Origin of the sequence: Flavobacterium sp. Arc2 (genome assembly GCF_041431385.1) — a bacterium.
Taxonomy (GTDB): Bacteria; Bacteroidota; Bacteroidia; order Flavobacteriales; family Flavobacteriaceae; genus Flavobacterium.
In genome coordinates this window covers 1-115,343 of record NZ_JASMRH010000007.1, presented here as the reverse complement: position 1 = coordinate 115,343, position 115,343 = coordinate 1, and the positions used below count along the sequence as shown (strand labels likewise).

The 115,343-nt window shown below is 33.2% G+C and carries 106 protein-coding genes (1 of these 106 running past the window's edge); 66 read left to right on the top strand and 40 right to left on the bottom strand.

The window, feature by feature from the left end:
• Both corA and QO182_RS06505 read right to left on the bottom strand, forming a co-directional pair.
• Positions 1–902 carry the 5' portion of a magnesium/cobalt transporter CorA gene (gene corA / locus QO182_RS06510; protein ID WP_371560601.1) on the bottom strand. 169 nt of this gene lie to the left of the window's left edge, so 902 of the gene's 1,071 nt are visible here — the first part of the coding sequence; its start codon is at positions 900–902; its stop codon lies beyond the left edge, outside the window.
• 223 nt (positions 903–1,125) lie between these two features.
• On the bottom strand, positions 1,126–1,851 hold the full coding sequence (locus QO182_RS06505) for a bacteriorhodopsin-like (RefSeq protein ID WP_371537106.1): 726 nt from the start codon (positions 1,849–1,851) through the stop codon (positions 1,126–1,128).
• Between the two features lie 116 nt (positions 1,852–1,967).
• Here QO182_RS06505 and QO182_RS06500 point away from each other — a divergent pair, with 116 nt between their 5' ends.
• Positions 1,968–2,867, top strand: coding sequence for a Brp/Blh family beta-carotene 15,15'-dioxygenase (locus QO182_RS06500; RefSeq protein ID WP_371537109.1), 900 nt, complete (start codon positions 1,968–1,970; stop codon positions 2,865–2,867).
• A gap of 78 nt (positions 2,868–2,945) precedes the next feature.
• On the opposite strand, the gene dnaK is transcribed toward QO182_RS06500, so the two are convergent.
• The 3 genes from dnaK to QO182_RS06485 all read right to left on the bottom strand — a co-directional run bounded on the left by dnaK (position 2,946) and on the right by QO182_RS06485 (position 6,270).
• On the bottom strand, positions 2,946–4,829 hold the full coding sequence (gene dnaK / locus QO182_RS06495; RefSeq protein WP_371537112.1) for a molecular chaperone DnaK: 1,884 nt from the start codon (positions 4,827–4,829) through the stop codon (positions 2,946–2,948).
• 337 nt (positions 4,830–5,166) lie between these two features.
• Positions 5,167–5,805 carry a nucleotidyl transferase AbiEii/AbiGii toxin family protein gene (locus tag QO182_RS06490; RefSeq protein WP_371560599.1) on the bottom strand — a complete coding sequence of 213 codons (639 nt, stop codon included), beginning with the start codon at positions 5,803–5,805 and terminating at the stop codon, positions 5,167–5,169.
• A 3-nt stretch (positions 5,806–5,808) separates the two neighbouring features.
• A complete protein-coding gene (locus tag QO182_RS06485; protein WP_371560597.1) occupies positions 5,809–6,270 on the bottom strand; it encodes a transcriptional regulator in 462 nt (153 codons plus the stop codon).
• Between the two features lie 207 nt (positions 6,271–6,477).
• Here QO182_RS06485 and QO182_RS06480 point away from each other — a divergent pair, with 207 nt between their 5' ends.
• Positions 6,478–7,167 carry a DUF2461 domain-containing protein gene (locus tag QO182_RS06480; protein WP_371560595.1) on the top strand — a complete coding sequence of 230 codons (690 nt, stop codon included), beginning with the start codon at positions 6,478–6,480 and terminating at the stop codon, positions 7,165–7,167.
• A gap of 164 nt (positions 7,168–7,331) precedes the next feature.
• Positions 7,332–7,721, top strand: coding sequence for a DUF1398 domain-containing protein (locus QO182_RS06475; protein ID WP_371560593.1), 390 nt, complete (start codon positions 7,332–7,334; stop codon positions 7,719–7,721).
• Positions 7,722–7,867: 146 nt separating this feature from the next.
• Here QO182_RS06475 and QO182_RS06470 read toward each other — a convergent pair whose 3' ends face one another.
• Positions 7,868–10,486, bottom strand: a complete 2,619-nt coding sequence (locus QO182_RS06470) for a TonB-dependent receptor domain-containing protein (protein WP_371560591.1) — start codon at positions 10,484–10,486, stop codon at positions 7,868–7,870.
• 296 nt (positions 10,487–10,782) lie between these two features.
• On the opposite strand from QO182_RS06470, the gene QO182_RS06465 reads away from it, so the two are divergent.
• Positions 10,783–11,157, top strand: a complete 375-nt coding sequence (locus QO182_RS06465; protein ID WP_371560687.1) for a zinc-binding dehydrogenase — start codon at positions 10,783–10,785, stop codon at positions 11,155–11,157.
• Between the two features lie 179 nt (positions 11,158–11,336).
• Here QO182_RS06465 and QO182_RS06460 read toward each other — a convergent pair whose 3' ends face one another.
• The 4 genes from QO182_RS06460 to QO182_RS06445 all read right to left on the bottom strand — a co-directional run bounded on the left by QO182_RS06460 (position 11,337) and on the right by QO182_RS06445 (position 16,911).
• Positions 11,337–12,209 (bottom strand): glycine betaine ABC transporter substrate-binding protein, encoded by an 873-nt coding sequence (locus QO182_RS06460; RefSeq protein WP_371560589.1) that lies wholly within the window; start codon positions 12,207–12,209, stop codon positions 11,337–11,339.
• 33 nt (positions 12,210–12,242) lie between these two features.
• A complete protein-coding gene (locus tag QO182_RS06455) occupies positions 12,243–13,106 on the bottom strand; it encodes an ABC transporter permease (protein ID WP_371560587.1) in 864 nt (287 codons plus the stop codon).
• A gap of 1 nt (position 13,107) precedes the next feature.
• Entirely contained in the window at positions 13,108–14,352 is a 1,245-nt protein-coding gene (locus tag QO182_RS06450) for a glycine betaine/L-proline ABC transporter ATP-binding protein (protein WP_371537133.1), read from the bottom strand.
• A 1,008-nt stretch (positions 14,353–15,360) separates the two neighbouring features.
• Positions 15,361–16,911 (bottom strand): SDR family NAD(P)-dependent oxidoreductase, encoded by a 1,551-nt coding sequence (locus QO182_RS06445; RefSeq protein ID WP_371560685.1) that lies wholly within the window; start codon positions 16,909–16,911, stop codon positions 15,361–15,363.
• A gap of 421 nt (positions 16,912–17,332) precedes the next feature.
• Between QO182_RS06445 and QO182_RS06440 the strand changes: the two genes are divergently transcribed.
• The 13 genes from QO182_RS06440 to QO182_RS06380 all read left to right on the top strand — a co-directional run bounded on the left by QO182_RS06440 (position 17,333) and on the right by QO182_RS06380 (position 35,767).
• Positions 17,333–17,770 (top strand): acyl-CoA thioesterase, encoded by a 438-nt coding sequence (locus QO182_RS06440; RefSeq protein ID WP_371537135.1) that lies wholly within the window; start codon positions 17,333–17,335, stop codon positions 17,768–17,770.
• Between the two features lie 221 nt (positions 17,771–17,991).
• Complete coding sequence (locus QO182_RS06435; protein WP_371537138.1) at positions 17,992–18,762, top strand: patatin-like phospholipase family protein; 771 nt, start codon at positions 17,992–17,994, stop codon at positions 18,760–18,762.
• Positions 18,763–19,015: 253 nt separating this feature from the next.
• Positions 19,016–19,315 carry an HPF/RaiA family ribosome-associated protein gene (locus QO182_RS06430; RefSeq protein ID WP_371560585.1) on the top strand — a complete coding sequence of 100 codons (300 nt, stop codon included), beginning with the start codon at positions 19,016–19,018 and terminating at the stop codon, positions 19,313–19,315.
• A gap of 744 nt (positions 19,316–20,059) precedes the next feature.
• Positions 20,060–21,742 (top strand): Na/Pi cotransporter family protein, encoded by a 1,683-nt coding sequence (locus QO182_RS06425; RefSeq protein WP_371560583.1) that lies wholly within the window; start codon positions 20,060–20,062, stop codon positions 21,740–21,742.
• A 217-nt stretch (positions 21,743–21,959) separates the two neighbouring features.
• On the top strand, positions 21,960–26,906 hold the full coding sequence (locus QO182_RS06420; protein WP_371560581.1) for a translocation/assembly module TamB domain-containing protein: 4,947 nt from the start codon (positions 21,960–21,962) through the stop codon (positions 26,904–26,906).
• Between the two features lie 27 nt (positions 26,907–26,933).
• Entirely contained in the window at positions 26,934–29,225 is a 2,292-nt protein-coding gene (locus QO182_RS06415) for a BamA/TamA family outer membrane protein (protein ID WP_371560576.1), read from the top strand.
• 227 nt (positions 29,226–29,452) lie between these two features.
• The gene (locus QO182_RS06410) at positions 29,453–30,880 is read left to right on the top strand and encodes an L-serine ammonia-lyase (RefSeq protein ID WP_371560574.1); all 1,428 of its coding nucleotides are present in this window, start codon (positions 29,453–29,455) and stop codon (positions 30,878–30,880) included.
• A gap of 603 nt (positions 30,881–31,483) precedes the next feature.
• Positions 31,484–33,220, top strand: coding sequence for a response regulator (locus QO182_RS06405; protein WP_371560572.1), 1,737 nt, complete (start codon positions 31,484–31,486; stop codon positions 33,218–33,220).
• A 317-nt stretch (positions 33,221–33,537) separates the two neighbouring features.
• Positions 33,538–33,993, top strand: a complete 456-nt coding sequence (locus QO182_RS06400; RefSeq protein ID WP_371560570.1) for a TlpA family protein disulfide reductase — start codon at positions 33,538–33,540, stop codon at positions 33,991–33,993.
• A 194-nt stretch (positions 33,994–34,187) separates the two neighbouring features.
• A complete protein-coding gene (locus QO182_RS06395) occupies positions 34,188–34,346 on the top strand; it encodes a universal stress protein (protein WP_371560568.1) in 159 nt (52 codons plus the stop codon).
• 175 nt (positions 34,347–34,521) lie between these two features.
• The gene (locus QO182_RS06390) at positions 34,522–34,590 is read left to right on the top strand and encodes a hypothetical protein (protein WP_371537391.1); all 69 of its coding nucleotides are present in this window, start codon (positions 34,522–34,524) and stop codon (positions 34,588–34,590) included.
• 9 nt (positions 34,591–34,599) lie between these two features.
• Positions 34,600–35,025: a YidH family protein gene (locus QO182_RS06385; protein ID WP_371560567.1), complete on the top strand. Its 426-nt coding sequence runs from the start codon at positions 34,600–34,602 to the stop codon at positions 35,023–35,025.
• 211 nt (positions 35,026–35,236) lie between these two features.
• The gene (locus QO182_RS06380) at positions 35,237–35,767 is read left to right on the top strand and encodes a CIA30 family protein (protein ID WP_371537163.1); all 531 of its coding nucleotides are present in this window, start codon (positions 35,237–35,239) and stop codon (positions 35,765–35,767) included.
• Positions 35,768–35,869: 102 nt separating this feature from the next.
• On the opposite strand, the gene QO182_RS06375 is transcribed toward QO182_RS06380, so the two are convergent.
• Positions 35,870–36,196 carry a winged helix-turn-helix transcriptional regulator gene (locus QO182_RS06375; RefSeq protein WP_371537165.1) on the bottom strand — a complete coding sequence of 109 codons (327 nt, stop codon included), beginning with the start codon at positions 36,194–36,196 and terminating at the stop codon, positions 35,870–35,872.
• A gap of 139 nt (positions 36,197–36,335) precedes the next feature.
• On the opposite strand from QO182_RS06375, the gene QO182_RS06370 reads away from it, so the two are divergent.
• The 6 genes from QO182_RS06370 to QO182_RS06345 all read left to right on the top strand — a co-directional run bounded on the left by QO182_RS06370 (position 36,336) and on the right by QO182_RS06345 (position 44,047).
• On the top strand, positions 36,336–37,334 hold the full coding sequence (locus tag QO182_RS06370) for a YhdH/YhfP family quinone oxidoreductase (RefSeq protein WP_371560565.1): 999 nt from the start codon (positions 36,336–36,338) through the stop codon (positions 37,332–37,334).
• Between the two features lie 156 nt (positions 37,335–37,490).
• Complete coding sequence (locus QO182_RS06365) at positions 37,491–38,525, top strand: serine hydrolase domain-containing protein (RefSeq protein ID WP_371560563.1); 1,035 nt, start codon at positions 37,491–37,493, stop codon at positions 38,523–38,525.
• A gap of 106 nt (positions 38,526–38,631) precedes the next feature.
• A complete protein-coding gene (locus tag QO182_RS06360) occupies positions 38,632–39,624 on the top strand; it encodes a phosphotransferase enzyme family protein (RefSeq protein ID WP_371560561.1) in 993 nt (330 codons plus the stop codon).
• A gap of 411 nt (positions 39,625–40,035) precedes the next feature.
• On the top strand, positions 40,036–41,664 hold the full coding sequence (locus tag QO182_RS06355) for a long-chain fatty acid--CoA ligase (RefSeq protein WP_371560559.1): 1,629 nt from the start codon (positions 40,036–40,038) through the stop codon (positions 41,662–41,664).
• A gap of 934 nt (positions 41,665–42,598) precedes the next feature.
• Positions 42,599–43,051, top strand: a complete 453-nt coding sequence (locus tag QO182_RS06350) for a hypothetical protein (protein ID WP_371560557.1) — start codon at positions 42,599–42,601, stop codon at positions 43,049–43,051.
• Between the two features lie 411 nt (positions 43,052–43,462).
• Positions 43,463–44,047 (top strand): fasciclin domain-containing protein, encoded by a 585-nt coding sequence (locus QO182_RS06345; RefSeq protein WP_371537180.1) that lies wholly within the window; start codon positions 43,463–43,465, stop codon positions 44,045–44,047.
• A gap of 483 nt (positions 44,048–44,530) precedes the next feature.
• Here the strand turns inward: QO182_RS06345 and QO182_RS06340 are convergent, their stop codons facing one another.
• From QO182_RS06340 to QO182_RS06295, 10 genes are all read right to left on the bottom strand, one after another.
• A complete protein-coding gene (locus QO182_RS06340; protein WP_371560555.1) occupies positions 44,531–45,193 on the bottom strand; it encodes a hypothetical protein in 663 nt (220 codons plus the stop codon).
• A gap of 188 nt (positions 45,194–45,381) precedes the next feature.
• Positions 45,382–46,116, bottom strand: coding sequence for a LytR/AlgR family response regulator transcription factor (locus QO182_RS06335; RefSeq protein WP_371560553.1), 735 nt, complete (start codon positions 46,114–46,116; stop codon positions 45,382–45,384).
• Between the two features lie 21 nt (positions 46,117–46,137).
• The gene (locus tag QO182_RS06330) at positions 46,138–47,145 is read right to left on the bottom strand and encodes a hypothetical protein (protein ID WP_371560551.1); all 1,008 of its coding nucleotides are present in this window, start codon (positions 47,143–47,145) and stop codon (positions 46,138–46,140) included.
• Positions 47,146–47,153: 8 nt separating this feature from the next.
• The gene (locus QO182_RS06325; RefSeq protein ID WP_371560549.1) at positions 47,154–47,753 is read right to left on the bottom strand and encodes a YbhB/YbcL family Raf kinase inhibitor-like protein; all 600 of its coding nucleotides are present in this window, start codon (positions 47,751–47,753) and stop codon (positions 47,154–47,156) included.
• Entirely contained in the window at positions 47,753–49,069 is a 1,317-nt protein-coding gene (locus QO182_RS06320; protein WP_371560547.1) for a YHYH protein, read from the bottom strand. Before QO182_RS06320 ends, QO182_RS06325 begins: the two co-directional genes overlap by 1 nt.
• Positions 49,070–49,129: 60 nt before the next feature.
• Positions 49,130–50,167 carry a sensor histidine kinase gene (locus QO182_RS06315; protein WP_371560545.1) on the bottom strand — a complete coding sequence of 346 codons (1,038 nt, stop codon included), beginning with the start codon at positions 50,165–50,167 and terminating at the stop codon, positions 49,130–49,132.
• A 6-nt stretch (positions 50,168–50,173) separates the two neighbouring features.
• Entirely contained in the window at positions 50,174–51,394 is a 1,221-nt protein-coding gene (locus QO182_RS06310; RefSeq protein WP_371560543.1) for an ABC transporter permease, read from the bottom strand.
• 2 nt (positions 51,395–51,396) lie between these two features.
• A complete protein-coding gene (locus QO182_RS06305; protein WP_371537202.1) occupies positions 51,397–52,140 on the bottom strand; it encodes an ABC transporter ATP-binding protein in 744 nt (247 codons plus the stop codon).
• Between the two features lie 10 nt (positions 52,141–52,150).
• Entirely contained in the window at positions 52,151–53,347 is a 1,197-nt protein-coding gene (locus tag QO182_RS06300; RefSeq protein WP_371560542.1) for an efflux RND transporter periplasmic adaptor subunit, read from the bottom strand.
• 10 nt (positions 53,348–53,357) lie between these two features.
• On the bottom strand, positions 53,358–54,674 hold the full coding sequence (locus QO182_RS06295) for a TolC family protein (protein ID WP_371560540.1): 1,317 nt from the start codon (positions 54,672–54,674) through the stop codon (positions 53,358–53,360).
• Positions 54,675–55,181: 507 nt separating this feature from the next.
• Between QO182_RS06295 and QO182_RS06290 the strand changes: the two genes are divergently transcribed.
• Together QO182_RS06290 and QO182_RS06285 are read left to right on the top strand one after the other, a co-directional pair.
• Positions 55,182–55,841 (top strand): toxin-antitoxin system YwqK family antitoxin, encoded by a 660-nt coding sequence (locus QO182_RS06290; protein WP_371560538.1) that lies wholly within the window; start codon positions 55,182–55,184, stop codon positions 55,839–55,841.
• A 523-nt stretch (positions 55,842–56,364) separates the two neighbouring features.
• Entirely contained in the window at positions 56,365–57,060 is a 696-nt protein-coding gene (locus QO182_RS06285) for a DinB family protein (protein ID WP_371560536.1), read from the top strand.
• A gap of 223 nt (positions 57,061–57,283) precedes the next feature.
• Here QO182_RS06285 and QO182_RS06280 read toward each other — a convergent pair whose 3' ends face one another.
• Positions 57,284–57,760 carry a hypothetical protein gene (locus QO182_RS06280; protein ID WP_371537214.1) on the bottom strand — a complete coding sequence of 159 codons (477 nt, stop codon included), beginning with the start codon at positions 57,758–57,760 and terminating at the stop codon, positions 57,284–57,286.
• A 413-nt stretch (positions 57,761–58,173) separates the two neighbouring features.
• On the opposite strand from QO182_RS06280, the gene QO182_RS06275 reads away from it, so the two are divergent.
• The 28 genes from QO182_RS06275 (at position 58,174) to QO182_RS06140 (ending at position 83,460) form a co-directional block, all read left to right on the top strand.
• A complete protein-coding gene (locus QO182_RS06275; RefSeq protein WP_371560534.1) occupies positions 58,174–59,247 on the top strand; it encodes a bile acid:sodium symporter in 1,074 nt (357 codons plus the stop codon).
• 113 nt (positions 59,248–59,360) lie between these two features.
• Positions 59,361–59,948, top strand: a complete 588-nt coding sequence (locus QO182_RS06270; protein WP_371537219.1) for a DUF6642 family protein — start codon at positions 59,361–59,363, stop codon at positions 59,946–59,948.
• A gap of 189 nt (positions 59,949–60,137) precedes the next feature.
• On the top strand, positions 60,138–60,704 hold the full coding sequence (locus QO182_RS06265) for a 2'-5' RNA ligase family protein (protein ID WP_371537222.1): 567 nt from the start codon (positions 60,138–60,140) through the stop codon (positions 60,702–60,704).
• A gap of 175 nt (positions 60,705–60,879) precedes the next feature.
• Complete coding sequence (locus QO182_RS06260) at positions 60,880–61,290, top strand: rhodanese-like domain-containing protein (RefSeq protein WP_371537225.1); 411 nt, start codon at positions 60,880–60,882, stop codon at positions 61,288–61,290.
• Positions 61,280–61,891 (top strand): TIGR04282 family arsenosugar biosynthesis glycosyltransferase, encoded by a 612-nt coding sequence (locus tag QO182_RS06255; protein ID WP_371537228.1) that lies wholly within the window; start codon positions 61,280–61,282, stop codon positions 61,889–61,891. Before QO182_RS06260 ends, QO182_RS06255 begins: the two co-directional genes overlap by 11 nt.
• A 132-nt stretch (positions 61,892–62,023) precedes the next feature.
• Positions 62,024–62,896 carry a sterol desaturase family protein gene (locus tag QO182_RS06250; RefSeq protein ID WP_371560533.1) on the top strand — a complete coding sequence of 291 codons (873 nt, stop codon included), beginning with the start codon at positions 62,024–62,026 and terminating at the stop codon, positions 62,894–62,896.
• Positions 62,897–62,960: 64 nt separating this feature from the next.
• Complete coding sequence (locus tag QO182_RS06245; protein WP_371537234.1) at positions 62,961–63,722, top strand: DUF547 domain-containing protein; 762 nt, start codon at positions 62,961–62,963, stop codon at positions 63,720–63,722.
• On the top strand, positions 63,715–64,407 hold the full coding sequence (locus QO182_RS06240) for a TIGR04283 family arsenosugar biosynthesis glycosyltransferase (protein WP_371560532.1): 693 nt from the start codon (positions 63,715–63,717) through the stop codon (positions 64,405–64,407). The genes QO182_RS06245 and QO182_RS06240 overlap by 8 nt, the downstream gene beginning before the upstream one ends.
• A gap of 69 nt (positions 64,408–64,476) precedes the next feature.
• Entirely contained in the window at positions 64,477–65,232 is a 756-nt protein-coding gene (locus tag QO182_RS06235; RefSeq protein WP_371560530.1) for a DUF6503 family protein, read from the top strand.
• A 189-nt stretch (positions 65,233–65,421) separates the two neighbouring features.
• Positions 65,422–66,717: an NAD(P)/FAD-dependent oxidoreductase gene (locus QO182_RS06230; RefSeq protein ID WP_371560528.1), complete on the top strand. Its 1,296-nt coding sequence runs from the start codon at positions 65,422–65,424 to the stop codon at positions 66,715–66,717.
• Between the two features lies 1 nt (position 66,718).
• The gene (locus QO182_RS06225; protein WP_371560526.1) at positions 66,719–68,311 is read left to right on the top strand and encodes a 4Fe-4S binding protein; all 1,593 of its coding nucleotides are present in this window, start codon (positions 66,719–66,721) and stop codon (positions 68,309–68,311) included.
• Position 68,312: 1 nt separating this feature from the next.
• On the top strand, positions 68,313–68,711 hold the full coding sequence (locus QO182_RS06220) for a toxin-antitoxin system YwqK family antitoxin (RefSeq protein WP_371537246.1): 399 nt from the start codon (positions 68,313–68,315) through the stop codon (positions 68,709–68,711).
• On the top strand, positions 68,711–69,400 hold the full coding sequence (locus QO182_RS06215) for a glycosyltransferase family 2 protein (RefSeq protein WP_371560525.1): 690 nt from the start codon (positions 68,711–68,713) through the stop codon (positions 69,398–69,400). The genes QO182_RS06220 and QO182_RS06215 overlap by 1 nt, the downstream gene beginning before the upstream one ends.
• A gap of 4 nt (positions 69,401–69,404) precedes the next feature.
• Entirely contained in the window at positions 69,405–70,886 is a 1,482-nt protein-coding gene (locus QO182_RS06210; RefSeq protein ID WP_371560522.1) for a cellulose synthase family protein, read from the top strand.
• The gene (locus QO182_RS06205) at positions 70,883–72,205 is read left to right on the top strand and encodes a glycosyltransferase 87 family protein (RefSeq protein ID WP_371560521.1); all 1,323 of its coding nucleotides are present in this window, start codon (positions 70,883–70,885) and stop codon (positions 72,203–72,205) included. Before QO182_RS06210 ends, QO182_RS06205 begins: the two co-directional genes overlap by 4 nt.
• 41 nt (positions 72,206–72,246) lie before the next feature.
• Entirely contained in the window at positions 72,247–72,828 is a 582-nt protein-coding gene (locus QO182_RS06200; RefSeq protein ID WP_371560519.1) for a sigma-70 family RNA polymerase sigma factor, read from the top strand.
• 23 nt (positions 72,829–72,851) lie between these two features.
• Complete coding sequence (locus QO182_RS06195) at positions 72,852–73,121, top strand: hypothetical protein (protein WP_371537258.1); 270 nt, start codon at positions 72,852–72,854, stop codon at positions 73,119–73,121.
• Positions 73,122–73,401: 280 nt separating this feature from the next.
• The gene (locus QO182_RS06190) at positions 73,402–74,253 is read left to right on the top strand and encodes a hypothetical protein (RefSeq protein ID WP_371560517.1); all 852 of its coding nucleotides are present in this window, start codon (positions 73,402–73,404) and stop codon (positions 74,251–74,253) included.
• 376 nt (positions 74,254–74,629) lie between these two features.
• A complete protein-coding gene (locus tag QO182_RS06185) occupies positions 74,630–74,779 on the top strand; it encodes a hypothetical protein (protein ID WP_371537262.1) in 150 nt (49 codons plus the stop codon).
• Positions 74,780–74,788: 9 nt separating this feature from the next.
• Positions 74,789–75,292: a DinB family protein gene (locus QO182_RS06180; protein ID WP_371537264.1), complete on the top strand. Its 504-nt coding sequence runs from the start codon at positions 74,789–74,791 to the stop codon at positions 75,290–75,292.
• On the top strand, positions 75,280–75,981 hold the full coding sequence (locus QO182_RS06175) for an NRDE family protein (protein WP_371560515.1): 702 nt from the start codon (positions 75,280–75,282) through the stop codon (positions 75,979–75,981). The genes QO182_RS06180 and QO182_RS06175 overlap by 13 nt, the downstream gene beginning before the upstream one ends.
• A 70-nt stretch (positions 75,982–76,051) precedes the next feature.
• Complete coding sequence (locus tag QO182_RS06170) at positions 76,052–76,738, top strand: hypothetical protein (protein ID WP_371560513.1); 687 nt, start codon at positions 76,052–76,054, stop codon at positions 76,736–76,738.
• 70 nt (positions 76,739–76,808) lie between these two features.
• Positions 76,809–78,221, top strand: coding sequence for an FAD-dependent oxidoreductase (locus tag QO182_RS06165; RefSeq protein ID WP_371560511.1), 1,413 nt, complete (start codon positions 76,809–76,811; stop codon positions 78,219–78,221).
• A gap of 26 nt (positions 78,222–78,247) precedes the next feature.
• Positions 78,248–79,000 carry an alpha/beta hydrolase family protein gene (locus QO182_RS06160; protein WP_371560509.1) on the top strand — a complete coding sequence of 251 codons (753 nt, stop codon included), beginning with the start codon at positions 78,248–78,250 and terminating at the stop codon, positions 78,998–79,000.
• 44 nt (positions 79,001–79,044) lie between these two features.
• Positions 79,045–80,475: an NAD(P)/FAD-dependent oxidoreductase gene (locus tag QO182_RS06155; RefSeq protein ID WP_371560507.1), complete on the top strand. Its 1,431-nt coding sequence runs from the start codon at positions 79,045–79,047 to the stop codon at positions 80,473–80,475.
• 68 nt (positions 80,476–80,543) lie between these two features.
• On the top strand, positions 80,544–81,593 hold the full coding sequence (locus QO182_RS06150) for a DUF2652 domain-containing protein (RefSeq protein WP_371560505.1): 1,050 nt from the start codon (positions 80,544–80,546) through the stop codon (positions 81,591–81,593).
• A gap of 136 nt (positions 81,594–81,729) precedes the next feature.
• A complete protein-coding gene (locus QO182_RS06145; protein WP_371537285.1) occupies positions 81,730–82,758 on the top strand; it encodes a hypothetical protein in 1,029 nt (342 codons plus the stop codon).
• Between the two features lie 15 nt (positions 82,759–82,773).
• Positions 82,774–83,460: a haloacid dehalogenase type II gene (locus QO182_RS06140; protein ID WP_371537287.1), complete on the top strand. Its 687-nt coding sequence runs from the start codon at positions 82,774–82,776 to the stop codon at positions 83,458–83,460.
• A gap of 85 nt (positions 83,461–83,545) precedes the next feature.
• On the opposite strand, the gene msrB is transcribed toward QO182_RS06140, so the two are convergent.
• The 6 genes from msrB to QO182_RS06110 form a co-directional block, all read right to left on the bottom strand.
• Positions 83,546–84,088 carry a peptide-methionine (R)-S-oxide reductase MsrB gene (gene msrB / locus QO182_RS06135; protein WP_371537289.1) on the bottom strand — a complete coding sequence of 181 codons (543 nt, stop codon included), beginning with the start codon at positions 84,086–84,088 and terminating at the stop codon, positions 83,546–83,548.
• Between the two features lie 4 nt (positions 84,089–84,092).
• Positions 84,093–84,725 (bottom strand): peptide-methionine (S)-S-oxide reductase MsrA, encoded by a 633-nt coding sequence (gene msrA, locus QO182_RS06130; protein ID WP_371537291.1) that lies wholly within the window; start codon positions 84,723–84,725, stop codon positions 84,093–84,095.
• A 152-nt stretch (positions 84,726–84,877) separates the two neighbouring features.
• Positions 84,878–85,840: a nucleoside hydrolase gene (locus tag QO182_RS06125; protein ID WP_371560504.1), complete on the bottom strand. Its 963-nt coding sequence runs from the start codon at positions 85,838–85,840 to the stop codon at positions 84,878–84,880.
• 7 nt (positions 85,841–85,847) lie between these two features.
• Positions 85,848–86,837, bottom strand: a complete 990-nt coding sequence (locus tag QO182_RS06120; RefSeq protein ID WP_371560502.1) for an aminoglycoside phosphotransferase — start codon at positions 86,835–86,837, stop codon at positions 85,848–85,850.
• A 175-nt stretch (positions 86,838–87,012) separates the two neighbouring features.
• Positions 87,013–89,988 carry a TonB-dependent receptor plug domain-containing protein gene (locus QO182_RS06115; protein WP_371560500.1) on the bottom strand — a complete coding sequence of 992 codons (2,976 nt, stop codon included), beginning with the start codon at positions 89,986–89,988 and terminating at the stop codon, positions 87,013–87,015.
• 45 nt (positions 89,989–90,033) lie between these two features.
• Positions 90,034–90,606: a DUF2064 domain-containing protein gene (locus QO182_RS06110; protein WP_371560498.1), complete on the bottom strand. Its 573-nt coding sequence runs from the start codon at positions 90,604–90,606 to the stop codon at positions 90,034–90,036.
• A gap of 676 nt (positions 90,607–91,282) precedes the next feature.
• Between QO182_RS06110 and QO182_RS06105 the strand changes: the two genes are divergently transcribed.
• A complete protein-coding gene (locus QO182_RS06105; protein ID WP_371537302.1) occupies positions 91,283–92,446 on the top strand; it encodes a hypothetical protein in 1,164 nt (387 codons plus the stop codon).
• Between the two features lie 224 nt (positions 92,447–92,670).
• Here QO182_RS06105 and QO182_RS06100 read toward each other — a convergent pair whose 3' ends face one another.
• A complete protein-coding gene (locus QO182_RS06100) occupies positions 92,671–93,123 on the bottom strand; it encodes a hypothetical protein (protein ID WP_371537305.1) in 453 nt (150 codons plus the stop codon).
• Positions 93,124–93,404: 281 nt separating this feature from the next.
• Between QO182_RS06100 and QO182_RS06095 the strand changes: the two genes are divergently transcribed.
• The 11 genes from QO182_RS06095 (at position 93,405) to QO182_RS06045 (ending at position 101,823) form a co-directional block, all read left to right on the top strand.
• Positions 93,405–94,361, top strand: a complete 957-nt coding sequence (locus QO182_RS06095; protein WP_371537307.1) for a CorA family divalent cation transporter — start codon at positions 93,405–93,407, stop codon at positions 94,359–94,361.
• Between the two features lie 87 nt (positions 94,362–94,448).
• Complete coding sequence (locus QO182_RS06090) at positions 94,449–95,375, top strand: alpha/beta hydrolase (RefSeq protein ID WP_371560495.1); 927 nt, start codon at positions 94,449–94,451, stop codon at positions 95,373–95,375.
• Between the two features lie 647 nt (positions 95,376–96,022).
• Entirely contained in the window at positions 96,023–96,610 is a 588-nt protein-coding gene (locus QO182_RS06085; protein ID WP_371560494.1) for a DUF4202 domain-containing protein, read from the top strand.
• A 77-nt stretch (positions 96,611–96,687) separates the two neighbouring features.
• Positions 96,688–96,912, top strand: a complete 225-nt coding sequence (locus QO182_RS06080) for a hypothetical protein (protein WP_371560492.1) — start codon at positions 96,688–96,690, stop codon at positions 96,910–96,912.
• A 1-nt stretch (position 96,913) separates the two neighbouring features.
• Positions 96,914–97,549 carry an HAD family hydrolase gene (locus tag QO182_RS06075; protein WP_371560491.1) on the top strand — a complete coding sequence of 212 codons (636 nt, stop codon included), beginning with the start codon at positions 96,914–96,916 and terminating at the stop codon, positions 97,547–97,549.
• 550 nt (positions 97,550–98,099) lie between these two features.
• Positions 98,100–98,627 (top strand): DUF4833 domain-containing protein, encoded by a 528-nt coding sequence (locus QO182_RS06070; RefSeq protein ID WP_371537321.1) that lies wholly within the window; start codon positions 98,100–98,102, stop codon positions 98,625–98,627.
• Between the two features lie 255 nt (positions 98,628–98,882).
• On the top strand, positions 98,883–99,578 hold the full coding sequence (locus tag QO182_RS06065) for an SMUG2 DNA glycosylase family protein (RefSeq protein WP_371560489.1): 696 nt from the start codon (positions 98,883–98,885) through the stop codon (positions 99,576–99,578).
• Between the two features lie 82 nt (positions 99,579–99,660).
• Positions 99,661–99,825 (top strand): hypothetical protein, encoded by a 165-nt coding sequence (locus tag QO182_RS06060; RefSeq protein ID WP_371537326.1) that lies wholly within the window; start codon positions 99,661–99,663, stop codon positions 99,823–99,825.
• A 139-nt stretch (positions 99,826–99,964) separates the two neighbouring features.
• A complete protein-coding gene (locus tag QO182_RS06055) occupies positions 99,965–100,174 on the top strand; it encodes a DUF2945 domain-containing protein (RefSeq protein WP_371560487.1) in 210 nt (69 codons plus the stop codon).
• A 314-nt stretch (positions 100,175–100,488) separates the two neighbouring features.
• Positions 100,489–100,839, top strand: coding sequence for a hypothetical protein (locus QO182_RS06050; RefSeq protein WP_371537329.1), 351 nt, complete (start codon positions 100,489–100,491; stop codon positions 100,837–100,839).
• A 435-nt stretch (positions 100,840–101,274) separates the two neighbouring features.
• Positions 101,275–101,823, top strand: coding sequence for an acyl-CoA thioesterase (locus QO182_RS06045; RefSeq protein ID WP_371537332.1), 549 nt, complete (start codon positions 101,275–101,277; stop codon positions 101,821–101,823).
• 114 nt (positions 101,824–101,937) lie between these two features.
• Here the strand turns inward: QO182_RS06045 and QO182_RS06040 are convergent, their stop codons facing one another.
• The 4 genes from QO182_RS06040 to QO182_RS06025 form a co-directional block, all read right to left on the bottom strand.
• A complete protein-coding gene (locus QO182_RS06040) occupies positions 101,938–103,242 on the bottom strand; it encodes a M28 family peptidase (RefSeq protein WP_371560485.1) in 1,305 nt (434 codons plus the stop codon).
• A 132-nt stretch (positions 103,243–103,374) separates the two neighbouring features.
• Entirely contained in the window at positions 103,375–104,628 is a 1,254-nt protein-coding gene (locus tag QO182_RS06035; RefSeq protein WP_371560483.1) for an alkaline phosphatase family protein, read from the bottom strand.
• Positions 104,629–105,123: 495 nt separating this feature from the next.
• Entirely contained in the window at positions 105,124–105,717 is a 594-nt protein-coding gene (locus QO182_RS06030) for a hypothetical protein (protein WP_371560481.1), read from the bottom strand.
• A 368-nt stretch (positions 105,718–106,085) separates the two neighbouring features.
• The gene (locus QO182_RS06025; protein ID WP_371560479.1) at positions 106,086–107,390 is read right to left on the bottom strand and encodes an APC family permease; all 1,305 of its coding nucleotides are present in this window, start codon (positions 107,388–107,390) and stop codon (positions 106,086–106,088) included.
• Positions 107,391–108,077: 687 nt separating this feature from the next.
• Here QO182_RS06025 and QO182_RS06020 point away from each other — a divergent pair.
• The gene (locus tag QO182_RS06020) at positions 108,078–108,860 is read left to right on the top strand and encodes an SDR family NAD(P)-dependent oxidoreductase (RefSeq protein ID WP_371560477.1); all 783 of its coding nucleotides are present in this window, start codon (positions 108,078–108,080) and stop codon (positions 108,858–108,860) included.
• Positions 108,861–109,113: 253 nt separating this feature from the next.
• Here the strand turns inward: QO182_RS06020 and QO182_RS06015 are convergent, their stop codons facing one another.
• The 7 genes from QO182_RS06015 to QO182_RS05985 all read right to left on the bottom strand — a co-directional run bounded on the left by QO182_RS06015 (position 109,114) and on the right by QO182_RS05985 (position 114,703).
• A complete protein-coding gene (locus QO182_RS06015; protein WP_371560475.1) occupies positions 109,114–110,283 on the bottom strand; it encodes an ATP-grasp domain-containing protein in 1,170 nt (389 codons plus the stop codon).
• A gap of 322 nt (positions 110,284–110,605) precedes the next feature.
• Entirely contained in the window at positions 110,606–111,658 is a 1,053-nt protein-coding gene (locus QO182_RS06010) for a hypothetical protein (RefSeq protein ID WP_371560474.1), read from the bottom strand.
• Positions 111,659–111,871: 213 nt separating this feature from the next.
• Positions 111,872–112,594: an SDR family oxidoreductase gene (locus QO182_RS06005; protein WP_371560472.1), complete on the bottom strand. Its 723-nt coding sequence runs from the start codon at positions 112,592–112,594 to the stop codon at positions 111,872–111,874.
• Between the two features lie 147 nt (positions 112,595–112,741).
• Positions 112,742–113,137: a hypothetical protein gene (locus tag QO182_RS06000; protein ID WP_371560470.1), complete on the bottom strand. Its 396-nt coding sequence runs from the start codon at positions 113,135–113,137 to the stop codon at positions 112,742–112,744.
• A gap of 422 nt (positions 113,138–113,559) precedes the next feature.
• Positions 113,560–114,048, bottom strand: a complete 489-nt coding sequence (locus QO182_RS05995; RefSeq protein ID WP_371560468.1) for a hypothetical protein — start codon at positions 114,046–114,048, stop codon at positions 113,560–113,562.
• A 90-nt stretch (positions 114,049–114,138) separates the two neighbouring features.
• Positions 114,139–114,393 carry a hypothetical protein gene (locus tag QO182_RS05990; protein ID WP_371560466.1) on the bottom strand — a complete coding sequence of 85 codons (255 nt, stop codon included), beginning with the start codon at positions 114,391–114,393 and terminating at the stop codon, positions 114,139–114,141.
• Between the two features lie 16 nt (positions 114,394–114,409).
• Positions 114,410–114,703 carry a transposase gene (locus QO182_RS05985; RefSeq protein ID WP_371560464.1) on the bottom strand — a complete coding sequence of 98 codons (294 nt, stop codon included), beginning with the start codon at positions 114,701–114,703 and terminating at the stop codon, positions 114,410–114,412.
• Positions 114,704–115,343: the final 640 nt, after the last annotated feature.

The window sequence follows — 115,343 nt, the reverse complement described above, 5'->3', positions numbered from 1 at the left end:
ATCGTCAAGGTTTTCATGATCTCATTCATCTTATGAGACTGCGAAGAAAAAAAGAAATTAGAAGCACTTTCTAACATCCCCATATCAGAGTCAATCTGTTCCAAAAGCTCTAAACTCTTTTGATGTAATCGAGAGAAATAACCAAAAGTTTCTGATTCTATAACACTGAAATCTTCATCTTCCTTTAAACTTTTAATCGCATACAAAGAGTCTCGAAGCGGAATTATCGCCCGTTTCAAAAAATTGAAATTATCACGGTGTTTTTCAATTCGTATCAGAATCTCAGGATCCGCACTATTCTTGGAAAGGTTTATTAATTCTTCCACTTTATCTTCTTCATTTTCGATAGTGACATAGAAATTCTCCATAACAGCATCTAACAACAAATAGAGTAAAAAATCTGCCTTTTTATTGCGAACACTTCCAGATTGATTTCTAATTCGTTCCCTTATATGTGAAAAAAAATCACTTCGCTTTTCTTGAAAAGAAATTAGAACATTGTTTTTTATCAAAAAACTAATCTGCTCCACATTGATGTTATCAGAATTCTCAGTAGGCAACATCGACTTTATATTAAAAAACAAAGTATCCGGAGATTCTTCGAGTTTTGTTCGCCTCGTAGTATTTAAAATATCAGAAAGTAGAAAATTATCAATTTTAAAAAAAGCACCTATCGCTTCAATGATTTCAATTTCATTTAAACCATGGAGATTCAGCCAATTTGTTTTTTGATCAATAATACAACTCTTTAAGTCGATAATGTCAACATCTTCATACTCAACAAAATCCACAGTATCATACACAAACAATTGCATCTCCGATTCCATCATCTTATGCCTTCCGGTGTATTCAAGCTGATTCGGCTGTGCTTTGCGGCCTTTCTTAAATTTAATCTTCCTCATACAAATAATATATACGGTAATATTACAAAAAACTTTTTTCAATCAATACTACCTTAACGTTTTTGAAAAAAGTACTAACGAAAATTACTAATACTTCATAATGGTAATAAACAAAGGTATTAACACTACTACTTTTGTTTTATGAGATAAATCATGTTTTAGAGTAAAACAAAAAGCCGAGCTATTTCTAGCTCGGCTTTAATAAACAAAAAAATTATTTTTTTTAGTTCGTTTGTGATTTCACAGCTAATGTATAAATTACTAATCCAAAACCAATTTTATTGATTGCATCTGCGATATTGTAGACAACATCAATATTACCAGCAGGAATTATTCCGTTGTACCATCCAGTTGTTCCCATCATATACCCTAATGGATAGATTGACCAACCTACAAGTACAAACCAACATAATATTTTGTGTGCAGCAAGTACATTTCCCCCTGCAGCTTTCGCTAGTTTTGAAGCTTCTCCTAACCATATTTCGTAGACAATTGCGAAATAAGCTAATCCTGAAACTGCTCCCCACATTGAAGCATTCGCTGTATCTACAACTTCTCCAAAGTAACCTGTAACTAACATTATTAAAGAATAGATAATCATTTTCCATAACAAGGATTGCTTAGCTCCTGCTATTTTCAGTATTAAATAAAACTCAACACACATTAATGGCACCGTCAATACCCAGTCGACATAACGGAAAAAAGTAGGTGATTCACCAAATGCAGCCCAATAATCTCTCATGTAGAAATAATGAACAGCTGCAATAAAAGTAATTAAACCCGAAACCAACACTGAAGTACGCCACTTTTTGTCAAATTGGCTCAGTGATAAAAAGAAAAATGCAGACGCAGCCATCATTGCCATGCACCCTACGAAAAAAGTAAACCCTACATAGTCCGTAGGAGATAATTTTGAAACCATTCCTGAAATAAACATAAAATTTGTCATAGTTAAAATTTAAGGTTAAATTTTTTTTTGTTCATGTAAATATAAGAATAGTTAGATAAACAAAATATTTTTTGTTCAACTATTTTTTCTTAATTTTAAACAAAATTAACTTAACCATGCTTAGATATACAAATATTGCAATCGTAGCAAGCTTTTTTTGCCTATGGCTCAACTCCTTTTTCCCTAAAGAAATACAAATATTCATTGGTTTTTCACTCATTTTTACATTCGGAATTCTACATGGCGCTAATGACTTGCTTTTAATTAAGAATACAAACGATTCAAAAAATAAAATTACATCTAAAAAAATAGTACTATATTATGTTATTGCAGTCCTATTTGGATTATTATTATTCTATTTGATACCGATAGTAGCCTTGCTTCTGTTTATTTTAGTTAGTGCCTTTCACTTTGGCGATCAGCAAGGGTTCTATTTAGATTTTAAAGTATCAAAATACATCCTGATCTTTTACCCTTTCATTTACGGAATCGTTATATTATTTTTATTGTTTTTCTTTCATTCCAATGAAGTCAAAGTCATCGTAACTGAGATTATACGATTTAAAGTCCCTACGTTATATATAAATGAAATCCTCATGACTAGCGGATTGATCTTTCTAAGTATAAGTGCTTATTTTTATTGGAAATTTGAATCCTTTCGAAAAAAATTACAAATAGAATTATTTTTGCTTGTGGTTTTTGCCATCTTATTTAAAACTTCGAGTTTAATATGGGGGTTTGCAATCTACTTTATTATTTGGCATAGTATTCCTTCTATTTTAGATCAAATAAAATTTATTTATGGTTCATTTACTTTTAGCAACTTTATAGCCTATTGTAGGAACGCTTTTGCGTATTGGCTGGCTTCATTATTAGGAATAGGACTTCTCTATTTCCTATTTAGAGATAAGGAAATATTTAATGCTCTTTTTTTCTCTTTTCTTGCAGCTATCACATTTCCACATGTATTAGTAATTCTGAAAATGATGCATAAAAAAAATACAAAAAGCGCATAAAAAAACCGAGCTATTTCTAGCTCGGTTTTTTTTATTATATAGTAGAGATACACCGCAGTGTATCTCTACAGGAAATAATTATTTTACTTCTTCGTAATCTACATCTTGAACATCATCTCCTTGAGCTTCACCTTCTGGTTTAGCTTCACCTTGACCTTGTTCTCCTTGAGCGTACATTGCTTCAGTAGCAGTTTTCCAAGCAGCATTGATATTATCTAATGCAGTTTGAATTGCAGGAATGTCTTGAGATTGGTGAGCCATTCTCAATTCAGTTAATGCATATTCTACAGCTACTTTGTTTTCGTCAGATAACTTAGTTCCAAGTTCTTTCAATTGAGTTTCAGTTTGGAAGATCATTCCATCTGCTTCGTTCAATTTTTCAGCTCTTTCTCTTGCGATTTTGTCAGACTCAGCGTTAGCTTCAGCATCTTGTTTCATTTTTTCGATTTCTTCAGATGTTAATCCAGAAGAAGCTTCGATACGAATATCGTGAGATTTTCCAGTTCCTTTATCAGTTGCAGAAACTTTGATGATACCATTAGCATCAATATCAAAAGTTACTTCAATTTGTGGAACTCCTCTTGGAGCTGGTGGTAAACCATCTAAATGGAAACGACCAATTGTTTTATTATCAGCAGCCATTGCTCTAGCTCCTTGCAATACGTGAATTTCAACTGTTGGTTGAGAATCTGCAGCAGTAGAGAATACTTGTGATTTTTTAGTTGGAATAGTAGTATTAGACTCAATAAGAGTTGTCATAACACCACCCATAGTTTCAATACCTAAAGATAAAGGTGTAACGTCAAGTAACAATACATCTTTTACATCTCCAGAAAGAACTCCACCTTGAATAGCTGCTCCAATTGCAACAACTTCATCAGGATTAACTCCTTTAGATGCTTTTTTACCAAAGAATTTTTCAACTTCTTCTTGAATTTTTGGCATACGAGTAGATCCACCTACTAAGATAACTTCGTCAATATCAGAAACAGATAAACCTGCATCTTTCAACGCTTTAGCAACTGGTGCCATAGAACGTTTTACTAATGAATCAGTTAATTGCTCAAATTTAGCTCTAGATAATTTTTTTACTAAGTGTTTTGGTCCTGAAGCTGTAGCAGTTACGTAAGGTAAGTTGATTTCAGTTTCAGTAGAAGAAGACAATTCGATTTTTGCTTTTTCAGCAGCTTCTTTCAAACGTTGTAAAGACATTGGATCTAAACGTAAATCAATATCTTCTGCAGTTTTAAATTCGTCAGCTAACCAGTCAATAATTTCGTGGTCAAAGTCATCTCCACCAAGGTGAGTATCACCATTTGTAGACAATACTTCAAAAACTCCGTCTCCTAATTCAAGAACAGAAATATCAAATGTACCTCCACCTAAATCGTAAACAGCAATTTTTTGATCAGTTCCTTTTTTATCAAGACCGTAAGCTAAAGCTGCAGCTGTAGGTTCGTTGATAATACGCATTACTTTAAGACCTGCAATTTCACCAGCTTCTTTTGTAGCTTGACGTTGTGCATCATTAAAGTAAGCAGGAACAGTAATAACTGCTTCAGTAACTGTTTGACCTAAATAGTCTTCAGCAGTTTTTTTCATTTTTTGAAGAGTCATTGCTGACAATTCTTGTGCAGTATATAAGCGACCATCAATATCCACACGTGGTGTATTGTTGTCTCCTTTTACTACTTTGTAAGAAACTCTTTTTATCTCAGCCGAAACTTCGCTAAAAGAATGTCCCATAAAACGTTTAATAGAAGCAATTGTTTTGGTAGGATTTGTTACCGCTTGTCTTTTTGCAGGATCTCCCACTTTAATCTCTCCACCTTCAACAAAAGCGATGATAGATGGTGTTGTTCTTTTTCCTTCTGCATTAGGGATAACAACTGCTTCGTTACCTTCCATTACAGAGACACAAGAGTTTGTCGTACCTAAATCAATTCCGATTATTTTACCCATTTTTATTTATATTTAATTATAATGTATACTCGTTTTTATTACTTGAAGACTGTAAAGCAATCTTTGTGCCAACACAAAACCCTCTAATCAATTGTCAGTTTTTGTTAAAATGGCGGAAAATACTCTGCCAAGATGACATTTTAGGCTGACTGTCATTGATAAAGTCACAAAATGCAGTTGGCAGTTTCTATATTACTATTCAGAAGCTATTCCTGCTCTCCGCTGTATTCCCGATAAACAAAAACTACGGCTAAAAAAAAGCCTTGTTTTTCTAAGTCGGGAGATGCCGCTGCTATCAGGGCTAGGGCATTTGTGTATTCAATTTACTTTAACAGAGTTAGGAATCTTCATTAGCTCTTTCAAAAAAATCCAATTTGATAAGTTCCCAAGATTTATCTAATAAACATATTGGATCAAAATCAGCATCTGCCGATTCAAAATTTACAAACTGAGATTTAATAGTAGATCCATCATTATAAGGATAGCGTTGTCCATAAAACAAAATCATTTCATCAATAGATACTTTATCAAGGTAGTAATGTAAATCCCAAAAATCTTTTTTTCTTCCTCCTCTCAAAACAACATCTAGTTTCATAGCTATAATTTCATTTTCAGCAGCCATTCGAATACCCTCTTTATCAACGCTCTCAAAAATAAATTCACCTGTATAATAAAAATCTATTTTTACAAAATCTTCCTTCGAATTCCCTACCTCAAAAAAAGTTCCAAATCCAACATCATCAAGATTCCTAGAGCTGCAATACGGATATTTATTCTCAAGAAAACTCCTAATTTCTTTAAAATCAATTGAACCATAGTCTGCAGCAGTAAACAAATCAATATCAACCGACATTCTGTGACCGATTTGTAAACTCAAAGAAGTTCCTCCAACTAATCTAAAAGAAGCAAATAAATCTTCTTCCATTAAATCAATTAAAATTTGTTTAAGCAATGGTGAAACTGTGTTCCAATACATAAGCTATCTTGTTAGTCGTTCAGGATTTAGTAAATTAATTTTAGAAACTTCCTCTTTCCCGTAAAAACGTATAATTTCTTCTTGTTCTATTTTATTGCCATAAGCAAAAACACGTTTCACAATCGAAACCTTCATCAATTTCCAATCGATTCTATCAAAAGTAGTATCCCAAAATACTCCTTTTCTTAATTTAAATAGATTCGGTTTATAACTACTGTCCTTCTTGGCTTCCTTTATGTCGTAAAAAACTTGAAGTGTCATTAAGAAACCTTCTTCAAATTCTAGCATCTCCTCTATTTTAAGCGACAAATCAACATTCATCCTCCTACTGCCTTTTATAATCGCACCAAGAGTTTGAGGATGTTCATCAATAGAAAGCGCAAACTGTCTTTTATTGATGTTCCTTCTCTTCAACTCCCGCTCAACCATTTTACCAGGATGAATTCCTTTTATAATGTCAATCATTTTCATATTGCAAATGTAAACAAAATTGTTTACATAGTTTTTAATTTAACGCTCAAACACTTATAAAAAAATAAGAACTAAACCATTCATTCCAAAAACTACAAGAAAACTTTAACCTCTTTCATTTCTACTACATAAAAAAGTTACCTAAATTTGGAGCTTACCCATTCAAGTTTAAGCAAACTACAAAACCCCAATAAATTAAAAATGGAAGATTCATTTATAGCATCAAGTAGCATTACTTTTTTAAAAAATCTAGAAAAGAATAATAATAGAGATTGGTTTGCAGAACATAAAACACAATATACAAAAGCACAAAGCAATATTATTGCCTTTGCTGACCATCTCATTGCACTAATGAATGCTCATGATGCTATAGAAAATGTGTCAGGAAAGAAAAGTCTGTACCGGATTTATAACGATGTCCGATTCAGTAAAGACAAATCACCTTACAAGCCACGATTTGCATTAGGTTTACAAAGAGCTACTAAGTTAAAAAGAGGTGGCTATTATTTGAATTTACAACCTAGTAATAATTTTCTAGCAGCTGGTTTTTTCTCCCCTAATCCAGATGACCTGAAAAGAATAAGAAAAGACATCGAACTAAATCCTGCAGCATGGCGCAAAATTTTAAATTCAAAATCAATAAAGGATAATTTTGTGGAATTAGCAGGAAATAAAGTCCCAACGTACCCAAGAGGATTTTCTAAAGACCATGAAGCCATCGATTTAATTCGGCATAAACAATTTGTCTTGAGGCATAATTTTACAGATAAAGAAGTAATTGACCCACAATTTGTTTACAAAGTAAACGAAATATTTAAATCAGTGAGAACCTTTTTTGACTATATGAGCACTGTTCTTACCACTGATTTAAATGGAGAAATTAAAGTTTAGCACAATGCGCGCTATTCAAATACCTTAGCATTCCAATAAAAGTAAAACAAACAGATACATATAGTAAATCGCACTTTTTAAAAACATCTTACAATACAGCGATCTCCAACAAATTCTCAATTACAGTATTTTAACTATATTTGACCTTTCAAAAACAAAAAGTTATGTTTACCCTAGAACAAATTAAACAAGCACATGATAAAGTGCAAACAGCTGATGATTTTACAAATTACATTCAAGAATTAATCAATCTAGGTGTAAAAGGATACGATACTCATGTGAATGATGGACGTGTAGCTTATTATGGTGAAAACGACTATGCAGTAAGTACTGATAAAAAATACGACGAAATTAAGATCGCTCCAATGGCAAATAAAGAACGCTTTATCGAATTTCTTGTAATGCATCAAGACGGACAAACCGATTATTTTACTTTTTGCCAGCAGGCAGCTCAATCTGGAATTGCTAAATGGCGTGTAGACATTATCGAGATGACCTGCACTTATTTTGACACAGCTGGTGCTGCCATTATCATTGAAAAAATTCCGAGTTAATTTTCAGCGCTTTAAAAACTGAATTATCAAACAACTAGCCTTTGGTTCTTCATCATTTTATTATACTTAAATAGACGAAAAAATATAGACATAAAAAAAACGGGAATAAATCCCGTTTTTTTTTTATAATTGTATTTTAGTTAAATTTAGAACTTAAAGTTAAGTCCTGCGGAAAAAGTTGTTCCACTAAAACCAAATTGGTTTACTTCCCAAGCATATTTGAAACGACCTCCTAAATCAGTAACAACATCTCCTTTTGGATCCAATTTGTCTGGATACACATTAAATAGATTGTTTACCATTACATTAGCAGATATAGTACTTGTAAATTTATAAGCAACACCTAAGTCTGTAATTACCTTTCCTGCAAAAGTTTGATCTTTGGAAACATCAGTAGCATGTTGCCAAGTAACCTCACCAAAATAAGTATTGTTAAATATAAAAGTTGTTTTTTTCAAATCGTAGTTCGCTCCTAATAATACTTTTGTATTAGGTCTTGCGCTTAGAATTCTACCTTGCTCTTTACGGTTAAAAATATCATATCCGTTAGCTTTCAAAATAGCTGGTGTAGCAATTTGTCCGTCAATTTTAGTCTTAGCGATATTAGATGCTAAACTAAGTCCTAATTTACCAGTTCCTATTTCTAGGTTTTTATAATTCAAAACAACATCAACTCCTTTAGTTATTGTATTAACAGCATTGATAAAAAACTTCATACTTGTAATATCGTTAGCTAATAAAACCTGTTCAACCGGGTTTATAGTCGTATCATCTCCGTCAAAACCAACCTCTCCTGAAAACAATACGCGATCTTTAACCTTGATATGATAGAAATCAAGCGAAGCAGAAAAATTAGGCCCTGATCTAAAAGTAACTCCTGTTGAAATATTTTGCGATTTCTCAGCATGTAATTGAGGCACTCCAAGTCCAATAACCGCTGGATCTACATTATTAAAAGTTCCTTGATTAGAAATTGTACCTCCAGAAACAAGCGTTTGAATATTACTCAAGTAAATCTGGTGTAATGCTGGAGCTCTAAATCCTGTACTGTAAGAGGCACGTATAGCAATATCATCATTAAGTTTGTAACGAGAGTTTACTTTCCAAGAGACATTATCTCCAAAATCTGAATAGTTCTCATATCTAATAGATCCTCCTATTAAAAAAGCTTCTGTCATATCGTAATCTAAAGTAGTGTAAACACCAAAATTGTTACGATCTTTTTTTAATGCATTGGCAGGTTGTAACCCAGGGAACGACTGCGCGCCACCGTCTACATAAGACTCTACCTGACCAGCTCTAGCTTCAAATTGCTCTTTTCTTAATTCTGTACCAAAACCAAAAGTTACTTTATCAAAAGTTCTGCTAAAATCAGCATTACCTACCAACTGACTAAAAGAATACCCACCAACATTAAATGAGGTTGGACTACTAGCACCCAAAGAAGGATTTAATGTATTGTCAACAGTATAATCTACTTTATTAGAACCAGCTGTTAAACTGAAATCTGAATTAAAACCAAACAAAGTAGTTTTTATCCCAATAGATCCCAGGTTATCAAAAATATCTGTTTTAAAGGTAGGTTGGAATCCATTATAGGTTGTTCCGGCATCGTGTAATAAATTGTTATCGTCTGAAACCCAGTAAGGCGCTCTGTACAAAGCAAAACTCGTTCCTTTTCTAATATTAACATCTCCAAAAGCATAAAGCGTAGTTTTATCAGAAAGAGGATATTCAGCATTCACAACTAAAGCACCCATTTTAGAATCTGGTTGCCCGATAGTCATCCCTAAATCAGGATTTTTACTTAACCAATCTCCCCATGTCGCATCGTCTGCAGCTACTCCAAACAAATCGTCTTTACCCGGTTTTGCCGCTCTGTTTGTTTTCTTTTGATCTAAATAAGAAAGATTGAAATTTACAAAACCTTTGTCAGCAATTTTAAATCCTGAATTTAAATCAGCTCCAAAATTGAAACCATCTCCTTGTGAAGTCACTCCAGATGTAACATTTACTTCAGTAAAGTTAGTTTGTTTTTTAAGGATAATATTCACTACTCCGGCAATAGCGTCTGAACCGTATTGAGATGAAGCTCCGTCACGTAGTACTTCTACTCTCTCGATAGCTGAAAACGGAATACTTTTCATATCTGTTCCTACCTCTCCTTTACCCGGAGTATCATTAATATACACTAATGCACTTTGATTTTTTCTTTTTCCGTTTACCAAAACCAAGGTACGGCTTGGTCCTAATCCACGTAAATCTGCTGGGTCAAAATGAGCCGTTGCATCAGATATAGCTTGAGTACTTGAATTAAATGAAGGGATTTTATAGGCTAACATTTTATCAAAAGTAACCTGCCCACTTGATTTAAGATCTTCAGCGTACAACTTATCAATAGGTACAGCAGAGTTTAATACACTTCTCACTTTTGATCTGTTTCCTGTAACAACAACCTCATCTAAACTGTTATTAGGATTTAATTTAAAAACGATAGCAGCAGCTGCATTAGTCACCTCTATGCTTTTATTTTGAAATCCCACATATTTCGCTATTAATGTAACAGGAAATCCTTTTACCTTAATTTCAAAATTACCGTTCCCATCTGTAGTGACTCCAGAAGAAGTTACTTTATCTACAACATTAGCATAAGGTAAGGCTTGTCCATTCTCATCCATAACAACCCCTTTGATTGTTTGGGCATTCATAACTGTGGGTCCTATTATCATAAATAATACGACTAAAAAAAATTGGTTAAATTTCATAAATGGTTTTTTTTGTTTTTTTTTGTAATCTAGAGAACAAATCTATCATTTTTTGTTAAAGAAACCTTAATGTAACTACATTTTTATTTAAAAAAATAAAAATATCACATATTGACTGTTATTACGCAAAAGCCTTACAAACACTACTGTTTTCAAATATAAATAGTCAAAAACCGTCACCATATGCCAATTACTAAATCAAACTACATCTAAGTTTCTTTACTCGTTACTCTATTTTTTTTCTCGTACTGCAAGACTTTGATTACAATTGACCACGATGGTTTCAACGTTCGCGACTGCCAGCAAAAGTTATTGGTTTTACGAGTCCACTAAAATCGGATAGCGTGCTAAGCATTGGTGCCGATAGTGTAGTAATGAGAAACGATAATTTGGTAGAGAAATTAGGAGAAAATAGTATTGATGTAGTAATTGATTTGGTTGGAGGTAAGCAATGGCCGGATCTATTGAATGTACTAAAACCTTTTGGGCGATATGCAGGTGCAGGTGCAATTGGAGACGCACATGTTGAATTGGATATAAGAACACTTTACTTAAAAGATTTACGACTTTTTGTATGTACGGTTCTTGATGAAGGTGTTTTCTCAAATCTAGTAAAACGCATTGAGAGTGGAGGCATTTCTCCATTGGTTGCAGCTACCTATCCGTTATAAGATACTGTTGCTGCATAGTAAGTTTTTTTAGAGAAAACATACTGGTAAAATTGTACTGAAAGTTGGACAAAAAAAGAATTCGTAAACAAAAACAGTAGTAACTAAGACATAAAAAAGGGAACCGCATTTTAGTAATGCGGCTCCCTTTTTATATTCATTTAAAGTTTTAAACTTCCAGATTATTTCATCCAAGAGTCAACCAAAACTTTATTGGCTTCATACCATTCTGTAGCTCCTGCTTCTTCACCTTTGTCTTTAATGGCTGTCATTAATTCGGCCAATTGCCCTTCTTTAAGGTTAAAGTTTTTGAAAAAAGTTGCTGCCTCAGGTTTGTCTTCTTCAAATCCTCTTCTTGAAATAATTGTACAAGCATCTTTTGGGTAAACTCCTTTAGGATCTTTTAAATATTTTAAGTCGTTTTGAGACCATTTGAAATGTGGTTTCCAACCTGTTACTACAATCCACTCTTTATCCCTGATTGCTTTCTCAAGACTCGCCACCATTGCAGGTCCGCTTGATGTAATTTGCTCATAGTCTAATCCGTATAAATCTATTGCTTTAACCGTGTTAGCATGAATACCGGCACCACCACCAATACCAATAATTTCACCCTTAAATTTATCTTTATTAGCGTTCAACTCTTCTATAGAGTTAATTGTTACATAAGTAGGAACAACTAAACCAGTTGTACCCTCGCTAAATGCTTCGCCTAACACTACTAGTTTATCACCATAATCGGCCCAGTAATCTTTATGCGTATTAGGAAGCCATGCATCAAGAAACACATCCCCTTTTGAGTCGTCTTTCGACAATTCTCCATAAATTAAGCCTGGTGCAAGATTGGTTAATGTCACCTCATAATCGTGTGATTCAAGTGCTGCTTTTGCTAAATAAGTGAACGCAACTCCTTCAGACCAATTGGGATAAAAGATGCTAACTTCTTTTTTATTTTCGCCTTCTTCTTTTTTCTTCTCACCGTTCTTGCATGAACTAACTGAAACAGTTAATAGTGCAACTCCAAGTAAGATTCCTAACTTTCTCAATTTCAACATAATTATATTTATTTATTATTATTCTTATTACTCTTATTTTTTCTTTGCGATAGCTTGTGTCGTTCTGTCTAAAATTATCGCCAATATCACAATACCTAATCCAGATTCAAAACCTTTTGCAATGTCGTTCTGTTGAATTCCCTGGTAAACAATACTTCCCAGCCCTTTAGCTCCTACCATCGAAGCAATCACCACCATTGATAAAGCCAATAGTATTACCTGATTGATGCCTGCCAAAATAGTTGGTTTTGCCAAAGGCAACTGTATTTTAAATAAAATTTGTCTTTCGGTTGCACCAAAAGCGCGTCCGGCCTCGATTACATCCTCTGCAACATTTCTAATTCCCAGACTCGTTAACCGAACAGCTGGCGGCAGCGAGAAAATTACAGTAGCCACAACTCCAGGAGTATTTCCTACACTAAAAAAGAAAATAGCCGGTATCAGATAAACAAAGGCCGGCATGGTTTGCATCAAATCAAGTATAGGCCTAATAATCACGTCAGCTGTTGTGCTACGGGCAGCCACAATTCCTAACGGAACACCAAAAAGCAGCGCAATCAGGGTGGAAACAATAACCAAGGTGGTTGTTTGTATGGATTCTTCCCAGTAGCCCATCGCAAAAATCAACAATAATCCAAAAACAGCAAATAGTGCTAATCCTGCTCCTTTTTTTAATCCTTCCATTTTAAAGGCACTTTTCCCGGCATTGGCATAATATGCCCCCAAGGCTACAAATGCAATAATGATATAAAAAGGGATATCCAGTAATACGTCATTCATACTGTCAACCGTCCAGGAGATAACGCCATCTATAGCTCCCCATAATCCAGAAAAGTTCTTTTCTAACTTATTAATTCCAATTTCTATATATTTACCAAGGTCAATTAACTTTTCCATATTACATTTCGTTTGCACGTTCTTTTAGTTCACTTATTTCTTCCTTTTCAAATCGCGTAGCTTCAATAATCAGAGAAGTTTGAGATATCAGACCAAGTAATTTCCCAGTCGCTTCCTCAATAACAGCCAGAGGGTATTTAGTCCCTGTAATCAAGGGTAACATATCTTCTACGGAATAGGATTTATATACACTAGGGACATTTGTTCTTAGCACTTTCTCAACAGACATTACTTTTTCTTTTTCCAATTCTAGCAAATCCTCTAACCAGACATAACCAAGAAATTTTTTCTTTTCATCTTCCACAGGAAGAATCTCAACTCCAACTTCACTCATTTTTCGGATGGCACCTTTGGGTCCGTCTTTGCCCATTTGAACCAGCGTAACCTTTTTAAACATTAAAGATTCAGCTGTAATAATAGTTTTTCGATCCACTTTATTAACAAAAGCTTCAATGTAAGTAGTTGCTGGATTTGTTAAAATATCTTCTGCTGTTCCAATTTGTTCCACGACACCATCTTTCATAATAGCAATACGGTCACCAATTTTCATGGCTTCGTCTAAATCATGAGTAATAAATACGATTGTTTTGTGTAACTTGTTTTGTATAGCGAGCAACTCATCCTGCATATCCGATTTAATCAATGGATCAAGTGCAGAAAACGCTTCGTCCATCAGCAAAACTTCAGGATCATTTGCTAGGGCCCGTGCTAAACCAACCCTTTGTTGCATACCTCCTGACATTGCCGATGGATATTGATATTCATACCCTTTTAATCCCACTGTTTCTAGTGCCTGCAGGGCTTTTTCTTCCCGTTCCTCCTTTGCTTCTCCCCTGATTTCTAATCCAAAAGCAGCATTCTCAATAATCGTTCTGTGTGGCAGCAGACCAAACTTTTGAAATACCATACTCATTTGTGTACGTCTGGTTTCCAATAGTTCTTTATTTGTCTCGCGGGTAATATCATGATCATCGAAAAAAACTTTACCAGACGTAGGTTCGTTTAGCCGGTTCAAACAACGGATTAAAGTAGATTTTCCACTACCGGACAAGCCCATAATTACAAAAATCTCACCTTCCATAATTTCAAAGCTAACCTTGTTGACACCAACAGTACATTTTGTTTTCTTGAGGATTTCTTCTTTTGAAATACCTTTCTCAAGTAGAGCGAGAGCCTCCTGTTTACGTTTTCCGAAAATTAGGGTTAAGTCCTCAACCTTGATTTTTATTTTTCTTTTCTCCTCCATAATATCTCTATTTTCTAATTAAAAGTAAAACGATATTAAGATTGAAGCGCATCTCCCAATCAGCATCAATGGTCCTGTTAAATAAGGTATTTCCTCAAAACAGACCCTAACCAGGGTTAGTTTTTTCCTTGCGCTGCATTAATGTAGTTATCAACATGTCCTGCACTAACTAATATTCCTTTAAGTTCATAAAAGAATATTCGACTCTATCATCTGATTTCTGAAAATCAAATGTAAAGCCGTCAACTTTTTCGTTATTTTGTTTGTGAATTTTATTCTTGATGGATTACAAATATACAACTAAAAGCCCCTTTAAACAAATGTTAACGCATAAATCGGACTTTAGCGACCGTTCCGCAGCCCTCTACTATTTAAAAAAAACAAGATTTATTTTTTGAGAATTGTTGATTTAATAATATTTTAAATCCTTTTTATTTTAGCGTATATGCTTTTTTTTTGATTTTAATCAGCACGAAAAGATCCCCGTTCTGCAAAGATTTCCTCTAAAAAATAAATCTATCGCTTGAACTGCGCAAAGACATAAAATATTGATTAGCAAACCTAAAATTCACATACCAATTCTGTGCTATTAAGTATGGACAAACGATTTATTCATAATGAAGCAAATAGTTAAGAAGGGTACAAAATAACTGCAATTATTCCCAAAGTGAAAATTGTTGATTTGTACTACTTAAGATTTATAGACTCAACCCCAAAATTTGGAGAAATCTATAATTAATTCTAAGCTCTGAGTTACTCTCTTATGTCTTCCTTAAAAGCCGCAATCTCAAAGTATCTTACGTAGATATAACAGTCACGATTAATTTTTCTCATAAGTAGGAAATGTTATAAAAAAATATCGCTTAAAAAAAGTGATTTTTTTAAGCGATATTAAAATAGAATAATTTAATCCTTGCAAAAGGCCCAACTAAATTTCCACTATTAAAAAAGTCATCTAGCTGCAGTTGTACATAGAATATTTTCTTAATAAAGAATAGCCCAAGTATATTACCACGGTATAGGATTATAATCTTTTAAAAATTTTCCGCACCAGTGTTTTCCAGTATTTATACCATCAAACAGAGGGTCCATTACGCGTGCTGCGCCGTCAACAATATCTAAAGGTGGTTGAAAATCTTCCAACTCCTGTTTCTTTTTGGCTAATTCTGCAGGATCTTCGTCGGTTACCCAACCTGTATCAACTGCATTCATAAATATTCCATCTTTTGCTAAAGTCCCAGAAGAGGTGTGCGTTAGCATATTTAGAGCAGCTTTGGCCATATTAGTATGAGGATGGCGGTCTTCTTTGAAAAAACGATGAAACTTTCCTTCCATAGCCGAAACATTTATGATGTGTTTTTTTCCCGTATTGTCTTTCTTCATTATTTCCGAAAGGCGGTTACACAACACAAATGGTGCTACAGAATTCACAAGTTGTACTTCAATCATTTCAGTAGTTTCAATTTGCCCCAATCGCAAACGCCAACTATTCGTTTTCCTTAAATCTACTTGCTGTAAATCGGCATCCAATTCTCCTTCTGGAAATACTTCATTCGCCACCAGTGTATTGTCAAAGCTATACGGAATCTGAGATAATTTGGCGGAAGCCCGTAAACCAATTCCAGGTTCCGGTCCGTGCCACGTAACTGGCATATTTTGATTAGAAGAAGCTCCCGCAGTCAGTACTTTTAATTCCTGTAAACAATCTGCGTGATCCAGCAATAAATCCTGTACCTGCTTTGGTAAGGCACTTATCGGGCGCTCTTCGTTAGCCATTAAATGGGTATAGAATCCCGCTGGTCGTCTCACTGTTTGTGCTGCATTATTGATCAGAATATCGAGACGTTCGTATTTTTGCTCTATAAAATTGCAAAAAATCTCTACGCTAGGAATATGTCGTAAATCCAATCCGTGAATTCTTAAACGATGCCCCCACTCCATGAAATCCTCCTCCTTAGAAAAACGCATGGCCGAATCTACTGGAAAACGGGTCGTCGCAATAACGGTTGCTCCACCACGCAAAAGCATTAGAGTAATATGATATCCTATTTTTAATCTAGAACCAGTTATAACTGCTATTTGTCCTTTTACATCCGCTGTCTGAAAACGTTTAGCATAATTAAAATCCCCACAATCTGTACACATAGTATCATAAAAGTGATGCATTTTAGTAAATGGGGTTTTACATACGTAACAGTTTCTAGGCGTTTCTAGTTCTAACTGTTCTTTATTAGCAAGATCATTATAAGCCAATAGTTTTGGCGCAATAAATATACTCGCTTCTCTCGCGTGGCGTATTCCAGTTTCTTTACGAGCTGTTTTGTCCTGCTTTTCCTTTTTACGTTTGGCAACTAGTCTACCATCTTTTTTACGTCGGGAAAGTTCGTCTCGATCTGGTCTCGAAAACATTCCTGCTGCTTTGATCAAGGCTGTTCTTTGGTCTTTCTCAATGTCGAATATCTCGTCAGTATTCGTGTTTAATTGCGCCAATATGGCGATGCATCTATCAATTTCATCTGAAGTTATTGCGGTCTTTGGCATTGTTTCATCTTTCGTCATCATAAAAAACAGGGATCAGTCTTGGCAAAAATACCAAGGGCGCAAATATAGTTTTAAAATCTTTCCCCTACTCACATTTTTTCTGATAGTCACCACGGTTCCAAAAGGCTACGTAAACTAGCAAATTACCTGTAATTATATTGCCATGACAATGACATAGTAGTCTCCTTTTAAATTAAAGAATAATCTCTAAATACACCGTACAATTTCAATCAAAACTCTCGTTTTTCCCTATATTTACGCTTGCTAAGCTCAAATGTATGAGTACACCATTCATAGCAAACAAGTACGTTATATGAAACTAGAGTGTTTTTCTATAACTGTTTTCTAAAAAAACTATAGTAGTCATTAGGGGTACTTTATCATGGAGCAAGCAACACAAGTAATAAAAAACAAATTCAAACTTTTAATATAAATTATAATGACATCTTTTAGTAAACAATTATCCTTTCGTTGGTCAGATTTAGACCCTAATTTCCATGTGCGTCACAGCGCGTATTATGATTTTGGTGCTCAGCATCGTATCGAGATTCTAGAAAGCCTTGGCTTGACCATGAAAGTTTTACAGGCCAATCATTTTGGTCCAATACTCTTTAGAGAAGAATGCGTATTTAGAAAAGAAATAGGGCTTGCAGACACCATATTTATCCACACCAAAATTTCTAAAATGAGACCTGACGCTTCCCGTTGGTCTATTGTGCATGAGTTAAAGAATGAAGAAGATAAATTGTGTGCTACAATAACTGTTGACGGTGCTTGGATGGACACAAAACTTAGAAAAATAGCTAATCCAACTCCTGAAATCGCAATGGAAGCCATGAACAGTATACCAAAAACAGAAGACTTTATTGCACTTTAAATTATTGCCATTGAAAAGACTGCACACTGTCAATCCTTAATTTAAAACGGAATAAAACAGTTACAGCCAATAACAAAAAGACTAATTATCAATATAAAACATTGCTAATTAGTCTTTTTTATTTATATTGGTTGAACAGAGCAAAAAGCGGCGTTATTCACCCATTCTCCTCAAATTATTCGAGCAATGAAACCAATTATTACTAATTTTAAGAGTGTCATATGAAACCTAAAATTGGTATTGCATTATCAGGAGGTGGCGCTAGAGGAATTGCACACCTAGGAATTTTAAAGGCTTTAGAAGAATTTGGTGTTGTTCCAACCCATATTTCCGGAACTAGCGCAGGAGCTATTGCAGGAGCTTTTTATGCCGCAGGTTATTCTATCCCAGAAATCGTAACTATTTTAAAAAAAGGACAGATCTTTAATTTCTCCAATATCCTAATAAAGAGACAAGGTTTTTTTGCTATGAAAGGATTCAATGATATCTATAAGGAATACTTTCCAAACAACTCTTTTGAGGATCTTGATATACCCTTGTATGTAGCTGCTACCGATATTTTAAAAGGGGAACTAGTTTACTTTTCATCTGGAAATCTATCCCAAGCATTAATGGCTTCTTCCTGCATTCCCTTAATATTCCAACCCGTAAATTACAACGAAACCTTATTTGTGGATGGCGGAGTGCTTAATAATTTCCCAACCGAACCTTTGGCTGGCCAATGTGATATTATTATAGGCAGTTATGTGAATTCGATTAAAAAAGAAATAGATCAAGTTCACATGAATAACATCGTCGACCGTTGTTTTCATTTAGCGATGAAAGGTTCTGTTCAAAATAAAATAGACAGTTGCACTTTATACATCGAACCGCCAAACATGAGTCAATTTAGTCTTTTTAACCTAAAAAGATCGGATGAAATTTTTGAATATGGTTATCAATACGCTCTTACTTTCGAAAAACAGATAAAAGAACTCGGTCTTCATTTATAAATCATAAAAAAAATATAGCCTAGATTCACTACTTAATTTTTAATCCAAAGCGCATCAGTTTCAAAATATATCAATGTAGCTTTTTTTAATTTGTTTAACATTGAATTTTAAACTCTTATGAATTTAATATGTAAATTTGAGTAGTGTGCAAATTTAGTTTTACACATTTTACCTATTAAAAATAGCTTATATAGCATAGCAAGACCTTTTTTAATTATAACTTCAATACTACTAACATTATAAAATAGTAACCATGGAAATAATCACACAGTTTGTACAAGCAGAAACAAAAAACACAGCAGATGCTTTAGTATTTGAAAAATTAGAACAATTAGGAAAACATTATAAATGGATTATTCGAGCAGATGTAAAATTTAAAGAAGAAAAAGGAACGTATGGCAAAGGCAAGATATGCGAAATTATATTGAGCTGTCCTGGTCCGCAAATATTTGCTTCGTCTAATGAGGATAGTTTTGAAGCTGCGGTTGCTGAAACCATAAGAGATATAGAAGTACAGTTAAAAAAACGTAAAAGTGAGATGCAAACGCACTAGAGTTAAAATATAAAGTGGACAAATACTCGTTCTGTTGCTTTGTAAAACTACAAATTTAAAAAAGGAGCTACAGCCAAAAAAGGTTGTAGTTTTTTTATACTTTTATAATCGATAGAAGTAAATATCGAAATATTTTTTTAATGTAAGTAAGATTTATAGTGCTGCATTCCAATTTTTACCTTTAAAAATTACTTCATAATGCACTAAAATAACACTAATTACTTCTCTAAAAGAATAAGCTTTGGCAAACAGAACTTCCCAACATATACTAAATACATCGGCTAACCTACTCGGTTTTTGTTTGTTTGTAATCACGTCACTACATATGACCGATACCGCAAAAAACAGCTTAATAGATGAGTTCACTTCTATTATGGCCTTATTGTTAACCATTTCTTCGCTATTGTCGTTTTTTTCGATACGAACGCAAAATTTGGAGAAATAAATCCAACTAGAAAAATTGGCTGATAATTTTTTTATTAGTTCCCTTGTTGGAATTTTTGCTATAATATTATTTATTATTATCGCTTATTGGAATCAATAAAATTTAGAGTTGCCATAGAAAAGTTATTGCCTTATTGAATTTTAAAGTGCTTCTTGTACCCAATATACTTATTTTATTAAACTCACAATAAGTAGCTATAGCATCTTCTTTCAAACAATTGTATTCCACTCCAATTTTAAAAATAGTCTTATTTTATAGGTAAACTACTTTTATTCTTACCTTTAAGTATATTTTATACTATGGATACATTCTATCATATTCTTAAACTCCTTGCTGGCATTGGTCTATTTCTATTTGCCATGTATTTACTGGAGGAGTCTTTAAAAAATCTTTCTGGAAGGAGTTTTAAACTCTTTTTACAGCGCATTACTAAAAATGCGATTGGGGCGGTTACCGGTGGCGCGATAGTAACGGGTATTCTTCAGAGTAGTTCTATGGTTTCATTCATGGTACTGGCTTTTGTAGGTGCTGGTGTATTTACCATGAGGAATGCGATGGCTATTATTCTGGGCGCTAATCTAGGAACTACACTTGATAGTTGGATTGTTGCAACTCTTGGATTTAATATGGATATAGAAGTTGTTTCCTATCCTGCAGTTTGTATGGGAGGTCTACTTCTTATCCTTTTCGGAAGTCGGAAAACCTATAAATATATTTCTTATTTTCTTTTTGGATTTGGCTTATTATTTATTGGCCTATCTTTTATGAAAACTGCCATGGAAGCTCAGGTGAAAGTTTTTGATTTTTCGCAATATACTGCAATGTCACTGGCGGTTTTTTTACTAATTGGATTTATAATCACTGTACTTGTTCAATCGAGTTCTGTAACCATGGCCCTTGCACTCAGTGCAATTCATGTTGGGGCTATATCTTTGCCTATCGCCGCCGCCATTGTATTGGGCTCACAAACTGGAACTACCATTAAAATAATGCTTGGCGCTATAGGAGGAAATGCTTCAAAAAAACGAATCGTGTTAGGGAATTTCCTTTTTAATATTTTTGTCACCTTCTTTGCTTACCTACTGTTGTCCCCCATATTATTCCTGATAACTGAGCAGTTTAATGTCAAGGATCCTCTCATTGGTTTGGTTCTTTTCTCCACCATAATTAATTTGTTTTCCATTATCATCTTCTTACCGCTATTAGATCAATTTACTCATTTTTTGGAGCGCTTTTTCAAAGAGTCAGATGGATCAGTGACTGCTTTTATTAAACATGCTTCCATAGCAGAACCTATTACTGCCTTAGACTTATTTAAAAGGGAAAGTAACTATTTCATACACAATTCAATGCTTTTTAATTTAGAACTTTTTAAGATTGACACGAACTACATCACTAAAAATTCCGACTATATAAGCATTAACGAGAAGAAGAAGTTTTTCATAAAAACAAAAGAAGAAAAATATGATTTCCTCAAACAGTTGCAGGGTGAACTTCATTTATTTTATTTAGAGCTAAGGCCAAAATTACAATCGGAGCAGTATTCTGATATCAATCAATTAATTTCTGCTGTACGCAGTTCCATGCACTCCGTAAAGAGTGTCAAAGATATAGGTACCAATATTACTAACCTCCGACATTCGTCAAAAGACATCAAGTACAATTTTTTCATCCACAATAGACAGGAAACACAAGTATTGTACCATCAATTTAATGCACTTATCAACCAAGAAATGCCAAGTACGTTTGATAACCTCCAGTACGTTTTCAATTCTATAGAAAACAACTATACTTCGGCGCTCAACAACTTCTATTCAGAGGCACAAAATACCACTTTAGAAAAAATTGATATTACGACGATTATTAATTTTAACAGGGAGCTTTTTACGTCTAATAAAGCAATGTTAATGGCCGTAAAAGACTTTTTATTGAAAGAAAAACAAGCTCAGGAATTTAATGAAGTTCCAGTGTATAAAACCTAATAAAGGCAAAGCTAGCATTACTCGTGCCAAAGCTTTTTCTAAATATTAAAAAACCTCCAAAATCGAAATTTAATTTGGCCTGATTATAAAGCAATAATTTTATAATAGAAACTTTATATTTTATAAAAGAGTCCGGATATAAATTTTCATCTTTGTAGTTAATTCAATTTTGACTTTTAGTCCAGATTGACTTTTTTTTATCAAAAAACAAAAGGATTTGAAAGAATATTTAAAAAAAGGCCTTAAAATTATCCAGTGGACAATAGGAACCATACTTTTACTATTCTTATTAGTCCTTGTGCTTATCCAAATCCCCTATGTGCAAAATTTCGCAAAGGATAAGGCGGTAGTCTATATTCAAGATAAAATCAAAACTAAGGTTACAATAAAGAAAATTGACATTGGGTTTCCTAAAAGAATTATTCTAGAAGGCGTATACTTTGAAGGCCTTGGAAAAGACACGCTGTTGAGTGCTAACAAACTTGCCGTTGACATCAGCATGTTTCAATTGGTCAATAACAAAATTGAAATCAATTCTGTCGATTTTCAGGGAGTTACGGCAAATATCAACAGAGACTCTACTTCTATGTTTAATTTTGATTATATCATCAAAGCATTCTCATCCCCTGACAGTCCAAAATCTGATTCTAGTCCGATGACCTTTTCGCTAGAAAACATTAATCTGGACACGATAAACATCAAATATACTGATGCCTTTTCAAAAAATGACTTGTACGTTAAATTAAATCACCTTGAAACTCGCATTAAAACTTTTGATTTAGGTTCCTTGGATTTCGAAGTCCCGAAGATCAAGATAAAAGGCTTGAACCTTAAATATAGACAGGGCATTGCTCAAACTACCAGTCAGGAGGATGATACGCCTCAAAGTAATTATAAATTACTGTTAGGGGAAATTGATTTAGCTAAAATTGCTGTAGATTATCAAGATGAAGCTAGTAAATTGAGCGCTACTATTTCCCTAAAAAAAGGTCTCGCAAAATTTGATAAAACCGACTTCTACAACCATTTTTTTATAATTGATGTCCTCAATTTATCAGATGCAAACGGAAAAATAGCCTTTGAAAAATCAGTAAAAAAACTGACAAAAAAAGAACCAACTGCAACTGCAAGTAGGGACTGGGATTTTAAAGTAAGAAAATCTAATATCAAAAGAGTTGATTTCAACTATGACAATAACAACATTGCTGCGACACCAAAAGGGTTTGATTACAATCATTTAAAACTACAATCGTTAAGCTTTGATGCCCAAGATATCCATTACAGTTCTGTTAGCACCTCCGGAAAAATTAACGCTTTTAAACTAAAAGAACAGAGCGGTCTTGACTTACAGTCTTTTAAAGCTGATTTTTTCTACGGGAAAACGAATTCTTTTCTTAAAAATTTATACCTAAAAACACCACAAACTTTAGTAAAAGACGAAATCCGTATTGGTTATCCTTCTATTGCAGGCATTAGTGATCATCTAGAGGAATTAAGTATTAATGCTACTTTGAAAAAAAGCAGCGTGGGCTTTAAAGACATTTTACTTTTTGTTCCTGGTTTAGCCAATACGGTACCTTTTAAGGACAATCCAAATGCTATACTTCAAGTAAACAGCAAAATTTTCGGTAAACTAGGAGCGATTGAAATTCCAGGTTTAGAAATTAGCGGTATAGGAAATACAAAAATTGTGGGTAGCGGAACCATAACGGGTTTGCCAGATACAAAAAAAGCGTACTTTGATTTAGATTTAAAAGAATTTTCATCTACTGCCAAGGATTTTAATACTTTCCTTCCGAAAGAAACTATTCCTAATTCAATTAGTTTACCTGCATCATTTAATGTCAATGGAACTTTCAAAGGAACGATCAGTAACTTCGCTACTGATTTGGTTTTGGAAAGTAGTTTTGGTCCAGCCAAAATCAATGCTTTATTGGATCAAAGAATAAAAAACAAAGAAAAATACGATCTAAAAGCAAAGCTCGAAAATTTTGATTTAGGAAAACTAATCAAGAATAATACGATTGGGAAAATAAGTGGGAATGCAACTATAAAAGGATCTGGGTTAGATCCCAAAACAGCTAATGCTGCCGTAAAAGGGACCATAGGAAAAATCAATTATAATAAATACAACTATACCAATCTTGATCTTAAAGGAGCCATTAATAACGGTTTATTTCAAGCTATTGCAGATAGTAACGATCCAAATTTAACTTTTGACTTGGTGACCAGCGGTAGTTTTAAAGACAAATACCCAGCTGGAAAAATAAAGTTAAATATTGATGTTGCTGACTTAGAGAAGCTAAACTTACATGCCGGACCAATGAAGATACGAGGAGCATTAGATGCAGATATTCAATCTGTTGATCTCGATTATCTTAATGGAAAATTTAATATTCTCAATCTTACTATTGCCGATGAAAAAGAACAATTTGTGATGGACTCCATTACTATGATTGTTACTTCGGCATCAGACAAAAACATATTGTTGTTTAAGTCTCAGTTTCTAAATGCAGAAATAGAAGGAAAATACAAATTGACAACAATTGCAGACGCACTAGCTAATTCGGCAGCTAATTATTACAACCTAAGTCAATCTCGAAAAGCAACAACGACCGAAAAGCAACAACTTGCATTTAAAATTGGAATTTCAGACAGCCCTATTATTTTGAAACTCATTCCTGAACTAAAGAGCCTTGAGCCTATTACTATAACTGGAAGATACAACACTGTCAATGATTCCATAATCTTGAATGGTGCTATTCCTAAATTAGTCTATGGTGGTAATACAATTACAAATGGAATTCTAAAAGTAGATACAAAAGACAATGCTTTACTATACAGTCTTGTGGTGGATGACATTCAAAACAGCCAATTCCAATTGCCTTATACTTCCATTAGTGGGCAAGTGCAAAACAATATAGCAGACTATACCCTGCAATTAAAAGATGCAAAAGATATAAAAAGATACTTGATTTCTGGAACACTTAAAGCTTCAGCAGCTAATAATGAACTTAGGCTTGACCCACTGAAATTAGTCCTAAATTATGAGCCTTGGATGATGGATGCAAATAACCTACTTCGTTTTGGAGAAAAAGGAATCTATGCCAACAACTTTAAATTAAGCAAAGAAGAAAGCAGCATTAATATACAGTCACGGTCAGAAAAGACAAACGCTCCTTTAGCAATTGACTTCAAAGATTTCAAAATTGAGACTATCACTAATATCGCTGTCAAAGGAGACATAGAAATAAGCGGAAACATCAACGGGAATGCGGTCGTAAAAAACTTGAATCAATCCCCTGTTTTTACTTCTGATTTAATTGTGGATAATTTCTCATTCAAGAAAGACACCATTGGTACAATCAACATAAAAGTTGACAATATAGTGGCTAATACTTACAATGCAAAAGTTTCTCTAACTGGACAAGATAACCTTGTCGATTTAAACGGAACCTACAAGACAGGCGAAGGCAACCTAGATATAAATTTAGACATTTCAAGATTAAACCTAAAAAGTATTCAAGGTTTTACATTGGATAACCTAAAGGAGAGTACCGGTTTCTTAAGCGGTAATTTTAAAATAGCTGGAAATACAAGCCAGCCAAATATGGTAGGTGATTTGCTTTTTAATGAAATAGGATTTAAAGTAACACCTCTCAATGCAACGTTTAAATCGCTAAATGATAAAATTGCATTTACAGGTAATACTATTGCTTTCAATCATTTTAAGATAAAAGATGAAAAAGATAATGATTTAGATATCAACGGAAAAATCAATACTCAAAATTTTAGCAACATCGGTTATGATTTAACGCTCGATGCAATAAATTTCAAAGCGGTCAATTCCCAGGAGAAAGACAATGATTTGTATTACGGGGAAATGTATCTAGACAATCATTTAAGAATTGGTGGTACTTTCAATAGCCCTATAGTCGATGGAAATATTAAAGTAAACAAAGACACTAAATTCACGATTGTAATGCCACAATCTGATCCATCAATAGCAGATCGAGAAGGTATTGTTGAATTTATAGATCAGGACAACCCGCCAATGATTCAGACGAAGCTACGAGCAGATGAAGCCTTGAGTAACCTCGAAATTACAGGTATCAATGCATCTGTAAATATCGAAGTGGATAAAGACGCTGAATTATCAATTGTCATTGACAAAGCCAATGGTGATTTTTTAAAATTAAAAGGAGAAGCCCAACTAAGTGGCGGTATTGATCCGTCTGGAAAAACGACTTTAACGGGTCGGTATGAGTTAAACGAAGGATCTTATGAAATGAATTTCAATTTGATCAAACGCAAATTTGATATCAAAAGCGGTAGTTATATCCTGTGGACAGGTGAGCCAACGGCAGCTGATATCAATATCACAGCAGTTTATAAAAACGAAGCTGCGCCAATTGATCTTGTCGACGACCAATTATCTAACGTATCAGCTTCTATAAGAAGCACCTACAAGCAAAAAATTCCTTTTGAAACCGAATTAAAAATGAAAGGCGAGCTAATGAAGCCAACCATTTCCTTTGACATTATCTTGCCAGACGGAAACAACAGCGTTTCTACAGAAATCATTAACACAACACAAGCTAAACTAACCCAATTGCGTCAGCAACCAGACGAACTGAACAAACAAGTGTTTGCTTTACTCCTATTGAACCGTTTTATAGGAGAAAATCCATTTGCCAGCGAATCAGGAGGAACAACGGTTTCGTCTCTTGCCAGAGAAAGTGCTAGTAAGATCCTGTCACAACAATTAAACAATCTAGCAGGCGATTTAATAAGCGGTGTCGAGCTGAATTTTGATTTAGCTTCCTCACAAGATTATACAACAGGTCAGTTAGAGAACAAAACTGATTTAAATGTTGGGATTTCTAAAAAATTGCTAAATGATCGCTTGAAGGTTACCGTAGGAAGCAGCTTTGGATTGGAAGGACCACAACAACAAAACCAAGAAGCCAATACCATTGCAGGTGACGTTACGATAGAATATCAGCTTTCTAAAGACGGAAGATATAAATTAAAGGCGTATCGCATCAACAAATACCAAGTGGCGCTTCAAGGCCAAGTAGTTGAAACTGGAGTCGCTTTTGTCATTACTTTAGATTACAATGAATTTAAAGAATTGTTTCAGAAAGTAAAAAAAGAAAAATAATTAAAGAACATTCCAAACAGCAGTCTGATGAATAAGAATTCCATACTATATCTTCTTTTTACGCTATTGCTTATTGCTGCTTGCAGTGGTACAAAAAATTTACCTGACGGTGAACTATTGTACACGGGAGCTAAAATAAAAGTCGAAGGTGATGCAACGCCAAAAAAGGAACGTAAGGCTTTGAAAGCCGAATTTGAAGCTATTGTCAGACCAAAACCTAATGGTTCGTTTTTGGGTCAAAGACCCAAATTATTTATTTATAAACTTGCTGGTACTCCAAAAAAGCAAAAAGGATTTCGCTATTGGCTAAAAACCAAAGTAGGCGAAGCGCCTGTTTACTACAGTAAAGTAGATTTAGAATACAACAAATTGGTTTTACAAAACCATGCCGAAAACAACGGCTACTTCAACACCAAATCCACAGCTTATTCCACACGCCACGGTAAAACAGTAAATGCCGTATATAACGTAATTCCCAACAAACAATACCGCATTAGAGAAGTTCAATTCCCCCAAGATTCTACAGTCCTATCGACTGCGATAAGTAAAACTAAAAGAAGAACTTTGCTTAAAAAAGATCAGGGTTATAGTCTCAGTACCATTAAAGAAGAACGGTTACGCATCGATGCACGCCTTAAAGAAAAGGGATTCTACTATTTCAATTCTGACTATCTTAAAGTTCAAGTAGACAGTACGGTTGCAGACCATCAAGTCGATTTAATTGTCAAGGTAAAAGACAAAACTCCAGAGCAATCGCAAACGCAATACCGAATCAATGATATCATCGTATATCCTAATTATTCCATTAATATGGATAGCACCGTTACCGCTTCGGCTTCGGCATTGAAACACAATGACATGACGATTATCGATGACGAAAATTTGTTTAAACCTCGTATTTTTGATCGTACCTTATATTTTAAAAAAGATGATTTTTACAACCGTACCAATCACAATTTATCCCTAAACCGATTGGTCAATTTAGGTACGTTTAAGTTTGTTAAAAATGAATTTAAAGTCGCTGACACGATCGGGAATTATCTAGATGCGTATTACTACCTCACTCCTTTGCCTAAAAAATCGATTGGTTTGGAAGTATTGGCCAAAACCAATTCGGCTAATTATACGGGTACAGAACTCAATGTGAACTGGAGCAATAGAAATGTGTTTAAAGGAGCTGAATTACTAACTATTTCTGCATTTGGTGGATTAGAAGTCCAAGTTTCAGGTGTAAACAACGGCTTTAATGTATACCGTTTTGGGACTGAGGCTAATTTAGTTTGGCCCAGAATTATATCGCCATTCCACTTTTTGTCCTCTAGCGGTTTTGTTCCAAAGACAAAAGCGACCTTAGGATATGAGTTCCAAAATAGAACCAAACTGTATTCGCTACAAACATTTAAAGGTTCGTTTGGGTATTTATGGAAAGAAAATGAACGTAAAGAACATCAGTTCAATATTACTGAAATTACATATGCTAGTCCGCAAAACGTGACACCACTATACCAAGAGCAAATTGATGCCAATGCTTCCCTTGGAAAAGTAATCGAAAAGCAATTGATTTTTGGCCCTACCTATTCCTATACGTATACAAATACCATCGAAAAAAGAAGAAAACATACATTCTATTATAAGGGAGGTGTGGATTTATCAGGAAATATTACTGGACTTGCTACTGGAGCTAATTTGAAAAAAAAAGACACTATAAAAGTCTTCAGTGTACCCTTTAGTCAATTCGTTAAAGTAGAGAGTGAGTTCAGACATTATTTAAAATTAGGTGGCGAAAAACAATTGGCTAGCAGGATTATCGCGGGAGCAGGATTTGCATATGGAAATTCAAATGAAATGCCTTTTATAAAACAGTTCTTTAACGGTGGAACCAATAGTATAAGAGCTTTTCGCGCGAGATCTATAGGTCCGGGAAGTTTTGATGGTACAGCAACTACTAATGCATTTCTCGCCGATCAATCTGGGGATTTAAAACTGGAATTGAGTACGGAATACCGAGCTAAAATATATGATTTTGTAAAAGGAGCCTTGTTTGTAGATGCTGGAAACATTTGGTTACTTAAAGACAACCCCGATAAACCTGGTGCAAAGTTCTCTAAAGATTTCTTAAACGAACTTGCCGTGGGTGTAGGTGCTGGATTGCGATTTGACTTTTCTTTTCTGGTACTAAGAACCGATCTTGCTTTTCCCATACGCAAACCATATTTGCCAGAAGGTGACCGTTGGGTACTGGATAAAGTAAGTCTTGGAAATAGTTCTTGGCGAAACGATAATCTAGTTTTTAATCTAGCCATTGGGTATCCGTTTTAGTAATTTATAAAACAGTTCCATTTCAATTTATACTGCCCTACTCGATTTATAGCGTCGAATCACTGTTTATAAGCGAATTATAATTTCAATAACAATTACAATCCTACTTTTCATTGCAGAATAATTAAATTATAAAGCCAAATGCCATCATATAGCTAACATTAGTTGGCTTTTGGAGTAAATCATTGCTAATTTCGATTATATTTGTGGCATAAACTACTTTATTTATGGAAGAATGTATCTCTGTCTTTGACATGCTAAAAATTGGTGTTGGCCCATCTAGTTCCCATACCCTTGGACCATGGCGTGCAGGAGAACGCTTTCTTGAAGAACTGAGAAAGAAAAATCTAATTCAGTCTGTCGTTAGAGTAAAAACAGATTTATACGGCTCCTTATCCTTAACCGGAATTGGTCACGCTACTGATTTAGCGGTTATGCTTGGCTTAAGTGGTCAGGATCCAGAATACATTGCTGTAGAAAATATTGATGGAATTATAAAGTCCATCAAAGACAAAAACCAAATCAATTTAGGGAATGAATTCTTAATTTCTTTCTCCTTTTCAGAAGATATCGTTTTCAATAAAGAGTTTCTACCTTTTCATTCTAACGGAATGAAATTTACCGCTTTTCTGGCTAACGGAAAAGAATATGTAGCGACTTTCTACTCCATCGGTGGTGGATTTGTGGTTAAAGAAGAACGAGTGAATGCTAAGAAAAAAATAGAAATAAAATGTGCTTTTCCATTCCCTACAGATAAAGCAGTCGACATTTTAGGCTACTGTAAAACTGAAAATAAGAAAATCTCTGAAATCGTTTATGAGAACGAGAAATCCATGCGTACGCCAGAAGTAATCGACCTCGAGTTAATGCGAATCTGGAACACCATGTTAGAGTGTATGTATATAGGTTGCCATACAGAGGGAATCCTTCCTGGCGGCTTAAATGTTCGTCGTAGGGCTTTTGACATGCATCAAAATTTAATTGGGTTATCAAATTACATCGATCCACAAACGTGGCTGGAACAAATAAGACTCACCGAAGTGAAATTTCGCCAAATCCTGAAATGGGTAAGCTGTTTTGCTTTGGCGGTAAATGAAGTTAATGCTGCTTTGGGCCGCATCGTAACCGCACCCACAAATGGTAGCGCCGGAGTAATTCCGTCCGTATTAATGTATTATCTGGTGATTGAAAACCATCAAGCTGGTGAAAAAGAAATCAAGCAATTCTTGTTGGTTGCTGGTGAAATAGGCAGTATTTTCAAGAAAGGATCAACGATATCAGCCGCAATGGGAGGATGTCAGGCAGAGATAGGCGTTTCGTCTTCTATGGCTGCGGCAGCATTGTGCGAGTTGATGGGCGGAACCCCAGAACAGGTTTTAATGGCTGCTGAGATTGCCATGGAACACCATCTGGGATTAACCTGTGACCCTATAGGTGGTTTAGTGCAAATCCCTTGTATCGAACGCAATACCATGGGCGCGATCAAGGCAATCCATGCTGCTGAACTAGCGCTAGAAACCGACCCAAAACATGCCAAAGTTCCCTTAGACAAAGTAGTTAACACCATGTGGGAAACGGCAAAGGACATGAACAATAAATACAAAGAGACTTCTGAAGGCGGACTCGCCGTAGCGGTGAACATGTCTGACTGCTAGCATGTGCTTAACTTGTTTCAATCTCTTGATAACGTTTAGTTTTTCCTAAACTTCTTTAAGAACAACTATATTTAAAATCGTTCCTCTACAAACAAAAATAATAATGGCTTATCCCCGCTAAAACGGCTAGACAATTGACTAGCCGTTTTAGCGGCATCGGGGTATTTGCAACAATCTTTTTTTTATTGCGCTACAGTTCGATAAAAGAAAAAAGTATTTCCACTTCTATCCATTACACTACAACAAACTTCTAATCAGTACTACTTTCTTTTAAAAAAATACGTTCAACTAACACCATCATAGATTAGTTTAGCCATAGAAATACCAACTCATTTATCGGCAAATTAAACTGATAAAGGATACAAGAAGACAATAATAGGTCAAAGCAGTAGTAGAACAAATGAAATTTAGCGGAATAAATAGTCAATAAATAAAAAGCTCCTTCGATATTTTGTAATAATTTTTTTACTACTTTTATTCATGATAAAAGTAGATTTTATAATACCTGGATTTAAAGTATAGCTAAGTTTAACTCTGTTTATGCTGAAAATACTAGGGAAATATTAAAAAAAAACTACTAAATATATTATTTAACTATTACAAATGGATAAAAAGAGACCTCCTACTAGTCTTAAAAGCATAAGTAAATTAAGTAAAATTGACAATTTTAGTTTTAATTTTTTCACAGTACAGTTTTTACTTGTGATGATATTTCTATTTTATCTAAAATTGACCTATATGGCTTGGGGAACCATTCCTATTATTTTACTTTTGTTTTATTTTTCAATTTCAAAGAGATTTAGTTTTCCACAAAAGTCATTAATTGCTATTTCTACAATAACAGCATATTATACATTTACTTTTATACTATATGGGAAGTCTTATGATTTTTTACTTATAACTTACTTAACTCCAATTGTTTTACTAATACTACTTCGCTATAATAAGTTAATGATTTTTTTTAGCGTACTCATTTTATTGATCATTACAACTACTGTCTATTTTGATTTTTTTGGATTTGACTATGGTAATGAAATGTATTATGAAAAAGATAATCATGATAGCTTGTTAAATTTTATTGTAATAATGATAACACTCTATTTGGTTGTGTTATTAAAAGCAAGAACAAAGTTAGTTGCTGATATAATTAAAGATCTAAAAGCTAAAAATATTGAATTAGAAGAATCTCGAATTGAATTGAAAAAATTACAAATCAATAAAGAATCATTTTTTGCCATAATGAGTCATGAAATTAGAACTCCTTTAAATGCCATAAAAGGAATTTCAGATATTTTAAAAAATAATATAGATTGTGAAGAAGATTGTAATCTTTTAGAACTGATGGATTATTCCACCAATCATTTATTAGCATTGGTAAACAACATATTGGATTTTACCAAACTACACGACGGGGTTTTCTCTTTGCAGTACTCAGAGTTCAACTTAACAACCTCTCTAAATTCGTTGTTTAAAATGAATGAAAGATTAGCCTTAGAGAAGGGATTAGAGTTTAAAATCCAAATCGATAAAAACATTCCTAATACTGTTTATGGTGATAAAAACAGAATCAATCAAATCGTTTTAAATCTTCTAAACAATGCGATTGAATATACCACAGCTGGAATAGTAACAATGCATGTAAATGGAAATCATAATGCGGATAATAAAGATGAATTTCAACTTCAAATTACAATCTCTGATACTGGCAAAGGAATAGATAAAGATTTAGGCGAAAAGATATTTCAAAAATATGCTACTTCAAACACATCCAAAAATAGCGTTGGTCTTGGTTTAACCATTTCAAAAGGCCTAATTGATTTAATGAAAGGAACTATTTCGTATAAATCAAAACAAAATCAGGGTACGACATTTAACATTACTATTCCATTACCTATTGTAGAAAACAACGGTGCAAATTTAGAAAATGTTGAAAATATTTTTCACAACACGAGTATAAAAATGCTGATAGTTGATGACAATAAAATCAATTTATTAGTTTTAGAAAAGCAGTTAAAAAACAAATTGAAAAACAGCCAAATTACTACTGCTTATAATGGCTTAGAAGCATTAAACTTAATAAAAGACAATGAATACGACATTGTGCTAATGGATGTAATTATGCCCGTAATGGACGGTATTACTGCAACCACGCAGGTTAGAAGTCTAACCGACGAAAACAAAAAAAATATTCCTATTATTGCTTTAACCGCTAATGTTGGTGAAAAAGAATTATCAGAATGTTTAAATGCTGGTATGAATGATTTCGTAACAAAACCATTTGAAATTAATGCCCTATTAAAAATAATTCACAAAAGAATAAAAGTCTGCGAACCAAGCTAATTCCCGTTCTCGTAAAAATTATTTTATCTGAAAATCGTAAAGCTGATTTTCTATATTTACTAATAATCATATTTTTTTCAAGTATTGTGAATTAAAAAAGAGAAAGATATTATTCTATCATAATAATACATTGAAAAGAGTAACTTCAATTTCTTCGTAACGCAAAAAAACGTTTTCAAAAATCTTTAAAGGCGAACGATATCGGAGTCAATAAAAAATCAGAAACAACTGTCGTAATTTATTTGGAAAAGATAAATTTGATTAACTTTGAAAGACAAACTACATGAAATTCATATAGTAGTAAAAAAGCAACTATAATGGTTAAGGAAAACTCAAACAAAACTGCGAATATTGAATCGATAAAGGTGCAAGAATTTGATTTGAATGAAATTGATTTGATTAAAAAATTAAAAGGTAAACCATTATTAATCATAATCTATAATAATCAATGTTTAGGCTGCACAGGAAGAGCTATTCCATTGGCTTATCAATATCAACAAGAATATGACAATCTTCAAGTGATAGGCATTCATACAAATTTTGGTACAAATCAGGTTACAGAAAATGATATAAAAAGCATTTTTACAAAAGATGAAATCCCCTTCCCTATTTATTTAGACAGTGGACATAAAGTATACGACCAATTCAATTCAGAGGGGACTCCTCAATGGATTTTGATTACGAGTGAAGGAGTTTTATATCGATCAATATTTGGTTCTCAAACAGGTTCTCAAAACAGGCTAATGTACGCACTTGAAGACCTTTGTTCATAGAATAAGGTAGATTTATTCTGAAATGAATTCTGCAATTACTAAATTGAAAAAAAGAGCGGTAACTGACTTTAACATTGCTTATAAGTGAAATCCTGAGCTTTCAGTAAAATGCGTAACAGTAGTAAAATAATTGGCTATTAATTCCAATTCTGCCATAAGTTAGACCATTAGCGGCAATCAAAGACGATAACAACATGAAAAAAATACTAATTGCACTAGATGATGGACCAACTTCTAAAAAAGTTGCTTCAATGGGTTTGCAACTTGCACAACAACTAAATGCAGAGATTGCACGAATAAGCGTTGTTGACACAACAGATCTTATGATCAATGTCGGTATAACTCCTCGATAGTTAGGAGATTCTATACAAAAGTCAGCAAATGCTTATTGACAAGGTATTTAAAGACTATGAAGCATGGAATTTTGTAGAAAAAGGCAAACCAAATAATATTAAAAGTAGCTGAAGAGTGGGAAGCAGATATAATTGTTTGGGGACACATGTTAGAACTGGACTATCACATTTATTAATGGGTAGTGTTACTGAAAAAATAATGAGACATTCTACAAAACCATTATTTGTTATCGATGCTAAATAAAAACGAGAAATGGGAGAGTTACAAAACAAGGACAAAAATTTAGTTACTGAAATAATTAAACAACAAAATGCAAGAGAGCACCTAGCAAATGAACGGACTCTTTTAGCGTGGATAAGAACCAGTATCGGGATTATGGCTTTTGGTTTTGTAGTTGTGAAATTTTCTTTATTCATTAAACAAATTTCCCTTCTACTCGGTAATACGGCTAAACTTCCACCGCAAAACGGTTATTCTTCCATGATAGGAATATTGTTAGTTGCTGTAGGAGCAGTCGTCTTATTATTAGCATACATAAAATTTAAACAAACAGAAAAACAGTTGAATAATGAGGCATTTGAGGCATCTTCAAAACTTGTTTTTTCAATAACAATAATTATTCTTTCAATAAGCATTTTACTCATCTTATATTTGATTGATAATACAAACAGGTATTAGTAAGATTACTAAATCCAACAAGAAGTTGGTTACAAAAAAGCTATAAAATAATTTACACTTGGTAGCTGAGGAAGAAACAATTAGTACCCTTTTTGCACAATAAGGATTCTATTTTTTTCTTGACAAAAATGCTTAACTTAGCTTAAACAAAACTAACTACGGCTTATGCAGTTGACATGTAACGTTTGCAAACAGTAAAAGCGGAATTATTATGAAACACTTAATTTATATGATACTTTTATTTTCTATAATGGCCCCAAAAGTAATTTTTGATTTTAACAAAAATTCAAATATTCAAGACTGGATGATTGTTGATGATGTCGTGATGGGAGGCGAGTCAGCCAGTACTTTCAAATTAAATGCAGATGGTTTTGGTGTATTTGAAGGCAATATATCATTGGATAACAATGGAGGATTCTCTTCTTTACGTTATCGATTTCCCAAAATAATAGTAAAAGACTACACGACCATTAGTATTAAACTTAAAGGCGATGGTAAAAATTATCAGTTTAGGATAAAATCTAATTCTGGAGATTATTATTCCTACATAGCGCCATTTTCTTCCTCAGGAGAATGGCAAGAATTAGAAATTCCACTAAAAGATATGTACCCTTCTTTCAGGGGGAAGATACTTGATCAGCCCAATTTTCACGAAGGTACTATTAACGAAATAGCTTTCTTGATAGGAAATAAAAAAGCAGAAAAATTTAAACTAATGATTGATAAAATAGAGTTGAAATAGAACTTCGAGGCACAGCGCGGCAAAACTCCTGTTGCTGTCGCTGCTGGGCGAATACCATACGTATTTTGTACCGTATATCGTAAAATAAAAGCCGATAACTAATTAACTTTCGACTCTATCAATAAGATTTTCAAAAAGCAGCCCTCCCTTATACATTCCTTTTAAAACAGGATGAATTTCTTTCCCTAATTCTGTTAAACTATACTCTACTCTGGGCGGAACTTCAGGGAATACTTCCCTATGAATCAAACTATCTTGTTCTAACTCCTTCAGTTGTTTAGTCATCATACGCTCGCTAATATCTGGCATTAGCCTTACTAACTCACTGTATCTTTTAGTGCCGCGAAAAAGATGCAAAATGATAGTGCCTTTTCTTTTTCCTTTAATTGAATTTATAAAAGTATCAATGGGACAATAACTTTTTTTCATTTTTTTTGCTTTGAATACCTAGTAAACACACAAAACAGCACAAAATGTTCGTAGGGAAACAAATTGTAAGCTATTGTATATCAGTATATTTTTATCGAAATTTGTAACAAAAGTAATCAAATCATATAAGATATCAACTATGGAAACTAAATCAACATACAAAGCTTTTAGAGTGGAAGAAAATGAGGGAAACTACATTTCTACAATTAAAGAAATGCCATTTACGTCACTAGCTCAAGGCGAAGTACTTATCAGAGTACACTACAGCTCTTTGAACTATAAAGATGCTTTATCTGCAAGCGGAAATAAAGGCGTAACCAGAAATTATCCTCATACTCCAGGAATTGATGCTGTAGGAACGATTGTTTCTTCAGAGTCGAATAAGTTTCATGTCAAGGATAATGTTATTGTAACCAGTTATGATTTAGGAATGAATACCGATGGAGGATTTGCAGAGTATATCAAAGTACCTGAAGACTGGGCTGTAAAGCTACCTGAAAACCTAAGCATGAAAGAAGCAATGATTATTGGAACAGCAGGGTTAACAGCGGGTATTTCAGTATTGCGACTAAGTGAAAACGTTAAACCTGAAGATGGACCAATAGTTGTTTCTGGTGCTACTGGTGGCGTGGGGTCTTTAAGTATCGCTATTTTAAAAAAGCTAGGCTATAAAACCGCTGCAATAACAGGCAAAGAAACAGAACGTGACTATTTAATAAAAATTGGAGCAGACGAAGTTATTATGCGACAAGATTTTGAAGAAACAGAAAAAAGACCACTGTTAAAACCCGCTTTTGCCGGAGCTATTGATACTGTGGGTGGAGTTATCCTCGAAAATATTATAAAATCCATTAGTCCAATGGGCGTGGTTACTTGCTGTGGTAACGTAGCCTCTCCAAAACTTGATTTAACTGTGTTTCCTTTCATTTTAAGAGGAATATCGTTAATAGGTATTGACTCTCAAAATTATCCCATGACCTATCGAGAGAAAGTGTGGAGTAAATTATCAAATGAGTGGAAAATTGATAGGTTAACCGAAACTTGTACTGAGATAACTTTAAATGAATTACAGGAAAAAATTGATTTAATGCTTAAAGGGAAATTAAAAGGAAGAACTGTGGTTAAGTTGGATATTTAAAAATACGTCAGACGATACATGGTAAAAAAAGAGTGCTGAATTAAATAAAAAAGAATATTTTTAGCACCTAAATTAAATGGTAGAAAGTTGCGCTTTAAAAAACGTAATTTTCACATTCTAAACCGTGAGCCGTCATTTAAACCCAGATACAATTTAATGAAATTTAGTATTCTAATTTTAGTAATTGCTTTTTTAACTTCTTGTCACGTATTTGGACAAACCAAAAAATATGCTGATTTACCTTCAAAGATCGATTCCATTATTGAGAATACTAGCTTTAATGGAGTTGTCCTTTTGACGAAGGATTCTACTGCGATATACTCCATGGCTACTGGTTATTGTGATTTAGAGAAAAAAACGCCGCTTACGATCAATGATCAATTTGTCATTGGCTCAATAAGCAAACAAATAACTGCTGTATTAATATTGAGAGAATATGAAAAGGGAAAAATTGGGCTTGAAGACAAAATCAATCACTATCTAATCGATATTAAAGAACCTTGGTCAAAGGAAATAACTATTCATCAATTGCTAACGCATACTCATGGAATTGTAGCTTTAGATAAGCCATTAGAATTTAAACCAGGTTCACAATTTCATTATTCACAATTAGGTTATGAACTACTTGCATGCATTCTTGAAAAAGTAACTGCTAAAACATTCAAAAAACTAACAACTGAATTCTTTAGCGAATATGGATTAAAAAACACCTTCCATCCTGATTATAAAAAATATAAACACTTGGTAAAAGGATATGAAGAAAGTGAAAGTGGTGTTTTAGAATCTACGCCCAATAGTTTGTCTAATTTTGTAGCAGCAGGGGCTTTTATTTCTAACGTTGCCGATTTAAATAAATGGAACCAACTTTTATACTCTGGAAAACTAGTCAAAAAAGAGACGTTGGAATTAATGAAAACTAAATATGCCACCCGTATCCATCCTGTTTTTGATACAATTGAATATGGATATGGACTCCTCTTTAAAGATGGTGAACAAAATTTGGAAATTGGTGCTTTTGGTTATGCTCCAGGTTTTGTTTCTGCTTGTTATTTTTATCCTCAAACTAATATGAACTTAATCATTTTGGAAAACACGGGTAATAGTTTAGATGATTTCAAAAAAACATTCAAAGTACATACTGAAATAATGCAATTAATAAAAAATCAAACGCCCAACAACGGCAATGAGTGATTTCCTATTCTCGTTTTCTATTTTTAAATTTCGAACGCACTTTTGATTTCCCCTTTTTGGCAATAGCTAAAAAAATTAAGCAAAAAAATACCAAAAAAAAGAATACATGACAAATGAATTTCCAGTTACAAACTCAACACTTTCAGCAACTAAACTGGGGGAACTATTACAGCAAAAATATAATTTAAGCAAAAATACGGAATGTAAACTTTTCAGAGCAGGAATGAACCACGTTTACATCGTTACTGATTGTGGCGAAAAATATGTTTTTCGTGTCTACACTTTTGATTGGAGGACAAAAAATGAAGTAGCTGAGGAACTAAGACTTCTCATCCATTTGAATGAAAATAAAGCACCTATTTCCTTCCCCCTAGCTGATAATTTAAAGGAATACATTCAAGAGTTAAACGCACCAGAGGGGAAAAGATTTGGTGTCTTATTTTCGTTTGCAGAAGGTACAAAAACAGCAATATTTGCAGCTGAAACCAGTTTTTTTATTGGTCAAACTTTGGCAAAAGTACATAAATCGACAGAAAAATTCACCTTAAAAAGAGTAACTTACGACAATAAAGTTTTACTAATAGATTCCGTTAAACGAACACGTCAATTTTTTAAGAAAGAAACTAACGATACGGTATTTTTAGAAAAAATGGCTGATTTTCTTCAAAAGGAATTTAACAATGTAGATAAGGAAAAAATACGATTTGGAGCCGTCCACCTAGACGTATGGTTTGATAATATGCACTTTAATGAAGACGATAAAGTAACCCTTTTTGACTTTGATTTCTGTGGTAATGGTTGGCTGTGTTTAGACATTTCCTACTTTCTATTTCAACTATTCTCAACAAATTTAAATGAGAATGATTACAAAATAAAAGCAGAAAGTTTTCTTGAAGGTTACGAAACTGTAACCGAAATTAATAAGGAGGAAAAACGACTTCTACCTCTCGCTTGTTTAGCAATTATGACTTACTATATCAGCATGCAATGTGACAGATATGATTATTGGACAAATATATTTTTAAATGAAGACCATTTAAAAAGAGTTGTAGGCAATTTAAAGCGATGGATTCTCTTTAATGAAATTGAAATCGAATAAGACCTGCTCCTAACAAAATCTATACTTAAAAATTAAAGATTGCAGTACCACTACTCTATTTGTTACCCCTATATTTTCCCTCCCAAAATAGAATCTTAATTACAATTAATTTATAGCCCTTGTTTACTATTTAAAACTTTTACTGTTTTTCAATTTAACATGTCTTTTAAATCTCAACTACGTGCCCAAATAACTATCCCTATTACTCTCCGTTATTCATAAAAAACCTAGTATGAAATCATCGTTTCGTAATGATTTTCAATAAAATAGCTATATATTAGCTAAGGCTTAAAAAAGTGGTTTTGAGGAGTGTATTCCTATAGAAGTTCAATATCTTCTAAAAAAGAAATAAATTGAATTTCCTGCACCGATTAAGCGAATAAAATCAAATGAACAATTAAAATTTTTAGTATGGAAGGCTTAATAATGAATTATCCACTCACAACTACAACTATTCTTGAATATGGAAATAGCGTCTATCATCAAAAAATAATAATAACTTATTTACCTGATGGAACACGACAGGAGTATCGCTTTGGTGATATGTATAAACGATGTAAAAAGTTAGCCAATGCATTAACTCAAAAATTAGGAATCAATAAAGGCGACATGGTAGGTACTTTTGCATGGAATCATGCTCCTCATGTAGAATTATACTATGGTATTTCAGGTATTGGAGCGATTTGTCATCCTATAAATATTAGATTAACCAGCCATCAAACAGAATTTATAATCAACAATTCTGAAGACAGAGTCATTTTTGTGGATGCTACTTTAGTTCCGCTACTAGAAAAAATTGCTCCCCTACTTGAAACTGTAGAATGTTATGTCTTAATAAACGCCTCTAAAGATTTTAAAACCTCTTTACAAAACACAATACACTATGAAGATTTACTTGCAGAACAATCAGAAGAATATGAATGGCCCACGTTAAACGAAAATGATGCTAGCGGAATGTGTTACACCAGCGGAACAACTGGTTTGCCTAAGGGAGTTTTATATTCCCACAGATCTACGTATTTACATGCTTCTAACATTATATCACCTAATGCGGGAAATTACAGTAGCCAAGACACCATTTTATTAGTGGTACCCCAATTTCATGTTATGGCTTGGGGATTTCCATATTTATGTCTCTTGTCTGGGTCAAATATGGTGTTACCGTCTTCTAATTTAAATCCAGAAGCTATTATTAAAATTCTAGAAGAAGAGAAAGTTACTAAAGCAAACGGAGTACCTACGATCTGGTTAGGGGTTTATCATGCCATGAAGGAAAAACCACCAATAGAAAAGCTGGCACTTCAAGAATATATTGTAGGAGGTTCTGCCCTACCTAAAAGTCTCATTGAAGGTTTCGAAAAAGATTTTGGGATAAAAGGAGTTCAAGCATGGGGAATGACAGAAACATCTCCCTTAGGTACCGTTTCCAGATTACAACCAAAGCATGCTCAACTTTCAGAAAACGAAAAGCTGGACATTCGTGCCAAACAAGGTACTGCATTTCCAGGTGTGGAAATAAGGATTATGACCGACGAAGGCACTTTGGCTCCCGCAGACGGTAAGACTATGGGAGAATTACAAATAAAAGGGGCATGGGTTATCAATTCCTATTTTAAAACGAATAATCTCGATGGTTTTACTGACGATGGTTGGTTTAAAACAGGTGATGTCAGTACAATCGATGCAGATGGTTATATGGAAATTAAAGACCGTACAAAAGACCTTATAAAAAGTGGTGGCGAATGGATTTCAAGTGTTGCCCTAGAATCGGCATTAATGTCACATGTTAAAATTAAAGAAGCTGCGGTTATTGCAATACCAGACGAAAAATGGGTAGAAAAACCTTTGGCCTCTATCGTCTTGATAAATCCAGAAGACAGAGTCTCAGACGAAGAATTAATTGAGTTTTTAGCAAGGGAGTTTGTAAAATATCAAATCCCTAAAGATTATGTATATTTAGCTGAAGTGCCAAAAACAAGCGTTGGTAAATTTGACAAAAAAGAGATTAGAAGACTTTTTGCTGAGGGGAAACTTATGTAAACAAACAGCGGTTAATTAGAATAAACGATTAATGGCAGCCCGCAGCAATTAAGTACTTATAGAAGCCGTTGCTGCTTGTGGAAAGTTACCACAGAATCCGATTGGTGTATGCCAGTCGGATTTTTTATTTCTTGTTCTTTTGGGCGTAACCTCACTTCCACTCCGTTGCAGCGCGGTCGGGCTATTTGTTGCAATCTTTTTTCTTTATTCCGCTCGTCGCTTCATAAATTAAAAAAGGATTTCCACTTCTATCCCTTACGCACAACCTGCATCTGTTAAACGATTTATATAATTTCAGTTCTATATTAGCTTTTTAAAGAAATCTGGTATTTATCAGACTTCTTTATAAATTATACCCCATTTTAAAATCGAAAAATAAATTGAAAATATCAAACGAGATTACAAAACAACTTGGAACTTTTATTGCAGAAGATTAAAAAGGTACCATTTCCCTCGTGTTATAAGAAATGATAGCTTTAGGTTTAGAATAGTAAAAACCAAATAAAAACTAATGCCAACAGCTTAATAGTCTTTGGACTTGAAAAACCAACACCCTCACGATAGCTAACGCACTAAACAATGAATACTTAGTTAAACTACCACTTCGGATTTATAAACATAACTATCTTACTTGCAACTCTATGTAGGTGTACTAAAATGACACATAAGGAATTAAAGTTTTGTTTTTTTTCATCAGTGTAAATGGTTTTTAATTATTTTTACAAAAGTACTGTGTTTGAGACAATACAGTAATGAAGGTTTAGTCGAACATCATTAGCGCTATACAAAAGGCTTTAGTCAAATTGCAATAGCACAAGCAAGAATAAGTGCAATAGAAAATACATAGTCAGGATTCCTTGTAGATAGCGAAGCGGCCAAACTTTATTTATTATTTCAAAACAACCTGAAAAATCAATTAATCAAATTAACTCCTATGAAAAAAATTAAATTAGTAATTGGCTTTACATTATTTCTAGCAATGGCTTCTTGTGCTTTACAACCAATAGCGTCAGAATATACTTTTATTAAAACTGATTTAGCAAAAGTTGAATTAGACAAATTAGGTGATGGAAATATTCTAATCTATAATGGTGCAACTCTTATGCATAAATTAGATAATACAGCAAGATTAAATATTTGGATTGATAATAAAGCGTTAGGACAAATAAGACCTACTGAATATGTAATTATTAACGTTAAAAAAGGACAACACCATTTTAAAGTTGTTCATGTGGATGTTGTAAATATGAAAAGTGAACACGACGTAAATATCGACACAGAGACCAAAGTCATCAAAATTAAACCAACAGTAACATCTAATAAATTAGAAGTAACTAATGAATTTCCTTCGAATTTCGAGAAATTAAAATACGCTCAAAAAAGATAAATTAAAAAATACGATCGTTATATCAAATAATAGATTGAAAAGCAATTAGATTTTAAGAGCACTATTAATACTGGTGCCGATTAGCTAATTGGCAACTTTAATCCATACCTCAATCCTATAAAATTACCCGTAACAGGATTTTATGAAATAACTAAGTTTCTATCTATACCTCCTAATAAAAAAATCGCTAAAAATAGAAATGAAGCAAGAAAAAGCAGAGATACCTCTACGTATATTAAATTGATAGATTTTGGCTTAAAGTAAGTTTATAGTAATAATACAAGAAAAAAAGCATTACTTACTCTCTTTTAATTTTACGTTTTGTTTAATTAATTGTTAAAAATAATGAACAAATAGTATAAATGCTTATCTTTGAATATCTTAATTAATTTTAAACTAAAAAAAGTAACTATGAAATTAGCAAAAACAATTAGTGCATTCGTATTAGTGGGAGTAATCACTGCTTCTTGTGGTCAAAAAAAAGAAGCTGAGTCTGTAGAGGTTGTTGATTCAACTTCAGTAGCAATGGACACGCCTGTAGTTGTTGAAACACCAAACATTGTAGGTGTAGCAGCTGCAAATGCAGATTTCTCGACGCTTGTAACAGCAGTAAAAGCAGCAGGATTAGTAGAAACATTAAGCGGAGAAGGTCCATTTACAGTTTTTGCACCAAATGACGCTGCATTTGCAAAACTACCAGCAGGGACCGTAGAAGGCTTACTGAAACCAGAAAATGTAGATAAGCTGAAAGCAGTGTTGACGTATCATGTTGTAGCAGGAAAATTTGACGCTGCAACAGTAATTGATGCAATTAACAAAAATAATGGAAAATACAGTGTTACAACTGTTCAAGGAGGGACTATTGTTCTAAGCTTGAAGGACGGAAAAGTGATGTTGACAGATGCAAATGGTGGAACTGCAACAGTGGTTCTTGCTGATGTAGCTGCTTCAAATGGAGTTATTCATGCAATTGATACCGTGGTTATGCCAAAATAAGGTTTTAACTTCTTATTTTAAAAACCGTTGCAGTATTGTAACGGTTTTTTTATGCATACTCACGAACAAAAGTTTAATATCACTCACAAAAATTCTAGACACAACTAACTTGACGGTATATAGTAAACACCACAATAGAAGACTGGATAATATCTTATATCGGGTAGATTTTAAATAATGGGCAAATACAGGTTGAAAGAACCAAGATGTAAAGCTTAAAATTTTATTTTAAAATTTGTGTCGCTCGTATACTTGCCATTCCTTTTTATAGCGCTATAATCAATGTCAATAAGAACGTTTAAAAAATCCTTACAAAAAAACCTCAACATATTACTATACTGATACTTACACCCTATTTCTATTATTACAAACCCCGTGATTTAGAGTTGAGCCATTCCTAAACCATCATGCGCTTCTTAGATGCTAAATTGATTAGAGATTATTTTTTGAAGATATTTAAATTTTTGAAGTTTTTAAAATACACTAATCCAATTCCAGCTTTAATTTAGTGATTAATGTACTGGTTTTACCACGTAAGGTTTTGACGTTATTTAATTGAATTTGGGTTTGTAATATGCGATCAATAATACTATTTTGGTATTCTTTATTGGCAAGTAAACCTATATAATCAGATTTAGTTCCCATTTTTTTTATTCTTTCATATTTTAATTTTCCATCAGGGAACTTATCTGCTAATGAGATATAATTTACTAAAACAGGCTTAATCCGATTAGTAACTATGGCTTGTATTTTCTCATTTTGTTCTTTATACAGCAAAATTTTATTTGGGTACAAAATAATCAAATCTTTTAAATCGTTTTTTTCGATAAATTCGAATTTCGTAGTACTAACAATCGAATTTATTGAATTGTCTAATAGATTCACATCTTTATCAAATAAATTGATAATGGTGTCTTTTGCTCCCTGTGTTATTTCACTTGGATTTTTACCAACATAATTTAAAGTGTTTTCTAAATAAGTTATTTTTTGAGGGTACTCATCAATTAAACCATCTAGTAAACGCAAGTTTGTATGCAATTCCTCGTTTAAATTAGCGTAGATTTTCTTTTGTACTATGTTATTTTTTCGAATATCATTTAACTCATTTATTTTCCATGCGATTGATATACCAATTACAATAAGCACTATTTCGCCTAAAGCATAAACCAGATACGACTTGAACTTTCCTAAGGCGATTAAATTCCTTCTTACTTACGGAACAATTTCATCTATAATTTTTTATTAAAAGAAGTTGAACCTTCATTAAATTTATACTCTAGTAAACTACTGTAAATCGCTTTACATGAATACCATAAACTAAAAAGTATGAAAGATTATATATTTAGGGAATTTGAATTTATAAAGTCTAAAAACTTACTCTTATATTGATCTGCAATTGTAATACGTTGATTATTTATTACGATTTGACTACGCTCAACAACCTCAATATTTTTTAGAGCCACAATAAAAGAACGATGCACTCTCATAAATTGAGTTTCAGGTAATTCTTCTTGCAAAGATTTTAAACTCATAAGTGTTAATATAGGTTTTGGATTATCTTTTAACCATATCTTTATGTAATCTTTAAGACCTTCAAAATAAAGGACATCTGCTAATTTAATCCGCAATTGTTTGTATTCAGATTTTACGAATAGAAATTCTTTTTCTACTGGAAGATCATTGTGCTGTTTTCCCTTTACGAGTTCAAACCAAGTATTGGCTTTATTCGATGCAGCTAAAAATTCAGCATAATCAAACGGTTTTAATAAATAATCTAAAGCCTCTACTTTAAATCCTTCTAATGCATATTGATCAAAAGCAGTGGTGAAAATTATGCGGGTTTCTTTAGGTAGCATTTTAGAAAATTCAATCCCTGACAAATCAGGCATTTGAATATCTAAAAACAATAAATCTACTGGAGTTGTTTTTAAAAACTCCAGCGCTTCAATAGCACTACTGCACTTTTTTTTAAGCACTAAAAAAGGGGTTTTATCAACATAACTTTCGACTAAATTAAGAGCCATGGGTTCATCATCTACAATAACACAGCTAATTTTTAAGTTGCTCATAATTTACGTTGTTTTCTATTTTTATTTCACTGTATATCTAACAATTACTTCATTATCTAATATTACATTAGTTGACCAAATAAACTTAGCATCATTTGCAGTAGTATCAAAAATATCAGTAAAATTAGTATACGAAGGTTTATTATCAACTCCTATAGTTTGATTTGAAAATTCTGTCGCATTAGGCCATTCGCTGTCATCAAATGCTGCAGTTTGCCAATCTGAAGGTGTTTTCCAATGTAAAGCATAATAAGTTGTTCCATCATCAGAATCTTCTGTATTACAATTTTCGCTTAATCTTAAAGTCCCTTTTTCAGTAGCACAAGATAAATCTTTTAGAGGAGCCGTATAGAATGTTTGTGCTTTCCAATTTGAATTAGTTGTGGCAATGATTTCATTTTTAGCATCTTTAAAAACCGCAACCATTCCACCATCACCTGGATGAAATGCTTTTCCCCTATTATTCTCAGAACCTAAACCACTATTTTCTTCCCAATCGACTAATTTCATGGCAATTGTAAAAGGTTTTTTTACCTTAAAACGGACAATGTTAGAATTAAATTCTGTAAAAGGTACATTATCTTTTCCTACTGGAGTACCATTAATGTACATTTCAAAATAGTTATCGGCAAATACAAAAGCGGTTATGATTTCTCCATCAGCATCAATTTCAACTATGTCTGATCCGTCCAAAGCTTTTAGTGCTTCATCAGCTGACTTAAATTCCACTTTAGTACAAGGATTGTATAAATCAGATGCAAATGGAAAATCAGTATTCGAAAAATTCACTTCTGCCGGAACAGTCCAAACGCTACCATCAAGTGCCGTAGCTTTTCCAATAGGTGCTTTACGACCACGATCACATTCAAATATGTTTTTTGTTAGTATTTCAGCAGGTCCTTGAGATACATTTGCCGTACCTTTATATTGTTCTATATTCGTTTGAACTGCTTTCGTTCCATTCTTGCAAGCAGCAAGAGAAAGAAGCGCCAAAATAAGTACTGGAGTTATCTTTTGTATATTTTTCATATCGTAAATTATTTAGTATCTATAAATGTCAAAGTTGTTCTGTCAATAATTTTTGTTTTACCAATAGCGTTCATAAATACATTGTAATCAACCTCTACAGAGTGATGCGTAGGTAAAGAACTAGGCGTTTCGGCTAAGGCATAAAGCGCAATAATATAGGTGTGTTTGCCTTTTCCTTGTGAACACGGAGAAGTATAGGATATAGCATTGCCGTCTTTGTTAGCGCCCATATACCAAGTACCGCTTTTTGCCATTTTGTACGGAATCTCAGTAATTTCCGGACTAATATTCCATAACAGTAAATAAGAATTTATTTCAGTTTTATCGTCTTTTTTAGGATAATGATACATGACAACAGCTAGCGATTTTGTGCCTTCGGGAACATTTTTCCAAGATAATGGTATTGAATTTTCTACACCATTTACCTTCTCTTCACATTTAAAAGCATCTAATAAAATGCCATGATCTACCGCAGTACTAGATAGAGTGAAATTAGGATGTATGGTTTTGAAATCATCATGATTTACTTTAGTCAAATCTGTCCTATTATTTTTACAAGAAAAAACAGAGAGGATTAAAAGTGGTCCTATAAATTTTAATATTCTCATTATTTTCTGGGTTTGTAGTTTTCAATTGTTGAGGTACCATTTGGATTTATAAATTCATAGGTATAATTGTTTGAGCTGTCCCATTTATATTTTATGATGTAATCCTCCGAATTTAAGCGGTAAGTTAAAGCATACGAATTAGTACCTAAGGATTTGAAATCAGTTATTTCAGCTCCTCTTAAAGGTCTTAAGGCAGGTCTAAGTTCATGTGTTCTTGGTTGTGGTAAAACTTGATTTTCAGGAGCTTTTGTATTTGGGTCTAAGTTCACTTCACCTCTCATGCCAGCAATAAAATAAGGATACTCTTTAATAGTGTGGTACTCATAAGAACCATTAGCATTCATTTTACCTAAATATTCATCTAATTTTTCAGTTGTTTCACCATATACTGGAAAGCCATCGACAGCATAAGCAATGGGATTTCCTGCTCCAACTTGTTTTTGTAAATGCACAGGAGGCAAATGATAATGATAGTCATCCGCGCGGCCACAATGTCCGCCCCATTTGTCTAATTCACCAATGGCATTTGCATCTTCACCTCTGTTATTTAAAGGGTTAAAAATCGGGATTCCATTTACAGCAACTGCAATGGCACCTTTGAGTAAATTGGTTTTTGTAGATAGCGGATTTGCAGCCATTTTTGGATGCAACGGTATTGCCCAACTATTTTCGCCAGTATAGTTTTGATTAATTGGCACTTGTTGTTGCCAATTTGTTATTCCTACCATCATCTCATGATTAGGCAAACCATTGGATGAAATATATAGATAGTTATTATCTGAATGAGTTGTAACTCCCTCAAATTTTTCAAAAAAAGATTGCATCAAGGAAACATTATTTGAAGGAACGTTTAGAGTGGTCGTTTTAATGGAACTACCATTTTTGCACGAAACGAATAAAATCAAGCAAGCACCAATAAAACCATACGATAAATGAATTATTTTTTTTAGTTTAATCAATTGAATAATGGAGAGTAACAGCAGGATAGAACCTAAAAGTATCAGTGCCCATTTTGAATATGAAATTGTATCCAAGTCTGTGTTTTGTGTATTATTCAAAGAATAAATTAATTCGGTTCTAGTCTGGATATATTTTTGGTCTTCATTAGAAAAGTCTGAAATGAGATAGGCTTTAATATTATGATTGCCGTCCAGAAGCCAAACTTTATTATTTTCATATTTTATAAAGTCTGCACTTATTTGTTCATTTGTAGAAGTTACTTTCCATGTTTTTAGTGAGACTCCATGTCCACCTTCATGTGCAAAGAGATTACTATTTATTAGAAAAAAAGCTACAATTAAAATTAAATTTTTCATATATCATATTTTAATATTTCTGTTTTCAATCTGTTTTTTCTAAATTTAAATTGTTTATTATTAAGAAGTTTCTATTTCTAAAGTTACTAAAAAATAATTATTCTTTATTGTAGTATCAAAAATATGTTTGTTAGGATAAAGTAATTCTAGTCGTTTCTTTAAATTTGGTAACCCAATACCAGAACCACTTTTATCATCTGTTCTTTTAGGAAAATTATCATTTTCAATTATAAATAATACTTTCTTATTTTCTATAGTCATATTTATAGAAATCTGACTTTCTTTGCTAGCGGAAACTCCATGTTTAAAAGCATTTTCTATTAACGATATGAATAACAATGGGGCTAATTGAATTCCTGTTTCTTTTGTGGGAAAATTATAATTTACAATTATTTTATCTGAAACGCGCAACTTCATTAAATCGATAAACCTTTTCATAAAATCGATTTCTTTAGAAAGTGGCACCAGCTCCATATTTGTTTCATACAACATATAACGCATTAGTTTGCTCAAGCTATGAATTGTTTTTTTAGCTTGCTCAGGAGAAGTGTCTACAAGAGAATAAATATTATTCAATGAATTAAAAAAGAAATGTGGCTGTAACTGATAATGCAAATGCTGCAACTCTGATTCTAATTTAATATTAGCTGCTTCTTTACTTTCAGCTTCTTTTTTTGTTAATCTATTAGTCGTTTTTACCGCTACAGAGAAAAGAACTGAAGCTAAGTACGGTAACATTTGCATATAAATAAATAATTGAAAAGGCGGCCCCCCTTCCCCGTCCTTGTTCACTGGCTTATCCCGTATAAGCTCTTGAAAAAAAGCAATTTCGTTTTGCTCTTTTAAAAATATAAAAGCCACAATTAATAAAACGTTGATACTAATAAACTCTATGTTTTTTTTAGCAAACAGAAATCGATTAATTAAAAGGAAATAGTTTGTATAAAAAATTATCGCATAAAATACTAATGGAACCCAAAAATGTGCTATAATTCTATTGACGCCTTCTTGTTGTGATGTCAATAGATATGGCATGCTAAACAGAAATATCCAAACTAGCAAATGCGAAGCGATTGTTATTTTTTTATTATTTTTCATAATTGTTTACTCGTAACGTAAAGCGGTTATTGGGTCTAAAGCTGCTGCTTTTTTTGCAGGATACCATCCAAAGAATATTCCGGTTACAGCACATACTATGAATGAAATTACTATTGAATACAAAGCAACACTTGTGGGCCAATTTAAGAATTTTTCGATAAAAACAGTAGCACCAAGTCCTAACATTACTCCTAAGACTCCTCCTGTTATGCTTATTAGTATAGCTTCAATTAAAAATTGCATTAAAATATCAGACCCTCTTGCCCCTACTGCCATTCGTAAACCAATTTCTTTAGTACGTTCTTTTACCGAAACATACGTAATATTCATTATTCCGATACCACCAATTAACAATGAAATACTAGCTATTGCGACTAAAAGCACCGTTAGCATTTCACTTGTAGAACTAAAGGTCGAAATCAATTCTTCCATAGAACGTACATTAAAATCGTCTTCTGCGGTTTCTGCTAACTTGTGTTGAGAACGCATAATTTCGCTCACTTGAATCACAGCTTGAGGAGCCTCTTCTTCACTCACAGCTGAGGCAACAATAGATTCCAAAAAATCTATTGCTAAAATTCTTTTTTGTACGGTTGTATAAGGTGCAATAACTACGTCATCTTGATCTTGTCCAAAAGTATTTTCTCCTTTTTCTTCTAATACTCCTATGACTGTAAACGGAATATTATTGAAACGAATCATCTGTCCAATTGGATCTTGACCATTTGGAAATATATTATCTACAACCGTTTGACCAATCAAAGCTACTTTAGAAGCAGACTGCACTTCGGCATCTGTGAACATACTCCCGCTTTGTAATTCTGTTATTTTAATTTCTAAATAATCTTGATTCACACCGTAAATTGTAGACGGCCAGTTATTCGATCCGTTTATAACTTGACCACCCCCGTTTACCAAAGGAGAAATATAGGTCAATAAGGTAGCTTCTTTTTTTAGGGCTAAATAGTCTTTTAGTTTTAGAGTCTCCATAGCACTACGTTCTTGTCGCACTCCTCCACGTACATCAGTTCCGGGTCTAATGGTAATCATATTGGACCCCATACTTGAAATAGTCGAACGTATACTTTCTTTTGAACCTTCACCAATAGCCAACATTGCAATTACTGAGGCGACTCCAATAATTATTCCTAACATAGTAAGCAAAGTCCTTGTTTTATTTAGAACAATAGCTTTAGTAGCGATTTTTAGTAAATTTAATAGTCTCATAATTAATCGTCTTGTTTAGGTAATTTTGCAAGTTGCTCAGCAGCAGATTGTATATTTTCATTTTTATAATCTTGCGTAATATGCCCGTCTTTTAATACAATTGTTCTACCACTAAATGTGGCAATGTCTGGTTCGTGTGTTACAAAAGCAATCGTAATTCCTTGTTTGTTTAGATCTTGAAACAAGGTCATAATTTCATAAGATGTCCTTGTATCCAAATTTCCTGTTGCTTCATCTGCAAGTATCATAACCGGATTATTAACCAACGATCTTGCAATAGCTACACGTTGTTGCTGTCCCCCCGAAAGTTGCGAAGGGGTATGATCCATTCGATCTGCTAAACCAACCATCTCTAAGGCTTTAATGGCTCTTTTTCTGCGTTCATCAGTAGAAACCTTACTGTTGTATAAAAGTGGTAATTCTACATTTTCAATAGCAGATGTTCTAGCCAATAAATTATAGGATTGAAAAATAAATCCAATCTTTTCATTTCTTATAGTTGCCAGCTGATCTCTACTGAGGTCCTTTACTTTTACTCCATCAATTTCATAAATCCCAGATGTAGGCTGATCTAAACAGCCTAAAATATTTAGCAACGTACTTTTACCAGAACCACTAGACCCCATTATTGTGACAAATTCGCCTTCATTTATGGTAAACGAAATGCCTCTCAACGCATGAACCGTTTCGGTTCCCATAATAAACTCTCGTTTTAAATCTTCTATTTTAATAATTTCTTTACTCATGATGATTTACTTATTTTTTACCAGCTCCTGGTGGTTTTTGCATAAAAGGACTTTCACTTGCACCTTGTTTTGCTACTTTTTCTGTCGTTTCTTTTAGGCTATATACTAGTTTATCTCCTTTACTGATACCGCTTAAAACTTGTACATTTACGCCATCACTGGCACCCAAGCTAACTGTTTTTGGACTTAAGGAACTATCAGAATTCAACACCCAAACTGTACGAGCGTTATCTGCTTGTTTGATTGTTCTGATAGGTAAATTATGTTGTACATTGTAACTTGATAACACCGCATCTTCGGGCTTAAAATTAAAAGCTTTAGCTTCAATACTTAACACATCCTTAAGTTCTAGTGTGTAAATAGAAATAGTTGCTGTTAGTCCTGGTTTTAATTTTAAATCTGGATTATCAGCTTTAATAACCACCGTATAGGTTACTACATTTGATGTTACTGTAGGATCTAAACGAACTTGCGTTACAACTCCATCAAAAACTTTACCTATGTAAGCATCTACAGTAAACTCAACACGTTGTCCTTCTTTTACTTGACCTATATCTGCTTCATCTACATCTGCTTCTACTTGCATTTCTTTTAAATCTTTTGCAATAATAAATAAGGTTGGTGTACTTAAACTTGCTGCTACTGTTTGTCCTTCATCAATAGCTCTAGACAATATAACGCCATCAATTGGCGAATAAATATTGGCATAGCTTAAATTTGTTTTTGCTTTTTGTAAGTCTGATAAACGTTGCGTTACCGTACCTTTTGCCGTTTGATAGTTATATTGGGCATCATCAAAATCTGATTTGCTAATCACCTGATTGTCAAACAAAGTTTTTTGTCTGTCATAAATAGTTTTGGTGTAAAACCTTTGGCTCACCGCATTATCATAAGCTGCCTGCGCTAGTGATAAAGAGGAATTAAGATTTGTTTTATCTAACTCTGCAATTAGCTGACCTGCTTTTACTACACTGTTGTAATCCACGTAGATTTTTTCTACCACTCCAGAAACCTGTGTCCCCACCTCTACTTGTATAATAGGTTCAACGGTTCCAGTTGCAGTTACCCTTGTGGTTACATTTTCAGTTTTTGCCTCAACAGTTTTTGCTTCGATAAGCAAATTATCATCGGTTTTAAAAATGGTGTACCCAATACCAATCAAAATTACTAATGCGATACCTGCTATGATTATTTTCTTTTTATTCATTTTTTTAATATTAAAGTTTGATGTCGTTTCCTTGATAGAATTGCAATAGTTGATAGTATAAAATATTTAAATATTTAGCTTGTAAATAATTCTGTTCTGCATTTGTAAATGTGTTTTGGCTAATCACTAAATCTGTAGTACTTAGCGCTCCCAATTCATATTTTTTTTGCGCCAGCTTATACGACTGGGTAGCGGCTTCTTTTGAAGCCGTTGCAGCAACAACCTGTTCTTGTGCTGAAATAGCATTTTGATAAGCTGTTTCAACTTTTTTATACACTTCTTTAACAACAGTTTGCTTTTGAATTTCTGCTTTTTCGATATTAATTGATGCAGTTTGTACAGCAGCTTTTGTTTGGTTTCTATTAAAAATGGGAACACTTAGTGACAAACCTATTTTTTGATTAAAATTCAAGTTCAATTGATCTGTGAAATTACTATCATTAATACTCGTATACCCAGAACCTATACTACTTGCAAGTGATAATGTGGGCAAGTAACCTCCTTTTGCAATGTCTAATTCCTTTTTATTTACTGCAATATTTGTATTGCTTGAACTTATTTCTGGCAAATAATTCAAAGCTTTATTGTAAATATCCATTTTATCAAATCCTGCACTCATTAAAGAATTACTTTGATCTGAAATTTCAAAATCTTCTGTCGGAGGCAGTTCTAATAACTGTTTTAATGTTATTAAATATTGTTGGTACGTGTTTTTGGACGTAATCAAATTATATTTATTTGTCGCTGATTGACTTTGTGCTTCGGTATAATCATTTAAAGCAATCGATCCCGCATCAAATCTTGATTTTGCTCGTAGCACTTCTTTTTCTGAAGCAGCCAAATTATTTTTGGCAATTACAATCCCCTCTTTATTATACAAGGCTTGCAAATATGTTTGAAGAATGCTAATCACAATATTGTTTTTAGCTTCTTCTTCTAAAAAAGTATTTTGCTCAACAACTAATTTATTTTGCTTGATACGATTGTTAATTTGGTTTCCTTGAAACAGCGTCATTGAGCTGTTAATCCCTAAATTAGTATTGTAAATTTGATCCGTTACATAACTACTCGTAATAGGATCAATGGCATTCCCATTAGAGAAATTTTGAGAGGCACTACCAAATAAATTAGGCAAACGCGATGATTTTGCTTTACTATAATCAACCTCTGCAATACTTGTATTCAAAGAAGCTTCCTTTATTGTTATATTGTTTTCTAGAGCATAAGTGATGCAATCCTGTAAAGACCATACTTTCTCGCTTGGCTTTTCTTGAGCAAAACTAAATTCTAAAAAGAAAAGGCTAATCACTAAAATATATACTTTCATTTTATAAATGTTTAATTTTTAAAAAACAAAGGTCAAACTAATTCCATCGTTAATAAATCGAAATAGAAGTTTGCCTAAAGTTCCTATAAGATTTGTATGATTTCATAGACGAAAAAGCAGTCAAGGAACAAGCATATATAACTACTTCTAATTTACAATGCTTGCTTTTGTACATTACCTATAATGAATAAGAAAGAAAACGAAGCGTTTTTATCTAGGCAACTCCTAAAAAAGAATTTGGAGAACTTGAATACTGTCTTACTCCTCATAAATATAATTGCTAAACCAGCTATATCCAAGGCACTCAACTCTCGTGCTAAAAGGGCACATTATTCAAGATAATGATAATCATCTAAATAATATTAAAACACTGAAAAACAATATATTGTACGTTTATAAAAAATAAAAAAACCTTTTGATAGTTTATGTTCTTTTATTTTTACCTTAGCTAGTGTAATAATTTATAACTCTTGGCATTTATTCTAGTATAACGTTACCGAAAAAATTATGAAAAAACTTTTCCTTATAATTATAACCTCTTTGACATTCATTTCTTGCACGATACAAAAAGACTTTTATCAAAATGGAAAGCTAAAAGCTCAAGGAAAAATTACCAATGAAATAAAAAATGGAAAATGGAAACATTTCTATGATAACGGAAATCTATTTCAAATAGGAAAATACTCGAATGGAGAGAAAACTGGCAAATGGGAAATATTTCAAGAGAATGGTAATCGGGAAGCTATTGGAACTTTCATAGAGGGCAAGAAGCATGGAATATGGAAATCATATCATACTAATGGTACAATTTATACAGAAACAGAATGGGATAATGGAAAGTTAACTAGCATCATATCTCGTTACGATGAAGAAGGTCACAAAGTTGATAAAGATACTTTTACCAATGAAAATGAAGTAATGAACTTATATAATATTGACAGAAATTTAAATTTTATTATTCACGGAATTGATAATAAAATACCACAAGAATATTTGAATTTTAAAGAGAAATATGGAATTGGGCTGATCATAGAGAATTGCGCAATCGACCCTTTTTCCTTTAGAAGAGCGTCTAAAAATAATCAGATGATTTCAGAATATTTAAATAAAAAATATGGAGAGAAATGGCAGGATGAATTACCAGTCAAACCTTACGGAATTAAATAAAAAACTTTAGACATAACTGTATAAAATAGTTAGATGAAGCACCTTATGGATTCTCTTAAATTTGTGCTGATAAATCGGCTTAAAAAACAAAATAAAACCACCAAATAATTCGCAGAAACAGAAAAATAGAAACTTATTTTCATTTTTAATTCCACTTTGAATCTCATTTTAAGCTATTTACGACATTTGCAGTACACATAAACAATAAATTTCATAACTTAGTTTGTTATCTAGCGGAGAACACTTTCTTGCAAAAGTGATAGCTGTAGTCCTAAATATAAATTATAGTTTTCTATTCATTATCACCTATAAAAATAGGTAAATGGAAGAAAATTCCGAACACAAAATAATTAGTATGGTGAAAATTGATGCCACTGCGCTTGAATATTAAGCCATAGTAAAACTAGATAATATAACGTCCTTTTAATTGTACCTTGTTATCCCTTGTCAATCCTATAGTCATCAAAGTCTTTGTTTAACTTACTTTTTAATCTAACTGTCTTGTATCCAAAATTAATTTAATATGAAAGATTTACAACAATTACTAGATGAAGTAACTCGTTTAACTTCGAATATTAATACTAATTATCCTGATTTATATAAATTCCTGAGTGAAAACCCCATAACTATCCCTTCCTATGTGGACCCTCAAATTACTAAACAGGTCATGACTGATTACCTAGATTCCTTAAAGAATCTATTGCACAACCATATAGAAAGTCACAAAAAAAAGAATGCCAGCTTTAATGTAATCTCCCTTAAACCTTTTGACATAGCAGTATTTTCAGAAGCAATCAGAGAACGTACAATCAAACGACTCGAATCTGTTCCTCAGGATTTTATTAATTGGAGATTGAACAATACTTCTCTGAGTTTTGGGCATATCGCTCAACACATTATTAATGCTGATGAATTATTTATAAAAATGGTACAGTCTTCTACAGACCTATACATTTGGGTACTTGGTACCGAAGAGTCACATCCAATTCTTGAGCGTCATGAGTATGAAGAAAAAATCATCCATCTCAAACATTTGCAAAAGCAACGAGCAAATTTAATTTTGACCTTAACGGAGAAGGAACTGACCAAAACAATCCATAGTGATGACGGAGAAGAAATGATATTGGCATGGTTTATTCTGGAAAAGATAATCGAACATGAAGTATACCATCGCGGGCAAATTTCAGCCTATTTAAAAGTCATTAAAGGGGAGCTTTGAAATATGATTAGTACGCTTAAACAGTTTATTAATTGTAATCTTCACTCAATATATTCTATCGTCACGTCAATATTAATTTGGGGCCAAAATGTTTTTAAAATATTTACCCCCGCTACCACGCAAAAAGATTCGCGCGATAGCGGGGGATATTTTATAATTAGCACCGACAAATAAATCAGGTGCATAATTAAAAAAGGGAAATTACTCTCCCCTTATTTCTTTATTATTTGTCAACGCAGTCAACAGCGTCAAATTTATATTTTACACTCTCAAAATCGATAGGCTCACCTTTAACAAAATGAGAAGCTCCCAAAGTAATTTGTATTTTTCCGTCCCCTAAAATAAGCTGATCTCCACGTTTTAAAAATGCCATTGGATTTTTATATGTTTTTTCTTTATATCCACCTTGGATAAACGTATAACTGGCAAATAAGGTATCACCACGAAATTCTCCGGAGATTTCACCAACCTTTTTGGGCATATTAGAAATTGCCATCTCCATATTACCCGTTATATCTCCATTTTTGAAAGTGTTAATTTTTAAATCAAGCGTGTCTTCTTCATAAAATGCTCTATAGCACTGTACGTTTACTATCTCTACAGCTTCCTTAGCTTTAATGAGTTTTTCACTTTGATTATTTTTACAACTTACGAGTCCAATACAAGTCAACAGCAAACAGAAAAGGCCTAGGTTTTTCATAATAGTTTCTTTTAGTTAATAATTTTGGCAGTAGCCAATGCTAATTTACGCATAATTAATGTGTAATAATAAAGATTTGATATAAAATTTCAAGTGTAATTATCCTAATAAAATAGAATTATTGGCACTTCTCTAAATTAATTGAAAGGAAATTTATTAGTCATCATTGTACTTATTTTATATTGTAAAAACTATTTCTACCCTGACACGAATAATTAGTAGCGCTCGAAAAAGTTTCTGTAGAAAAATCAAAACAATATTTTAAAGATTCATTATGTAATTGAAATGAAAAAAACCGATGCGCAAGTTGTTGTTGAAATGACCATTAGCGGTCGAGTGGCCCCTGAAACCGTAAAAAAAGCCATCTCAGATGCTATTTATACTTGAAAAGACCTATTTAAATGATTGCTTTGATGAGGTCAGAGATTCAAAAACCTTTAACAATTATGATTCCAGGAGGATTAATATTCTGTATGTTACTATCTTTGATGGTACTTCCTCAAATTTATCATTTAGCGCACAAAAAAATGAAAATAAAGATTGATAAATTCGTTCTCGCCATAACTATTACAGTGTTTTTAGCTTATTTATTTCCGCAGTACGGGAGTAAATCAAGTCCGCTTGACTTAGATACTATGGCTAGTGTGGGTATTTCGCTTTTATTTTTTTTCTACGGATTAAAACTAAGTCCAGAGAAAATAAAAAGCGGATTAGTAAATTGGAAACTGCACCTCTTAGTGCAAGCTTCTACTTTTTTACTATTTCCCATAATTGTATTACTGTTTTACCCATTTATGCAAACAGAGCATAACAAAACAATCTGGTTGGCTTTTTACTTTATAGCCTCACTCCCATCTACTGTCTCATCCAGTGTAGTCATGGTTTCCATTGCGAAAGGAAATATTCCCGCAGCCATATTTAATGCCAGTATTTCTGGTTTAATAGGAATTGTATTTACTCCGCTATGGATGGGTTTGTTCCTAAATAGCAAAAACGCAAACTTTGATTTAGGTGCCATTTATTTTAAGTTAATTACTGAAGTTTTGATTCCGGTGATTCTGGGTCTACTATTACATCGTTATTTAGGAAAGTTAGCCATTAAGTACAATAACTACTTGACGACCTTTGATAAATCAGTCATTTTATTAATTATTTATAAAAGTTTTGCAACCTCATTTGAGGAAAAAGTTTTTAGTATTTTAAACACATCTAGTCTTATTGTAATTGCACTTTGTGTATTGAGTTTATTTTATTTTGTATATTACTTAATCGGTTTTATAGTCAAAAAACTTAATTTCGATCGTGAAGATCGTATTACAGCACAGTTTTGTGGAACAAAAAAGTCGCTCGTTCACGGAACGATTTTCTCGAAAATATTGTTTCAAAATGCAGCAACATTGGGAATAATTATATTGCCCTTAATGCTTTTTCACGGCTTGCAAATTTTCATTATTAGCATAATCGCTAATAAATATGCCAAAAATTAACCCCTATTTACTCTTACACACAAGCTATTTATTTGTTAATAAAAGGTAGATTTAAAAATGACTTGATTAATTTTGTACAGAAATTAATTATTCCCTAAAATCTATTTTTATTAATGAATCATCTTGACAAAGCCAATTTCATCGAACAAGATACCTTTATCTTTTGCCTTGAAGGAGTCCGTGATATAGAAACTGAAACCGAGACTGAAGTAGTTGTTAATTTAGAACAATTAGCTGTAAACTACGGCTTGGCTAGTATCTACAAAACCTGCGATACTATTGAAGGATTTGAGGAAAGCTTGAGTACTCTATTATATGATGATCATGGTTTCAAGGATTATGAAATCATTTATTTTGTCATGAAAGGCGAAGGAAATAACATTTGCCTTAACGATTACTTTTACAGTTTAGACGAAATTGCAGAGGTTTTTGAAGGAAAGTTAACGGGCAAAATTTTGCACTTTGCCAATACAAAAATACTAGATTTGACTGAGGAAGAAGCACAATATTTCATAGATGTTACAGGAGCAAAAGCCATTTCAGGGTATGGAACGCCATTTAACAGCCTGACCAGTATTAATCTTGACCAGGCATTTTTTAGCTTTTTTAAAGAAGATGACAACGTGTTTGACATTGTAGAAACATTGTTTCAAAAAAACTATGATCAATGCAAGCTACTTGATTTCCGACTATATTATTAATTGTAGTTTTAAATTACTTGTTTGGCTGGTTTTATATGTTAAACAAGGGGGGTTTTAAAGATTTTTTTAGACAAAAGGTAATTTTAAGTTTCTAAATTGTCTTTAATTCGATTATTATAAAATAATGGCATAAAGACGCCGCATTCTTTCTAGTTGAAAATTTGTATACTAACTTTATCAAAAATTAAAATGATGCAAAGCACCTACTCTATTGTTTTTCAACCACCTCCAGAAATAGTGGAAGAAGTGAAAATTTTAAAAGAGCGTTTAGCAGATAAAATTGGATGGTACAATAGCAAAAATTCATTGGCACACATTACCATCGGAGAATTTTTAGCATCTGTAGAACAATTAGAACTAATCAAAAAACAATTGACTCGAATAGCCGATTCGGTTATGGAAGTGCCCATAACTTTAGATCATTATGGAAGCTATCCTAACGGTGCTTTTTTTATAGCTCCAAATACGGATTCGAAAATAAGGCTGGTTCCTATTATGAAGCGTTTTCAAAAAGAGACTCGTTTTACAATTACCCATAAAAGTGTGGCCCCCCATGTATCTATCGCTAGAAAATTAACAGCCGAAAAAATGATAATTGCAAATGAACTTTTTACTACGGTTGCGATGCATTTTCTTTGTGACGCAGTCATTTTAAGAAGGTTTAATACTGATGCAAAACAATTTGAAGCAGTTGCTAGTTTTCCTTTTAATGGAAAAGCAGAACCTATTCAAACATCATTGTTTTTACACTTCTAGAGCTTTTATCTTTATTTTTTTTAGGGCCATTTTGTCAGGAAATAAGTTTTTAGACGTCTAATAAATTAAATATCTTTATAAAAAAAATACCATGCGTCTTTATATCTATTTTATTAGTTTCTTTTTTTCAATTGTACTCTCTGCACAGAATAGCATTCCGCAGGTTTTAAAAAAAATGAATAAAGAAACGGTCCCTTATATCAAAGTAAATGATCTCAAAGATAAAAAAAACTTGATTTTCTTGGATGCCAGAGAACCAAAAGAATACAAAGTTAGTCACATTAAAGGTGCTCTTCCCGCAGGCTTCGATCATTTTAAGTCTGATACTGTTTTGGCAAATGTCAAAGACAAGAACGCTACAATAATTGTCTATTGTTCTATTGGTGTAAGAAGTGAGCGAGTAGGTGAAAAATTACAAAAATTAGGTTACAAGAATGTTTTTAATTTATATGGAGGTATATTTGAATATAAAAACACTGGCGAAAAAGTGGTGAACAACCAAAATAAAGTAACAGACAGTATACATACTTATAATAAAGCATGGAGTGTTTACTTAACTAAAGGAATTAAGGTTTATGAAGACTGATGCCTTAATCATTTTTACTCGAAATCCTGAATTAGGAAAAGTAAAAACCAGACTCGCAAAAACAATTGGTAATGAAAAAGCCTTAGCTGTCTACAAGGACTTACTTTTACATACCAGGAATGAAACCTATTCCATTGATTGTGATAAATTTGTATTTTATGATACTACCATTATTGAGAATGACATTTGGTCTCCAGCATTTTATCAAAAAAAAGTGCAAGCCAATGGTGATTTAGGACAAAGGATGCATCAAGCTTTTGTTACACTTTTTCAAATGGGTTACAAAAATTGTATCATTGTAGGCAGTGACTTATTTGACTTGAAAGCCGTTGTTATTAAAACAGCATTTAAAAAGCTTGTAGATCACGATGTAGTAATTGGTCCGGCTGAAGATGGTGGTTATTATTTATTAGGACTAAAAAAAGGCATGCCTGCTATTTTTCAAAATAAAGACTGGGGAACAGCTACAGTTTTTAAAATGACCATGAAGGATTTAGAGAATCAGAAAGTATCGCTTCTAGACACTTTAAATGATATCGATACCTATGAAGATTTAGAACAAAGCTCCTATGACATCGCTAGCTTAAAACTATTATCCTAGCTAAAAAAAGAATAGTAACAGATCTTCTTTATAAGCCTAGAATGGGTGGCAAAGAAACGAAGCATAACTTCGAAAAATTAAACTAAAGGAGATAAAAAATATCATTAAACCTTGAAATACGGATTGGCAAAAATGAAAAAATACATTGACATACTACTGAATTCCTATAGCGGTTATTTTAATTACCTGAAAAACGAGATTTTATATTGGAACTGGGATAACTATTTTTATGGACTAATTGCCATTTCTTTGGTAGTCTGGTTCCTTGAAATTGTTTTTCCCTGGAGAAAGCAACAAGCCATTTTTCGTAAAGATTTCTGGTTGGATTTATTTTATCTGTTTTTTAATTTTTTCTTACTCAATTTAATTCTTCTCATTGCATTATCTAATGTAATGGAACAGTTTCTTAATGACATACCCCATTTATTTGGGTTTGAGTTAACATCTATTCAGCTGTTCTCTATATCTGAGATGCCTAAGCCCTTGGCTTTGTTCCTATTCTTCATCATTAGTGATTTCCTGCAATGGAATGTGCACCGCTTGTTGCATACGATTCCCTTTTTATGGAAAATTCATAAAACCCATCATAGCGTGAAGGAAATGGCTTTTGCTGCCCATTTTAGGTACAATTGGATGGAACCTATTGTTTACAAATCAATACTGTATATTCCTATTATTCTCGTTGGTGGTGTAAACCTTGAAGATGTCTTTATTGTGCATTTCATTGCGATTGCGATAGGTCATTTAAATCATGCAAATGTGGGTTGGGACTACGGTTTCTTAAAATACATATTTAATAATCCTAAAATGCATATCTGGCACCACAGTAAAAAAATACCGAACAAATATGGTGTCAACTTTGGAATTTCACTAAGTTTATGGGATTATATATTTAAAACCAATTACATACCTACAGATGGAAGAGATATCGAACTTGGTTTTGACGATGAAAACGAGTTCCCAAAAGATTTTATTGAACAAGAAATATATCCATTAAAAAAATAGTTTCTTTTTTTTTGTCAGGAACTACTTTTATGACTGTCTAAACTTGTATAATTTAAAAATAGCAATGATGAAAAAATATTTCTTAACTCTACTTTTATTGCCTCTGCTTTCATGTGGAAAAAATAAAACAAATCCAGAAATTCCAACAAAAGCATACCAAACTACGACCACAGCTGATGATCAAAGTATGAATCATGCTAAATGGAATACATTATTGCAAAAAAATGTTTCTAAAGACGGAAATGTAAATTATAAAGGTTTTCAAAAAGACAGTAAAGAATTGCAGGCCTACCTTAATGAATTATCGTCAAATGTCCCTACAAAATCATGGTCAAAAAATGCTACACTTGCCTATTGGATTAATGCATATAACGCTTTTACAGTAAAATTAATTTTAGATAATTATCCAACTAAAAGCATCAAAGATATTAATGACCCTTGGGGTAAAAAATTCTTTACGTTAGGAAATAAAAAATACAGTTTAGAAGAAATCGAACATGAGATACTTCGCAAAATGGATGAGCCAAGAATACATTTCGCCATTAATTGTGCTTCTTTTTCTTGTCCTAATTTACTAAATGAAGCTTATACTGCAGCAAAATTAGACAAACAATTAGCAGCTGCAGCAAAAAGTTTTATTAACGATAAAACTAAGAATACTATAACAACGAATAAAATCGAAATTTCAAAAATATTCGATTGGTTCGCGGGTGACTTTAAGAAAAAAGGTTCTGTTATTGATTTTTTAAACCAATACAGTACTATCAAAATTAGCAGCAAAGCCAAGGTCAATTACAAAGAGTACAACTGGAGTTTGAATGAATAAAATTTCGATAATAATCCCAGTTTTTAATGAAGTAAACAGCATTATTAAGTTAGTATCGCATCTTGAAAATAAAGCCTTTCAAAAAAAAACAATTGAAATAATAGCTGTTGACGGAGGCAGTACAGATGGTTCTCAAGATAAAATAAAAGCTAGTTCAAACGTGAAGTTAGTTCAAGCTGGAAAAGGGAGAGCGATACAAATGAATGTAGGAGCTAAAGTGGCCACAGGAAACGTCCTTTATTTTTTGCACTGCGATAGTTATCCGCCCCATCATTTTGACCGCATTATCAATGATGCCATTCAACAAGGAAGGCAGGCGGGCTGTTTCAGAATGAAATTTGATTACGCACATCCCGTTTTAATGGTTTCACAGTGGTTCACTCGATTCAATCATATTTCCTGCCGTGGCGGAGATCAATCGCTATTTGTTACCAAAAAATTATTTGATGAAATAAAAGGTTTCAATGAGCAATTTATCATTTATGAGGATAATGAAATTATTTCAAGGCTTTACGCCAAAAAACAATTTGTCGTGATTCCTGAATATATAATTACTTCGGCTAGAAGGTATCAACAAAATGGGGTTTGGCGTTTACAATACCATTTTATTATTATTCATCTTAAACGCAGATTAGGACATTCTACTGAAAGTATGCTTCAGTATTACAAAAAAAACATCCGATAAAAGGTAGTGTCTAGTGATTATAAATTAGACATCTTAAAAATAATCAATACAATAATTAAACAATTCATAATGAAAAAAATTGCTCTAGCTTTAACAGCGATCATTCTTACCGCTGTAGGATGTAAATCGAATGAAGAAAACTTAAAATTTACAGAGAAAGTAGAAAAAGCACACCATCAAGAAGAATTTTCAGCTAAGGAAGCAGTGCAGTTTAATCTTAAATTAGAGTTTGGCGGTAAAGATAGGATGGATGCCAAATTTACAATTCTGACCAACTCTACGAAAGGAGTTATTGAGTATAAAAATGGAGCTAAAATAGTATTCAACAAGGATAAAGTCTACTACTCTACTACGATTCCTAATGAAGAATCTGTCCGATTTGATGCTTTTACATGGGAATATTTTTTCCTTTTTCCACATAAATTAAGTGATCCAGGAACAATATGGAATGAATACGATAATAAAGAAAAAGACGCTACAAATTACCTAACAGAAAAGCTAACATTTAAATCAGGAACTGGAGACGCACCAGATGACTGGTATGTAGTTTATGCCGATAAAACAACCAATTTAATAGAAAAAGCGGCATACATTGTTTCAATAAATGGTGGTAAAGAAGCTGCAGAGAAAAATCCACATGCAATTCAATATCTAGAATACAAAGAAGTTGATGGTATTCCTATCGCTACAAAATGGGTTTTCTGGGGATGGGAAGAAGGAAAAGGTCTTACCGATGAATTAGGACATGCAACACTAACCGATATCAAATTTGTTAAAGAGGATGCTGACTATTTTATACCTGGAACCGACTTTAAAACGAAATAGAACGTTTACGCTTTGATGTTAAACTAATGGAGTTTTTATAAATTATAATAATCTTATGCTATCTTTTAGATTAAGTTTTAAAACGGTCTATTTTCCTAGACTATATTAAACATAATGGTATTAAATGCTAAACTTTAAAGTCAATCGCGTCTCTTTTTATTGAATACATAACGAATAAATTCATTTTATATGGAACATATTGTCATTATAGGTAACGGAATTGCTGGGGTTACGCTTGCACGTCATATTCGAAAAAAATCAGATTCAAAAATTACTATTGTTTCTTCTGAAACTGAGTTTTTCTTTTCTCGTACCGCTTTGATGTACGTGTTTATGGGGCACATGAAGTTTGAGCACACACAGTCCTATGAAAACAATTTTTGGGAAAAAAATAAGATTAATTTGGTTCAAGGATTAGTTACCGCTGTAGTTCCTGCTTCTAAAGAAATTATTTTATCTACCAATGAAAAGATAGGCTATGATAAACTAGTACTAGCAACAGGCTCAAAACCTAATAAATATGGATGGCCTGGACAAGATTTACAAGGCGTTACCGGTCTTTATCACAAGCAGGATTTAGAGGCTTTAGAACGCTGGGCACCTAATACAAAGCGTGCTGTAATAGTGGGTGGAGGTTTAATTGGTATCGAGTTGGCTGAAATGCTGCGTTCCCGTAATATCCCTGTCACTTTCTTAGTACGTGAAAAGACATTTTGGGGTGGTGTTTTACCTTTCGGCGAAAGCCAAATGATCAACCGTCACATAGAAGAACACCATATTGATTTAAGGTTAGATACTAATTTGATTGAAATTCTTTCGGATGAAAAAGGACATGTAAGAGCAGTTGTTACCGATAAAGGAGAGACCATTGATTGTGAAATCGTTGGCCTGACAGCAGGTGTTTCTCCAAATATTGATTTCTTAAAAGACTCCGGAATAGAACTAGGAAAAGGAATTAAAGTGAACCGTTTCTTAGAAACAAATTTTAAAGATATTTATGCGATTGGGGATTGCGCTGAACAGCATGACGCCATTGATCTACGAAGACCAATAGAGGCCGTTTGGTATACTGGTCGCATGATGGGAGAAGTATTGGCACAAACATTAACAGGAACACCCACCGCTTACAAACCGGGACATTGGTTCAATTCTGCCAAGTTTTTAGACATTGAATATCAAACATACGGATGGGTTTGGGCTAAAGCTAAAGACAACGAGGAACAGTTTTACTGGGAGCATAAGTCGGGTAAAAAAGCAATCCGAATCTCATTTGACAAAAAGGACCGCACTTTTTTAGGCATCAACACCTTTGGGATACGAATGCGTCATGAGTTCTTTGACAAAGTCCTAACCAACAAAGAAACCGTGGATTATGTCATTGATCATTTAGAAGCAGCTAATTTTGACCCCGAGTTTTTTACATCATACGAAAAAGAAATCCGTAAACAATTTATTAACCAATTCGTTGGTGCAAAAACAACATAACATGAGCAAATCAATTGACAATATTTCCATCGCCTCTCATGAGAACATACAGATGGACGGCATCCAGAAATTAGGTATTACACTTGGATTACTGGGACTATTCATTATGACACTAGCCTTATTTAATGTCTCTTTCCCCAACAAAGGATTTTGGTTAGCAGGATCTATAATATCCATTTTCACGGGTATTGTAGTATACGCTAATAGAACCTATCTCAACAAGCCTCCAGGAATAAAAAACAACGGTGTATGGCACAGGGACTTCACTAATAGAGGAAATTGGGCTTGGATGATGGGAGTTATACTAACCACATTTTATATTGTTTTGTACTGGTATCCAGAATACTTAGGACTGAATCAAGACGGCGGAAAAAGTACGGGAATTGTTGGCTTTTTTGATCCATTAAGTTACGTTTTAAATGGTAAAGCCGCTAGCCAATGGTTTGTATATGGGACACTTTATACCATAGCCATTTTGGGTTTAGGATATAAGTTTATTTTAAAATACCTTCATAATAAATACCAGTTGGTACGCACCCTTTCGGTTATGTTTTTTCAATTGGGATTTGCTTTTTTAATTCCTGAAATACTAGAAAAATTGAATCCCGAGAAAGCTTATTTTGCTAAGGATCTAAAAAATATGTGGCCTCTTAATTATTATTTCTTCAATGAATGGCACTTAAAAAACATGTTTGAAGGCGGGAATTTAGGAATGTTCATGTTGTTTTTCGGAATAGCCATGATTTTCATCATCTCTCCTATTCTAACTTATTTCTATGGAAAGCGCTGGTACTGTTCTTGGGTTTGTGGTTGTGGAGGTTTGGCAGAAACTGCTGGTGATAGTTATAGACATTTATCCAGTAAGACAGATACATCTTGGAAAATTGAACGATGGATGATCCACTCCGTATTAGTATTCTCATTTGTGATGACCATCGCCGTTATATTTTCATTCTTATCTAATAATCCTGAAATGAGCTTTGTTACTAAAGACCATTTTATTTGGGGCATCGTTATTTTCCTAATCGTTTTTACAGGAGCCTTATATCTATTTAAACGCAAAGAATTAGATACAGATGCCATTTATACTATGCTTTCTTTAGTAGCGATTATTATTATTTCTCTTTTTATTAATTATTTTTCAGGGAATCAAAATATTCTTTTTATTGACAGTAATTCGTTGAGAGAATGGTATGGTTTCGCTATCGGTGCCGCTTTTAGTGGGGTTGTAGGCGTAGGCTTCTATCCCATTATGGGAAATCGTGTTTGGTGTCGTTTTGGCTGCCCTATGGCTGCAATATTGGGCTTGCAACAACGCCTGTTATCAAAATTCAGAATTACCACTAATGGTGGTCAATGTATTTCTTGTGGAAATTGCTCTACCTATTGCGAAATGGGAATTGACGTTCGTAGTTATGCTGAAAAAGGAGAAAATATTGTTCGTTCTTCTTGTGTGGGTTGTGGTATATGTGCGGCCGTATGTCCTAGAGGAGTATTGAAATTAGAAAATGATACACCAACAGGTCGAATCAATTCGAATGAAATTTTATTAGGAAACGATGTTGATTTAATGGATTTAATTAACCAAAAATAACATGATGAGAGTAATTTACCTATTGATTATATTTACTTTTTTTCAAGCTTCCGCTCAAAGAAACTATCAAAAAAGCTATTTTAAAAACGGACAATTACAATCAGAGGGTTGGTTAAACCAAAATCAAAAAGTAGATTACTGGTTTTATTATTTCGAAAATGGAAATAAGAAAGAAGAAGGTCACTATACCGCTAATAAAAAATGCAAGTGGTGGATTTTTTACAAATCAAATGAGGCAATCAATAAAAAAAGTGAATTTGAAAACGATCAATTAAATGGTTATTCATTATTTTACAAAAAAAATAAACTCGTTAAAGCTGAAAAATATTCTATGGGGATCAAAATAAAAGAATGGAATTCAATAACTGAGTTCAAAAAAGACAATAAAATAAGCTTCTAATGAGTAAGATAAAAGTAATTATTCCTGCTTATAATGAAGAAAAAGCTATTGCACACGTTATTAAGGAAATTCCAAATTCAGTTAATGAAATTATTATTATTTCTAACAACTCGACTGATAATACTATTAAAGTGGCAGCAGCAGCTGGTGCCACCGTACTTTCAGAAAACAGGAAAGGCTATGGCTATGCGTGCTTAAAAGGAATGGAGTACATTTCGAAACAAGAAATAAAACCCGATATTGTTGTTTTTTTAGATGGAGATTACTCTGATTACCCTGACGAATTAACTCAACTTATTGCTCCGATATTAGAAGACAATATTGATTTTGTTGTTGGCTCCAGAGTGGCTCGTTTACGAGAAAAAAATTCGATGACGCCACAGCAAATTTTTGGGAACTGGCTGGCAACAACTTTAATGAAAATCTTCTTTAACGCAACATTTACAGACCTGGGTCCTTTTAGAGCCATAAAATATGAAAAGTTACTCGCTTTAAATATGGAAGACAAAACCTATGGATGGACGGTCGAAATGCAACTTAAAGTTCTAAAACAAAAAATGACTTACGTAGAAATTCCTGTTCGCTATAAAAATAGAATAGGAATTTCAAAGGTGTCAGGAACTGTAAAAGGAAGCGTTATGGCGGGAATAAAAATAATAGGATGGATTTTCAAATATACCTTTAAATAATAGCATGCTACTACTTTCATATATCATTGTAATTCTATACAGCATTTCGATTTTACTTTTATTTTTCTACAGTTTAGCACATTTTAACTTACTGTTGAATTATTTAAAAAGTAAAAAGAGTACGGATAAGTCTGTACAATTTGACCTTTCAAAACCAAATGAAATTCCCTTTGTAACTATACAGCTTCCTATTTATAATGAGAGGTATGTAGTAGAACGTTTATTAACTACCGTCGCACAAATGGACTATCCAAAGGACCGACTTGAAGTTCAAGTTCTTGATGACAGCACTGATGATAGCGTACTGGAAACAAAAGAGTTAATACAAAAATTAGCACAATCGGGACTAGATATAAAACACATTCAACGTACTGATAGAAAAGGGTTTAAAGCAGGTGCTTTGAAGGAAGGTTTGCTTACCGCCAAAGGTGAATTTATAGTTATTTTTGATGCTGATTTTGTTCCTCAAAAAGACTGGCTCTATAAAACAATTCCCTATTTTAAAAATCCGAAAATTGGAGTGGTACAAACCCGATGGGGACACCTAAACCGCGATTACTCTGTATTAACAAAAATTCAGGCTTTTGCCTTAGACGCCCATTTCACTTTAGAACAAGTAGGTCGAAATTCTAAATTGCATTTCATCAATTTTAATGGAACCGCTGGAGTATGGAGAAAGCAATGCATTCTCGATGCGGGAAACTGGGAAAGTGATACACTTACCGAAGACTTAGATTTAAGTTATCGTGCACAGTTAAAAAACTGGGAATTCAAATATCTCGAAAATGTAGTTACTCCTGCTGAATTACCAGCAATAATTAGTGCAGCACGTTCCCAACAATTTAGATGGAATAAGGGAGGCGCCGAAAACTTTAGTAAAAATGCCATTCGAGTATTACAATCAGAATCTATTGGCTTCAAGACAAAAGCTCATGGAATGCTGCATTTATTGAATAGCACTATGTTTTTGGCTATTTTTACAATGGCTATTTTAAGCGTACCTATGCTTTACATCAAGAATCAATTCCCCGTTTTTGAAAAGGTATTTGACATATTAATATTTTTTGTTATTACTTCCATTCTCTTTTTTATCAGCTATTGGGCAACCTACAAAAGTATCCATGGAGGCGGTTTCAAGAACTTTATAAAATACATTACTTTATTTATCACATTTTATACCATTGCAATGGGATTTTCATTTCACAACACTATAGCAGTGCTAGAAGGTTTATGGGGTAAAAAAAGCGAATTCGTGCGCACTCCAAAGTTGAATATTGAAGGACTTAAAGAAAAATGGAAACAGAATAGTTATCTCTCGCATACAATTTCAAAAAACATCATTGTTGAAGGAATATTAATCCTTTACTTTATTTTTGCAATGTATAGTGCTTTTTTATTGAATGATTACAGCTTGATTGCTTTGCATTTAATGCTTTTCTTAGGTTTTAGTTTTGTATTTGTCAAATCAATACAAATTAATAAATGAATTTGAACGCTTCAAAGAACATGAAGTCCTATGGCTTTCTTATACTGAGCTTATTGATCTATGCCTATATCGCTTATGTTTTAAAGCGAGCTGATTTTCTATATTTAGTAATTTCTTATAGTTTATTGTTCGTGTGCTTTTATCAAATTATAAAACTACAAAAAGACAATATTCCTTTTTTAATAGGAGCCGCATTAGTCTTTCGATTAGTTTTTATGCTAGCATTACCCAATTTATCTCAGGATTACTTTCGTTTTATATGGGACGGAAACCTCATACTCGAAAATATAAATCCCTACTTACAGTTGCCAAAGGACCTAATCAGTCAAAGCAATTTTATTATTCCGAATGGCACTGAATTGTATAACGGAATGGGAAGTTTGAGTGCTGGACATTACTCTAATTATCCGCCTTTTAACCAATTCTTATTTGCTGTAGCAGACTTTTTCAGTGCACAATCAGTACTTGGAACAGTTATAATGATGCGACTGTTGACTATTCTGGCAGATTTTGGAACAATCTATTTTGGTGGTAAATTACTTGTCCGTTTAGGAATGGAGAAACACCGTATTTTCTGGTACATACTTAATCCATTAGTACTTATTGAGCTTACTGGAAATTTACATTTTGAAGGGATCATGCTCTTCTTTTTTGTTTGGTCCATGTATTTACTAGAACAAAACAAATGGAAATTAGCTGCCTTTGTTTTAGCCTTATCTATTTCTGTCAAATTATTGCCCTTATTACTATTACCGCTTTTTTTAAGAAAATTAGGATGGAAAAAAGCAATTTCTTTTTATACTATCGTTATTGCAGTAAATATATTGCTCTTCCTCCCCTTTCTTTCGAAGGAATTAATTCAGAATTATAGCGAAACCATAGGTCTATGGTTCACTAATTTTGAATTCAATGCTAGTATTTATTATATCATTCGTCAGATTGGTTTCTGGATCACTGGGTACAATATTATTCATACCACCGGCAAAATCATCCCTGTATTTATTATTATCTATATTGCTTTTCAAAGTTTAAAGGAGAAAAATAAAAACAGTACCATCCTAATCAACAGTATGTTATTAGTATTGACTGTTTATTTTTTTACTGCTACAACAATACATCCTTGGTATGTTATTAACCTTATTTTGATTGCTGTTTTTACATCCTACAAATACCCTTTTATATGGAGTTACACTATAATTTTAAGCTATAGCGCCTATTCTCAAATAGAATTTTCTGAAAATTATTGGTTAATTGCTATCGAATATAGTACAGTTATCCTTTATCTATTTTATGAAAAAAGTAAGATTTCAGAGATTTAAAAAAGAGTACCTTTGAGCTTTTAAAATAAAAGGAAAAATTCATGGACCTGATTAAAGAAAATTCAAAATCCGTTTTAGAGCAGTGGGTCAATCAATTTAGTGATGAACTCTATTCTTGGGCATTTTTTAAAACCTCTTCTAAAGAAGTCGCCGAGGATTTAGTACAAGATACTTTTTTGGCTGCATTTCATAAAATAGATAGTTTTCAAGGTAAAAGCCAACCTAAAACCTGGTTATTTTCAATACTCAACAATAAAGTAATTGACCATTATCGTTTAAGTGCGCGTACCACTAAAAAGAACTTCAGTTTGACCGAAAATAGCGGTAACGATCTTACTGATGGAATCTTTAATATGTATGGTTGCTGGAATAGTAATGAGATCAAATCCCTATGGGGTCAAGAGGAGGAATTATTAGACAATCCTGATTTTAATGCAATCATGGAAGAATGTATGGATGATTTACCACAGAAATGGAAGTTAGCCGTTACATCCAAATACTTAACCGAAAAAAAAGCAGAAACCATTTGTCAGGAGTTAGAAATCACTGCGTCTAATTATTGGCAGATTGTTCATAGATCAAAGCTGCTTTTAAAAAAATGTCTGGAATTAAAATGGGTTTAACCAAACTTTAATATTCAAAGAAAATGAATACAGCAATGAGAATGTTGTTGAGAACCTGTCAGAAAACAACAGAGTTAATCGACAAAGAAATGTTCGCTCCTTTAACGTTAAAAGAAAAGATGCAATTAAAGGCTCACAAAGCCATGTGCAAAACTTGTAACGCCTATGAAACCCAATCCAAATTAATTGATGCCCTTCTAGAAAAATGGTTTGTATCTGACCCCAATAAAAAAAAATCTAAATTAGACGAAGAGAAAAAAAATAAAATTATTGAAGAGATAAATAAGTCATAATTGCTAAGTCACTCGACTAAAAAACAGCAAATGAATATAGTTTTTTTGATTCAATTTCGAAGCTAGTAAAAATCTTCCGTTTATACTACCACATTAATTCAATTAACAATTTGGGGCGGCCCCATAAACTAGTATCACAAAGCCAAAGAATATATTAAAAGAAATCTACGATTTCAAACAACGATTATTGGTATCATTAAAAAATTATAAATCAATTTAAAAATAATCTACACAAGGTAGATTATATCGTATTACACTAACAAATTTTTTTAAACATTGCATGAAACATTATTATTTACATTACGCTTTTTTATTTCTTCTATTTACTAATTTCGCATTTGCACAAGAACAAAAACAAATTCAATTTAAAGAGCAATACACTAAACACAACAAGGGGAAATTTTTTATCTCTTGGGGTGGAAACAGAGAGGTTTATTCTAAATCAGATGTTACCTTTACAGGGAAAGATTATAATTTCACATTAGACAATCTTAAAGCCCACGACAAACCAAAAGGTTGGAATATAGATTATATCAATCCTTCCAGAATGACAATTCCACAAACTAACTTTAGATTGGGTTACTTTCTAAACGACCATTATAGTATTGCAATTGGTTTAGATCATATGAAATATGTTATGACTCAAAACCAAACTGTTAATATAACTGGTACAATAGACGCTAATACACCGTTTGACAATGTATATAATAACACTCCAATCGTCACAACAGAGGATTTCCTGAAATATGAGCATACAGATGGGCTAAATTATATACATCTTGAGGTTTCAAGAAACGATGATATTTCATCTTTATTTGGCATTAACAATACCGATAAAGTTCAGATCAATCTAACGGGAGGTGCTGGTGCCGGAGTATTATATCCTAAAACAAACACCACTTTATTGGGTAAACTGCGTCACGATGATTTTCATGTTTCAGGCTATGGAGTGTCATTGAAACAAGGTTTGAATATAACTTTTTTCAAACATTTCTATATTCAAGGAGAACTAAAAGAAGGTTATATAAATATGCAAGACATAAGGACAACTGAAAGTCCAGATGACAAAGCATCTCAAAGTTTCTTCTTTCTCGAAAGATTAATTAATTTTGGCGTAATTTTTAAAGTTTAATAAGCGATACAAACCTTAAAAAATAATTATCTTAAAGTCATTTCATATTATGCCCTGCTGAACAATTCTTTCTATTACAAATCCTGAGATTGCTTTTGCTTTTAGAGGAAGAAAATAGATAAAATAAATAGCATTCTTGTTTTTCAAAAACCAATACAGATTAATTTCTGTGTTGGTTTTTTTATTTTAAATACTGTCAGGAAATGAAGACTCTTGCGTCTATACTATCAAATTAATCATTAGGAAACAGGAGCAAAAAACAATTCGATTAAGAACCTTTTTTTATGATGCTGAACTAACTGACATAGAAATACCTCTTTGCCTGTTTGAAAAAGACCTTACCAATAAACCTGATGATGTTAAAGAACCTAAATACATGAATAAACTTAAAACCGGAGGATTATTATCTGATGCTGCCATTATCGATACAACAGTAGTAATCTCCTATTATAATTTTGTCAATCGAACCGTTTTAGGACTAAGAGTATCTTTAGAAAGTGATGGAAGAAGTGGCTATAACTACTAAATAAGAAAAATGAAAATCTATTGTCAAGAAAATTTAAACGAAATAAAGAAGGTGCTGCTTCAACTAACAAATGAACAATACGCCTATCCATCATTAACTTTGTTTGGAGCTACCATTGGTCAGCATGTCAGACATATATTAGAATTCTATCAAAGTGTATTTGATGGTTTAGAAACTAGAGTTATAAATTATGACAATAGAAAAAGAAACCTTTTAATTGAGACTGACAGTGCTTACGCTATTGAAATTATTGATTTAATAAATAGTCAATTAGCATTAAGTACTCATGATAAAACTCTTGTTTTAGAAGGGAATTTTCGTATAGAAGAAGGCGAAAAGATGAAAATTAAAACTTCCTTTTTTAGAGAGTTAGGGTATTGCTTAGAACATAGTATCCACCACCAGGCACTTATAAAAGTAGGTTTACTAGAAGCAAACTGCATGTCCTACATTGATGAAAATTTTGGGCTTGCTCCCGCAACAATCAGATACCGAAAAACATGTGCACAGTAAGTTTTATTCCCCTTAAAGAGGGCTTTCTTTTAACCTCAAATAGAGACGAAAAAAGCTATCGCCCTACTATTTCACCTCAGGTCTATTCTGAAAATGAAATTAAGCTTTTATATCCAAAAGATGAAAAAGCAGGTGGAACTTGGATCGTAGCTCGAAATGACGGAACGAGTATTATTTTGCTTAATGGTGCATTTACTAATCATACAAAACAATCAAATTATAGTAAAAGTCGAGGTATTATTTTAATTGAAATCGTTCAGGCTAAATTTCCGCTATTTTATTTTCAAGAAATGGATTTGGAAAACATTGAACCATTCACATTAATAATTTTCCAACTCCATACTTTAACAGAGGTAAAATGGGACGGAAATGAAAAACATGTATTTGAAAAATCAATTAGAAAACCACATATATGGTCATCAGCTACTTTATACAGTAGAAAACAGAAAAACTTAAGAAAGCAATGGTTTGAAGATTTTTGTAGGCACAATGAACCACTTTCCATGGAAAAAGCACTTTTATTTCACGCTACAAAAGAAGAGGATAATACTGAAAATGGTTTAGTAATCAATCGTGAAGACAAAACTAAAACAGTTAGTATAACTCAATTATTATTGACAAACAAAAACGTACAAATGACTTATGTTGATAGAATAAACAATGAGACAATTGAAAAAATAACATTTTGAGGAAAGCTTAATTAGACAAATAGTAATAATCAAGTATAATACGATACACCTAAAAGCAATTTCCCGATAAATGAGATTATTAGATAAATATTCACAAAAAAACAATCCGCTTTTATTGGGCTTTATGATAAGTCTAATAGGTGCAATACCTTTGGGTTATATCAATGTAATTAGCTTACAAATTTTATTAGAACAAGGAAATTGGGCTTCACTTCTATTTATATTAGGAATTATTACTGTGCAATATTTTGTGTTACAAACAGTAAATAAAATTGCAGAATGGCTCGTTAGTCAACAGAGATTACTATTGCTAATTGATGTCTTTACTATCCTATTCCTTTTGGGAATTGGCCTATACTTTATGAGTGATACTACTAATTATGACAGCAGTAGTCTATCTCGCTTTAAACTGGCACAACACCCCTTTCTATTAGCCTTATTTCTAAATGGTTTAAATTTTATTCAATGGCCTTATTGGTCGGGGATTTATGTCTATCTTTTCAGAACGGCTAAATTAGAGATTCAGAAAACAGCTAATAACACATTCATTATAGGAGCTATTCTGGGAACTTGTTTGGGAATGTTTCTTTTTGCCCATGTTGGACAATTTTTAATTGAGGCAAATCAAATAAAAATAAGTACTTATCTTACCCCCATCTTGATGACTCTATTCCTATTATTAGCTTTGGTACAAACGGTAAAATTTATTTTAAAAAATAATTTATTACTTAACGTAAAAAGTAAAATAAGATTGTAACACCCTAAAATAAGGAAAAGAGAAAACAATAAAATAAAACTTTAATTTCACTAAATAAAAAATATAAAAGATGAATAAAGAAATCAAAATGTTCGGTGCTGAATGGTGTCCGGATTGTCGAAGAACCAAAGAATTTTTTACTAAAAACAATATCGCATTCGAATATATAAATATTGACATCACTCCCGAAGCCTCTCAACTTGTTGAAAGTTATAACAAAGGAAAAAGAATAATCCCAACAGTATTGATTAACGATGTGGCATTTAGTAATCCTCAAAATTTTGAATTAGCACAACAGCTGGGCGTCAACAAGCAAGGAAGGCTTAAAATGTTTGGTGCTGATTGGTGTCCTGATTGTCAGCGAGCCAAACATTTTTTACAAGACAATCAAATTAATTTTGAATTTATTGATGTAGAAAGTACAGAGGGAGCAAGTGAATTTGTCATGAACGCAAATAATGGAAAAAGAATTATCCCTACCATTTTGTTCAACGAGGAAGCCTATTCTAATCCTGACAATGCGACCCTTATGACATTGTTAGAAATAGATAAAGTAGCTGATACCCGAGTTTATGATGTGCTTATCGTAGGTGGAGGAGCAGCGGGACTTACTACAGCTATTTATGCGCAAAGAGATCGATTTGATAGTATCATACTCGAAAAGAAAAATATAGGTGGTAATGCTTTTATAACTAAAAAAATAGAAAACTACCCTGGTTTCAAGGAAGTTTCTGGACCTGACTTAATGGATCGAATGGCAGACCAAGCCGAAACATTAGGGGGAAAAATTGAAACTGGTGAGGAAATAGTGAATATAGAAAAAGTACAAAACTTTTTTAAAGTCTTTACTAAAACACAAGAATATCGGGCAAAATCTATTGTCATAGCAACAGGAAGTACGTATCGAATTCTTGGTATAGCTGGAGAAGAGGAACTTATTGGTTCTGGTATTCACTTTTGTGCTACTTGTGACGGTGCTTTCTATCGTGACAAAGAAGTAATTGTAATTGGTGGTGGAAATAGCGCCTTAGAAGAAGGCATGTTTTTAGCTGGATTTTGTAAAAAAGTGAGCATTATTCATCGAAGTGAACAATTTTCAGCAAATGAAATATATACCGAGAAATTAGAATCCTTTCCAAACATCGAAATCTATTTGAATAAATCTCCAAAAGCATTTATAGCAAACGAAAGCGGCAGTTTTGAAAAAATGATTTACACCGATAATCAGACTGGAAATGACGGAGAAATAATAGCCCATGGTGTTTTTGTATTTATAGGGTTAATACCCAATACAAAACCTTTTGAAGGATTGATCAATCTTTCTCAAAGCGGTCATGTTTTAACTAAAGGATTAAATCAAACAAGTGTTCCTGGGATTTTTGCTGCTGGTGATTGTAGATTTGGAGCCATTGCACAAGTTGCTGCCGCTACTGGTGAAGGTGTTGTAGCAAGTTTTGGAATCAAAGAATACTTGAAAAAATAAAAACCCAACAAAAAAATTAGAAAAAGATGAGTGAAAAAATGAAATTTAAAAATAGTCAAGGACAACATTTGGCGGCATTATTAGAGCTGCCAAATGAAAAACCATTGGGGTATGCCATTTTTGCCCATTGCTTTACCTGCAACAAAAATCTAACGGCAGTTAGAAATATAGGAAAAGCTTTAAATAGTAAAGGAATTGCCGTTTTTGGATTCGATTTTACTGGATTAGGCGAAAGTGAAGGCGATTTTGAAGATACTAATTTCACGAGTAATGTAGATGATTTAAATGCTGCTGCTGATTTTTTAAAAAGTAATTATGAAGCTCCTTCCATATTAATTGGACATTCACTCGGTGGCGCCGCTGTACTTTTTGCTAAGCATCAAATACCTTCTATTAAAGCTATTGTAACGATTGGTGCTCCTGCTAACCCTTCTCATATTTCGCATTTATTCAGCGATAGCGTTTCAGAGATTATAGAAAATGGCATTGCTGAATTATCTATTGGCGGAAGGCCATTCAAAATAAAAGAACATTTTCTAAATGATATCAAAAGTCAGAAAATCGAAGTTGCCATTGCAAATTTAAATGTTCCAATAATGATTTTTCACTCCCCTATTGATCAAACGGTAGAAATTGACAATGCCGCAAAAATTTATAAAACGGCAAAACACCCAAAATCATTTATTTCATTAGACAAGGCAGATCATTTATTGAGCGATAAAGAAGATTCAGAATTTGTTGGATTAATGATTGCTGCTTGGTCTAAAAGATATTTATAGAACAAATTATTACTAAGCGTTAACTAATATTAAAGCAATACAACATGAAAAAATACGATCTAATAATAATAGGAGCTGGATCTGGTGGACTAAGCGTAGGCGGATTTATGGTGAAGCTTGGTTTTAAAGTACTGATGATTTCAAAAACAGAACATCAAATTGGAGGTGATTGTCTTAATGATGGCTGTGTGCCCAGCAAAGCATTAATTCATGTTGCAAATATTGTTGGTAATGCTAGAAAAGCGAGTGAATTTGGACTTCAAATAACTCAAGAAGTTGATTTAGAAAAAATAGTGAAATACATTTATGACAGCCAAGAAGTCATACGAGCACATGAAAATAAACCGCACTTTGAAAAAGAAGGTTTTGATATTGCTATAGGTAGTGCAAAATTCACAGGAAAAAATGAAGTTGCCGTTAATGGCGTAAACTACACCGCTAAAAAAATAATTTTGGCTACGGGATCTAGACCTAGAAAACTAAACATTCCGGGCATAGAAATGGTCAAATATTATGATAATCAAAGTATCTTCAAAATAAAAGAGTTCCCAAAAGGACTCTTATTTATTGGCGGAGGACCAATAGGAATTGAAATGGCTCAGGCATTCCAGAAATTAGGTGCTACAATAACGGTTGTACATCATGGCAACACTATTTTACAACATGATGATCCAGATTTAACTACTATCTTGACTAAGAGATTAGAAAAATCAGGAATGGAGTTTCACTTTAATTCAGAAATTACCTATTTTGAATCTGCTAATAAAGGGTTTATTAAAAATAATGATGGAAAAATAACTCCCATAGAATTTGATGCTGTTTTTGTTGCCATTGGCAGACAATTAAACATTGAAAATTTAGACTTAGAAAAAGCGGAAATAGTTGTCCAAAACAACAGAATCGTGGTAGATGATTACTTGCAAACCACTAACAAAAACGTATTGCTTTGCGGCGATGTAGCAGGTAAACTACAATTTTCTCATGCTGCAGAACAACATGGTCGATTGATCATTAATAATTTATTTTCTCCATTAAAAAAGAAACTAAATAATAAACACATGTCTTGGGTAACCTTTACAGATCCGGAGTTAGCTACTTTTGGTTTTTCTGAAAAAGAACTTAAAAGCCAGAATATTACGTATGAAAAATTAAAGCAAAGCTTTTGTGACGATGATCGTGCCATAGTCGATGATTATCAATACGGACAACTTCAATTGTACATTAGTAAAGGAAGCTGGTTTCAAAAAGAAACGATCTTAGGGGGAACTATGCTAGCTCCAAAAGCTGGGGAATTAATTCAAGAATTAATTTTGGCAAATACTGCCGGTCTATCTATAAATACAATAGTCAATAAAATATATCCTTATCCTGTAGCGACAAGGATCAATCAAAAAATTATTGCAGAACACAAACAAAAAATTGTAACCAAAAAGGTTAAACAAATATTACATTTTGCTTTCAAAATATTTAGTTAAAAAAGGATAATGCAAGTAAATAAAACCTTAAATTACTCCTCCCTAACTTCAAATAAATAAAATAAAATATGGCAGAAGCTCTCTATTTTATGCCAGATATTAGTGGCTTTTCGCAATTTGTAAATGATACAGAAATAGAGCATAGCGTCCATATAATAGCTGAATTGCTAGAACTTTTACTTGACAACAATACGCTCAACCTACAGCTAGTAGAAATCGAAGGTGATGCCTTGTTCATGTTCAGCACTAAAATTCCCAGCTATGAAGAGTTACTGGGACAAACAAAAACAATGTTGGAAGAATTTCATAAACACACAAAAGAGTATGATACCAAACGAATTTGTAATTGTGGTTCCTGCAAAACTACTATCGATTTAGACCTTAAATTTCTGGTTCATTACGGTGAACTAACGATGATAAAAGTTAAAAACATCATTAAACCATATGGTAGAGAAGTAATACAGATTCATAGATTATTAAAAAATCAAGTCCCTGTTAAAGAATATATTTTATTTACTGAGAATATGCATACGTTATATCAGGATACCGTAGGGAAAAATTGGACAAAAAAAACGGAGATATATGATCTACAGAATTTAAATTATTACTACAAAGTTTTAGACAATATCAAACTCAAAGTAGAAGAAGAATCACAGAAAGAAGCAGAGAAAAATGAGGATATTACCATTCCTGATGCTGTAATAAATAAAACATTTAGTGCAAACATTCAAAAGATTCACCGTTACGTAAGTGAATTAAAATACCGTCATATCTGGGATAAAGAAATTGAAAGAATTGATTTTAATGAAAATGAAGTCAATCGTGTGGGTACAGAACACAATTGTGTTTTAAAGTTAGGGACTTTAAAGTTTAAAACAATTAGCAGGCCTTCAAAAGACAGCTTGATTTATGGCGAAAAAACCGAAGGAATGATTTTTATTAAAAAATTCTATTACCTCGTAAAATTACATAGCATAGATTTAAATACCACTGAAGTAAGTTTGAGCTTGTATCTTGAGTATACATTTTTAGGTCGTTTAATGAAGGCAAGTATTTTAAAACGCATTACAAAAATGTGGCAGAAAAAATTAGTGTTATTAAATCAAGTGACACAGTAAAAAAATTAAAAATATACTATTCAAGGTACTAAAGCTGAGATAAAATAAATTTATGAGAATGCCTTAGAGTCTCAAAAAAACCTTAAATTTTGCGTAGAAGTTAGTATCCGCATTTTTAATAATTAACTTTACGATTATGAAGAAAACCTTTTTTATACTCGCCGCATTTTTACTCATAATTGGTAGCGGATATTCATTTTATCCTTTTAATTCTGCTTCCGAGAAATCACCACTAGCAAAATTAGAATACAAGGGAATGAACTTGGTCGCACCTATTAAAGAATTAAAAAACACGACTTTTGAGGAGTTGAAAGCCTATCATATTAATTCGATATCTATAATACCATACGCTTTTGTTGATGTCGAAAATGCCTCTGTACACTATAATAACAAAAGACAATGGTGGGGCGAAAGAACAGAAGGAATTTCCGCCAGTAATCAACTAGCCCATGATTATAAAATGACTGTAATGCTAAAACCTCATCTTTGGGTAAACCATAACTTTTATACCGGTAACTTAAATTTTTCAACTGATGCCGAATGGCAAAAATGGGAGTCTGATTATGAAAAATATATTCTTGACTTTGCTCAACTAGCGCAAAACGAAAACATAGAACTCTTTTGTTTTGGTACTGAACTAGGAAATTCGGTTGCAAAACGACCTGAATATTGGTTTCAATTAATCCGAAAAATTAAAAAAATATATACCGGAAAACTAACCTATGCCGCAAACTGGGATGATTTTGACAAAGTCCCTTTTTGGAATGAGTTGGATTACATTGGCATTGATGCTTATTTCCCTTTGTCTGATGCTGCTACACCTGCAGTGGCTGATCTTAATAAAGCTTGGGAGCAACACATTGTAAAAATGGAAAAGCTTCAAGCCAAAATAAACAAGAAAATACTCTTTACAGAGTTTGGCTATAGAAATTCAGATCAAGCGGCCAAAGAGCCTTGGACTGAAAATCAAACTAACATTAATGATTTGGCACAAGCCAATGCCTATGAATCCTTATTTCAAACCTTAACTCAAAAATCTTGGTTTGCAGGAGGATTTGCCTGGAAATGGTATGCCGATGATTATCATAAAGAGAAAAAAAATAGTGTTGATTACACACCTCAGGACAAACCTGCCCTAGAGACCATAAAAAAATGGTACGAATAATTTAAAATTAGAAACATGACAATACAAAAAAACAAACCCCTATTAGTTTTTGACGTAAATGAGACTTTACTCGATATGACTCCTTTGAAAAAAGCAGTCAATTCACTCCTGAATGAAGAGCAAGGATTCCGAATCTGGTTTGGAATGTTATTGCATTATTCCACCGTTTCAAACAGCATTAATGAATACCATAATTTTACCACAATAGCCGCTGCAACACTTGATATGGCCGCAACATCAATGCATAAAAAAGTAACTGAAGACGAAATCAAAAAAACATTATCAATTATTAAATCATTGCAAACCTATCCCGATGTAATCAAAGGCTTGCAACTTTTAAAAGAAAATGGTTTCCGACTAATAACCTTAACCAACTCTCCTGACAGTGCTTTAAAAGAACAGTTAGAAAACTCTAATTTAACTGATTATTTTGAGCAAGCTTTAAGCATTGATGCTATAGCAAAATACAAACCTGCAGCAGAAACCTATTTATGGGCAGCAAAAAAACTAAATGTAAAACCAGAAGAAATGCTAATGATTGCAGCACATGGTTGGGATTTAGCAGGTGCCTCACACGCTGGTTTAGCAACTGCATTTATTGCTCGTGAAGGACAATCATTATATGCATTATCCAAAGAGCCTGATTTTGAAGCTACTGATATTTTAGCAATGGCAGAAAAATTAGTTCTAGCTTATCGATAATATAGTAAAATTATAAAACCCAAAAAGGGCGTTAGTTTTAAATAAAACTAACGCCCTTTTTTTGAACTAAATAATTAACCACAATTTATTTTGACTCTTGGAATAACATCGAAGCTGAATTCATGCAGTATCTCAATCCTGTAGGGCTAGGTCCATCATCAAAAAGGTGTCCTAGATGTCCTTCACAACGGGCACATACAATTTCTCCGCGTACCATTCCTAAACTTTTATCGACTACTTCTTTAACCCTATTGGGGTTAATTACATCATAAAAACTAGGCCATCCTGTACCTGAATTGAATTTTGTTTTAGAGGAAAACAGAGGTAATTGACAAGCGGCACAAAAATAATTTCCTTTTTTATGATTGTCATTAAATTCATTTTGAAAAGGACGCTCTGTTCCTTTTTTACGCAAAATGTTATACTGATTGTCCGTAAGTACCTTTTTCCATTCGGCATCCGTTTTTACCACTTTCTTCAACGAGGTATCTGCCAGCGACAAAAACGGTTGTTGTTGAATTGCTGTCTCAGTTGACGCAATTGTTTCATCACTTTTATTTGCTTTCATACACGCCATAAAGCTAAACGCAATTACGGGTAGTAGTAAGAGTTGTTGGTATCGTTTCATAATTTTAATGATTAGGTTTTAATTTTCCTTTATATGTTTTTTTGAACTTGTTGTATCGTGGTACTGACACCCCTTTCACATAAGGCTGATTGGGATTATTTTTTACATAATCCTGGTGATAATCCTCCGCTTCATAAAAGTCCATAACTGGCTTCACCTCTGTAACAATTGGATTAGCAAAAACTTTATTGGCGGTAAGCTCCTTGATCTTGTCTTGAATTATCTTTTTCTCTGCTGCGTTTTTGTAAAAGGCAATAGAACGATATGATGAACCTTTGTCTGGTCCTTGTTGGTTAGGCGTTGTAGGATCCTGTGATGCAAAAAACACATCTACTAATTCTTTATAAGAAACTTTACTAGGATCATAAAAAACTGCTACTGACTCCGCGTGTCCTGTTTTATTGGACCCCACTTGCTCATAAGAAGGATTTTTCATTGATCCTCCAGAATACCCAGATACTGCCTCGTCTACTCCTACTACAGCTTCAAAAACGTGTTCACTACACCAGAAACAACCCTCGGCAAAAACAGCAACTGCTTTCCCATTATTCGGTTCTAAAGACAATTTCTTTGTTTGTGCATTACAACTTAAAATTGTAAACAACACGACTACGTAACTTGCTAATTTAATTTTCATTTGCTGTATTTATTTGTTTTATCTAATCTATTTAACTTCAATATCATTATGGATTTTACTAGCTCTACTAGGCTTCTGCATTTCATAATTCTATCTATTGTAAGATACGTTTGATTTCTAGATTTAGTTTTGAAACAAACCTTAAAGTTTTGTTAGTTTTTTACACTTAACGTTTCTAATATTTTCTCTTCAAAACCTTGTAACGCTCTAATCGCATAATCCACTTTCTTCTTGGATTTATATTTATACGATACCTCTAAGAAATTTTTAAAAGGAACATTTGGCTGTACTTCTAAGGCATCGTTCTTTTTATAATTTACTTTAATGGGTATGTCTTTATAGTACGTAAAATATTCTGGGTGGGTAATCACTCCTAAAGTCGAACAGTCAAAAGGAATAAATCCTCGCACACCAAAAAACTTCTCATTTTTCTCCATCCACGGCTGAACTACATTAAACAACCATTTATCAGCTTCTTCATTTTGATCTAAACTAGCCAAATCAATATTACCAATGAAAGTGTAAGAACTTGGTTCATAACCCGCAAAAACCAGCGGTATAGATGAATTCAGAACGACGTCCATAGATTTATAATCAAACTCATAGTTGTAATCAAAAACATTTAGCTTTCCGTTTCCTGGGTTAAAAGGCAGCCCTGGAGTTCTAGCCGCACAAATCGAAATTTTCTCTATCTGCGGAATAATATCGGGATGATTCTGAATCAAAGTTGCAATATTAGTCATGGGCCCTAAGGCCAAAATCGTCAACTTCTCTTTCTTTAAAGCGGCATATAACGCCCTAGTTCCATCATTTTCAACACCCAAGTCATCTGCTTTTGGAGATCCTTTATATACTGGAATTGCAGCGCCTTTGTTATGCCATTTTAGGATTTTATTAATCACGTTATAGCTATAATCAACATAAGTAATCGAGCTGATTCCTACAATTTCGATTTGAGGTTGCTTCAACGCCATAATCAATGTGATTCCGTCATCTACCTCACGTGGCGTCTTATCAGGCATTCCAATCATTAGGTCTGTATCAAACCATACTTTAGTTTGTGCCTGCACTGCTGCCGTAAGCAGTAATGCAAAAAGCAGTATTTTATGTTTCATAATTGTTTTATTTTAAAATTAAAACTCTGGCAAAAGCTAATAAGTCTTCTTTGGTTTTCAATTCCATTTTCAAAGGCAATTGCGCTAAACCTATTAATCTACGCATGATTTCAGTACCTATAAAGCCATTTAAAATGGTCGTGTTTAATTCCTCAAAAGAATAGTAGTTTTCTTTTATAAAAGCAATAGCTGATTCCTTTTGCTGGGTCAAATACATATGTGCTATAAAAACTCCTAGATCAAACTCCCGTAAGCCATAAAAACAAAACTCAGGATCGATAATTTTAATGCCATCAGCGGCTTTTAACCAACTGCCTGGGTAAAAATCACCTTGCAATAAGTATTTCCCTTTTGACAGGTATAAAGACCCTAATCTCTCAATTTTATATTTCAGTTCTAAATCTTTTTTATAAGGCATCGCTACTGCTTGCAAACCCTCTTGAACTTGATCTAAATCAAAACCATTTTCTTCCCTAAAAGGATATTCAAAAATATGTTCATAGTTTAAGGTACGCATTTCTGTATTTGCCAGTTCATCATCAATAACCGTTTTCTGAAAACTTTGGTGCAAACCATTCAAATAATTCACCAACTGTTGTAACTCTCCTACTTGCATTTTTTGCTTTAAATCATACAAAACCGTATAGTCATTTGACTTACCTAAATCCTCTAAAGCAATCAAATTATTCACTGCATCAATACCTAAAAGCTTAGGCATTATATCTTGTACTTCCTTAGAACTGGCTATTTTTTCATAAAAAGCACCTTCGGTAAGTACACGATTTGCAGGCGCCAGAACCTGTGGATATTTCTCTACATAGCCTCTGGATTGCTTGATGATAAAAGAGCCCGCAGCGGTTTCTATCCGCAATACACAATTCATATTTCCATCGCCTGGTTTTGATATAGAAACAACCGTTTCGTCATTCTCTAACCATTTTTGTTGGTGTAAATAAGCAGCCAATTCTTTTGGCTCATTTGCATTTAGTATAAACATATTTTTTATTTTATTTGGGCGTTACCACAAGGGTCGGGCCATCCGTTATATTCCCGCTAAATAAAAACTACAGCTAAAAAACCTTGTTTTATTAAATCGGGATATACCACTCCTATCCCTAACGCAAATTAAAAACATCCTGCAAAGCTTATCACTCGCAGGATATTACTTTTTATTAGAATAAATAACGAACCCCAAACTGGAATTGTCTTGGTGGCGAAGCGTTTCTTTGTGTAAACAATCCGCTGGCACTTGAGCCACCTTGAATTTGGTTACTTTGAGTCGCATTATTACTATATCCACTTAAATTTTCGGCATTCAATACATTAAAGATATCAGCTCGTATTTCTATTTTATTATTTTCAGTAATCGCAAATTGGTGTTGGATTCCTAAGTCAAATGTAGTGCTCCACGGCAAACGATCATTATTTCTACTCTCTCCCGGAAAGCGATCACTGTTTCCTTGATATGCATCTGAGAAACTCGCGCCATCACCATTCAAATCAGTAGTTCCAAAACCAAGTGGAATTCTGTTAATAGGCTGTCCACTTTGCAGTAAACCAGCTAGTGTAACCGTCGTTCCTGGAAAAGGATAGTAGCTGTAAATTCCGTTAATATTATGTGTTCTATCATTTACAGACGGTCCCCATTCATTTGCATAATTATTCCCATCAGAAGCTCTAAAGTTGATTCCGTCCGTGTCATTTTTACTTGATGACAAGGTATAATTCAATCGGTACGAGTAATCATCAGCACCTCTTGCTTTTTGGTAATTAAAACTCATGGCATAATACCTAGACTTCCCTTCATTTTCACTTACAATAACACTTCTAGCAATTCCGGTAACCCTTTGTCCGTTTATAGTAGCACCTCCGTTAGTAATAGGAATAGGTCGAGAAGCATCGGCTTCAGCGGGAGATCTTATCACTACATTATTAGGATCAATAGGATATTCAGCAGCCGCATTTAAGTTACGCAAGCGCGTTAAGTTCTCTCCTCTATTGTGAACCACATCTACAAAAAACAATCTTTCGTCCGATAATTGCAATTGGTACCCCAGAGCAAACTCATGAGAATACGCATTTTTATATCCGTTAGGGTTTAAAATTCTGCGTTCATTCGAAAATATATTCTCTCTTTGTCCTTGTAAATCTGCTGCAGACGGCCCTTCTAAATAATTCACTCCAGAAAGCGAAGCTATTAAATTTCCGTTGTATGTAATTCGGTCAATATTAGTATTAGCGGGTAAAATCCCTAATCTTTTCAACTCTTCTAATTGCAATTTATAGCTTTGAGAAGTCGTGTTTTGCTGCAAAGCATCGCTATAAACGGCATAGTTCACTTTGTCGTATGAGATTCCGTATCCACCTCGTAAACTACTTGAATTGTTTAATTTATAATTGAAATTAAATCGCGGCGCCAGGTTATTGTAATCTCCTTTATCGCTACCGCCTTTTGATAAATTATCATAATCATAACGCAACCCTAAAGTAAGATTCAATCGATTTGTAACTGACCACAAATCCTCTACATAAGCGGAGTAAATATCTTGATTAGTTCCAAAAGAAGCAGGGCGCAATTCGACATTATAATTCAATACTCGCGTATCAAGTGGAATATCATTTACATTTATAGCACCTCCTACCTCACTATTTTTAATGATATCTATTTGGCTTTGGTTTAATTTCACACGGTAATTACCTACTGGATTTCCTCCTCCAAATAATTGGTGATCCCCTCTAATAAAATTCACACCTGCTTTAATGGTATGATTCTCGGTGTAATATTTGACTTTTTGTTGCAACTGAATCGTATTTTCAATCGCATCAAAAACATAACCTGGATTTCCAATAACACCTAATGTTTCATCATTGACGCCTAAAACCGTTACTTGCGAACTATTTGGATTAAATGGCTTTGCATAATTCCATCTAAAACGGCTGTACTGAAAATTAGTCTCCCCAGAAAAATTACCAAATTTATAACTGTTTTTTAAAGCCAATAAAATGCTATTGCGTTGCTGTGTGTTTCCTGCTGACTTAAAAGTAGAACCGCCATCGAGTCCGCCACCTTGTCTTTCAACATCAATCACGCCAACGTTTGCACGCAAGGACGAGTTAAAATTAGGATTCCAAATCTGGTCAATTTTAGCCGAAAAATAATCAAATGTATTCGTTCCTCTTACTGATTCTGAAACTCCTAATTCGGGTACATTTAATAAATTGTCTTTTATGTCTGTCGTGTGTTCAAAATTGAAATAATAGAAGGTTTTGTCTTTTGCGAAAGCACCCCCAATTCCTGCACCTGCTTGATAACGAGCAAAGCCATTCTTAACTTGGTTACCTGATAAATCTCTCTGAGCAAAACTAGATTTTCCATCAATGGATGGTCCAGGTCTTGTAATAAAGAACACTTCTCCAGTAGTTTCATTAGATCCAGAACGAGGTGTAATGTTGATTATACCGCTCCCTGTCAAGCCATATTCAGCCGAAAAATTACTAGTTAAAACCGTAACGTCTTTTACAAATCCAGACGGAATAGCAAATTTTTGTCCACCTAGAAATCGTTCGTTATTGTCTAAGCCGTCAATTAAGTATGAAGTATATTGCGAACTTGCGCCGTTAATACTCACATTAGCCGATTCAGGAAAAAAGCCTGTCGCTTGTGAAACATTGGGCAAACGAAATAAGACTCTCGTAATATCCCGACCTTCAACTGGGATCTCTTGAATCTCAGCAGCTTTCATTTCGAATGAAACTTCGGCATCCCGGCGATTAATTCTTGCAGTAGCTCCTTTAGTAATTACAACTTCATTCAACTCGTTGGATTCTTTTGGGGCTAAAACCAAGGTGACATTTGGCGCTTGATTTGAACGTACACTAATTAATTCTGATTTTTGAGCAGCATATACGGCTGTTCCTTTAAAAATAACTTGGTAACCATCTAAGGCAGGAATTCCTCTAAAAGTAACTTTCCCTTGACTATTAGAAATTTGTTGTAGACTACTATTACGAGAACTATTTATTAATAGTACCTCCAAATCACCAACAGGTTTTTGTGTATTAAAATCGATTATTGAGACGGACAAGTCCTCTTGAGCGACAGCAAATGTGGTGACACTCAATAATAAAAGCAGGAAAAATTGTTTCATTAAAATATGGTTTTGGATAATAATTTTAAAATAAAAGCTAGAAAACTACTCCAAAACGGGAGAGCCTTTATTAAAATTAATTCCAACAACCGCATTCGTATAACTGTGTTGTAAAAACGAGTATGTAGAAAGCACGTAGTAAAGAAGTGAGGCTAAGACATTTTTAAAAGTACTGTAAAATGGAAGGTCTTGCAGTACTTTCTCAAAATCACTTTTAGTATTACAATCGGCTAAAGGAGCCATGATTGCTAAATCTTCATCCAAATAAAGCGCTTGTAATTGTTCTAATACTTTGGGTGTTTGCCAATCAATTTTGGCGAAAGCCTCCTTGTTAAAAGAAACTCTTGCTATTCCCATCAAGTAAGTACCGCCTTTAAAATCAGGTCCAAGCACTAAATTTTTAACTTGTAATTCTTTAAAAGCTTCTTGCAAATGAGGCAACCGTAATCCCGGACTATCATTTCCTAAAACGATAACTTTATCATACCCCTTATCTAAAACGGATTGAATAGCGTGACTTAACTTATCTCCAAACGAATCACCTTGTTGTGCATTTTCATTAGAAATAAAATAAGGGAGTTTCGTTTTTTGAACCAGTGTCAAAACTCTTTCATTCATTTTTTGCCACAGTAAATCATTCTGCTTTTTTTTATAAGCAATTGGTTTTAAAGCACTTTCCACCTTATTGCTTTGGGCAAAAAGGAGAATTGCTGTCGACGAAGAATGTTTACGATCCAAATTCATACACAATATGACGAATAGAAATGCTAATCCTGACAATAGCTTTTAATTTTTTAGCTTTCTTCTATTCCAGCTATGTATCAGGCTACATTATATTTTTCAAAAATACACTTTTCAGAATAAAAAATCTACTAAACTATAATCCACCCGTTTTAAAAAATTATCTTGATAATTGGCCTTACTTTATTTTCACTAAAGCTATTCATGCCCAAGACAAACCACAACTAGAAGAGGCTTGTTTATGTTTCAATTACAACTTGCCTTGATCAAAAGTAAGGCAAAAGAGATGCAGATCTAATTTCCTACAAGATGCACATCCATTACTAAATACCTAGAAAATAGATTGTTGCGATTAAAATAGGTTAGTTATAATATTTTTATAACTTTGTAAAATGAAAATTCAGGATTATAAGACAACTCATGCAAAATGAATTGTCAGACGTTTCATCCTTATTTTGTTGCTCGCCTGGGAAGCGAATTTCATCATAAAAAAATCGTTTTTTACTCGTATTCCTTTAATTTTTCACTTTTTCTAATTCCCAAAAAACATTTTATGTATTTAAAAATCACTTTGATACTTAGCCTAATGCTATTATCGACCGGAGCTATTTATGCGCAAGACAAACCTGAAGTAACCATAGGTGGTGCTTTACGATTCAATTATAATTTATCTTCTTGGAAAGAAGGACAAAAAAAACGTGGTGGTGATTTTGGCTATGATGTATTTCGCATTAATGCTAAAGCCAAATATAAAGGAATCAAACTAAATGCTGAATATCGTTTGTATTCAGAGGGTTTTGGTGGCGGAATGCTAAAACAGGGTTGGTTAGCTTATGATTTTGATGCTAAAAATGAGATTCAAGTAGGACTTACTCAAGTACCTTTTGGTATTACTACTTACAATTCAAACAACTGGTTTTTTAGTATCAATTATTATATAGGTCTAGAAGACGATCATGACATGGGTGTTAAGTTCACGCATACTGATAAAAAATGGAATTATGCTTTGGCTTTTTTCAAAAATGCAGAAGAGTTAAAATTTGGCAGCAATTCTGATGTTTCAGATAGTCGCTACTCTTATGATGTTGCTTCTATTGATTTAGATGGTGATGGAATTTTAGATTTACGAAATAAAGAAACGAACCAAGTTAATGGAAAACTTAACTATACAATAGGAAACGACAGTATCAATCATAAAATAGGTACTTCGGTACAATATGGCGGATTGTATAATTTAGATACCCAAGAAATGGGATCACATTATGCAGCGGCATTGCATTATGAATTAAAGTACAAACGTTTTGGAGTAAAAGCTCAGGTGTCAACCTACAAAAAAAGCCCTAAAAACCCGAACGGAGAAAGCGACGAAATTATTGCGATGACAGCTTACGGTGCCCCATATTTGGTTGCAGCGGAAGGAAACACCTATACTTTAGGAGTACAATATACAGTACCTGTAAAATGGGGGCCAGTATCAAGTTTACAATTCTATAATGATTATGGGTACTTGGAAAAAATAAACTCTGATTTTAAAGATTCGGCTATGAATGTCACTGGTGTTTTAGTTTCTGCCGGTAATGTTTATACTTACTTTGATGTAGCGGCAGGTAGAGATCAGCCTTGGCTAGGTCCAGTTTGGAAAAACGCATTGGCAAACGGAACAGACAATGCTAATTGGGAAGTACGTTTCAATATGAATATCGGGTACTACTTTTAGTCCCTTATTACAATATAAGAATACAACGGCTTTTCTCTTTACTAAATTGTGGGAGATTTGCACATCTTATAACCAAAAACAGCCTTTAATCCTGATTGGACTAAAGGCTGTTTTTTTTTTTAAAATTCTTATTGTCTAAATAATACGATTTTATCTTTTAACTACTAAAAGGAAAATAAAAAATTCTGTGCTATTTAACATAGCACTTCTGCAACTTTTACGCATTAGTATACGTCTTCAATCACATAATTTGTTTCATTAAATTGAAAGGTACTTCCTTTTTCTAAACCTCTCATGTTTGCATAAATAGGCGCTTTGGTTGAAATACCAAAAACTGTTTCTCCATCAACTTCTACTTTTTCACTAGATACACCAATAAAAAAAACGAATTGCTCAGTAACAACAACTGCTCCGGGTAAAACAACTGTCTTTTCTTTTGTGACATCCAGATTATTCAGGTACGTTAATTCTTCTTGCGCAAAAGCAAGTTCGTCACCGATGGCTTTCAACAATTCATATTTACCGGCCCTGCGATCTTCACTTTGGCTGGCAGATTCATTTTGGCTGAATGTATCGTCATTCATTTCAGCTTCTCGCTTCTTAAAATTATCAATCAATTCATTTTGCTTTTCTATACAAGCTTCTAATATTCGGGTTTTAACTATTCTACTTTTCATAATATTGACATCAGTTTAATAAGTCCTAAAGATATACTATTTATTCTACAACTACCATTAGCTTGAGTACGCTGTAAAAGTTTAATCAATTTCTGATATGAATAAATTACTATCACGGTCTCATCTAGCAAGATCAGGCATTTTACTAATTTTATCATATTAATTCATATATTCGTAAGGACGAAATTATATGGGACTTAAATACCCACTCTACTTCAGGACAAAATAAATAGAACATAATAAGTAACAGTCCTGAAGTTCATATAATAATTGTAAAATTTATGATAGAATTATATTTAAAGACAAATGAAGTAAAAAAGTTCGATCATGTTAGCGAAATTGATATTGAAGCGATCGATTTATTTAATATTCGGATTATTGATTATACTGACAAAATATTAAATGAGGTTTCTGAGAAATTTGGAATCAACATATCGATTTTTAAGCAAAAAGAGGATATCGAAATAAGTTCCCATTACCTAAAATCATATGATCAACTATCTTTTAATTTTTCAATCCCCAAATACAATTCGGAGACTCTTTTTAAAGAGGAAGAAATATTTATAATCATAAAAAAAGAAGTAGTATTTTATTTTTTATCCTCAAACATTGATAGCGATTTTTTAAAACTAACCAAAACGAGATATGATTTCACGAGTATCCATTTTAGTTCTCATTTAGAACATTTTGTTTTTCAAATTGGAATAATATCAGATTATTATGCCGATTTGACTGAAATAATATCCAGAAAGATCAAGCGTTTTTATGAGAACATTTTAAACTCAAAAGAGTATAGTGAAAAAGACTTAGATTTAATAATGATACTTAACTTCAATAATCTATTGATAAAAGAATCGATAAGTAATTTCCAAAGAATACTTCATTTACTGATACAAAGTAAATTTGAGTTGAAGACGATAACAACTAAAATCAACTTAGAACTAGATGATATCGCCGTGATTTCAGACCATATTCAATTTAATTTTGAAAGGCTTGATGACTTAGAGGACAATATAAACAGTAAAATTGATTTAGAACAAAATAAAATATTTAGAACATTGACCATTATAACCGTATGTATCTCTTTACCAGCACTAATTGCGGGAGTATACGGAATGAACTTTAAATATATGCCTGAGTTAGAATGGGAATATGGTTATCCAGCAGCAATAGGACTAATGGTAATTAGTTTTGTAATCGCTTTAATTTATTTTAAAAGGAGAAGATGGATTAAATAAATCCAGTAAAAAAACTGTCAACTCACACCCATTATTACCCAGTTCTAAAGCATTAAACACAATGCTAATCATTTTAATAAAGCAGACATGAATCTAGATAGAGACTTTACTTTTCACACCATAGAACTAGCTCCTGATTACGATGGAGAAGCCATTGCTACATTAATTTCTTCAAAACACAATTTAGGTAATAGAAAGAGTGTATTGTACATACATGGTTATAACGACTATTTCTTTCACGCCCATGTGGCTGAAAAATTCAATGAAAACAACTTTGATTTTTATGCCCTTGATCTTAGAAAATACGGCCGATCACTTTTGAAACACCAGCACCCTAATTTCTGCAAAGACATTGAAGAATACTTTGAGGAAATATCAATTGCAATCCGTGAGATTCATGACCTTAGTAAAGAACCTATTTACCTGTTAGGCCATTCCACCGGGGGATTGACAGCAAGCAGTTACATGAATAGTGGCGCTGAAAGAAACCTTATAAGCGCTCTTATTCTAAATTCACCATTTCTTGACTTTTATCAATCTAAATTTGAGAAGTTCTTCAGCTATTGGGGTTCAAAAATCATTTCGACTATTGCTCCGTATGCCAAAATTGAAGGTGCATTACCACCCGTGTATGCACAAAGTGTAAATAAAAGCTATCATGGAGAGTGGGATTATAACCTCGAATGGAAACCGATAAAAGGATTCCCTACCTATTTTAAATGGGTGGTCGCGATAAGTAGCGCACAAAAAAAACTAGCACACTCTAACATCAAAGTACCTATTCTTGTTATGCATTCTTCTAGTTCCAAAAAGATTAGTACTTTCTCAGAAGTAGCGATGTCTAGAGATACTGTATTAAATATTGAAGATATAAAAAGAGTTGGAGTCACGCTTGGCGATGAGGTAACCCTAATGCAAATAGATAATGCGCTGCATGATATATTTCTATCTCCAAAACCAGTTAGAGAAATCGCCTTTGAGAAGATGTTCGCCTGGTTACTAAAAATTCGATAAATAAATTTTTTTATAGTCCCGAATAAGAAAATTTGAATTACTTATTTATAAAAACCCCACCTATAAATTCCCAATTATACGTCTTACATATTCCATTATCAGAAAATCCCATGTAATCAATGATTATCTAGGAATCGCAGAAACATTAAAACTTGAAGTGTAAAAACTACTTGATACTTTCTTCTGTGAGTGCAAAGAGGATATTGAGAAACCAGGACTAATGGATCGCTTCAATAATTTTGTAAATTATTATTAAATAGGACAGTATAGAGTCTATTTCACTGAGAGATCAGAAAATACCAAAATCTTGGAAATATAAACGAATTCAAAATTTAAAATAAAACTCCGAACTATTAAGGGGCTAAACTAAGACATTAGTATTTAGCTGTCAATTATTAATAGATTCCGACTTGCAAATAAAAAACACAATCATAAAAAACAATAGCGACAAATATTAAACCCTATAATTATAATCAGTTACGGTTTAGTTCAAAGCAGGAAAAATGACAGATTCCCTATCCAATAGAGGAAGTTGTTTTAAATACAATGAAAAACAAATTGCAACATATCTCGTTAAAATTGTTGAAAACGAGGTATTCGTAGGCATTTTAGAATAAATATGTACCTTTGATAATATAACTTTCAAAATGACAAAAACAGCCTTTTTTGACGCTAGTGAATTAATTGATGTTCAAAACGGACAAGATCCAAATAGTGAAATATTTCAATCAGAAAGCCATCCAAAAGAATTATTATATTCAAACAGAATGTATACTAAACTAATGGAGTTTGAACCAAATGCTTCTGAGGCAGTTCAAATTGCGGCAAAAGCACAACACATCTGCCGTTGGAAAATCGCGCGAGACTCCTACCCGATGGATCGTGTGGGTTATTTAACATGGAGGGGAGATTTGAAAAAACTTCATGCTCAAACTACAGCTGCAATTTTAGAAAAAGTAGGATACGATGAGGATTTTATCGCCAGAGTTTCCTTCTTGATTAAAAAAAAGCAACTTAAAAAAGACGAAGAAACCCAATTGCTGGAAGATGTGATTTGTTTAGTTTTTATGGACTATTACTTAGAGCCTTTTGTTGAAAAACACGATGCTGAAAAACTAAAAAATATCATTCTTAAAACTTGGAATAAAATGTCTGAAAAAGGACATCAGCAAGCCTTAAAAATCAGCTATTCTGCTACAAACCTTCAACTGATAAAAGAGGCCATTGGATTGTAACACTAATTAAGTATTCATTATTATACAAGAAAGTAGAGACTATAGAATTAATATAGCTAGTATAATTTGCTTTCATTATGAAAAACAAAATTAAGCAGTCTACCGAAAATCTAAATTTCAAAAAATTAAAGGGAATGTATCTTTTCGCTTTAATTACTATTAGGGTATTGCTTAGTCAAATATTGATTCAAATTCAAACCTTGCATAATGCAGCGATGTATGCCGTAGGAGTTTCATGGGGTTACATATCGACGCAAGAATTAGTGACCGATGAAGCAAAAAAAAATATAAATACCCGATAATATGAAATACAAGTGCATTATTTTTGACTGTGATGGCGTACTGGTCGACAGCGAAAAAATATCGATTGGAACAATGGTAACTATGGCAAATTCTATTGGTGTTCCCTTAAATGAAGAAAATGCAGCTGATTTATTTTTAGGAAAATCATTAAAGTTTTGTTTCGAATATATAGAAAGTCTAAGCGACAAAAAACTGCCCGATACTTTTGAAGAAGAGTTCCGAAAAAAATCATTTGCAGCCTTTAAATCTGATTTAAAACCTATTGCAGGAGTCCATGAATTAATAAACCAACTTAAAGTTCTGTTTTGTGTGGCTTCTAATGGACCTGCTGATAAAATAAGACTCAACTTAACCACCGCTAAATTAATCGATAAATTCGAAGGAAACATTTTTAGCGCTTACGACATTAACAGTTTTAAACCAGATCCTGGTCTTTATCTATATGCTGCTAAAACTATGGGGTTTGAAGTGCAAGATTGTGTTGTTATAGAAGATAGTGCCGTAGGCGTCCAAGCGGCTTTAGCAGGAGGTTTTGCAGTTTATGGTTTTGTACCACATGGCAATCAAGCACATTTACAAGGACTCGGTATTCCGCTATTTGATAGTATGGAAAAATTGATACAGCTCTTACAATAAAGGTGCGGTAAGTCCCTCGCTTATAAAGGAAAAAAATTGGATTTTGACTAAGGTCCTTATGGAAAATCAGGAAAAAGAACTAGAAATGACGTAAGTATTTTTTAAGCAGGAGCCAACATCAATCCAAATATCTTTTCAATTAAAAAATGCCAAGAGCCTAAGCTTTCAAAAACCGAATTAGTCCCACTAATACTTATTTTTTTGTGCCTATTCCAGCCATTCACTATAGCCCTCACTTAAAACTTTTTTTTACTAAGTCGATTCAGGAGCTTCCTTCGGTCGCTCTGCCACTCCCGTAAAAAATCAGTTTTTCAGTCGGGGCTACCGCTACTGTCTGGGGCAGAATTCTCTTTAATAAAGAACAATAGCACCCTGTACCACATTTATAAAAATAAATTTCGAATAGAAAAGAATATAAAAAACTTAATAGCTACCTTTATTATCGCAAGAAGTATTCAAGATTCACAAGAACCTTGCTCCTCGAGTAACCTTAAACCGTTATTGATATTTAAAATCCAGTAATGCCTTAAAAACCAAAATGTTAATCATAATGAAAATAATATTCCCTCTTTTATATATGTTTTTTTGCCCTTATATGTGCTTTTCACAAAGCGATTATCCAGAACCCGCAAAAACAAATACACGGTTGTTTTATATTCAACATAGTAACAACCATAATACATACGTCTATGACGCTAATATGAAAGGAGGAGTAATTGATTCGTCTCAACCTATTAATCAATATCAAATAGTTTATACTAAAAAAGGTATAAAAAAACCTTTATCGACCCTACAAAGGAAATTTGCTTATGGGATGATTCTGCAAGAATCGCAACCTAACTTATTCAAATTTCGTCTTGCAGCTTCAAAAAAAATATATTTCTATCTTAACAATAATGAAGATAGAGGCCCTAGAATATTTGTCACCGCAAATAAGCGCAAGATGTATTTAGACAAGATGTTTATACAACTTAAATATGGTTTTTTTGGCCTTAAGCCTAAAGCTGAATACGTGCTGTTTTATGGTAAAGATTATAATTCTGGCAAATCTATAACAGAAAAAGTTACAATGGAATAAGTCCATGTTGTTGTTTGTTTTTTCACTACAGATTCTAATTAGATATAAATTAGCAAAGTAAATACAAAAACGAAAATATCGTACAGTACTAATCTGAATAGTTAGTGCGCAAAAACCGCTTCTTTTCATACTACTTGACGGTTATCGTTCACTGCAAAATAAAAAACCTATAAACTACTTAAGAAATTTTTCTCTTTATTCCTTCGATGAATAGAAACAATAAGTATACAGGATAAGCAATAAAATTAATTTTTAATGACAGAAACCTTTGGAGATAAAGTGATTGATTTTAATCGTCATTTACAGTATTCAGATCAACTGCCGGAAAATTTTCGGGTACTTAACCCCTATCTCGATAATCCTGAAACGATGGAGGTAATGCAGCAGTTTTATACTAAATTTTACCACGATACAAATCAACGTCAATTTATTATTGGGATCAACCCTAGCCGTCACGGAGCCGGAGTAACAGGAGTGCCATTTACGGATACCAAACGACTAGAGAGTGATTGTGGCATCACAATGCAATCCGCACATACGCATGAAGTATCCTCTGTTTTTATGTATGATTTAATTGCTGATTATGGAGGAGCTAAAGATTTCTATAGCCAATTTTATATCAACTCACCATTTCCTTTAGCTATTGTCCGTAAAACAAAGGAAGGAAAATGGTTAAATGCTAATTACTATGACGACCCTGTTCTGTTTGAAATGGTGAAAGATTATATGATTTCGTCCTTAAAAAAACACATCAGTATGGGATTAGACACTTCGAAGGTTTTTATTTTAGGTAAGAAAAATGCAGTTTTTATTCAAAAGTTAAATAAGGAAGCTAAATTGTTTGATAGCATAAAAGTCCTTGAACATCCACGATACATCCAGCAATACAAATCCAAAGAAAAACAGATTTATATTGACAAGTATATACTAACATTGAATAACGTCGAATGAGTTCAATAAAGGCACATAACATTTATACCATAGGCCATTCTATACATAATATAGCTGAGTTTTTTAGATATACCGCACTCCTTTGACATTGATATTGTTACCGATATACGCCGATTATGTGGAAACTGAAATATTTGAAAATGCTGTTGCTGAACTGCAAAATATAGATTTAGAACAAACCACAGCTTATATGTGTTCCGAAGCAGTTTGTGGAGATGTCATCGTTCGATGGTCTCCGATTATCTAAAAGTAAAGGGTTGGAAAGTATTACATATTAACGCCGCTTGAAAAACTCAGGAACATAAATACACTTCACCGGCAATAATAATTGATGGTAAAGTATTTTATTCTGAAGAAAATTAGAGCTATAATTTAAAAATATATTTATGGAAACAAAATTTAAAATAGGCGACAAAGTAAGCTGGAACTCTGAAGCAGGGAGAGTTTCAGGAACGATTATTAAAATTCATACAAAAGATTTTGATTATAAAGGTTATACACACCATGCTAAGGAAGAAAACCCTCAATACGAAATAAAAAGTAGTAAGACGGATCATATTGCTGCCCATAAAGGGAGAGCGCTTACTAAACTCTAAAATAGATAACCTAAAAAACGAACAGAGGAACCAACGAACTGCTAAAATCACCAACACCTAAGATTTTGTGTTTCTATTAGCTCCGTCCTTTAAACTGGCTCTTGGCTATAAACGAAAATTCTATAGCCCTTTTTTTTAAAATTAAGAAACACGATAGCACGCAAAAGTTTTCTGTGCACACAAACTAAATAAACACGCAAGTTCTCACCTTAACCCCAATTATTTTATATAAACAAAAACACCTATACTTTTTATATTTCTCAAGAAAGTACTATTCTTGTAGCAGTTTTATAAAAATAAAATTCCAATCAGAAATGAATATCAAAGATTTAATAGGAACCTTCAATATTGTAGGAAGCAATCAAGACGCTGAAGAAAACAATTATAAAGGCATACTCACTTTAGCGGCTGATGCCAACAACAGAATTACAGCCAATTGGTTTATCAATAATGAACAAGTACAAAAAGGCACCGGTTTTTTTAAAGATAATATTCTGGTTATTAATTTTAATTACAAAGGAGAAAATGATAAAATCTTTAAGGGTGTAGTCGTTTATCGTTGTCTATCTAAAGATTTATTAGATGGTTTTTGGTCGGAGAAACATGGAGACCCGCTTTATCTTGGTACAGAACGTTGTTTTAGAAGCAGCGAAATTATAAATTAAAACTACTTTTTTCAAAACATTAAAAAAACTTAAATCCATATTGAGTTATTTTATTAAAAACGCATCGTTCCCTCTCTTTACAACCACTTAAAAAATGAAATAACCTTTCAATGGCTAGTCCCTTATTATGAAGGAATGAATCGTCTGTGTACCGATCAATCCTGAGTAACCACTAGATTTACATAGTAAACGAAGTTGCTGTGAAACTAAAAACGATTTAGAAATTAAGGTTCTTTAAGCCTTATTTCTAAATTTTCTCAATGCCCTAATGGTAACAATAACTACTGTCCTTTTATACTATTTTACAAAAGCATTTTGAACTTTTAAAACAAAAAAAGACAATTAAGTTTAATTCATCGTCCTACTGTATTTTATAAAAAATAAAAAATTATTTTTGGCGATTCAGAAATATTATATTTTCAAAAAAACGTCAATATGCATACAACTTTCAAAACGGTCAGCTCATCGCACATCACGATATCTGAATTAATGCTTCCCTCCCACACTAACTTTAGCGGAAAAATCCACGGTGGATATATTTTATCGCTGATGGACCAAATCGCCTTTGCTTGTGGTTCTAAATTTTGCGGGAATTATTGTGTGACTGCTTCTGTGGATACGGTGAATTTCCTAATGCCTATTGAAGTGGGTGAATTAGTAACCATGAAAGCAAGCGTGAACTACGTAGGGAATAGTTCTATGATTGTGGGCATTCGTGTCGAGTCGGAAAATATTCAAACCGGAAATGTGAATCATTGCAATTCCTCTTATTTTACGATGGTTTCTAAAGACAGTAATGGCAAAAATGCCGCTGTTCCCGGACTTATTTTAACTACCTTGAAAGAGGTGACTCGGTTTCAAAATGCCCTCAAACAAATTGCATTAAGAAAAGAAAGAGATGAACATCAAAGTATTGCCTCCTTTGGGTCAATAGAATCAATTGTAAGTTCTAATAAATACAAAGTACAAGTCGAATTGCGTTAATCAACTTTTGCAAAACAAAAAAACCATTTAGAAATTAAGGTTCATTAAGTCTCAATGCTTAATTTTCTTAATTTCTAAATGGTTTCATAAAAGTCTTATCTATTACAAGAGTACCTACCTTAACTTTGCAGTATCTACTCGCGTTGGCGTGTCTTTTCCGCTAATTATTGTAGACGAACTAATCGCAATGGCTTTAATGATTTCGGTCATATTGTTCATGTCCAATGTTCCTATTTCATCACTCGCTTTATGATAATTGGGTTCGCTATCCATTTTAGAAGTCGAAATCGTATGTGCCGGAACGCCTTGTCTAGCTAGTGTAGCATTATCAGATCTGTAGAACAATTGTTGCTCTGGATACGGATCTGGGTGGAATTTAAACTGTGATCCTTCTAGGTTTTTCTGCAAAATTTCTCCCATATTCGATTTTTCAAAACCGGTAATATAAGCCGAGTTTTTTCCCCATTTCGATTCAGTTCCTATCATTTCAAGGTTGAACATCGCGATCACTTGCGCAGGATCTAGTTGTTTCGAAAAATATTGCGCTCCGTAACCACCCAATTCTTCGGCTACAAAAGCCGTGAAGATGATCGAGCGTTCGTTATTATTTAGTTTCTTGAAATACTCAGCCAGTACCATTACAGCCGTTGTTCCGGCTGCATCATCATTGGCACCATTATAAATTGAATCAGTAGCATCGTGTTGTTCTCCTTCTGCAGGTGAACCTACGCCAAGATGATCGTAATGTCCTGAAAATATTACATATTCGTTAGGTTTGCTTTTTCCTTTCAACATCCCAACTACATTATTTAATTTTTGAGTCGTGATTATATTGGTCGCTTCAATTGTATAATGCGTTGCTTCGGTTGTTCCAAAAACAAACACTACCGTATTTTTCCCCGGAGTAGCGGCCATTTGCCCCATATGTTGAATATTGGGAAGTATCTTTCTAAAAGACTCATCGACCAAAACCAATAAGTTTTTATCGCTTTGGTAATATTCAAAAAACTTTGCTCTAACATCCTCACCCGCTCTAATGTTCACCACCGCAATAGGACTATTCTCTGTAAAAGAAACCTGAGGTTGGTACGAGAACGAAACCATCGATCCGGCATCAATAGCCTTACCGTCAATCGTTACCTCCAGACTTTTTCTTTTGGCCTCCGTCATCTCAAACTCCTGCTTGTAATCTTTGGCACCGTTCAAGGTTTGCAAGCCTATTTTCTTGAATTGAGACTCAATATAAGCCGAAGCTTTATCAATTCCTGGGGTAAAGGCTCTGCGCCCTTGCATATCATCAGCAGCAAGTACTGTCTCAATTGCGGTTACTTTTTTGACACTTATAATTTTATCGATGGACTGCGCCTGCGCCATTAAACCGGAACAAAGGACAAGACCGCTTAAAACAATTCTTTTCATATCTATATTTTTTAGTAACAATAGGTTCCACCATAAGACTGTAGAATCAAAAATCTGTTACAGTAAATATACTTTATTTACCCCTTTTTCCAAAACTAACAATTAAACAGCTCCTTTTATCGAGCTTCTTTTTTAGTTTATTTTCACCCAAGTGTTAGTAATCTGGTTTTTGGTTTGCATCACAATTTTCATGTATTTAAACGCTTTATTTGGTTTAACCGTGCCATTAAACTCTTTGTTCTGAATATCCGTTTCCCCTAGCAGTGTGTAGGTGTCTTTTTTGCCCTCTTTTTTACCATTCGTATAGCTCACCAATATTTTAGCCTTTTCGCTTTCATTTGCCGTTGTCAACCATTTTAGTTTTAAGAATTTTTCATTAAAACAAAAACCTTCTAAATCGTATATGTCCACTTTCTTAGTAAGCGAAACCCCATCGAGTTCATACGCTGTTTCGTCCGGCAACGGAATATCCATAAAATCACATATAGTAGGAAAAATATCCACTATTGCTACTGTATTATTTTTAAAATAGTCGTTTGTCGTAGGCTTGTTCATAGCAATCCAAGTACTTCTCTCGCGGTACGATTGTCCTCCGTGGTGCTTTCCATCCGCAGGCATCCTTCCATGATCCGTAGTTACAATCACCAACCAATGTTCGCCTGTTTCTTTCTCTCTCAGTTTCACCGCATCGGCAATCAAACCTATCAGTGCATCTTCATAGGCAATGGTACTGTAAAGCTCCGGACTATCCCCATAAATATGCCCCATATCATCGCTATGTTCTAGATACACCCATGACAAATCTGGACCCGTTTCATAAATATTATTGGCCGCCTCTCTTGCAACTTCGGCATCAATTCTCTTCAAATATTTGTTCAAACTATCGTGCGGAAATCTCTTTTTGTCTAGTTCTAAACCGTCAAAATGATAATCCATTTGCATATTATTCGTCTGTGGCAATCCTTCACCCACTAATTTGGTTCTATTGTCTAACCAAGATGAATAAATAGCCGTTTTCTTGTTTGGGTAAGCATCTTTCAACACTCTAAAAATCGTTGGGTAATTGTAATTGGGTTGTGCAATCGCATTATCCAGTACATTGTGTTTGTTAGACCAAGTTCCAGTCAACATACTATTGTACCCCACAGCCGAAATGGTTGGCGTTTCAGAGTAGCCGCCTTTTCTACCACCAACATACGCCTCCGAAAAAGCTCCCGTTTTGGTCATCGCATCAATAGAGCTCGTATTGGCTTTATAGAATTGGTCCGTAGCAATGCCATCTACTAAGATCATCACCACTTTATTTACCCCTTTATCAGTTTTAGCCCCTTGCGCATGCAAAGAGATAGATAGCATTACAACCAAGCCAACAATTACTTTTTTCATTATTCTGTGTCTTAAAATTTATAGGTCACTCCCACAAAGCAGCGACCAATGATCAAAACGTAAAAGTATTGTCTAAAAAAAATATTCCAACACCCCTTCAATTACTAAAAGTTTATAGTATGGTAAAGGAATTGTAAATCAAAAGGAATAACTAGCTACCAAGGGGCAGTTTATTTTTCAGGAGCAATACGATCGCAGTTTTGAAAAACGACCCCTCCTGCTATCCGCTAAATTCCCGCTAATAAAAACTACGACTAAAAAACCTTAATTTTCTAAAGCGCGAGATTCCGCTCCCATCGGGGCTAGCAATTACAACTCTTTTCCATAATTATATATAATTCAGAAACGTACTGCTATTGCTCATTGCTGCAACTACAAATCGCAAACATGATGACTTATTCTTGTAATTAAGTTAACATTTGGTGCTATCGAATATTAATTATGAGAGTAAATAAGAGTACTTTTTTAGTAGGAAGAGCTGTTTTTAAAATAATATTAGTGTTGGCTAATACTTATTTTTAGTATCGTTGTAGATGGTTTAATTTTAGATTCATCAATTGTATAGGTAGCAAATGGAACATCCAACTGGAAAGACATATTTCCAATAGTACTGTTGGTACGACTTTCAATTTCACTTCCGTGCGTTTCTATAGTAGGATAGGTTTTCATTAAATCTTGATAGGTTGAGCTAACGCCAATGCCGTTTTTTGTTTTAAACTTTGGAGAACTTATCTCAATCATTCCTATATCCTCTTTATTTTCATATTTAGGAAATATAAATCCTATTTCGTCTCCATCATTATCCAGTATTGCATACCCATCAAAGGAACCTTCTCCATTGCGTTGCACGCTTTTTTTCAAGTATTTTGATTTTGGATCGATTTTATCTCCTATTTCAAAGCCCATAAAACCATTCTCTGTAATGAGGTTCGTATTGATTTCTCCATTTTGTAAATCGGCTGCAGTGTAGTCTTTCGAACTCTCTTGCTCCATTTGTTCTGGAGTAGTTTCCTGTTTTTGATCTTTTTCTTTGCAAGAAGAAAATACGGTCAAAGCCATTACGAGTATAAAGAAGTTTATATTTTTCATGTTTCCTATTTTAGTATTAGTCTAGGATGATTTTTTTAAAACGGCATACAGCGTTTAGCATACCAAAGGAAGCGATTTTATATCACAGTACTTTAGGTTGCATATACAAACAATGCTTAATGCAAGACAAAAGCCTTTTTTTACTACTCATTTAACCCTTTTTTACAGGTACTGATAGCAGTTCATACTTTTATTCCTCTTTGTTTTGTTCAATCAAATGTGCCCTATTTTGATTAAAGGACAGTAAATTATCCCACAAAGCAGAGAAGATTTCTAAATCCGTATTTTCTACAGCTGTCAATGCTTTTTGAAGGGTTTGCGCAGCTGCATTTGTAATGAAATGATATCAAAGAAACCAAATCTAAAGACTAGTTGGCATCTATTTTGTCCACTTTCATTTTTCGATCCCTATATTTTCTAAAAAGGTATTCAATAATTAAAGCCAGTAGGAATATAATGATACTGGCATAAAAAGCACTTCTTTGACTTTCCCATTGGTATTTCATTAGCGCGACAAAAACAGCCAAAAGAAGAATCAAATTGAATATAATAAGGATGCCATTCCCTCCATACTCTTTTCGTAATTTAAAGTGAGAAATGAGCACAAAAATATAAATAGCAGTAAATATCGAACTAGTAATAGTAGCAATTGCGCCCAAATTAAAAAACAAGGCAAATGCAAGACCTAAGCCAGCTGTAATATAAAGACCTTCGGTTGATTTAAACCACATTTTTCTCTCAAAAAAGTCGGGTAATTCTCCGTCCTTTGCTAGTGAATAAGCAATATTTGCTCCTCCATAAATAGTAGCATTTAAAGCTGATGAAATAGAGAATAAGGCGCCTATTGTGATCAAAATAAATCCAAAATTACCTAAAAATGGTTCCGCAGCTATAGCCAAAGCATTTTCCTTTGCTTCAATAATTGCTGATAATGGAAGGTTTCCAATGGTTACTAGAGCAATTAAAATATAGAAAATAAGCACAAATAGGATGCTTATAACAATTGCCAAAGGAATATTTTTCTTTGGGTTTTTTATATTTTCAGATGTGTTTGTAATAAGCCCAAAGCCCATATAAGAAAGAAAAAGGATAATAGAAGCATTCAGTAAACCACTGCTGTGAATAGCATTAAAACTCGGTTTTGCCATTCCCCAATTGATTGTCATAAAACCACCCAATATAAACACCAGTAAAATCGATATTTTTATGAAAACAATATAAAATTCAACTTTCCCTACAGCCTTACTCCCAAAAAAATTTAATGCTGTAAAAAACAAAATAATGATTACTTCTACTAACCCAATAGCTAGTGGCGTACTTTCGACATGTATAAAAGGAAGTAGATAACCCGCAAACCCTTTAACAAAAAGGGATATAGATATGACATAGGACAACCACATCAATATGCTTAAAGTACCTGTAACAATACTATCTCCAAGTCCTTTTAATATAAAGGCAATAGGACCTGCATTTGAGATGATTTTTCCACCCAATGTAGCGTAGGAATAAGCCACTGCCAAAGCATAAAGACCAGAGAGAATAAAGGCCTCTGGCAAATCATTTCCAGCAATTTTAGCGCCTAAACCAAAAATCGAAAAAATACTGGCGCCTATCATCGTGCCTACTGCCATTGATATTACTTCAACTAAACTAAGCTGCTTATTTTTTTTCATTGTGTTTTAGTGTCATTTCCAGAAAATAGAATTCTTTATGTGGTAGCCAAAATATGTGCAAGGTCTCCCAACTTCGTTTCCACAACTTTCTTCTGACTTGTATGATTGCCTATTGCAAAGGCTACGAACTCAGGACGGTTCGCAAGCGGATAGTAGATTTCAAAATCTATTACAGTAAAAGTAGAAAAAATAAGACAGCTAAGGCCAAGAAATGGGATACTTTATACGCAAATTACTCACTTATTCTTCAAAGTAACCGCACTAGGAAACGTAACTAGTTCCGCTTTAGGAGCAGTACGATTCCAGTGTTCAATAAACCATTCTCCTGCTGTCCGCTGTATCTCTACACTACGTTACGAGGATGCCGCTACCATCAGGGCTAGTAATTACGAGTAATTTTCATAATAATTTTTCCATCGAGACTAGTACACGCCACCGCACGAAAACTCTTGTGTAGAACGCCATCGTTACGTATAAAAAAAGCTAACAACTGCTTCATGCTTAAAATAGTAACTGCTTAAATAAAAACACTATTACACTAAAAAAATAGCAGACAATTATATTAAATTAATCTTAATTAGTCTTTGCTGCATTTTCTTATTCCTATTTTTGAGATAATACAAGTAAAAAGATCGACAGTTCATACTGGAGAAAAAAAGAAGATAATAACCTAAATTAGTACAAAAGATGAAAAATTTTGAAAATAAAAAAGTTGTAATAACAGGCGGCGGAAGCGGAATTGGAGAAAAAATTGTAGCCGAATTATATCAGGAAGGTGTTAAAGATTTTGCCGTAATAGGTAGAAGCACGGAAAAGTTAGAAGCTCTAAAAAAAGAATTTCCTAAAGCCGAATTTGAACTTTATAGTGGCGATCTCGCTAAGGTCGAAGACATTAAAGAGTTTGCTGCAATTGTTGAAAAGAAATGGGGAACAGTAGACATTTTGATTAACAACGCAGGTGTGGTCAGTGCGGGATCAATTAGCAGCATTTCTGATGATGATATCATTGCGCAAACGAATATCAACGTAATCGGATTAATTTTAATGACTAAGCACATGCTTCCTTTATTGAAAAAAAGTAAAGAAGCAGCACTGATAAATGTTTCTTCTGGTTTAGCATTAATTAGCATGCCTTTTTACGCTCCCTATGCAGCGACTAAAGCGGCTGTAAAAGCATTTTCTGAATCGATTAGAAGAGAGTTAAAAGATTTCCCTATCCAAGTAACTACCCTATACCCTACTGCAACTGACACCCCAATGATGAAAAATTCAAATTCAGGGGGCTTACATTCTCCTGAAATGGTTGCTAAAAAATTAATTGAAGGTATAAAAAATAACGAAATCGATGTGATTTTAAGTGACTTAGATAATGTAAAATTGAATCGTGATAATCCTCTCGAATTTGATAAAAAAGCGGCGGCTATGTTTGATGCATTTAAGAAAAGAACAGAAAAACACAGGTCAATGTAAAAATTCCTATTCCTTTTATCCAGAAATGGAAATAAGAATTATTCGAACTTAGAAGAAATTTTTCTAATACGTTTAATCCTTATTTCCATTTTTTTTGTTCTATTTAATATTCATTTGTTTTTTATCATAGAATGCAGTAGCGGGTATTAAAACACACTTACTTTTAAATTTAGCGGACTTTGTAAATCAGCACCAACTTTGGGTTTGGCACTTAAGCCTTATTATTTTTATACATTGTTGGCGGTAGTAGTTTTTATTCTCTAACAATGATATATTTTCTCAAATCTGAACTGAGAATATCGTATAATTCCTTTTTGTTTTTTTTGTCAGTTTTTAAAAAAACAAAACCAAAAAGAGGATATGTGTTAATATCTAAGGCTCTTGTCAAAATAGGGTTTTCAAAATCATCAGCAAGTGCTTTATAATCAAATCTTGCAATATCAGCAGGCTTAATACCTGAATTATTATCTAAAACGATTAAGCTAAATATTTTGTCTTCTTTGCCTTCGTATATAGTATCCCAATTTGGACAAGTGTTTTCAAAATAGTATTTATAGGAATTAAGCCCCAATGTAATTCCCGATAAATCACCAGTAGTACACCATCCTCCAAAACGAAGTGGGTTGATTTCAATAGGAATTATTTTGCCGTTCTCATCAATCCTTACTTCTGCATGAGCCGGAAAATTCTTTAAATTAAGTTTATTGCCAATTGTGCTTAAAAACTGTTCCAATTCATATTTATATTGATTGATAATTGCTTTAGAAGTAGAATATACTCTGTCGCTTGTATCTGTTCCCGATGAAAAAACGTGGTGTAAAATATTTAATATAACCACCTCACCCTTATCATTATGATAATAATCTATAGCGTATTCTTCTCCTTGAATAAAATCCTCAATAATAAAGTGGGAAGTATCAAGTACATTTATTGGAAAAATGCTTTTAAGATTGTCCGGCGTTATTTTCTCTTTTGCCTTAATCCAGTCATTTTCATCATTTATAATATAGACACCAATACTTAAAAACCCGATGGATGGTTTTATGACAAATGGAAATGACAATTCCTCGGTAGCAATATTGTGAATATTTTCTAACTTGATTTTTTGGAATTTAAATTCTGGAAATATGGATTTAATTTGCTCTCTGAATTTTACCTTGTCTTTGAGGATATTGATTTGTTGTGACAATTCACTTTCCCAAAAGTGTTTATCTATCCAACTGAGAACATTTTCTGAATTGGAATATATCCGCTGAGAAGGGTTGTTTTTTATAGTTGCTATAGCCTCTTCTTCGCTAATCCAATTTAAGGAAGCGTCAGCCACTAATTCTTTAGCCACTTTTGTTGCAACAACTTGATAGTGATTTTCTTTTATCGTATCTATAAGAAAATCTGAAATATATGGTTTATCTATTAGGTACATTTTTAATTTCTATATAGGATTTATCTAAATTATCGCCAATGTTCCCGCGCCTGTAGCCGTTTGCGACTTACGAAGACGAGTATTTTCGGCTAAACGAAAATACGATAAAAAACGGTATTTCCCCCGCTCGTGAACACAAACAAATGCAACATCTTACTCATTGATTAAATTAACCGTGATATTACAATTTAGCTCTTCAGTTTTAAAATATCTATATATTATGGCCGATAGGTATTGCATCTACTTTATTGGCACGAGCGGGGCGTTCATTGTTGGCTTTACAAGCCCAACGAACCCTTAGCTGTTAGCTACAGTATTTTTTTTAAAAATATTCAATTGTTCTTATAACTTCTTTTACCTTAAATTCATTTCGAATATATGTTTTCTTAATCCAATTTCCTTTTTTGTCAAATGTCGTTTGAATCTGTGTTACCTCTTGCTTTTCAGGTTCTCCATTATCCATCATAATTGGATTTATCCATTTAGAAATGATTTTATCCTGATAAATATATGTGCTGTAATAACTTTCTAAAACATATTTATCTTTAAAATATTTATGTTCTATTTTTGTTGAGTCTTTCCATTTGAAATTAGTGCTTTTTTGAAATGTAAGTCCACTTTTTGTTGAAGTTTGTTCTTCAATATTTATTACTACATTATCATTTTCATAATTTTTTTCGGTTACCACTAAACCTAAATATCTTTCTCTATTAATTATAATTGTATCTCCAGCTTTCGTGTGATTATATAACGTAGAATTGTTTGGATTTAATGTTTTTGTTGTAGAATACCCTAATTTATTTATTACACCAAATCCATTTTTGGTATTGATGTTAAGTTCTTTTATTAAATTATTTTTTGAATCATACTCAAAAAGGCTATAATATCTTAATGTGTCCTTTTCAATAAGATCTCTTCTTTTAATTAAATTATCTTTAAAATGATTAATAATCCTACTTCGCTCAACCATCTCTTTTGAAAATATTTTTAGTGAGTCTGGAAATTGTAAATCACGATTGAAATATTGAAGTACAATTTCTCCATTTCCGTTTTCTCTATTAATTTCAACTTTTGATATTCTATTTAAGCTATCATATGTTGTTACCTTGAATGGATTTTGTGAATTTTTACTGTATACTAAATGTTTTATAATTTGATTTCGACTATCATATATAGCTTTATAATTATTTGATAAATCATTCTTTTTTTTACCCTTATTATCAAATTCATAATTTTCTATAAAAATTGATTTCGGAGAATGTAAATGTTCCAAGTATTCATAATCAGATTTATATATGAATTTTTCAATTGATTTTCCTTGTGAGAAAATAAAATTAGTTGAAACACAAAATAGTAGTAGCAGTATTTTTCTCATTTTATAATCGTAAGATTTGTCTTCAGGGTTTTATTATTGCCAAAGTTCCCGGGCTTGGTGAAGGTGGAGATTTTTATCAATAGTTTCCATGCGAAGAACAAATTTTATATAACCATAAAACTGTCTGCGGAGCACTGGACTGCCACTTTTAACAAACCCGTGTTTGCAGTTCGGTGTTCTTCTTTTCCAACGTTATTTATTTGCCTAATGTAATTATGGGTTCATTTTATTGTAAGTCGCACTGATAATATCTGGTGTTGCTTTTGCCATAACTTTACTAAAACCAAAAGTCAATTCTGTTTTACCTTCATTCATTTGTTGAAAAACTGCGTTTACAAAATCTGAAACAAGTGGTTGTCCATCGTGTAATCCTTTACCACCGAGGTCTGTGTTTAATGCTGGCGGTATCATTTCAATTACTTCAATATTCTTTGACTTTAAAATATGTCTTAATGAAAGAGTAAATGAATGAAAAAAACTTTTTGTGGCACAATAAACAGGAACTTTTGAAAGTTGAACAAATGCCAATCCTGACGTAACGTTGATTATAGTGTCCAACTTCTTTAAATTAATAAATTGAGTTGTCAAGTGAATAGGTGCTAAGACATTAGTGTTCACTTCCTCCTCCGCCTTTTTATAAAAATCATTATCTGAAATATTCATCCAATTCTGGACGCCTGCATTATTTATAAGCACATTCAAGTCAGAATGATTTTCTGAAACCCAATTATAAAGTTCGATACGATCTGCTTCCACTGATAAGTCGGATACTTTAATAATTACAGAGGGAAATTTGTCCTTTACTTCTCTTAATGCAGTTTCTCGTCTGCCACAAATTATTACGGTATTATTTTCTTGGATAAATCTCTCTGTAAGTCCCAAGCCAATACCACTTGCACCACCAGTAATTAAAATTTTGTTGTTTGATAGTTTCACAATTTTTCTTGTTTGTTTATTTTTCTAATATTTTGTTACGTTGTCGTCTGTTGCAATGACTGCTAACGTCAGTTCGTATAAAAACCTCCAAACTGTTTTATTAGGTATTAAATTTAAAGTAAATATAGGCGATTTAAGCTACAATATTTATTTTTTTATTATAAATACGTTGACTGTTTGGAAAAAAAGTAAGCCATAAAAAAGCTTAAAGTAAGTGCTACTAACAGTAAAATAGAGGCGCAGTAGTTTTAGATACTGTTTTAGTAGGTTTGGATCAATTAAATTACAAATTCTACGCAGATTGTAAGCTGTCAAGATCAGTCCCACATTGGCAGAGGCGTGTTTAATGTTTTTCTTGGTCATGATATAACAAAAGCCCCATTGTCTTTTGATGACACCATAAGGGTGTTCCACGATGGCTTGTCGTCTTCTGTATACTTCATAATTATTTTCGATTCGTGCTTTGTTTTGATAAATCACCGCTACCGCACGAACCCCTTCGTGTGGTTCGTTATCATTAAATACTAAAAACAACCACATCATCTATTAATCCTTTTAGACCTGCATAATCTGTGGCGCTGCTATACACATAATCTTCTGGTTTATAAACTAAACCTTCTTCTACAGGATTATTATGTACATAGTCTATCTTTTATTGAATAACTTTATTACTCCACAACTCTATTGGTTTATTATCATGTCTCCAAAATTGATGATGTTTTACATTTGAACTTTTCTCTGCTTCTTTTTTAAAGAAGTCCAACAAGAGTTCCTTTCTACTATGCTTCGCCAGTTCGCACTTTCAGGCTCGGGTCTCTTGGATTTTGTTGTATACTTTTTACAATGGATCGACTAGTAAACCTCTTCAAATCTCCAATCAACAACTCCGGTTTTTGACCGGAGTTGTAGCGACACATGTGTTAAGCGCGAACGATTTGCCTTTCCAATTATCGATTCCAATTTTATTAATAATTAATAATTGGCGGAGGTGGGACACGAAACATTTTATCAACTTCACTTAATTTAATTTTTTTATTCGTTTGAGTGAATTTATGTAAATTCTTAATCTTTTCTAATGATTTTCCAAAAAGCAAAAATTGATGTAACCCGTTATATTCATGAATCATTAGTTTTTTGGATTGTTTACCATTCTTTAGAGTAAAAGCAAAAGTTTCTCCATCTTCACCTGAATGATTTGCAAATTCTTCGTCCTTTGGAAAAGTTATAGTATCTAATATATTTTGAATCTTTTCTTTTTCCTCGCTACTTAAAATTATAAAAGAAGTTTGTGCCTCATGCGGATAGGTATTAATATAATAAAGCGCATCAGAAGAATTAAACTTTAAATAATAGGATTCATGAATGCTCCATTTATAAAAAGTAAAATCGTGTTTCTTTTTCGGAGATTGACAACCTGAAAAAGCTATTATTAAAATTATTACTAAGATTCTCATTGTTATCGATTTTCTATAATAGCTATTAACGCTTCAAATTTCGGTCAGCCCACCGTTACCGCACGAATCCCTTCGTGTGGCTCGTTATCATTAAATACCAAACATTCTAAAAACAACCACATCATCAATTAATCCTTTTAGACCTGCATAATCTGTGGCGCTGCTATACACATAATCTTCTGGTTTATAAACTAAACCTTCTTCTACAGGATTATTATGTAAATAGTCTATCTTTTGTTGAATAACTTTATTACTCCACAACTCTATTGGTTTATTATCGTGTCTCCAAAATTGATGATGTTTTACATTTGAACTTTTCTCGGCTTCTTTTTTAAAGAAGTCCAACAAGAATTCCTTTCTACTATGCTTCGCCAGTTCGCACTTTCAGGCTCGGGTTCCTCGGATTTTCTTGTATACTTTTGACAATCGATCGACTAGTAAACCTCTTCAAATCACCAATCACCAACTCTGGTTTTTGATTATTTATACTCCTGAAAACTAAATGAACATGATTACTCATTATACACCAAGCATGAATTTCTAACCCCTTGCTTTTTTGACAAAATGTTAGGCTTTCAAGAGATAAATCTTTGTACTCATTACGAGTAAATACGTCTAACCAACCTACTACGCAACTTGAGCGCAGCGGATGCACGAATACCTATAAAAAACAATAAAAACAGATGAGTAAATTTATAAAGTACAAACCCTCTGGATTATGGAATTTATAATTTCTGCTCATAGTTGCTGCTCTACCGTTTAAGTAAATATAGGAAATTTAGTTTTACTCTACATGGACCACACGAAAGGATTCGTGCGGTAGCGGGGAAACTTATAAAGTACAAACCAGCTGGATTATGGAATTTATAATTTCTGCTCATAGTTGCTGATTTAAGGTTTAAGTAAATAATAGGAAGTTTAGTTTAAACTTTTATGCTAGTGCGCTGTTCACGTACCACACGAAAGGATTCGTGCGGTAGCGGGGGATTTATCTAAATTATCGCCAATGTTCCCGCGCCTGTAGCCGTTTGCGACTTACGAAGACGAGTATTTTCGGCTAAACGAAAATACGATAAAAAACGGTATTTCCCCCGCTCGTGAACACAAACAAATGCAACATCTTACTCATTGATTAAATTAACCGTGATATTACAATTTAGCTCTCCAGTTTTAAAATATCTATATATTATGGCCGATAGGTATTGTATCTACTTTATTGGCACGAGCGGGACGCTCGCGCTCAATGTCATTAAGTTAAGGGTTTTTCAAAAGCTATCTTTTTGATTTTTAGTTAT

Bases quoted from the DNA above. Each gene is read 5' to 3' on its own strand.
- QO182_RS06285 (WP_371560536.1), top strand. From the start codon at position 56,365: ATGAAAGATTTACAACAATTACTAGATGAAGTAACTCGTTTAACTTCG.
- QO182_RS06210 (WP_371560522.1), top strand. From the start codon at position 69,405: ATGCTACTACTTTCATATATCATTGTAATTCTATACAGCATTTCGATT.
- QO182_RS06395 (WP_371560568.1), top strand. From the start codon at position 34,188: ATGAAAAAAATACTAATTGCACTAGATGATGGACCAACTTCTAAAAAA.
- QO182_RS06185 (WP_371537262.1), top strand. From the start codon at position 74,630: ATGAATAAACTTAAAACCGGAGGATTATTATCTGATGCTGCCATTATC.
- QO182_RS06480 (WP_371560595.1), top strand. From the start codon at position 6,478: ATGGAAGATTCATTTATAGCATCAAGTAGCATTACTTTTTTAAAAAAT.
- QO182_RS06050 (WP_371537329.1), top strand. From the start codon at position 100,489: ATGAATATCAAAGATTTAATAGGAACCTTCAATATTGTAGGAAGCAAT.
- QO182_RS06450 (WP_371537133.1), bottom strand. From the start codon at position 14,352: ATGGAGGAGAAAAGAAAAATAAAAATCAAGGTTGAGGACTTAACCCTA.
- QO182_RS06425 (WP_371560583.1), top strand. From the start codon at position 20,060: ATGGATACATTCTATCATATTCTTAAACTCCTTGCTGGCATTGGTCTA.
- QO182_RS06025 (WP_371560479.1), bottom strand. From the start codon at position 107,390: ATGAAAAAAAATAAGCAGCTTAGTTTAGTTGAAGTAATATCAATGGCA.
- QO182_RS06250 (WP_371560533.1), top strand. From the start codon at position 62,024: ATGAAAAAATACATTGACATACTACTGAATTCCTATAGCGGTTATTTT.
- QO182_RS06035 (WP_371560483.1), bottom strand. From the start codon at position 104,628: ATGAAAAAAGTAATTGTTGGCTTGGTTGTAATGCTATCTATCTCTTTG.
- QO182_RS06045 (WP_371537332.1), top strand. From the start codon at position 101,275: ATGCATACAACTTTCAAAACGGTCAGCTCATCGCACATCACGATATCT.
- QO182_RS06470 (WP_371560591.1), bottom strand. From the start codon at position 10,486: ATGAAATTTAACCAATTTTTTTTAGTCGTATTATTTATGATAATAGGA.
- QO182_RS06145 (WP_371537285.1), top strand. From the start codon at position 81,730: ATGAAGAAAACCTTTTTTATACTCGCCGCATTTTTACTCATAATTGGT.
- QO182_RS06410 (WP_371560574.1), top strand. From the start codon at position 29,453: ATGGAAGAATGTATCTCTGTCTTTGACATGCTAAAAATTGGTGTTGGC.
- QO182_RS06020 (WP_371560477.1), top strand. From the start codon at position 108,078: ATGAAAAATTTTGAAAATAAAAAAGTTGTAATAACAGGCGGCGGAAGC.
- QO182_RS06265 (WP_371537222.1), top strand. From the start codon at position 60,138: ATGATGCAAAGCACCTACTCTATTGTTTTTCAACCACCTCCAGAAATA.
- QO182_RS06315 (WP_371560545.1), bottom strand. From the start codon at position 50,167: ATGAAAAATAATAAAAAAATAACAATCGCTTCGCATTTGCTAGTTTGG.
- QO182_RS06170 (WP_371560513.1), top strand. From the start codon at position 76,052: ATGAGATTATTAGATAAATATTCACAAAAAAACAATCCGCTTTTATTG.
- QO182_RS06240 (WP_371560532.1), top strand. From the start codon at position 63,715: ATGAATAAAATTTCGATAATAATCCCAGTTTTTAATGAAGTAAACAGC.
- QO182_RS06205 (WP_371560521.1), top strand. From the start codon at position 70,883: ATGAATTTGAACGCTTCAAAGAACATGAAGTCCTATGGCTTTCTTATA.
- QO182_RS06455 (WP_371560587.1), bottom strand. From the start codon at position 13,106: ATGGAAAAGTTAATTGACCTTGGTAAATATATAGAAATTGGAATTAAT.
- QO182_RS06400 (WP_371560570.1), top strand. From the start codon at position 33,538: ATGGTTAAGGAAAACTCAAACAAAACTGCGAATATTGAATCGATAAAG.
- QO182_RS06290 (WP_371560538.1), top strand. From the start codon at position 55,182: ATGAAAAAACTTTTCCTTATAATTATAACCTCTTTGACATTCATTTCT.
- QO182_RS06365 (WP_371560563.1), top strand. From the start codon at position 37,491: ATGAAATTTAGTATTCTAATTTTAGTAATTGCTTTTTTAACTTCTTGT.
- QO182_RS06380 (WP_371537163.1), top strand. From the start codon at position 35,237: ATGAAACACTTAATTTATATGATACTTTTATTTTCTATAATGGCCCCA.
- QO182_RS06355 (WP_371560559.1), top strand. From the start codon at position 40,036: ATGGAAGGCTTAATAATGAATTATCCACTCACAACTACAACTATTCTT.
- QO182_RS06350 (WP_371560557.1), top strand. From the start codon at position 42,599: ATGAAAAAAATTAAATTAGTAATTGGCTTTACATTATTTCTAGCAATG.
- QO182_RS06260 (WP_371537225.1), top strand. From the start codon at position 60,880: ATGAATAAAGAAACGGTCCCTTATATCAAAGTAAATGATCTCAAAGAT.
- QO182_RS06445 (WP_371560685.1), bottom strand. From the start codon at position 16,911: ATGACGAAAGATGAAACAATGCCAAAGACCGCAATAACTTCAGATGAA.
- QO182_RS06320 (WP_371560547.1), bottom strand. From the start codon at position 49,069: ATGAAAAATTTAATTTTAATTGTAGCTTTTTTTCTAATAAATAGTAAT.
- QO182_RS06080 (WP_371560492.1), top strand. From the start codon at position 96,688: ATGAAAAACAAAATTAAGCAGTCTACCGAAAATCTAAATTTCAAAAAA.
- QO182_RS06180 (WP_371537264.1), top strand. From the start codon at position 74,789: ATGAAAATCTATTGTCAAGAAAATTTAAACGAAATAAAGAAGGTGCTG.
- QO182_RS06385 (WP_371560567.1), top strand. From the start codon at position 34,600: ATGGGAGAGTTACAAAACAAGGACAAAAATTTAGTTACTGAAATAATT.
- QO182_RS06165 (WP_371560511.1), top strand. From the start codon at position 76,809: ATGAATAAAGAAATCAAAATGTTCGGTGCTGAATGGTGTCCGGATTGT.
- QO182_RS06475 (WP_371560593.1), top strand. From the start codon at position 7,332: ATGTTTACCCTAGAACAAATTAAACAAGCACATGATAAAGTGCAAACA.
- QO182_RS06485 (WP_371560597.1), bottom strand. From the start codon at position 6,270: ATGATTGACATTATAAAAGGAATTCATCCTGGTAAAATGGTTGAGCGG.
- QO182_RS06295 (WP_371560540.1), bottom strand. From the start codon at position 54,674: ATGAAAGTATATATTTTAGTGATTAGCCTTTTCTTTTTAGAATTTAGT.
- QO182_RS06310 (WP_371560543.1), bottom strand. From the start codon at position 51,394: ATGAGACTATTAAATTTACTAAAAATCGCTACTAAAGCTATTGTTCTA.
- QO182_RS06360 (WP_371560561.1), top strand. From the start codon at position 38,632: ATGACAAATGAATTTCCAGTTACAAACTCAACACTTTCAGCAACTAAA.
- QO182_RS06235 (WP_371560530.1), top strand. From the start codon at position 64,477: ATGAAAAAAATTGCTCTAGCTTTAACAGCGATCATTCTTACCGCTGTA.
- QO182_RS06440 (WP_371537135.1), top strand. From the start codon at position 17,333: ATGACATCTTTTAGTAAACAATTATCCTTTCGTTGGTCAGATTTAGAC.
- QO182_RS06160 (WP_371560509.1), top strand. From the start codon at position 78,248: ATGAGTGAAAAAATGAAATTTAAAAATAGTCAAGGACAACATTTGGCG.
- QO182_RS06460 (WP_371560589.1), bottom strand. From the start codon at position 12,209: ATGTTGAAATTGAGAAAGTTAGGAATCTTACTTGGAGTTGCACTATTA.
- QO182_RS06275 (WP_371560534.1), top strand. From the start codon at position 58,174: ATGAGGTCAGAGATTCAAAAACCTTTAACAATTATGATTCCAGGAGGA.
- QO182_RS06065 (WP_371560489.1), top strand. From the start codon at position 98,883: ATGACAGAAACCTTTGGAGATAAAGTGATTGATTTTAATCGTCATTTA.
- QO182_RS06270 (WP_371537219.1), top strand. From the start codon at position 59,361: ATGAATCATCTTGACAAAGCCAATTTCATCGAACAAGATACCTTTATC.
- QO182_RS06085 (WP_371560494.1), top strand. From the start codon at position 96,023: ATGACAAAAACAGCCTTTTTTGACGCTAGTGAATTAATTGATGTTCAA.
- QO182_RS06150 (WP_371560505.1), top strand. From the start codon at position 80,544: ATGGCAGAAGCTCTCTATTTTATGCCAGATATTAGTGGCTTTTCGCAA.
- QO182_RS06110 (WP_371560498.1), bottom strand. From the start codon at position 90,606: ATGAATGAAAGAGTTTTGACACTGGTTCAAAAAACGAAACTCCCTTAT.
- QO182_RS06225 (WP_371560526.1), top strand. From the start codon at position 66,719: ATGAGCAAATCAATTGACAATATTTCCATCGCCTCTCATGAGAACATA.
- QO182_RS06120 (WP_371560502.1), bottom strand. From the start codon at position 86,837: ATGTTTATACTAAATGCAAATGAGCCAAAAGAATTGGCTGCTTATTTA.
- QO182_RS06105 (WP_371537302.1), top strand. From the start codon at position 91,283: ATGTATTTAAAAATCACTTTGATACTTAGCCTAATGCTATTATCGACC.
- QO182_RS06215 (WP_371560525.1), top strand. From the start codon at position 68,711: ATGAGTAAGATAAAAGTAATTATTCCTGCTTATAATGAAGAAAAAGCT.
- QO182_RS06370 (WP_371560565.1), top strand. From the start codon at position 36,336: ATGGAAACTAAATCAACATACAAAGCTTTTAGAGTGGAAGAAAATGAG.
- QO182_RS06430 (WP_371560585.1), top strand. From the start codon at position 19,016: ATGGAAATAATCACACAGTTTGTACAAGCAGAAACAAAAAACACAGCA.
- QO182_RS06325 (WP_371560549.1), bottom strand. From the start codon at position 47,753: ATGAGAATATTAAAATTTATAGGACCACTTTTAATCCTCTCTGTTTTT.
- QO182_RS06300 (WP_371560542.1), bottom strand. From the start codon at position 53,347: ATGAATAAAAAGAAAATAATCATAGCAGGTATCGCATTAGTAATTTTG.
- QO182_RS06405 (WP_371560572.1), top strand. From the start codon at position 31,484: ATGGATAAAAAGAGACCTCCTACTAGTCTTAAAAGCATAAGTAAATTA.
- QO182_RS06335 (WP_371560553.1), bottom strand. From the start codon at position 46,116: ATGAGCAACTTAAAAATTAGCTGTGTTATTGTAGATGATGAACCCATG.
- QO182_RS06015 (WP_371560475.1), bottom strand. From the start codon at position 110,283: ATGTACCTAATAGATAAACCATATATTTCAGATTTTCTTATAGATACG.
- QO182_RS06095 (WP_371537307.1), top strand. From the start codon at position 93,405: ATGATAGAATTATATTTAAAGACAAATGAAGTAAAAAAGTTCGATCAT.
- QO182_RS06075 (WP_371560491.1), top strand. From the start codon at position 96,914: ATGAAATACAAGTGCATTATTTTTGACTGTGATGGCGTACTGGTCGAC.
- QO182_RS06040 (WP_371560485.1), bottom strand. From the start codon at position 103,242: ATGAAAAGAATTGTTTTAAGCGGTCTTGTCCTTTGTTCCGGTTTAATG.
- QO182_RS06100 (WP_371537305.1), bottom strand. From the start codon at position 93,123: ATGAAAAGTAGAATAGTTAAAACCCGAATATTAGAAGCTTGTATAGAA.
- QO182_RS06055 (WP_371560487.1), top strand. From the start codon at position 99,965: ATGGAAACAAAATTTAAAATAGGCGACAAAGTAAGCTGGAACTCTGAA.
- QO182_RS06305 (WP_371537202.1), bottom strand. From the start codon at position 52,140: ATGAGTAAAGAAATTATTAAAATAGAAGATTTAAAACGAGAGTTTATT.
- QO182_RS06190 (WP_371560517.1), top strand. From the start codon at position 73,402: ATGAAACATTATTATTTACATTACGCTTTTTTATTTCTTCTATTTACT.
- QO182_RS06220 (WP_371537246.1), top strand. From the start codon at position 68,313: ATGATGAGAGTAATTTACCTATTGATTATATTTACTTTTTTTCAAGCT.
- msrB (WP_371537289.1), bottom strand. From the start codon at position 84,088: ATGAAACGATACCAACAACTCTTACTACTACCCGTAATTGCGTTTAGC.
- dnaK (WP_371537112.1), bottom strand. From the start codon at position 4,829: ATGGGTAAAATAATCGGAATTGATTTAGGTACGACAAACTCTTGTGTC.
- QO182_RS06500 (WP_371537109.1), top strand. From the start codon at position 1,968: ATGCTTAGATATACAAATATTGCAATCGTAGCAAGCTTTTTTTGCCTA.
- QO182_RS06125 (WP_371560504.1), bottom strand. From the start codon at position 85,840: ATGAAACATAAAATACTGCTTTTTGCATTACTGCTTACGGCAGCAGTG.
- msrA (WP_371537291.1), bottom strand. From the start codon at position 84,725: ATGAAAATTAAATTAGCAAGTTACGTAGTCGTGTTGTTTACAATTTTA.
- QO182_RS06000 (WP_371560470.1), bottom strand. From the start codon at position 113,137: ATGATGTGGTTGTTTTTAGTATTTAATGATAACGAACCACACGAAGGG.
- QO182_RS06140 (WP_371537287.1), top strand. From the start codon at position 82,774: ATGACAATACAAAAAAACAAACCCCTATTAGTTTTTGACGTAAATGAG.
- QO182_RS06030 (WP_371560481.1), bottom strand. From the start codon at position 105,717: ATGAAAAATATAAACTTCTTTATACTCGTAATGGCTTTGACCGTATTT.
- QO182_RS06505 (WP_371537106.1), bottom strand. From the start codon at position 1,851: ATGACAAATTTTATGTTTATTTCAGGAATGGTTTCAAAATTATCTCCT.
- QO182_RS06490 (WP_371560599.1), bottom strand. From the start codon at position 5,805: ATGTATTGGAACACAGTTTCACCATTGCTTAAACAAATTTTAATTGAT.
- QO182_RS06435 (WP_371537138.1), top strand. From the start codon at position 17,992: ATGAAACCTAAAATTGGTATTGCATTATCAGGAGGTGGCGCTAGAGGA.
- QO182_RS06330 (WP_371560551.1), bottom strand. From the start codon at position 47,145: ATGAAAAATATACAAAAGATAACTCCAGTACTTATTTTGGCGCTTCTT.
- QO182_RS06200 (WP_371560519.1), top strand. From the start codon at position 72,247: ATGGACCTGATTAAAGAAAATTCAAAATCCGTTTTAGAGCAGTGGGTC.
- QO182_RS06230 (WP_371560528.1), top strand. From the start codon at position 65,422: ATGGAACATATTGTCATTATAGGTAACGGAATTGCTGGGGTTACGCTT.
- QO182_RS05995 (WP_371560468.1), bottom strand. From the start codon at position 114,048: ATGAGAATCTTAGTAATAATTTTAATAATAGCTTTTTCAGGTTGTCAA.
- QO182_RS06010 (WP_371560474.1), bottom strand. From the start codon at position 111,658: ATGAGAAAAATACTGCTACTACTATTTTGTGTTTCAACTAATTTTATT.
- QO182_RS06195 (WP_371537258.1), top strand. From the start codon at position 72,852: ATGAATACAGCAATGAGAATGTTGTTGAGAACCTGTCAGAAAACAACA.
- QO182_RS06280 (WP_371537214.1), bottom strand. From the start codon at position 57,760: ATGAAAAACCTAGGCCTTTTCTGTTTGCTGTTGACTTGTATTGGACTC.
- QO182_RS06345 (WP_371537180.1), top strand. From the start codon at position 43,463: ATGAAATTAGCAAAAACAATTAGTGCATTCGTATTAGTGGGAGTAATC.
- QO182_RS06155 (WP_371560507.1), top strand. From the start codon at position 79,045: ATGAAAAAATACGATCTAATAATAATAGGAGCTGGATCTGGTGGACTA.
- QO182_RS06255 (WP_371537228.1), top strand. From the start codon at position 61,280: ATGAAGACTGATGCCTTAATCATTTTTACTCGAAATCCTGAATTAGGA.
- QO182_RS06115 (WP_371560500.1), bottom strand. From the start codon at position 89,988: ATGAAACAATTTTTCCTGCTTTTATTATTGAGTGTCACCACATTTGCT.
- QO182_RS06070 (WP_371537321.1), top strand. From the start codon at position 98,100: ATGAAAATAATATTCCCTCTTTTATATATGTTTTTTTGCCCTTATATG.
- QO182_RS06245 (WP_371537234.1), top strand. From the start codon at position 62,961: ATGATGAAAAAATATTTCTTAACTCTACTTTTATTGCCTCTGCTTTCA.
- QO182_RS06090 (WP_371560495.1), top strand. From the start codon at position 94,449: ATGAATCTAGATAGAGACTTTACTTTTCACACCATAGAACTAGCTCCT.
- QO182_RS06175 (WP_371560515.1), top strand. From the start codon at position 75,280: ATGTGCACAGTAAGTTTTATTCCCCTTAAAGAGGGCTTTCTTTTAACC.
- QO182_RS06375 (WP_371537165.1), bottom strand. From the start codon at position 36,196: ATGAAAAAAAGTTATTGTCCCATTGATACTTTTATAAATTCAATTAAA.
- QO182_RS06415 (WP_371560576.1), top strand. From the start codon at position 26,934: ATGAATAAGAATTCCATACTATATCTTCTTTTTACGCTATTGCTTATT.